Genomic DNA, 110,164 nt, shown 5'->3' with positions numbered 1-110,164 from the left:
ACTGCCAGGCATCAAATAAAGCAGAAGGCCATCCGGAAGGATGGCCTTTTTGCGCTGGTGCGAAAAAACCTGCCGGATGGCGGCTGCGCCTTATCCGGCCTACAAAAGAATAACCCCCACCGAATGGCACGAACCCGTAGGCCCGGTAAGCGCAGCGCCACCGGGCGACACCGCGCGCACAAAACTCACAACATTCGCATCCAACGCACCACAAAATCCGCAATTCCCTCAACGTCATTGATATCCAATAACGGCACATTCACTCTGAGCGAAATATCACTGGCCACAGCGATAACATGCTGATCGATCACCAGCTCTTGCGGCTTATGCCCGGCATCCTTGCGAAACAGCACAATTTTCGCGATTTCTTCATGCTTGAATCCCTCCACCAGAATTACATCCAGCTTTGATGCATCCATTCTGCTGGCAAGGAATACGAGATCCAGCTCCTCTTCCTCTGGTGTCTCCGTCATCAGCGCCCAGCGCTGTTTACTGGCAACCAGCGTTTGTGTTGCGCCTGCTTTACGCAATTCATAGCTATCCTTACCCGGCTTATCCACATCCATATTATGGTGCGTATGCTTTATAAGGCCCGGTCGTATCCCGCGCTGACATAGCGCTGGGATCAACTGCTTAAGCAACGTTGTTTTACCGGTCCCGCTCCATGCCGCTATCGCTAATAAGGGAATCATGAGTGCGCCTCAAACCATGCCAAATCTTCCAGCGTATTCACGTTACTGAAGGCTTCCCGGCAATCGCTAAAATCCACTGCATGCCCACCAGCTTCACGCATAAAGACCATCACCCGGCGATCGCCACGTGCAAGATAGGCTTCAATATCTGCAGCGACCCGGCGATGAACCAGTGCTATTGCCGGATGATCGCGGTCGCCATCATGAACCCACACCACTGGCGCTTCAGTACGCTGAGATTGTAGACGCTCCGCCAGATGGGCAGGAATAAACGGCGTATCACACGGGCAGAACAGGAACCACTCGCCCTCAGCTTGCCTGATGACAGAAGCCATTCCGGCAAGCGGCCCCGGAAAATCGGCAAGCGTATCCTGATAAACGGGAAAACCACTGGCCTGATACACCGAAATATTGCGATTAGCGCTGATCGTCACAGTCTTCACCTGCGGCTGTAAACGATCCGCCACATGTTTCCACAGCGGTTTCCCGTGCAGCGTCATTAATCCCTTATCCTGTCCACCCATTCGTGAAGCTTTACCACCCGCCAGCACGACGCCCGTTATATTCACTATATCGCCTCTTTTATTGTGGGTTTGACCCTGCTACCGTGTGTTAATCAAGAGTAAGGAGCACGACCATGAAATGTAAACGTCTGAATGAAGTTATTGAACTCCTCCAGCCAGCCTGGCAGAAAGAGCCGGAACTGAACCTGATGCAATTTTTGCAGAAACTGGCGAAGGAGTCAGGTTTTGAGGGGGAACTGGCAGATTTAACGGATGATATTCTGATCTATCACCTGAAAATGCGTGACTCGGCGAAAGATGCCGTGATTCCGGGTATCCAGAAAGATTACGAAGAAGATTTTAAAACTGCGCTGCTACGCGCTCGCGGTGTGATTAAAGAGTAAAAGGTTGTAAGCACAGCCGCTGAAAGCGCTACGAAATGATATCCTGAACTATTCGTATAGTTAGTCGGATTGGCAGGATGAACGACAAGGCTTTCACTTTTCAGACATTGCACCCGGATACCATTATCGATGCGTTATTCGATCAGGGTATTCGGGTGGATTCTGGCCTTACCCCGTTAAACAGCTATGAAAACCGGGTTTATCAATTTCAGGATGAAGATCGCCGCCGTATGGTGGTGAAGTTCTATCGCCCCGAACGCTGGTCGGCTGACCAAATTCTGGAAGAACATCGCTTCGCCCAGGAACTTCTTAATGATGAAGTGCCTGTTGCCGCGCCCATCACTTTCAACAACAAAACGCTGCTGACCCATCAGGGGTTCTGTTTCGCCGTATTCCCAAGTCTGGGAGGCCGCCAGTTTGAATCTGATAATCTGGATCAAATGGAGTGGGTTGGGCGTTATCTGGGGCGTTTGCACCAAACCGGCCGTAAGTCGCGCTTTGTAGCCCGCCCGGAAATCGGCGTGAAAGAGTATCTTATCGAGCCGCGCGCCGTTTTTGAACATTCCGCTCTGGTTCCCGCCGCGTTGAAAGAACGTTTTCTGAAAGCGACCGACGATCTCATTGATGCTGTGATGGCACAGTGGCATGGCCGCTTTAACACGCTGCGCCTGCACGGTGATTGCCATGCCGGGAATATTCTCTGGCGTGACGGGCCGCTGTTTGTTGATTTGGATGATGCGCGCACCGGCCCTGCGGTACAGGATCTGTGGATGTTGTTGAATGGCGATCGTGCCGAGCAGCGGATGCAGATGGAGATGATTGTTGAAGCCTACGAGGAGTTCAGCAATTTCAATCTGGATGAACTGGCACTCATTGAGCCTTTACGCGCGATGCGATTGGTTTATTATCTTGCGTGGATTATCAGGCGCTGGGATGACCCTGCGTTTCCTCAGAATTTCCCCTGGCTTACCGGGGAAGATTTCTGGCTGCGGCAGATTTCGATATTTATTGAGCAGGTGAAGGTTCTTCAGGAGCCCCCTCTTCAGTTAACGCCAATGTATTAATTTGACATATTCAGGAGAGAATTCGTTATGAAAAAAATTTGGCTTGCGCTGGCAGGTATGATTCTGGCATTCAGCGCTTCCGCTGCTCAGATCACCGATGGCAAACAATACACTACCCTCGATAAACCGGTTGCCGGCGAGCCGCAGGTACTGGAGTTCTTCTCGTTCTACTGCCCGCACTGCTATCAGTTTGAAGAAGTGCTGCATGTTTCCGATACCGTGAAACAGAAACTGCCGGAAGGCACCAAAATGACCAAATACCACGTTGAGTTCCTGGGCCCGTTGGGCAAAGACCTGACTCAGGCGTGGGCGGTTGCAATGGCACTGGGTGTGGAAGATAAAATTACTGCGCCGATGTTCGAAGCCATTCAGAAAACACAGACTGTTCAGAACGTTGCCGATATCCGTAAGGTCTTCGTCGATGCAGGCGTGAAAGGTGAAGAATACGATGCCGCATGGAATAGCTTTGTGGTGAAATCCCTGGTAGCACAGCAGGAAAAAGCGGCCGCTGACCTGCAACTGCAGGGTGTTCCGGCGATGTTTGTTAACGGCAAATATCAGCTGAATCCGCAGGGTATGGATGCCAGCAACATGGAAATCTTTGTTCAGCAGTATGCTGATACCGTAAAACAACTTATTGAGAAAAAATAAGTTTAATTAATAATATATAAGGCTCGCAAATTGTTGCGGGCCTTTTTTATATCTTCCGAATAAACACATTCTGATAATTCGCTTTTAAACCTAACAAATATACAGGCTCCAGATATTCTTTTATATAATATCCCAACATATTTATTAGGGATGATTGTCATGAAAAAGAGTGTCGTAGCGGCGGGCGTAGTGGTTGCATTGGGTGCGTGTTGGATAGGGGGCGCATGGTATACCGGTAAACAGATCGAACCGAACGTTACCGATTTTGTTTCTTCTTTTAATCAGGCCAGTAAAGCGAAATCCTCACAAATGGGGATGACATTAAGCTACAAGGATTTTTCTGGTGGCTTACTGAGTTCTCATTTTCAGGTGGTGCTGACGTTTGAACATGGCATAGAGGCTAGCGGCATTAAAGCCGGGCAGAACATTGCGTTTAATGTCGATGTTGATCATGGCCCTTTCCCACTTTCCTCGCTGGCGAAAGGCAGTTTTGCTCCTGCAATGGCGGCGATGAACGTGTCGCTGGTTAACGGTGAAATGACCAAACCGCTTTTTGACGCGTCCAAAGGACATTCTCCGATCGATGCAAATATTCGTGCAAGTTATGATAAAACTATCGCGACCCAGATTGTAGTGGCGCCAGCCTCTTATTCCGATACCAAAACCACATTTGCATTTGAAGGGGGTGAATTTAATGTCTCAGGCGAAAATTCACTGCTCACGGATGCACAGATTAATGGGCAGTTAAAAAACATTGTTATTAGCCAGGATAATAATGATGTAAAACTTTATTCAGATTCAATGACTGTTACGTCAACGGCTAATAAGGTTGATGATAATATCACTGTTGGCCATGCAGATGTATCACTGAATAATATACGAGTAAACTCCAGGGGCAAAGATTTAATACAGATTAATGCCCTCACCGGAACCGGCGCTTTGGCATTATCCAGTGATAAAAAGCACATTAACTATACTCAGGAGTATGGTATCAGGGATTTAATTCGTGAAAAACAGAATCTGGGAAGTGGTAAAATTGCCCTGGTCTTAGAGAATCTCGATCCTGTTGCGATTCGCGAGTTGTTCACTAATTACAACGCGGAACTGAGTAAGGCTATCGTGGCCAATCCTGCGCTGGGTAAAGATGAAGACGCGATGGGTGAGATCAGTTTGAAACTGCTCATGAAGTACATCGCCAACATCCAGAAAAGCGAGCCAGTCATTAAATTCCCGATTAGCTGGAAAAATGAAAAAGGTGAAATGACGGCTAATATTAATATCGCCATTGCCGATCCGGTCAAAGCAAAATTCACGCCAGGAACTTTAACCGAATCCGTAGACCAGAATGTTAAAACCATGACGGCCAACGTCATGCTGCCTCTGGATGTTTTCACCTACACCGCTAAGCAAATAAAGCTGGCGGAGGGTAAGGATGACGCTGCCGCACAAAAACAGGCTGAGAAAGACGTTAAAAATGCCATTACGGTTGGTAAAATGATGGATCTTATCAGCGTGGATGATAAAGCGGCGAAGCTTGATTTTGAATATCAGCAGGGAAAAGTTGTCTTTAACGGCAAAGAGATGACGGCGGAAGAGTTTATGGCGCGGGGAGGTCGTTTCCTGCCATAAGTTGATAATCTCGCCTCCTGCCATTCAGGAGGCGAGATAAAGGTATTATTTCTTCTGTGAATGCGGCGTAATGAGAGACGTCAGCAATGTATCTTTTTCTTCCCACAGTGAGTTCAGCCACTGCTGGAAACGGCGCTTGAAGTTCTTATCTGAGACATAATCACCGTGTAACTCTTCGGCCACCGGCAGCAGATTCACGCGTACCACAATGCGCGTTAGCTTCCCACTCAGCATGTCAAAGAAGGGGCTGTCGTTGTTTTCCGGGTAACACAACGTCACATCAAGCAACTTATCGAACTGCGCACCCAGCACGCTCAGCGCCATCGCAATGCCAGCGGCTTTCGGCGGCAGCAGATTTTTATACGGCGAGCGGGTCTGGCGGCGTTTCTCTTCGGTAAAGCGTGAGCCTTCGACAAAATTCACGATAGTGGTGGGATGCGTGCGAAACTTCTCGCAGGAGCGGCGCGTCGTTTCAACATCTTTTCCGCGACGCTCCGGATGGCGGATGAGATAGCTGTGCGAGTAGCGACGCATAAACGGCATATCCAGCGCCCAGCAGGCCAGACCGATAAAGGGAACCCAGGCCAGTTGCTGCTTCAGGAAATACTTATTCATTGGAATGTGCTTACGGAAAATCACGCACAGCACCACGATGTCGGCCCAACTGTGGTGATTGCAGATAAGTAAATACCAGTTCTTTTTGTTCAGCTTCTCCAGGCCCTGAATTTCCCACTTCAGATGTGGGTTGAGATGCAGCAGCGCCGCCAGGCCTTCACACCAGCAGTACATCATAAAATTGCAAAAAACGGAGACGGAGCGCCAGATTGCCGGAATGGGCAAAATGAGCTTAACAAGCCCGGCGATGATGATCGGCACGGAACACAATATGGTCAGTAAAATAGTAAGCGCGATACTTATGGGAAGCGTTATCGCCGCGAGCAATCTCGACATAATTAGTTTATTCAGATAGTTAGTCATTTAACGCGCGCAGGCAAAACGCACAAGGGGCTGATTTTATCAGAAAACACACCCAATGACGGGTCTTACCAGAACAGAAAAATAACCTCTGCTTATATCCACACAGGATAAATTGTCACCACATCTTATTTTGAGTTGGCGATCTATGTGTAACCACATGAAAAATATAATATATTTATGAATTATATAAACGAGAATGATCACATGTTATTAGCATAATAAAACTATACACAAAGTTATCCACAGTTTTGATTTGCGAGTGATCCAGAAGATCTGCAAATCTTTTCGCGTAAATGGGGCGAAAAACTCATGTTTTCATGCTGTCTGTGGCATGCTTTAACCATAATCTGATAAACAGGCACGGAAATTATGGTTCAGATCCCCGAAAATCCCCTTATCCTCGTTGATGGCTCCTCGTATCTTTACAGGGCGTATCATGCTTTCCCACCGCTGACCAACGGCGCAGGCGAACCGACTGGCGCGATGTATGGCGTGCTGAATATGCTGCGCAGCCTGTTGCTGCAATATCAGCCGACGCATGCGGTTGTGGTGTTTGATGCGAAGGGTAAAACCTTCCGTGACGAACTGTTTGAGGATTACAAATCTCACCGTCCACCGATGCCTGACGATCTGCGTGCGCAGATCGAGCCGCTGCATGCGATGGTGAAAGCCATGGGGCTTCCGCTGATGGCTGTATCGGGTGTTGAAGCGGATGACGTGATCGGCACGCTGGCGCGCGAAGCGGAAGCGGCGGGGCGCCCGGTGTTGATCAGCACCGGCGATAAAGATATGGCGCAGTTGGTTACGCCGGGTATCACCCTGATTAACACCATGACCAACACCATTCTTGGCCCGGAAGAAGTGGTAACCAAGTACGGTGTGCCGCCAGAACTCATCATCGACTTCCTCGCGCTGATGGGCGACTCCTCGGATAACATTCCGGGCGTGCCGGGCGTGGGAGAAAAAACCGCGCAGGCGCTGCTTCAGGGGCTGGGTGGGCTCGATACTCTGTATGCCGAATCGGAAAAAATTGCCGGGCTGAGCTTCCGTGGCGCCAAAACCATGGCCGCGAAGCTCGAGCAGAACAAAGAGGTGGCGTATCTCTCCTACAAACTCGCGACCATCAAAACAGATGTTGAGCTGGAACTGACCTGCGAACAGCTGGAAGTGCAGCCGCCAGCGGCTGAAGAACTGTTGGGGCTGTTCAAAAAGTACGAATTCAAACGCTGGATCACCGATGTTGAGTCCGGTAAATGGTTGCAGGCGAAAGGCGCGAAGCCGACAAAATCCGCCGCCAAACCTGCGGAAACCATCGTGGTGGAAGATGAAGTCGAAACCACCGCCACCCTAAGCGCCGATAACTACGTCACGATTCTGGACGAGGCGACCCTGCTCGACTGGATTGAGAAGCTGAAAAAAGCGCCGTTGTTTGCTTTCGATACGGAAACGGACAGCCTCGATAATGTCTCTGCCAATATGGTTGGCCTGTCGTTTGCAACCGAACCCGGTGTTGCCGCATATGTGCCAGTGGCGCACGATTATCTTGACGCGCCAGAACAGATTTCCCGCGAACGCGCGCTGGAACTGCTCAAGCCGCTGCTGGAAGATGAAAAATGCCTGAAGGTTGGGCAGAACCTGAAATATGACCGCGGGATCCTCGCTAACTACGGCATTGAACTGCGCGGGATTGCCTATGACACCATGCTGGAATCCTACACACTGGATAGCGTGGCGGGCCGCCATGACATGGACAGCCTTTCTGATCGCTGGCTGAAGCATAAAACCATCACCTTTGAAGAGATCGCCGGTAAAGGTAAGAAGCAACTGACCTTCAACCAGATCGCACTGGAAGAAGCGGGCCGCTATGCGGCGGAAGACGCCGACGTCACGCTGCAACTGCATCTGAAAATGTGGCCGAAGCTGCAGAAGGAAAAAGGGCCGCTGAGCGTCTTCGAAAATATCGAGATGCCGCTGGTGCCGGTACTGTCGCGCGTGGAACGCAATGGTGTGAAGATTGACCCGGCAGTGCTGCATGCGCATTCGCAGGAGATTGCGAAACGGCTGGTGGAGCTGGAGCAGAAAGCCTTTGAGGTCGCTGGTGAAGAGTTTAATCTCTCCTCGCCAAAACAGTTGCAAACCATTCTGTTTGAAAAACAGGGTATTAAGCCGCTGAAGAAAACCCCTGGCGGCGCACCGTCTACGTCGGAAGAAGTGCTGGAAGAGCTGGCGCTGGATTATCCACTGCCAAAAGTCATTCTTGAGTATCGTGGCCTGGCGAAACTGAAATCCACCTATACCGACAAGCTACCGTTGATGATCAACCCGAAAACCGGGCGCGTGCACACCTCTTATCATCAGGCTGTCACCGCAACGGGGCGTCTCTCCTCAACGGATCCGAACCTGCAAAACATTCCGGTACGTAATGATGAAGGGCGTCGTATTCGTCAGGCGTTTATTGCGCCGAAAGATTACGTGATTGTTTCTGCCGACTACTCACAAATCGAACTGCGTATTATGGCGCACCTGTCGCGTGATAAGGGCCTGCTGACTGCGTTTGCGGAAGGGAAAGATATCCACCGTGCGACGGCGGCGGAAGTTTTTGGTTTGCCGTTAGAGAGTGTCAGCAGCGAACAGCGTCGCAGCGCGAAGGCGATTAACTTTGGTTTGATCTATGGCATGAGTGCTTTTGGCCTCTCCCGCCAGCTCAACATTCCACGTAAAGAGTCGCAGAAGTATATGGATCTCTACTTCGAGCGTTACCCTGGTGTCATGGAGTATATGGAGCGCACCCGCGCACAGGCGAAAGAGCAGGGTTACGTTGAAACGCTGGATGGCCGTCGTCTTTATCTCCCGGACATCAAATCCAGCAACGGCGCGCGTCGTGCCGGGGCTGAACGTGCCGCGATCAACGCTCCCATGCAGGGCACTGCCGCAGATATCATTAAGCGAGCGATGATTGCTGTGGATGCCTGGCTTGAGAGTGAAAAACCGCGCGTGCGCATGATCATGCAGGTGCACGATGAACTGGTGTTTGAAGTGCATAAAGATGATGTGGACACCGTGTCGAAGAAAATTCACGAACTGATGGAAAACAGTACCCAACTGGATGTGCCATTGCTGGTGGAAGTGGGCAGCGGCGAAAACTGGGATCAGGCGCACTAAGCTTTCGGCGACCAAGCGCTTTTTTGGTAAGTAAGCAACATAACTTATAGCGTTTTGTGATGAACATTAGAATTCGCTATGTAATAAGTGAAAAAAAACTACAAAAAGTGCTTTCTGTGACCAAAAAAAAAGAGTAGAGTTAGTCGCGTAGGGTACAGAGGTAAGATGTTCTATCTTTCAGACCTTTTACTTCACGTAATCGGATTTGGCTGAATATTTTAGCCGCCCCGGTCAGTAATGACCGGGGCGTTTTTTATTGGGCGAAAGAAAAGCCGCCGGATGGCAGCTTTGCGTGAAATCCGGGTCGGGCAACCGCGCCCGACAGGGAATTGATTACTCTTCGGCTTCTTCAGCCGCCACTTCCGGCGGGATCTCACTGTACCAGGTGTCCAGTTTCTGACGCAGCTTATCCACACCCTGCTTTTTCAGCGATGAAAACGCTTCAACCTGCACGTCACCGTTAAAGGCGAGCACGGCTTCGCGCACCATGTTGACCTGCGCTTTGCGCGCACCGCTGGCGAGCTTATCGGCTTTGGTCAGCAATACCAGCACTTCAATTTCACTGTCTACGGCCCACTGAATCATCTGCTGATCAAGATCTTTCAGTGGATGGCGGATGTCCATCAGAATAACAATCCCTTTCAGACACAGGCGCTTTTCCAGGTATTCACCCAGCGCACGCTGCCATTTAATTTTCATCTCTTCCGGTACTTCGGCGTAACCGTAGCCCGGTAAGTCGACCAGACGTTTACCGTCAGCCACTTCAAACAGGTTAATCAACTGTGTACGACCCGGCGTCTTTGACGTACGAGCCAGACTTTTTTGGTTGGTCAGCGTATTCAGCGCGCTGGATTTCCCGGCGTTGGAGCGACCTGCAAATGCCACTTCGATGCCAGTATCGGAAGGTAAGTGGCGGATATCTGGCGCACTGGTCACAAAATGCGTCAGTTGGTAATTCAAGTTAGTCAAAACGGTCGTCTCCGTTAAATCAGGCAATGTTGGCGATTATACCCGATCGGCAAAAAAAGGCTGATTTTCCTCAGCGAGTCTACTGGATGTAAGCAAAACCCCTACAGTTTGTGAGATATTGCCCATAAACCCTATGCGAAATTTCAGAGAAGTTTGAGAAGAAAAAATCTGTAAAAATAGATAAATCATAGAGTTAATGTTGGGGAAAACTCTGATTTTATATTTATGTGCCGTTTCGCTGCTTGTTAGTTTAGCTCAACAAGGTAAAGTATCACTCATTGGCGAGGACGCCGTAAGGATTTCTAACTCAGGATGAGGGTCAGGAGCGCCAGGAGGCGAAGACTTAGGATTGTCAGGATGACAAACGTCCGGAGACGTAGAGAAAGGAAATGGAATCGTACAGGGATTGTTCCAGGCTAAAGGAAAGACAGGGTGTGTCGGTAGCTAACATGGAATGTAGCGCCCGTTGAGGGTGGAGAGTCAGGAAAAAGGCGACAGATTACTCTGTCGCCTTTTTTCTTTGTTGGTATTCTGCTAGATTCCGCCTCAATTCTATACTGAATAAAACGGCCATAAGACGACACCATGAAAAAACCCACATCTGCACCGCGTGCCAAAACACGCCGCAAAACCCGCGAAGAACTGGACCAGGAAGCGCGCGAACGCAAGCGCCAGAAGAAACATCGTGGCCATACGCCGGGCAGCCGTGCAAGTAGCGGCGGTGAATCTGGACGCGCGGGCCAAAAAGGTCAGGAAAAAGATCCCCGTATTGGCAGTAAAAAACCTGTTCAGCTGGGCGTAACCGCTGCGCAGACAACCCCTCGTCAGCAAAAACCAAAAAGCGAGAAACCTATGCTTTCACCGCAGGCTGAGCTGGAGCAGTTAGAAACGGATGAGCGTTTGGATGCGCTGCTGGAACGCCTGGAAGAAGGCGGAAAACTGAATGCTGAAGAGCAAAGCTGGGTCGATGCCAAACTGGATCGTATCGACGAGCTGATGCAGCAGCTTGGCCTCTCCTATGACGATGACGAAGAAGAAGAGGAAGACGAGGGCAAGGAAGACATGATGCGTCTGCTCAAGGGCGGAAACTAACGTTTGCACGCAGTCGGTTTCCCGGTCCTGCTTATAACCCTTCTGGTTATATGTTATCTGGTGTGGTTATTCGTTAAACTACAACGGTTGTCGCGGCGTCAAAAACGGCTGCGCAACCGGCTAATGGCTCAACAAGGAGCCAGGCCGGCACGCCGTCGTCGTTAGCGACGTCACTGGAAGGAGTAAGCATGTCTGTGCAGTTAATCGACTGGGATCTGGCCCTGATCCAGAAATATAACTATTCCGGGCCACGTTACACTTCGTATCCCACCGCGCTGGAATTTTCCGACGCGTTTGGCGAGAGCGAGTTTCTGAATGCGGTTGCGCGTTATCCCGAGCGGCCGCTGTCGCTGTACGTGCACATCCCGTTCTGCCATAAGCTCTGCTATTTCTGTGGCTGCAATAAAATTGTCACGCGCCAGCAGCATAAAGCCGACCAGTATCTCGACGCGCTGGAGCAGGAAATTCGCCACCGCGCACCGTTGTTCACCCAACGTAATGTCACCCAGTTGCATTGGGGCGGCGGCACGCCAACCTATCTGAATAAAGCGCAAATTACGCGCCTGATGACGCTGCTGCGCGAGAACTTCCACTTTACCGCCGACGCCGAGATCTCCATTGAAGTTGATCCTCGTGAAATCGAGCTGGACGTGATCGACCATCTGCGCGCCGAAGGCTTTAACCGCCTGAGCATGGGCGTGCAGGACTTCAACAAAGAAGTTCAGCGCCTGGTAAACCGCGAGCAGGACGAAGAATTTATCTTCGCGTTGCTGAATCACGCACGCGAGATCGGTTTTACCTCAACCAACATCGACCTGATCTATGGCCTGCCAAAACAGACGCCGGAAAGCTTTGCCTTTACGCTTAAACGCGTGGCGGAACTGAACCCGGATCGCCTGAGCGTATTCAACTACGCGCATCTGCCAACCCTGTTTGCCGCGCAGCGTAAAATTAAAGATGCAGATTTACCGACAGCCCAGCAGAAGCTGGATATCCTTCAGGAAACCATCTCATCGCTCACTGATGCCGGTTACCAGTTTATCGGCATGGATCACTTCGCCCGCCCGGACAACGAGCTGGCCGTTGCTCAGCGTGAAGGCGTGCTGCATCGTAACTTCCAGGGCTACACAACGCAGGGCGATACCGACCTGCTCGGCATGGGCGTGTCGGCGATCAGCATGATTGGCGACTGCTACGCGCAGAACCAGAAAGAGCTGAAACTCTATTATCAGCAGGTTGATGAACGCGGCGATGCGCTGTGGCGCGGGATTGCCCTAACGCGCGATGACTGCATTCGTCGTGACGTGATTAAGGCGCTGATTTGTAATTTCCGCCTGGAGTTTGCCGCTGTTGAGCAGCAGTGGGACCTGAATTTTGACGACTATTTCGCGGAAGATTTAAAACTGCTGGCGCCGCTGGCGAAAGACGGGCTGGTGGATGTGGATGAAAAGGGGATTCAGGTGACGCCAAAAGGTCGTCTGTTGATTCGTAATATCTGTATGTGCTTCGATGCTTATCTGCGCCAGAAAGCGCGGATGCAGCAGTTCTCACGCGTGATTTAAACAAGCGCCCGGTAGCAACCGGGCCTACAACGGCTCGTTGTTTGTAGGCCCGATAAGCTAAGCGCCATCCGGCGCAACGCTGTGCTACTCCATTCCCAGCTCTTTCAGCTTGCGCGTCAGGGTATTACGCCCCCAACCCAGCAAACGTGCGGCTTCCTGTTTATGCCCCTGAGTATGACGCAGCGCGGTTGTCAGCAGCGTACGCTCCATTTCTGGCTGCGCTTCCGATAACAGGTTTTGATGACCGGAACGCAGGGCACGATCGGCCCATTGCGCCAGCAGCGTCGCCCAGTTATCAGGCTGCGTGTGGGTCGTACCATCCGGAACAGTGGTTTCAAACAGTTCGCCTGGCAAATCCTGAATCAATACTTCCTGGCCTGCTGCCATTACCGTCAGCCAGCGGCAGGTGTTTTCCAGCTGGCGCACGTTGCCCGGCCACGCCAGACGCGTTAACGCCGCTTCGGTTTCCGGGTGCAGCAGTTTCACTTCTACGCCGAGCTCGCGTGCAGCAATTTGCAGGAAGTGGCGCGCCAGACGCGGAATATCTTCCCGACGCTCACGCAGCGGCGGCAGATGCACGCGAATGACGTTCAGGCGGTGGAATAAATCCTCACGAAATTTCCCCTCCTGCACGCGCAGCTCCAGGTTCTGGTGAGTCGCTGCAATGATACGCACATCCACTTTCACCGGCGCATAGCCGCCGACGCGGTAAAACTGCCCGTCGGCCAGCACGCGCAGCAAACGGGTCTGTACATCGTTGGGCATGTCGCCAATTTCATCGAGAAACAGCGTGCCGCCGTCTGCCTGCTCAAAACGCCCCTGACGCACGTTATTAGCACCGGTGAATGCGCCTTTCTCGTGGCCAAAGAGTTCGGATTCAATCAAATCTTTCGGTATCGCCGCCATGTTCAGGGCGATAAACGGCGCTTTCGCGCGTGGGCTGTGGCGATGCAGCGCATGCGCGACGAGCTCTTTACCGGTACCGGATTCGCCGTTAATCAGCACGCTTATTGATGACCGGGAGAGTCGCCCGATAATGCGAAAGACGTCCTGCATCGCCGGCGCTTCGCCGATGATATCGGCGGTAGGCCCGAATGCAGGCACATCGCGCGGCTGCTGCTGTTCCTGATAGTGGCTGATGGCACGTTCAACCAGCGCTACCGCCTCATCGATATCAAACGGTTTGGGCAGGTAATCGAATGCGCCTTGTTGATAAGCGCTGACCGCTGCGTCCAGATCTGAATGGGCGGTCATTATGATGACCGGAAGCATCGGGTGACGCTGTTTAATCTGTTTGAGCAGCGCAAGGCCGTCCATGCCCGGCATACGGATATCCGACAGCAGCACGTCCGGCGTTTTGGTGGTGAGCGCATCCAGCACCTCATTGCCGCTTTCAAATGTGGTACAGCTTAAGCCCGCCCCGGTGAGTGCGCGTTCAAGCACCCAACGGATGGAGCTATCGTCATCTACGACCCAGACTATCCCTCGTTGCATAAACACACCTTATTTTCGAATTGGCAGGTAAACCGAGAACTCGGTATGGCCTGGCCAACTGGTAAATTCAATTTTTCCGGAATGCTGATCGATCAGGCTGCGGGCGATGGATAAACCCAGCCCGGTGCCGCCTTCGCGGCCACTTACCATCGGATAGAACAGCGTGTCCTGTAAATGGGACGGAATGCCCGGCCCGTTATCTTCAATGTCAATGCGTGCCGCCAGGCGATAGCGCTCGCCGTGTAGCGTCAGCTGGAACGCGGTGCGGGTACGCAGAATGATTTCGCCGCCTTCTGGCCCTAACGCCTGCAACGCATTGCGTACAATATTCAGCAAAACTTGTTCAATCTGGTCGGGATCGTGCGGTAACTCCGGCAAACTCGGATCGTAATCACGTACCAGCCGCACGTTATCCGGCAGCTCCATCGACACCAGCGAAAAGACACGTTCGGCTACTTTGTGGATGCTTTCGGTCACGTGCATGCCCGGCTGCTGTGGCCCCAGTAGACGGTCGACCAGGTTGCGGAGGCGGTCGGCCTGCTCAATGATCATTTTGGTGTATTCAGTGAGCGACGGGTCGGGCAGCGCTCTGCTTAACAGCTGTGCTGCGCCGCGTAAGCCGCCGAGCGGGTTTTTAATCTCATGGGCTAAGCCACGGACTAAATCGCGTGCTGCAATCTGTTGGGCGTGCTGTAGTTGCTCCTGGCTTAAACGGCGTTGGTTATCCATCGGGGCCATCTCCAGCAAAATAAAGCCGTCAGGCAGCCGCTGAGCCGTCAGAGAGAGGATATGCGAGCGTCCGTCGATCACCAGCGTCACTTCGTTATCCGTGAAGCCCTGGCCCGTTTGCAGGCTCTCCTGCATCAAACCGATATTCAGCGAGAAATAGCTCAGAAGTTCCGGTAACGGCGTACCGAACAGTTTTCGCGAGCTTTGCGCCAGCAACTGCTGCGCCGCCGGATTGGCGTAATGCACCGCAAGGTCGTCATCGACCAGCAGAATGCTATTAATTAAAGAATTGAGGATCTGCCCAGCATCGGGCAGCGCGCCGGTTGCCATTTAGCAGTCTCCTTAGATTGCACTGTTTTAGTGCATTATAGCTGGATGGACGGGAAAAAGGCGCTAACTACGCGTTTTTGTGGAGAAAAAAGCCCATCCAGAGATGGGCTAAACGTTCCACGGCAACAACTTACTCAGCTTGTTCTTGCCGCCAGGCGGCGACAAGAAGTGGGCGGAGAATGACTAACTTAAATTAAACGCTGTAGTACAGCTCGAACTCTACCGGGTGCGGAGTCATGCGCACACGGTCATCTTCTTCGCGGCGCAGCGCGATGTAAGCATCGATGGATTCGTCAGTGAACACACCACCGGCTTTCAGGAACTCGCGGTCCAGATCCAGTTCTTTCAGTGCTTCTTCCAGAGAACCCGCAACCTGTGGGATCTCTTTCGCTTCTTCCGGCGGCAGGTCATACAGGTTTTTGTCCATCGCCTCGCCCGGATGGATTTTGTTCTTGATGCCGTCAAGGCCAGCCATCAGCAGTGCTGCGAAGCACAGGTACGGGTTAGCTGCCGGGTCCGGGAAGCGCACTTCGATACGACGCGCTTTCGGGCTGGTAACAACCGGAATACGGATGGAAGCAGAACGGTTACGGGCAGAGTAAGCCAGCATAACCGGCGCTTCGTAACCCGGGACCAGACGTTTGTAGGAGTTGGTGGTCGGGTTCGCCAGGGCGTTGATCGCTTTCGCGTGTTTGATAACACCGCCGATGTAGTGCAGCGCCTGCTCAGACAGACCCGCGTATTTGTCACCAGAGAACAGGTTTACGCCGTTCTTGGAGAGAGACATGTGGCAGTGCATACCGGAACCGTTATCGCCAAACATCGGTTTTGGCATGAAGGTCGCGGTTTTACCGAAACGGTGCGCAACGTTGTGAACCACATATTTGTAGATCTGAATTTCGTCCGCTTTTTTGGTCATGGTGTTGAAGCGGGTCGCGATTTCGTTCTGACCGGCTGTTGCCACTTCGTGGTGGTGAGCTTCAACAACCAGGCCCATTTCTTCCATGATCATACACATGGTAGAACGGATGTCCTGGGAGGAATCGACCGGCGGAACCGGGAAGTAACCGCCTTTCACGCCCGGACGGTGACCTTTGTTACCACCTTCGTATTTGGTGGAAGAGTTCCACGCGCCTTCGATATCGTCGATAGCCACGTGAGAACCGGAAATGGATGCGCCGAAGCGGATGTCGTCAAACAGGAAGAATTCTGGTTCTGGCCCGAACAGTACGGTGTCGGCGATGCCAGTGGAGCGCAGGTATTCTTCAGCGCGTTTTGCGATGGAGCGCGGGTCACGGTCATAGCCCTGCAGGGTACCTGGTTCCAGGATATCGCAGCGGATGATAAGTGTCGGTTCTTCGTAGAACGGGTCAATGAGTGCGGTAGATGCGTCCGGCATCAGAACCATGTCAGATTCGTTAATGCCTTTCCAGCCGCCGATAGAGGAGCCGTCAAACATTTTGCCTTCTTCAAAGAATTCGGCATTAACCTGATGGGAAGGGATAGTGACGTGCTGTTCTTTACCTTTGGTATCGGTGAAGCGCAGATCGACAAACTTCACTTCGTGCTCATTCAGCATCGTCAAAACGTGTTCAGCGGACATACTTTACATCTCCCGGATTTGTCATTGTCGTCGTGGTAACGAGGTCTTCAAACACTTCTTAAAAGTGGCGTTGTTGCCCTGAAATATACAAAGCGAAATCTGTGCCAACTTTCAAATTACCCCCAAAAGGCGCTATCATGCGCATCATAGTGCAAAAGGGCTGCACCACGATGGTGTCATTGCACCAGTATAGTGCTTATATGTGAACATAGAGCACCATATTGGTGCAATTTGCGTTAAGGTGCCCTTTTTTCGCTCCGTGAAAGCGATCACAAAGGAACTCTGCAATACTTGTTTGCGGAGGATGTTTGTGATCCTGTTTTGTACTGCGATTAATCCGTGTACAATAACGCGCTATTTCTAATGCCCGAGGCAAAGTTGTGATCGAAAATTTGCGTAACATCGCCATCATCGCGCACGTTGACCATGGTAAAACTACCCTGGTTGATAAGCTGCTGCAGCAATCCGGTACGTTTGATGCACGTGCCGAAACTCAAGAGCGTGTGATGGACTCCAACGATTTGGAGAAAGAGCGTGGGATTACCATCCTCGCGAAAAACACCGCTATCAAATGGAATGACTACCGTATCAACATCGTTGATACCCCAGGGCACGCCGACTTCGGTGGTGAAGTTGAACGTGTAATGTCCATGGTAGACTCCGTGCTGCTGGTCGTTGACGCATTTGACGGCCCGATGCCGCAGACGCGCTTCGTGACCAAGAAAGCCTTTGCCTATGGCCTGAAACCTATTGTTGTTATCAACAAAGTTGACCGCCCTGGTGCGCGTCCTGACTGGGTTGTTGACCAGGTATTTGACCTGTTCGTTAACCTTGATGCGACCGACGAACAGCTGGACTTCCCGATCGTTTACGCGTCTGCGCTGAACGGTATCGCGGGTCTGGATCACGAAGACATGGCAGAAGACATGACCCCGCTGTATCAGGCGATTGTTGACCATGTTCCTGCGCCGGACGTCGATCTCGACGGTCCTCTGCAGATGCAGATCTCCCAGCTGGATTACAACAGCTATGTGGGTGTTATCGGTATCGGCCGTATCAAACGCGGTAAAGTGAAACCGAACCAGCAGGTCACTATCATCGATAGCGAAGGCAAAACCCGTAACGGTAAAGTCGGTAAAGTACTGACCCACCTGGGTCTGGAACGTATCGACAGCGACATCGCTGAAGCTGGCGACATCATCGCTATCACCGGTCTGGGTGAGCTGAACATCTCTGACACCATTTGCGACACGCAAAATGTGGAAGCGCTGCCTGCCCTGTCCGTTGATGAACCGACCGTTTCTATGTTCTTCTGCGTAAACACCTCTCCGTTCTGCGGTAAAGAAGGTAAATACGTCACGTCTCGCCAGATCCTTGATCGTCTGAACAAAGAACTGGTCCACAACGTGGCGCTGCGCGTAGAAGAAACGCCGGATGCTGACGCATTCCGCGTGTCTGGTCGTGGTGAACTGCACCTGTCCGTTCTTATCGAAAACATGCGTCGTGAAGGTTTCGAAATGGCGGTTTCCCGTCCGAAAGTTATCTTCCGCGAAATCGATGGCCGTAAACAAGAGCCGTTCGAAAACGTCACGTTGGACGTTGAAGAACAACATCAGGGTTCTGTGATGCAGGCTCTGGGTGAGCGTAAAGGCGACCTGAAAAACATGAATCCAGATGGCAAAGGCCGCGTACGTCTCGACTACGTGATCCCAAGCCGTGGTCTGATCGGCTTCCGTTCAGAATTCATGACCATGACTTCCGGTACCGGTCTGCTGTACTCCACCTTCAGCCACTACGACGATATCCGTCCGGGTGATGTGGGTCAGCGCCAGAACGGTGTACTGATCTCTAACGGCCAGGGTAAAGCAGTTGCGTTCGCACTGTTCAGCCTGCAGGACCGCGGTAAGCTGTTCCTGGGTCACGGTGCAGAAGTGTACGAAGGCCAGATCATCGGTATTCACAGCCGTTCTAACGACCTGACTGTAAACTGCCTGACCGGTAAGAAACTGACCAACATGCGTGCGTCTGGTACAGACGAAGCAACGGTTCTGGTTCCGCCGGTTAAAATGACGCTGGAACAGGCTCTTGAGTTCATCGATGACGACGAACTGGTAGAAGTTACCCCAACTTCTGTCCGTATCCGTAAACGTCACCTGACCGAGAACGACCGTAAACGCGCAATGCGCGGTGCGAAAGAAGAGTAATCCTCCTCTTTAACGCATGAAAAACCTGCCAGCGATGGCAGGTTTTTTTTTGCCTTCACGTCATGGCAAGGGCCTTTTTATTCCCCTTTTAAATACGGGGTTACTGCTTAAGAGAGCTTTGTCACAATTATCCGCAAAGTTCTGCGGTGCTGTTTGCGTTCGTTTTCGCCGTGAGCGTAAGATGCATTATCTGGTTTAAACCAATAGGATTAAAACAAACAATGACGGAAAATCAGTCCACCGTTGAGAATGTCAAAGAGAAGTTAGATCGGTGGTTAAAAGATGACATTACCACGCCGGGCGGAAAGCTCCCCTCTGAAAGAGAGTTGTGCGAGCTGTTGGGCATCAAACGTATGACGCTGCGTCAGGCATTGTTGAGCCTTGAGGCGGAATCAAAAATCTTCCGCAAAGACCGTAAAGGCTGGTTCGTCACGCAACCGCGTTTTAATTACAGCCCCGAGCTATCGGCAAGCTTTCAACGCGCGGCCATTGAGCAGGGTAGAGAGCCTTCCTGGGGATTTACGGAGAAAACCCTGATTACGGACCTGCCGGAAATGCTACTGCCTCTGACGGCGGCGACGCCCTCTCAGGCGCTTTATCGCGTAACGGGGTGGGGCGCGCTGGAAGGCCATAAAGTCTTCTATCATGAAACGTATATCAATCCTGAAGTGGCGCCAGGCTTTATCGATCAACTTGAAAACCACTCTTTTTCCTCGGTTTGGGAAAAATGCTATCAAAAAGAGACCATCGTAAAAAAATTAGTGTTTAAACCCGTCAGAATGCCGGGCGATATCAGTAAACATCTGGGTGGCTCTGCCGGTATGCCTGCTATTTTAATTGAAAAGCACCGGGCCGACCGGAATGGCAATATTGTACAAGTAGACATTGAATATTGGCGGTTTGAGGCGGTTGACCTCATCATTAATCTGTAGGTGTTTTATGCTCACAATAAATAACGCAAGAAAAATTCTACAACGTGTCGATAATCTTCCTCTTTATCTGCATGCCTACGCATTTCATTTAAATATGCGTCTTGAACGTGTATTACCGGGTGACTTGCTGGATATTGCTTATGAGAATCAGCTACGCGGCGTCAAAATTCACGTCCTGGATGGCGAGCGCTTCTCACTGGAAAACATGAGTGATAGCGAACTTGCGGCCTTTGGCGAAAAAGCCCGCCAGCTCACTCTGGATGTGCATATCGAAACCAGTGCTTCTGATAAAAAAGCGATCGACCAGGCTGTCGGGATTGCATTAAAAACGGGCGCGTCATCGGTCCGTTTTTATCCGCGCTACGAAGGGCATTTGCAGCAAGTGATGTCGGTGATTGCCCGTGATATCGCGTACATTCGCGATACGTATCAGAACAGCGGATTAACCTTCACCCTGGAGCAGCATGAAGACCTGAAGAGCCACGAGCTGGCGACGCTTATTCAAGACAGCGGGATGAATTCTCTCTCCTTACTGTTTGATTTTGCAAACATGATTAACGCCAACGAACATCCTTTGGACGCGTTAAAAACCATGTCCCCGCATATCACCCAGGTGCATATTAAAGATGCGCTGATCGTCAATGAAGACGGCGGGCTGGGGCATAAAGCCTGTATTTCCGGGCAGGGTGACATGCCATTCAAAGATCTGTTAACCAACCTTATCTGCCTGGGTGATGAAGAACCGCAGGTGATGGCTTACGGCCTGGAAGAAGAGGTGGATTACTATGCTCCGGCATTTCGTTTTGAACACGAAGGTGATAACCCGTGGATCCCCTATCGTCAAATGAGTGAAACGCCATTACCTGAACAAAGTGCGCTGGACGCTCGGTTGAGTAAAGAAAAGCAGGATGCGGTGAATCAGATAAATTATGTTCGGAGCGTGTTGCAACAAATAAAACAAGAGGCGACGCATCTTCTAAATCACTAATAAGCTTTAAATTTATTAGCAGTTAATAAAAACCATCTTATAAGGATGGCCGGTATCCTATTGCCTTTTAAGACAGCGATTTAAAAAATCGCATAGGGGATGTTATGCTCACGAAAAAGAAATGGGCGTTATTTAGTCTGTTAACGCTCTGCGGCGGTACGATTTATAAATTACCTTCACTGAAAGATGCGTTTTATATTCCGATGCAGGAGTATTTCCATTTGACCAATGGTCAAATAGGTAATGCGATGTCGGTGAACTCATTTGTTACGACCATCGGCTTTTTCCTCTCAATCTATTTTGCCGACAAACTGCCGCGTAAATACACCATGTCTTTTTCGCTCATCGCGACGGGTTTACTGGGCGTTTATTTGACGACCATGCCGGGATACTGGGGCATCCTTTTTGTCTGGGCGCTGTTTGGTGTCACCTGCGACATGATGAACTGGCCGGTACTGCTGAAATCGGTAAGCCGGCTGGGTAACAGTGAACAGCAGGGCCGTCTGTTTGGTTTCTTTGAAACGGGGCGCGGCATCGTCGATACCGTTGTCGCATTCTCCGCACTGGCCGTCTTCGCCTGGTTCGGCAGTGGCTTATTGGGCTTCAAGGCGGGTATCTGGTTCTATTCCATCATCGTGATTGCCGTCGGCGTTATCATCTTCTTCGTGCTGAATGACAAAGAAGAGGCGCCGTCGGTTGAGGTGACAAAGGACGAAGACGCCAGCAAAAACACCAGCATGACGTCGGTTTTGAAAGACAAAACCATCTGGCTCATTGCCTTCAACGTCTTCTTTGTGTACGCGGTGTACTGCGGCCTGACGTTCTTCATTCCGTTCCTGAAAAACATCTACATGCTGCCCGTCGCGCTGGTGGGCGCGTATGGCATTATTAACCAGTACTGCCTGAAAATGATCGGCGGACCGGTTGGTGGCATGATTTCTGACAAAATCCTGAAATCACCCAGCAAATACCTGTGCTACACCTTTGTGATCAGCACCGTGGCACTGATTCTGCTGATTATGCTGCCGCATGAAAGCATGCCGGTTTATCTCGGCATGATGTGTACATTGGGCTTTGGCGCTATCGTCTTTACCCAGCGTGCCGTCTTCTTCGCGCCGATTGGTGAAGCGAAAATCGCCGAAAACCAGACCGGTGCTGCGATGGCGCTCGGCAGCTTCATCGGCTACGCCCCGGCGATGTTCTGCTTTAGCCTCTACGGCTACATTCTGGATTTAAACCCGGGGATCGTCGGCTACAAGATTGTGTTTGGCATCATGGCCTGCTTCGCCTTCTGCGGCGCGGTGGTCTCGGTGATGCTGGTTAAGCGCATTAGCCAGCGTAAGAAAGAGATGCTGGCGGCAGAGGCTTGATTCTACGTCCAAATGGGCCGCGCAAATTGGCGGCCTTTTCTCATATGCCTCACACTTATCCCGTTCACCTCATAGTCAAACTCCGCCTTTCCCGCTACAGTTAATTTTCCACGGCGAGAAAGGAGGCGAAAATGCTCTATATCTTTGATTTAGGTAATGTGATTGTCGATATCGACTTCAACCGTGTGTTCGGGACGTGGAGCGACCTCACCCGAGTGCCGCTGGCTACGCTCAAGCAGAGTTTTACCATGGGCGAAGCCTTCCATCAGCATGAACGGGGTGAAATCACCGATGAAGCATTTGCCGAAGCGATTTGTCATGAGATGGATCTCCCACTGAGCTATGAGCAGTTCTCCCACGGCTGGCAGGCGATTTTTGTTTCGCTGCGACCGGAGGTGATTGAGATCATGCATAAACTGCGCGAGCAGGGTCATCGTGTGGTGGTGCTCTCTAATACCAACCGTCTGCACACTACATTCTGGCCGGATGAATACCCGGAAATTCACGCCGCGGCGGACCATGTTTATCTGTCGCAAGAGATGGGGATGCGTAAACCGGAAGCGCGTATCTACCAGCGGGTGCTTGAAGCTGAAGGTTTTTCTGCCGCCGATACGGTCTTTTTTGATGATAATGCCGATAATATAGAGGGAGCCAATCAATTGGGGATCACCTCTATCCTGGTAACGGGTAAAGAGACGATACCTCGCTACTTTACGAAGCAGTTATGTTAAAAACCGTTCATCAAAAAACGATTCATCATACCCGGCCAATGGTGGCGTGGGGAAAGCTCCTCTGGCGACGCATCGACGAAGATAATATGACTACGCTGGCCGGTAATCTGGCCTATGTGTCGTTGCTCTCGCTGGTACCGCTGGTGGCCGTGGTTTTCGCGCTATTCGCCGCTTTTCCGATGTTTTCTGAGGTCAGCGTTCAGATTCGGCACTTTATCTTTGCCAACTTTATTCCGGCGACCGGTGATGTTATTCAGCGCTACATTGAGCAATTCGTCGCCAATTCTAACCGTATGACGGCAGTTGGCGCCTGCGGGCTTATCGTCACGGCGCTGCTGTTGATGTACTCCATCGATAGCGCGCTGAATACCATCTGGCGCAGCAAACGCGTCCGGCCAAAAGTCTACTCGTTTGCGATTTACTGGATGATCCTCACGCTTGGGCCATTGCTGGCGGGGGCTAGCCTCGCTATTAGCTCGTACCTGCTATCGCTGCGTTGGGCGAGTGAGTTTAATAGCGCGGTGGATAATGCATTACGTATCTTCCCGCTTCTGCTGTCGTGGATCTCCTTCTGGCTGCTCTACAGCGTGGTGCCGACGACGCGTGTGCCGAACCGCGATGCGATTATCGGCGCGCTGGTGGCGGCATTGCTTTACGAGCTCGGTAAAAAAGCTTTTGCGTTATACATCACCGCATTCCCTTCCTATCAGTTGATTTACGGCGTGCTCGCCGTCGTGCCTATCCTTTTTGTTTGGGTCTACTGGACCTGGTGTATCGTCTTGCTTGGGGCAGAAATAACTGTCACTCTCGGGGAATACCGAAAACTTAAAACAGAACAACAAGAAGCAGAACAACCATGATTGCATTGATTCAACGCGTAACCCGGGCCAGCGTCACCGTGGCGGATGAAGTGACGGGCGAAATCGGGCCAGGACTTTTAGTGTTATTAGGTGTCGAAAAGGATGACGACGAGCAAAAAGCTAACCGCCTGTGCGAGCGTGTGCTGGGTTATCGCATATTCAGTGATGCGGAAGGCAAGATGAATCTCAACGTGCAACAGGCGGGGGGAAGCGTGCTGGTGGTGTCGCAGTTTACGCTGGCGGCGGATACCGAACGCGGCATGCGTCCGAGTTTCTCTAAAGGCGCAGAGCCGCAGAGAGCAGAAGCGCTGTATGACTACTTTGTTGAACGTTGCCGCCAGCAAGAGATGAACACCCACACCGGACGATTCGCTGCCGATATGCAGGTATCGCTGGTCAATGATGGTCCCGTTACCTTCTGGTTGCAGGTATGAACCAACTTCCAGTAAGACTACGGGCGACAAAAGAGAGTGCTGCTATGTATCACCTTCGAGTGCCGCAAACGGAAGAAGAGTTAGACCGCTACTACCAGTTCCGCTGGGAAATGCTGCGTAAACCCCTTCATCAGCCGAAAGGTTCTGAGCGCGATGCCTGGGATGCGATGGCGCATCATCAAATGGTGGTGGATGAAGAGGGCAATCTGGTCGCGATCGGGCGTCTCTACATCAATGCCGATTTTGAAGCCTCGATTCGTTTTATGGCGGTGCACCCGTCCGTGCAGGATAAAGGCCTTGGTACGCTGATGGCGATGACGCTGGAGTCCGTCGCGCGTCAGGAAGGCGTGAAGCGCGTAACCTGTAGCGCGCGCGAAGATGCGGTCGAATTCTTTGCCAAGCTCGGATTCGTAAATCAGGGCGAAATCACTACGCCCACCACCACACCCATTCGCCATTTTCTGATGATAAAACCAGTAGCCTCGCTGGATGACATTCTGCATCGCGGAGACTGGTGCGGTCAGCTTCAGCAGGCCTGGTATGAGCACATCCCGCTCAGCGAAAAGATGGGCGTGCGTATTCAGCAGTATACCGGGCAGAAATTTATCACCACCATGCCCGAGACGGGCAATCAAAATCCGCACCATACGCTGTTTGCCGGCAGTCTGTTTTCTCTGGCGACGCTCACCGGTTGGGGGCTCATCTGGCTGATGCTGCGCGAACGCCACCTGGGTGGCACTATCATCCTTGCCGATGCGCATATTCGTTACAGTCATCCCATCAGCGGCAAGCCGCAGGCGGTAGCCGATCTCGGCTCACTGAGCGGCGATCTGGACCGGTTAGCGCGAGGGCGCAAAGCGCGCGTGCAGCTGCTGGTAGAGTTGTCCGGTGATGACAACCCTGGTGCCGTATTTGACGGGACTTTCATTGTGCTCCCCGCGAAGCCGTTTGGCGCATTCGAGGAAGGGGGGAATGAGGAGGAGTAGCCTCAATCGATAAAAGTTTCGGCAGGGAGGTTAAAACGTTCTGAAAGGGCTTTGATATGTCGAACGGTTAGCGATCTGCGGCCATTGAGGATGTTGCTGATATTGGATTTTGAACCCAGCTCATTGGCTAAATCAGCGGGTTTAAGCCCATTTTGATCCATCAGCGTGCGTAGCATCGCAACGCCGCCAGGCGTATCGTTCAGCACATTGTTGAGATGTGAAAATTCAGGAGCATGCTGTTCATACTGATGGATTTTTGACGAGAGTAGCTCAAATAAAGGGTTGTCTATCTGGTCTCGATCAACAAGAAATTCAATGAGTTCCAGTGCCTTAAGGTATTCTCTCTCATTACTCGTCTTTCCCATTAAGGGAATGGACTGCAATGCCAGCATAAAGGCATTCACTAACTCCTCGGCATGTCCATTATTCAGCACCTGAGTATGCCTCATCTTCATTCTTTATGACCTCGATAGAAGTGATTCAGTCTTTCATATTCCAGATGGGTGACAATATGCTCTACGAAAAGCTTCTGGAGCCTGAAATCGATGTAGGCGATGAGCCTCAGATGATTACCGGCGATATCGATGACCCACCATTTGTTTCTGTATTTAAAGTTATCCAGTGAAGTGAGCTGCTCTCGCATTTCGAGCGGTGTATTGAAGCTTCTCTTTTCGAGTACACTTAATAAGTCTGCTATCGCTTGAGCGCAATGCGGAAAATGCTCTATCGCCTCATTGAAAGGCTTTCGGCTGATAACGTGCATGCTTCAGTTTCCCTACTGAAGTTTTCAACCTGAAAACAGTGTAACGCGAAATACGATGTTTTCAAGTTGAAAACAGATTGAAGTCTGTATCCGGAATTACCTCCCCACCCGGTACGCCACATCCCTCACTGCATCTCTTGCCGCGAGGCTGATTCCACCTAACTGAAAGAAGCCATGAATCACCCCAAGATACTGCTGGCAAGTGCACGCCACGCCTTGTTCCGTCATTCGCTGATACAGCGCCTTACCTTCATCGCATAACGGGTCAAATTCTGCGGTGATGATATGCACGGACGGCAGGCCGCTGAAATCATCTCGCCACAGCGGGCTGGCCTCCGGATGGCGTCGATCGACGCCCGGTAAATAGATTTCATATCCGCTCAGCAGCGTGTCGCGGGTAATGATGTAATCCTTTCCGTTGCGGACATAGCTTTCGAAATGAGCAGTCGCATCCACCATGGGGTAAATCAGGATAAGTTGGCTGGGCAGCCAGCTTCCGGCTGCTTTGAGTCTCAGCGCTGTGACCAGCGCCAGATGCCCGCCAGCACTATCGCCAGCCAGAGTAATGTGATCTTTATCTACGCCAAATAGCTCGGCATGTTGCCATACCAGTTCCGCTCCCCGTTGGGCATCATCATGCGCGGCAGGAAAGGTGTGTTCAGGCGCTAATCGATACTGCACCGCAATTACCCGGCACCCGCCATACACCGCCAGCTGACGCAGCTGATTATCATGCGTAGCAAAGCTGCCGCTGATAAAACAGCCGCCGTGGTAGTAGATAACCGTTGGAAGATGCGCCGGGCTTTGCAGTGGCGAATAGACGCGAAACGTCATCTCTTCCAGCTCAATAGTCTGGATAGAGACGAATGACTCCGTTTCACCCGCCAGGACCGTACTGGCGAGATAGCTTGCCCTCCGGTCATCAATACTCTGCTGTCGTGAAGAGGGGCGGCCTGCGGCAATAAACGCCTCAACCTGCTCAGCGATACCTTTTTCCAGCACCATGTTGAATTCCTTTTTGCTGTATGAATGTACAGTTTATACGCTGGCTTTTGACGGATAGAAAGAGGGGGAAGGTAATAAGTATGAATTTTGGAAAGCGGCTCGCAGAAGGGAAAAGTCCACGGAATACCCTCTTCTCTCTGCAATCTACCGGGTGTAGATTGCTTGTGTTTTATTCAAATAGTGATTTGCTGGGGTCTATATGGACGTGAAAACTAAACTCGATTTATCAAACAAAACAATTAAACGACTGGCTTATCTTAAAGCACAACGTAATTGTAGCTATGCGGATCTAATGCGGGAGGCCGCTGAACAATATCTGGAAAGACAGTTGAATATCGCTAGCTCCGACGCATCTGGCTTGTGGCAGGGATGTGAAGAAGACGGCATTGAATTTCAGAACAAACTTCGAGAAGAGTGGTAACGGTGCAAGCCCTTGCGTCTTTACATCTTAAGCACGCGAAATCGGGCGACTCGCGCCGCCCGACAGTGCAGAGGGCTTACTCCCCCTCTCCCGGGAACAGGAATGGGTTAATAGAGCTGCGGGCGAACCCTTCTTGCTCCATACGCGCATCCAGCACCAGTGAGGCGAGGTCGTCGGCAACGGCTTCTACTTTCGGGTCTTTTTCCTGATACAGAATCTTCAGGTAAGTGCCGCAGTCGCCGCAGCTTTCCGCTTTGATAGCGGCCTGCTCGTTATCAAGAGACCAGTAGTGCAAATCGCGGCTCTGCTCGCAGTTGCTGCATTTCACGCGCACCACGTGCCACTCGGTTTCACACAGGTTGCAGTGCAGATAACGCAGGCCCTGCGTCGTACCAATTTGCACCATGCTGGAAACGGGCATTGAGCCACACACCGGGCAGTACTGGCGCTGTTCGCCATATTCTGCGCGGGCTTTGCCAGGGATCAGGCTGGCCATTTGCGCCCAGTAGAGCGACAAGGCTGCCCAGATAAACGGCGCTTTATCGCTGCTCACTGACGCAAAGTCTGACGCAAACAGCGCGCTGGCCATCTGCTCCAGTTCCTGCTCAGACGCTTTTTCCAGATTCTCGATAACCGCTAACGCCGGCCCGGTCATTTCCGGTTTCAGCTCGGCAATCATCGAGTGCAGCAGGGTATGCCAGTGCTTATCGCGCGGCAGAACGTGAATATCCAGCGGCGGTTTGCCCTGGTCGTTCGCTTCTTTGATGCGCGCGGTAAGGTCCATCTGTAACGGATGGTCGTACAGCACCACTTCCTGCGCGTGGGCAATCAGCGCGGCGAAGCGCAGGTAATCACCCAGCGGATTGTTCTCGGCCAGCTCGCGCAGACGATCGGCGCGGCGGTTGTAGAGGTTCTTGAGTCTGGGGAATAACAACGGCGGAATGTACTCCGCCGTGCGTTTCTCGCTCGAACCCAGCTCATCTTGCGGGATTATGCGAATACTCATTCAGATGACTTTTCCTGTTTCTGGCGGACTTCACGGTACCAGCGCGGGTGATGTTTCTTCGCCCACGTACTGGTAACCCATCCTTCCACCATCGCGGTAATGGTGCCTTTCACCCAAAGGGCGGCGTAGATATGCACCATGATAACCACAATTAACGCTACTGCGGCAAATGAATGCAGCATTAACGCAAATCGGATCACCGGGATTGAGAAAGCAGGCGCAAAGTACGGACGCCAGATAATCACACCGCTTACCAGCAGCAGGACCAGGAAGATAATCGCCGCCCAGAATACGCATTTCTGACCGAAGTTATAACGCCCGGTGTCACCCACTTCCTCGTTGACGACGATCTTACGAATATTCTTCGCCCAAAAGATATCATCCCGATTGATTAGATTGTGGTGCCAGTAGCGGAAAAACATGATGATAAACGAGGCAAACATGATGACGCCCACGAACGGGTGCAGAATACGCGCCAGTTGCGGTGTCCCCATAATTTGCATCAGCCAGTTGAAGGAGGGGAAAAAGAACCCCAGCCCGCTCACCGCCGCCAGGATGAAGCAGAAGGCGGTGACCCAGTGGTTGATACGTTCCGGCGCGGTGTAGCGCACGATGGTGTCACGTCGTTTCATTTGCGCACCTCGTCTTTCTCTTCATGCAGATTGTCTTCTTCCTCTTCCGCACGGTTCGGGCCGACACCGACGTAGTGGAAGATGCTCGCTGCAAACGTTGCGGCAAAACCGACCGCTGCCAGTGGTTTCCAGATACCTTTCCAGAATTTCACCGTGGCGCTGATTTCCGGGTTCTCCGGCAGGCCGTGGTACAGATTCGGCTTGTCGGCGTGGTGCAGCACGTACATCACGTGTGTACCGCCAACGCCCGCTGGATCGTACAGCCCGGCGTTTTCGTAACCGCGGGTATTCAGCTCGGCGACGCGCTCGCCCGCCAGCGCTTTCATATCCTCTTTAGAGCCAAAGTGGATAGCGCCGGTTGGGCAGGTTTTCACGCAGGCAGGTTCCTGCCCGACGTTCACGCGGTCAACGCACAGCGTACATTTGTAGACGCGGTTGTCTTCCGGGTTCAGTCGCGGCACGTTGAACGGGCAACCCGCGATGCAGTAGCCGCAGCCGATGCACTGCTCAGACTGGAAATCGACGATACCGTTGGCATACTGAATAATCGCCCCTTCCGCCGGGCACGCCTTCAGGCAGCCAGGATCCGCGCAGTGCATACAGCCGTCTTTGCGGATAAGCCATTCCAGTTTGTCGTTCTGCTCCACTTCCGAGAAACGCATCACCGTCCAGGATTTGGCGGTCAGATCCGCCGGGTTGTCGTACACCCCGACGTTGCTGCCGATCTCATCACGGATGTCGTTCCACTCTGAGCACGCCACCTGACAGGCTTTACAGCCGATACAGGTGGTCACGTCAATGAGCTTCGCCACTTCCTGCTGGTGGTCCCGCGCCTGAGGCGCGGGGGTGAAACCGTTAGTCGCGGAACGACGGATGATGTCTTGAGATTGATAAGCCATAGGTCGTCTCCGTTACACCTTTTCCACGTTTACGAGGAAGGACTTAAACTCCGGCGTCTGCGTGTTCGCATCACCGACGAATGGCGTTAACGTATTGGCAATAAAGCCTTTTTTAGCAACACCTTCGTAGCCCCAGTGGATTGGAATACCGATGGTATCGATATCTTTCCCGTCCGCTTTCAGCGTGCGAATACGTTTGGTCACCACCGCCTTGGCCTTGATGTAGCCACGGTTAGAGGACACCTTCACGGTATCGCCATGGGCGATGCCGAGTTTATTCGCCAGCTTCTCGCCAATCTCCACGAACTGTTCCGGCTGGGCGATGGCATTAAGCAGCGCATGCTTGGTCCAGTAGTGGAAGTGCTCGGTCAGACGATAGGTGGTGCCCACATACGGGAACTTATCGGCTTTACCCAGCGCTTCTGCGTCGCCTTTAAAGATACGGGCGGCAGGGTTGGAGATAACGTTCGGGTGCAGCGGGTTGGTCCCCAGCGGCGTCTCAAACGGCTCGTAGTGTTCCGGGAACGGACCTTCCGCCATCTTATCGAGGGCAAACAGGCGACCCATCCCTTCCGGCTGCATGATGAACGGCCCAACGTTGCTGCCAGGTGCGGCGGCACTGTAGTCAGGAATATCCATCCCGCCCCATTTCGCGCCATCCCATTTCAGGATCTGACGTTTTGGATCCCACGGATTACCCTGCGGGTCAGCAGAGGCACGGTTATACAGAATGCGGCGGTTGAGCGGCCACGCCCATGCCCAGCCGAGCGTATTACCGAGGCCTGACGGGTCAGCGTTATCGCGACGCGCCATCTGGTTGCCTTCTGGCGTCCAGCTACCGGCGAAGATCCAGCAACCGCTTGAGGTGGTGCCGTCATCGCGCAGATGGGCGAACGTACTGAGTAACTGGCCTTTTTTCACCAGCACTGCACCGGTTGCCGGGTCGATAATATCGGCCAGCGCTTTCCCGTTGCTTTCCATCGCCACTTCTTCGGACTTCGGTTCATGCGGCGTAGAGTAGTTCCACGTCATGCTCAGCACCTGTTCCGGGTTCGCGCCGCCCTGTTCGGCATACATCTTGCGCAGACGCAGGAAGATACCGGCAAGGATCTCGCCATCGGTGATGGATTCGCCCGGGCCGTCAGCGCCTTTCCAGTGCCACTGCAACCAGCGGCCAGAGTTGACTATAGAGCCGTTCTCTTCCGCGAAGCAGGTAGAAGGCAGACGGAACACTTCGGTCTGAATCTTCGAGGGATCGACATCGTTCGACTCACCGTGGTTCTGCCAGAAGGTAGAGGTCTCGGTATTGAGCGGATCGATGGTCACCAGGAACTTCAGTTTCGACAGTGATGCGACCACTTTGTTTTTGTTCGGGAACGACGCCACCGGGTTAAAGCCCTGGCAGATATAGCCGTTCACCAGACCCTGATTCATCATCTCGAAATATTGCAGAACGTCGTAGCCTTTGTCCCACTTAGGCAGCAGGTCGAAGCCCCAGTCGTTCTCTTTCGTCGCTTTGTCGCCAAAGAAGGCTTTCATCATCGAGACGAAGAATTTCGGGTAGTTGCCCCAGTAGTTCACCTGGCCTTCCAGCAGCGGTTTAGGCGTGTTGGCGGCAAGGTAGGTTTGCAGGTCGGTTTGTTTCTCGCTTGGCAGCGTCATGTAGCCAGGCAGGCTTTGTGACAGTAAACCAAGGTCGGTCAGACCCTGAATGTTGGAGTGACCGCGCAGGGCGTTCACGCCACCGCCCGCCATCCCCATGTTGCCGAGCAGCAACTGGATCATCGCCATGGTGCGGATGTTCTGCGCGCCAATGGAGTGCTGCGTCCAGCCGAGGGCATACAGGAACGACGCGGTTTTATCATGCGCGCTGGTTTCTGCGATGTACTCGCAGACTTTCAGGAAGTCGGCTTTCGGCGTACCACAAATCTGCTCAACCACTTCCGGCGTATAACGCGAAATGTGCTTTTTCAGCAGGTTCCACACACAACGTGGGTGTTGCAAGGTGGTATCGCGTTTGGCAAAGCCGTTTTCATCCAGCTCGTAGTTCCAGCTGGTTTTATCGTACTTGCGTTTTTCCGCGTCGTAGCCGGTGAACAGGCCATCTTCAAAGCCAAAATCTTCACGCACGATCAGGCTGGCGTTGGTATAGGCTTCGGTGTATTCACGGTTGAATTTTTCGTTGTTCAGCAGGTACAGCATAACGCCCGACAGGAACGTAATGTCAGTACCGGAACGGATCGGCGCATAGAAGTCGGCCACCGACGCCGTACGCGTGAAACGAGGATCGATCACAATCAGCTTCGCGCCGTTGTGAATTTTCGCTTCCATCGCCCAGCGGAACCCTACAGGGTGAGCTTCAGCGGCGTTACCGCCCATCACCACGATCAGGTTGGCGTTCTTGATGTCGACCCAGTGGTTGGTCATCGCACCGCGACCAAATGTTGGAGCAAGACTTGCTACCGTTGGTCCGTGTCAGACACGCGCCTGGTTGTCGACCGCGAGCATACCCAGCGCGCGGGAGAATTTCTGTGTTAAATAGCCGGTTTCATTGCTCGACGCGGATGCGCACAGCATCCCGGTGGAGAGCCAGCGGTTAACGGTCACGCCTTCGGCATTCTGTGCAACGTAGTTGGCGTCGCGGTCTTCTTTCATCAGTTTCGCGATGCGGTCGAATGCCTCATCCCAACTGATTTTCTGCCATTTATCGGAGCCAGGCGCGCGATATTCCGGGAATTTCAGGCGGCTTTCGGAGTGGATAAAATCCACCAGGCCAGCGCCTTTCGGGCAGAGCGCACCACGGTTTACCGGATGATCCGGGTCACCTTCGATATGGAAAATGGACGCTTTAGCGTTTTTTGCGCCATCGCCGAGGCTGTACATCAACAGCCCACAGCCGACGGAACAATATGTGCAGGTGTTACGGGTTTCACGGGTGCGCAGCAGCTTATATTGCCGCGTTTCCGCCAGTGCAACGCTGGGGGCAAATCCCAGCGCTGCTGCCGTGGTGCCTGCCATACCGCCAGCGCAGATCTTAAAGAACTGCCTTCTGCTGACCTGCATGGTTCGCTCCTTGTTTCGACATTGTCATTGCTTGTAATTTTTCTTCGCCGCGTGCGCCGCAAAGATGCTGAATAGTTAGCGTCCTCAGTTCCTGGAGGACGTTGAATCAGAATACCACAATTTCGGTAGGCTTGTTCCAATGCGGTTAACGGCGGGTGAACAGAATTTGCGCGCATTAACATTGAATTGTGATAATGATCGCATTTAAAGCGAATTACGCGCAAAAAATACCATGCGTTTAACGTGGTTAACCCATTGGTGGTAATTATCTTTTCATCGGTTTTTTGATCCGAAAGGATGAGCGAAACTGAAGATTGAGTGTTATTGCACCAGAAACTTGATCCATAATAAGCCCTGATTCCCTCCGGATGTGATGGAATAGACACCTCTCCTTTTCCGTCGTTGTTCAGAGTATTTGCCGTGTTTAATTTTAAAGATGAAGTCAAACCATCGTCGCAACTTATCGGTGCCGTCGAGCGTTCTGTCTTCAGAAGGCCACAGATTATGCAACCTACTCAGGATATTCTTGCTGAAGAAATTCCCGTTGCGTTGGTCTACAACGGCATCTCTCACGTCGTAATGATGGCGACGCCGAAAGATCTGGAAGCTTTTGCTATTGGTTTTTCGCTTTCAGAAGGCATCATTGAGCACCCACGGGAAATTTTTGGTATCGAAGTCACACAGGCCTGCAACGGCCTGGAAGTGCAGATCGATCTCTCCAGCCGCCGTTTTATGGGCCTTAAAGAGCGCCGTCGTGCGCTGGCCGGGCGTACTGGCTGCGGTGTCTGCGGCGTTGAGCAGCTCAACGACATCGGCAAACCCATCAAGCCGTTGCCTTTTACCCAAACGTTTGACCTTTCACATCTCGATCATGCGCTCAGACATTTAAATGATGTGCAGCCCGTAGGCCGCGAAACCGGCTGTACGCACGCGGCGGCGTGGGTCATGCCCTCGGGCGAACTGGTGGGTGGGCATGAAGATGTGGGCCGTCACGTAGCGCTCGATAAACTGCTGGGTCATCGCGCGAAAGAGGGTGACCTTTGGCAACACGGCGCTGCGCTGGTTTCCAGCCGCGCCAGCTATGAGATGGTGCAGAAATCTGCCATGTGCGGCGTCGAGATCCTGTTTGCGGTTTCTGCTGCGACGACGCTTGCCGTGGAAGTGGCCGAACGCTGCAACCTGACGCTGGTGGGTTTTTGCAAACCTGGCAGAGCGACGATTTACACGCATCCGCAGCGATTAATTGCTGGCGAGTAATTATTGGTGATAAATATATTAGTTATAATGAATATTGAATTCAGTATTTATTATGATTGATATTTTTCAATAAATTCCTTTCCCTTTTAAATAACCTTATAATTTATTTTTACTCTTTATTTATAAGGTTTTTTAATGAAAAGGAATTTATTATCATCGGTTATTATTGCTGCGTTGATTTCCACCAGTCTGGTTGCCTGTGATGACAACAAAGAGGATAAGCCTGCTACCCAGTCCACAGAACAAGCCGCAGAAAAAACGGAATCTCCTGCATCATCGGCACCAGAGTTCGATAGTAATACAGTATTGAACCAAAAACTTAACGTATATATTGAGTGTTATAACACTCTACAGACTGCGATTAATCGGAACGTTCATGGTTATGCCGATAAGCTAGCTGATTTCCGTGCCGGGCCAACCGGGCAGGAGCCTAACCTCTCTCTTATGGGGCCAGTCTATCCCGCGTTTATTTCGGATTGCCGTAACGATATTAAAAGAGTTGCTCAACTTAAGCCGAATTTTGAACCTCTGGATTCCGCTGCTTTGGCCTTCAGTGATGCTGCGCCAGCACTGGCAACCACGATCAACGACATGAATAAGTACTACGACCAGCAGGATTATAAAGATGATAGTTTTGCAGGCGCGAAAGCATTCCATAAAAAGTTTATAAGCCAATACGATGCCTTCGGTCCGATTGCTAAAAATTATATAGAAAATATTAATATTATGAGTCGGGAACGTTCTGTTAATGACATAAAAGCTACGGAACAAAAAGAGGGTAAATCGATTAAATATTATACGTTATTAACGATTCTGGAGGCAGAGACGATTAATGATGGTGTATACCGTGACGATTTTGATGTGGCTTCTGTATCGAAACAACTTGCTGATTTTGGTGACCACATCAAGCAACTGAGTGAAAAAGTGAATGCAGATATCGACAAGCACCGCAGTTTCCCGGGCTACATTTCCGAACTGGAAAAATTCCAGGCGGCCGTGAAAAAACGTCTTCGTCGCGTTAGAGATAAAGTGGCTTATGATGAGCATGATACCTATATGATCAACAATGGAAATAGTCGACTGGTTGAAGGCACGCATGCCGCGGTTGTGGATGCCTATAACGATTTAATCGACACCTACAACAGTTACCATCTTGAACGTGAGTTCTGATGTCTGGTGTGCCAGAGTGCTTCAAATAAATTGAATTACTCTGGCAAATCCTTCCGCTTTCAGTCGGTGATGAATCGACCTATCATTTATCACATCAAGGCACGGTGCCTTACTCAAACAACTAAGTGAAAGGGTTTATATCATGAAAAGCATCAAAACTTTTGTCGCTGTTATCGCTCTGTCTGCTTCTTTTGGTTCTTTCGCTGCACAGACTGTTTCTGCAACCGCCTCTACGCTGGACAGCGCTGAAGCGAAAATCGCCGCCAAAGCAGAACAAGCTGGCGCATCGTCTTACAAAATTACTCAGGCCTTTACCGGTAACCGCGTGCACATGACCGCAGAACTGAATAAATAAGCCAACGTTATTGTCGAAAGAGCGCCCTCGGGGCGCTTTTTTTTGTTTATGTTGAGCGCGCATTACAACACGGGGACAAATGACAATTTGTGCAGATGCCGTATGCGTTTTGTGCGTGCTGCGACAGTCCCACAGTTAACGTGCACCGAAGTTAAATACCCTTCCACTTCCTTTCCATAATAAAATGCGGTCAGTATCACAAATTTTTACTCTCATAAAACTCGATCAGCCTAATAAAATATCGTTCAAACAAACCCCTTCAATTTATTCAGTAACCAACTGAAAAACAAAAGAATAAATAATTAAACTTCATTGTGCTCATCTTTTTTTGTGAGATGCTTATCACAAAAAATGTTTAAAAAACATCCATGTCAATATTAGGTATCGACAAAAATATAAGCATATTGTGATCTTCGTTGCAAATATGCACCTTGAAGTCAGGGAAAAATGTTTTCACAGAAAGTCTGGAGGAAACACGATGAAAATCGGTATTGTCATTAGTGGTGGAGATGTATCTGGTATCAATAATTTCATATACCAGATTGCGAAGCTGGCAAACGCAGAAATTACTCTTTTTAATGGGGGTATTCCTGGGCTGCTGGAGAAAAATCACCATGATGTGGCATGGCGAGACTTAGTTGATTTCTCCGTTGCGTCTATTCCGTTGATCACATCCGGGAGGACGACCAGAAGATTACTGCGTAGTGAATATGAGGCGATCGCCAGAAAAATAAAATCACTGCGTATTGATGTATTGATTATGGCTGGTGGGGATGGAAGTCTACAGTTTCTCAATATATTAAGTGAGTTTGATATCAATTGTTTTGGTGTAGGAATGACAATTGATAATGATGTATATGGGAGTGACTACACCATTGGTTTTTCAACCGCTTGTGAGCAAATTATTAAGGAGGTTTCGCGGTTAAGAAATACAGGAAGAGCATTGCCTGGGCGTGTTTTTATGGTAGAACTTTTAGGCGGTTACTGCGGCGAGTTAACGTTACAGTCTGCTATCAAAAGCAATGCTGATATTGCTCTCATTCCGGAATCCCAGATGCCACTTGAAACGTTAGCTGAGCGTGTAAAACTGAGATTAAGTCATCAAAATAGTGTAATTATTCTCTGTTCCGAAGGTTATACCAGGGAATACTCTCCGGGATTTCAGGGAGCAATAGATACGATGATTAAACAGCTTGAACCGCTGATCGGTGTTCGAATTCGCAAAACTATCGTTGGTTACGGTTTGCGAAATGGTGACCCGACGTGTGAGGAGATCTATCAGGGAACTATCATGGCAAGCGAAGTCGTTCGATGCATTCAAACTGGGATGAAAAATAAAGCCATTATTATTAATTCTAGCAACAAACCTATTCCGATAGATTTAGTAAGTATGAAAAAACGACTGGTAGATACAGAAGGACATCGTTATAAATTAGCCAAACAACTCAATATTATTTGAGGAGACCTTACATGCTGAAAATTCTTTGCGTATGTGGCTGCGGCCTTGGTTCGAGTTTTGCCATCGAAATGACGGCAAAGGCTGTTTTGAAAAAACTAGAGATTCCTGCGCAAATTGAACATACTACGGTATCTGAAGCAGGAGCATTTAAATCAGATATTATTCTCACGCAAAAGACATTTGCAGATATATTAACAGCAGATGCCAGTGCTGAAGAAATAAAAAGAGTTATCGTCTTGAATAAGCTCACAGATAAAGATGAAATTGAAGATAAGATTATCTTATTCTTAAAGGAGCGTAATTTGAAGGTAGCAGATCATGAATAGCTTCATAGAATTTATCGTAAAAGATTTGCTCGGGCAGGCTTCAATATTGATCGCATTTATTGCGATGTTGGGGCTGATATTACAAAAAAAATCACCAGGGAAAACGGCTGAAGGAACATTTAAAACCTTACTTGGTTTTTTAATTATGATGGCCGGTATTAATATCATTGTTGCTACACTGACATTCCTGAATGATATTTTTACCCAAGGTTTTGGTATGAAGGGCTACATCACGGATGTAGCTGCTATTGCGGGCCTTGCCAACCGGGAATTGGGTTCAGAGGTAGCGCTGACGCTGATGGTTATTTTTGCTGTAAATATCATTATTGCGCGTCTTACGCCTCTAAAATACATCTTTCTTACCGGGCAGGCTTTGCTGTGGATGGCGACCATTGGTGCGGTCATTGGCTATAAAGCAGGGTTAACGGGGCTGGCACTGATCCTGACGGGCGGCATTTTTGGTGGCGCGATGGCCGTTTTGATGCCAGCGCTGGCGCAACCGGTAGTCAGGCGTATTACCGGCTCAGATGATGTTGCACTCGGGCATTTCTGCACGATTGGCTATCTGGTGCAGGCTGCGGTGGCTAAAGTTGTGGGTAAAGGCTCCCGATCTACAGAAGATCTGGAGTTACCTGATAACTTTAAGTTTTTGCAGGATACCTACCTTGCGATGGCCGTAGTGATGGTTCCTATGTATCTGATTCCTGCGTTGGCAGCAGGGCCGGAATACATTGGTAAGTTTTCTAACGGTGTTAACTACCTGATGTACGCGTTTATGCAATCCATCCAGTTTGTGGCTGGTGTGTTTGTCCTTTATAGCGGTGTGCGGCTGTTACTGAATGAATTGGTTCCAGCGTTTCGCGGCATCGCAATGCGTATCGTCCCGGACGCGAAGCCTGCACTGGATTGCCCGGTTCTGTTTCCTTATGCACCTAACGCGGTCATCGTTGGATTTCTGGCGACAACAGTCGGCTCGATTATCGGTATGTTGGTCTTTCCAATGTTTGGTCTGGCGATGATTTTACCTGGGCTATTAACCAACTTTTTTGCCGGCGGTACGGCTGGCGTATTTGGCAACGCAATGGGCGGGCGACGTGGTGCAGTAATTGGTGGTGTAGTCCACGGTTTATTTATCACATTCCTACCTGCGATTCTGGTTCCGATGCTCGAAAGCTATGGTTTTACCGGTGTAACGTTTAGCGATTCGGATGTTATTAGCTCAGGCCTGGTATTAGGCCACGCATTCCAGAATAACTGGTTATTTGTTGCCTTGTTTATTGTTTTTGTTGCCGCACTGGCATGGTTCGTAAACGGTAAATCAACAACACCGAAAGGGGAAAATGTTCATGAGTCTGTATAATTTCAATGATATTCTTAGCATTGCTAAAGAGCGGAACTTTAAAGCAATAGGTTCATTTAATTTGCACTGTATTGAAATGCTACCTGCTTTTTTCAAAGCGGCACAACAGAGCAACAGCCCATTAATGATTCAGATCTCAACCGGAACCGCAGAATATCTTGGTTATCGATTATTAGTAGATTCAGTATATTCTTTAGCAAAAAGTGAAAATGTTCAAACGTGTTTACATCTAGATCACTGTTCGAATATTAATGCTATTGAAACCGCAATGGATGCCGGATTTTCATCCGTTATGTATGATGGCTCCCATCTTTCTCTGGAAGAGAATATTGCTAATACACGTATTGTTGTTGAAATGGCGCGACCACGGAAGATAACTGTCGAAGGGGAACTCGGCGCAATTGGCGGATCAGAGGATGGTAAAGCCGTTGCTGCAGAGGATATTTGCTTCACAACAGTAGAAGATGCGAAGCGATTTGTGGACGAGACGAACGTAGACATGCTGGCCGTTTCTGTGGGGACTGTTCATGGTTTATATACTGGTAAAGCGCAAATACAGCATACGCGTTTGCAATAGATTAGCGCCAAAACTGGGGTACCGTTGGTTCTCCATGGAGGTACGGGTGTGAGCGATGAAGATATACGACTGGCAGTCACGGAAGGAATCAATAAAGTCAATGTTGGCACGGAAATGAATGTACAGTGGGTCGATCAATGTAAAACGACTTTTGAGAAAGGGAAAGTCAATGATAGTGTGCGGAAATTTTTAATTCCTGCAAATAACGCTGTTACCAAAGTATTAATGGAAAAGATCGCTTTATTTAAATAATCTTCACTACGCTTAATTATCAGGTTTGCCCTGTCATCCGTCAGGGCGGGAGATGACTATGTTTCAATTATTGAAATCATTATGGAAAAAAGAGGAACACTTATCACAAGATTATGATGAGCAATCCTCCATTCTGGCTGCAGAAATAGCATCGCTGGAGAGTCAACTTCAGGGCGAGCCTGGTAATAGTGAAACACAGAAAGCATTAATGTTGATTTATAATCGTGCATTGTCGGTATATGCGAAAAGCAAAACGTATCGACAAGAAGTTGATTCGTTATTTATACGTATCGATGAATTACGCAATATTATTCGGCGTAATATCTAAGGAGTAATGATGACGATAAAAGATTCCCTTGTAGAAGCTGATGCAATCCAGGTTGGCGTTCAGGAGTCTGACTGGCAGAAAGTGATCCACCTTGCTGCTAGTCCGTTGGTGAAGAAAGGTTATATCTCCACGCAGTATGGTCAGGCAGTGATTGAAAACACGCTGGCTCACGGAGCCTATTATGTTTTCGATGAGGGGATTGCGATTCCTCATGCTCGGCCTGAATGTGGTGTCCGGCATAACTGTTTTAGCCTGGTTTTGCTTGATAAACCGATTTCTTTTGCTGATAGTGAAGCCGCGGATATAGTGATTATGTTTGGCGCGCAGGACAGCAATGCGCATATTGAAGAAGGGATACAGGCAATCGTTGCATTGCTCGACAATAGCGAACGTCTGGCAAAGTTACGTGCGGCACACTCAAAAGAAGAGGTGATCGCACTGTTATGAAACAAGATCTGTTAGTGAGTGGAAAGACGGTTATTTTAGTCAATGGAATCCCTGCTTCAGGAAAAAGCACGGTTACCCGCCAGCTTTCAGAAATATTTGGCATACCCTTTCTGACTATCGATGGCGTTAAAGAGCCTTTCATGTCTCGCTTTACCGATATCGATAGGGCTTTTAACCGACAGCTCGGTTATGCGGCTTACGAAGTGATTTGGTCTATCGTTGGGCAGTCGCCTGCCAGTGTTGTCTGGTTAGTTGATGCCTGGTTCGGCTTTCAGTCACGTGAAGTATTACAAAAGCTGATGCAACAGGCTGGGGTGGAAAATGTGCTGGAGATCTGGAACCAGGTATCGCCAGAACTTGCTGTTTCGCGTTATGCGCAGCGCTTACAAGATCGTAAACCCGGACATCCTGGTGAGGATTATCTCCCGGAACTTGCCTCGTTGGCGGAGCGTGCGCAGCCAATGCAGATTGGACCAACTTTTATTGTTGATCAGCAAACGTTACCCGATGTTCAGGTTCTTAGTGATTGGGTAAAAACGCACATCCAGTAACGCGCCCTCGGGGCGCTTTTTCTTAATGTATTCCCGCCAACCGCAACAACCCCGTCACGATCGCCGCCGCGAAAATCACCACGATTAACGGGCATTTTCTCCACGCCAGAAATACCGCGAAGCCCACGCCCAGAACACGTGCCAGACCGGCAAAATGTTCACCTTCGTAAAAGGTGGTTGCCAGCGCCACGGCAAATAACAACGTGGTAGCGGCATCTGATAACAGCGCCTGAGATCGTTCAGAAAACTGTAAACGCCCGCCCAGCTTTGCTCCGCCCAGGCGCATTAAATAGGTACCCGCAGAAAGCAGCGCGATTCCCAGAATAATCAGCGTGGTGTCGTCCATTATTTTCTCCTCGCCAGTAAGCCGAGCATGGAAAGCAGGACGGGTAAACCGACCGGCGCGAAAGGTACGGAAGCCAGTGAGATAGCCGCTCCGCTGGATGCGCGGATAAGTGACGTTTTACTTTTCTTCAGTGCCGGAAGCACTAACGCCAGCAGAATGGCCGGGAACACGGCATCGAGGCCAATAGTTTCCGGGGAGGGAAGAAGTTTGCCGACGCCCGCACCCAGAAGCGTTCCCGCAGGCCAAACAAAAGCAACACCCAGCCCGCATAGCCAGAATGCCGCTTTACGTTGTTCTGGGGTCGGTTGTGATAGGCCAAAAACGACACTCTCATCATTCATAATGTGGCAGCCGAGAAAACTCAGCATGCGTTTGCCCACCAGGTCACGGACGGTAATACCAAACGGGAAATGGCGTGCGTTAACCAGCAGTCCCGCTACCGCTGCCGCGAGTGGGTTCCCGCCACTGGCAACGATACCGATAAACATAAATTCAGATGCGCCCGCCAGTACGGTGAGTGAAAGAATGAGCGGCACCCACAGCGGAAAACCGTACGCCATTGCCAGCGAGCCGTAGGAAACTGCGACGATCCCGACCGCAAGACAGACCAGGAAAATCGCTTTTAAGGTGTCACCTTTCAGGCAACCAAAATGTTTTTTGAACATGACCGTTGGCTATATCGAACGAATTTCCATTATAATGAACGCAACAGAAGGGCTTTTCAAGATGATAAATTCATCCAATCAATAGAAAAATGGAGTGGCATTATGACGCAGCCAATCAGCGTGATCGCAAAAAGTCTGGTACGCGAGCGTATGAGGACAGGGCTGTCTTTGGCGGAAATCGCCCGTCGTGCCGGTATTGCGAAATCGACGCTCTCCCAGCTTGAAGCGGGAAATGGTAATCCTAGCCTGGAAACGCTGTGGTCGCTCTGCGTCGCGCTGGATATCCCTTTCAGCCGTCTGCTCGAACCACAAGTGCAGAAGACGCAGGTGATTCGTCGGGGCGAAGGGGTGAAAGTGCTGGCGGAGCAGGCGAATTATCAGGCGACGCTGTTGGCAACTTGTCCACCCGGCGCGCGTCGCGATATCTATCTGCTGACAACGCAGCCAGGCGCGGATCGTATCTCACAACCCCATCCTGTCGGTTCGGTAGAACACATTATTGTGATGCAAGGTCGCGCGCTGGTTGGGTTAACCGATGCGCCGGAAGAGTTAAGTGAGGGGGATTACATCTGCTATCCTGGCGATCAGGCGCATATTTTTAAAGCGCTGGAGCCTGATACCCTGGCGATTCTGGTTGCTGAGCAAAATTAGCCTGTCGTGCGCACGTCTGTGCGCACAATCATATATTTAATCTATTTCATATATTTTGTAATTCATATTATTTATATAAATAATAAATTGAATATAAAATTAAATTCCTTCAAAAAATATTAACGTCTGTTCATTTATTTAATTTTATTTCCAGTGTTACCTTGCTCACGATATGAAGAATGTCTGCATTTACTTGCGGAACTATTTGGCTAATATTTATTAGCTTCTGAGGCGTGAGAAACCAAATCAATGGGATTGATGCTGTAATGTGATTTTGCGCCCGGCTGCTCTACTAAAACTATATTCATCAAGTTTATATAAAAAAGATGAATAAGATCGCGCAGAGTTTTGCTAATTATTAGTTATCTCAAGGAAAGCGAATAATGAAGAAAACAACATTATCTATCGCCATTGGTTTGTTGTTAGTGGCAAACACCGGTGTTGCAAAACCAAGAACAATGACGTTAGAACAGCGTCTGGAAATGCTTGAAAATCGTCTGGAAGCTGCGGAAAGCCGCGCGACTCAGGCAGAGCGTAAAGTTCAGCAGCTTCAGGTTGAACAGGCCGCGGAAATTAAAGAAATTAAGGCCGCGCAAGGTAATACAGCGGTGAACGGGCAACAATCTACGGATGAAACCCGTAAAAATGTCACTATGCCGACGTTAAATCTTTCTGGCTATGGCGATATCAAATTCTACGGCGACGTGGAATTCAATATGGATGCGGAAAGTAAGCACGGTATGCTGGCCGCCACCAATGCAAGCTTAAGCAGTGACCCTACAAACGAACAGTGGAATATCAATGGTCGTGTAGCACTGGGCTTTGACGGCATTCGTAAAATGAATAACGGCTACTATGCCGGTTTCTCTGTCCAGCCGCTGGGTGATTTGAACGGTACGGTCAACCTTGATGATGCGATGTTCTACTTTGGCCAGGAAAATGACTGGAAAATCAAAGTGGGTCGCTTCGAAGCATACGATATGTTCCCGCTTAATCAGGATACCTTCGTAGAGCATTCGGGTAACACCGCGAATGACCTCTATGATGACGGTAGCGGCTATATCTATATGATGAAAGAAGGTCGTGGTCGTTCCGATGCGGGCGGTAACTTCTTGTTAAGTAAACAAGTTGATAACTGGTATTTCGAAGTGAACAGCCTGCTGGAAGATGGTACCTCCTTGTATCAGGATGGCGAATTCCACGGTCGTGATATGGAGCAGCAGAAAAACGTAATTTATCTGCGTCCCGTTATTGCATACTCCCAGGATGAGTTCTCTATTTCTGCGGCAATGGAATCGAACGTCATTAATAATGCGTACGGTTACACCAACAGCAACGGTAAATTTATTGATCAGTCCGACCGTACCGGTTACGGCTTAACCATGACCTGGAACGGCCAGAAAACCGATCCGGAAAACGGAATTGTGGTTAACCTGAACACCGCGTATCTGGATGCCAACAACGAAAAAGACTTTACTGCAGCAGCAAACGCCTTGTGGAGAAACTTCGAACTCGGCTATATCTACGCGCATAACACCATCGATGATTATGCTGGCCTGATTAAGCACGACGACGACGACTGGATTTATAACGAAGGTACTTACGATATTCATACCATCCATGCTTCTTATTTGATTCCGGATGTAATGAATATGAAGAACTTCAATATTTACCTGGGCGCGTACTACTCTATGATTAACAGCGATAACGATAACGCGAAGAATCATACGGATAACGATGACCGCTACGGTGCTCGCGTTCGCTTCAAATATTACTTCTAAGGTTTATTCAAACCGACATAATAAAAAAGCCTGCATCGCAGGCTTTTTTATGTGAGAGAAACACTTAATCAAGATAAAAAACGTTTTTCAATTCTACGCTTATCGGGCTGTTATCCGGATTAGCCGGCATAACCTCGGTCATGTACTTCCACCAACGCTGGCAAACGTCGGTATTCGCCACCGCGTTCCAGCGCTCTTCTGATTCAATTTCTACCGTCGCGAACAGCAGGTTACGCTCTTTATCGAGATAAATGGCGTAATGGTGCGCACCGTGGGACTTTAGCGTGGCTTCCAGTTCCGGCCAGATAGGGTTATGACGACGCTGATACTCTTCATGCGCGTCGGCATGCACCTGCATCACAAAGGCTTTGCGGATCATAACGCCTCCAGATACAGCTCGCGAACTTCATCACGGCTGGCGGTACGCGGGTTGCACGGCGCGCAAGGGTCAGCCAACGCTTTGTCCAGCCAGCCTTCGATATCTGCTTTCGTCACGCCCAGCTTGCTGAAACCTTCCGGAATACCCACGCGGGCGCTCAGTTTACGAATCGCGTTGATGGCTTCCATACTGGCTGCTTCATCGCTCATGCCCTGTGTATTGACGCCCATTGCCTGCGCGACGCGTGCAAAACGCGCGACGGCGTTCGGGCGGTTAAAGTTTTCGATGATCGGCAGCAGGATGGCATTGCACACGCCGTGCGGCAGATTGTGCGTTGCGCCCGGTTGGTGCGCCAGTGCGTGTACCAGGCCAAGACCGGCGCTGTTGAACGCCATTCCTGCCAGATACTGACCAAACGCCATCTGCTCGCGGGCTTCCAGGTTATGGCCATCATCGACCGCTTTCGGTAGCCACTGGGTGATCAGACGAATGGCTTCCAGCGCGTTGGCGTCAGTTAGCGGATGCGCGCCAACGGAAACGTAAGCTTCAATCGCGTGAGTCAGCGCATCCATACCGGTGGCCGCGGTGACGGACGCCGGAATGTCCAGCATCACGCTGGCGTCATCTACGGCGATATCCGGAATAATATTGGAATCGATAATGACTTCTTTCACCTGGCGCGCGGTATCGATGATCACTGCGTTGCTGGTCATCTCGGCGGCGGTGCCTGCGGTGGTGTTAATGGCAACCAGCGGCACGCCGGCATTTTTAACTTTGCCCACGCCGGAGTAGGCGGTAGACGGGCCAGGGTTGGCGGTCAGAATTTTGATCGCTTTGGCGGTGTCGATCGGGCTGCCGCCGCCAAAGGCGATGATGAAATCGCAGTTCGCGTCCTGATACGCCGCAAAGCCTTTTTGCACCAGTTCTTCGGTGGGGTTAGGAAACACCTCATCAAAAAGATGGTAAGACATATTCTGCGCATCGAGTGCGGTAAACAGGCTATCCAGCAGACCCAGCTTCACCAGTTGCCCGTCGGTGACTACCAGCGCTTTGCCCCACTGTTTGTTCGCAACAAGGTTGACCATATCGGCAATCGCGCCCGCACCGTGCAGGCTGATTTTGGGAAGCGCCAACATAAAGCTCATGATATTTCTCCTTAAATTAAAAGCCCTATGTCCGGCGGCAACCGTTGTCGCCGGGCGTGAGCGGATAGGTTAGAGCGCGAGGGCGCTGGCGAGCGGGGTAACACTAAAGCGTTTGCCAAGCGCAATCAGCTCTTCACGCGTGATGGTCTGTTTCATGCCGCCCATGGAGTAGACTTTCACCAGCACTTCTGCGGATTTCTCGGCGGTATCGATCAAACCAAACGCCTCGTCCAGCGTCGGCCCGCTGCCGAATACCCCGTGGAACGGCCACAGCACCAGCGAGTGTTTCTGCATTTCCACAGCGGTCGCCTGGCCGATTTCGTCCGTGCCCGGCACCATCCACGGCAGAATGCCGACGCCGTCCGGGAACACCACCAGACATTCGGTGCTGCCTTCCCACAACTGGCGGGTGATCACGTCGGTGCGATTTTCCAGCACGTAGGTCAGGGCAATCAGGTTGGTGGCGTGGCAGTGCATGATCACGCGATCTTTACCGTTGGTTGCCTTGATGCGTTCGCAGTGCGACAGGAAGTGGGCTGGTAATTCAGACGTCGGCACCGCCTCATGGGTTAATCCCCACAGGATGTGATAGCCCGCGCCGTCGCTGTCCACTTTAACGACGCCGATGTTTGCGGCGGTATCGAGCTGAACGTTGCGGAAGAATTTCCCGGAGCCGGTGACGATGAACGGGGTGTTCGCCAGCAGCGGCATCGGCTGGCTGAGTGCGATATAGCGTGGTTCTTTGTGGAAATCAGCCTCGTAAGGAGCGATGTCGGCTTCGTCCAGACGTAGCGTCAGGTTACCGCCGTTACGTTCATCCCAGCCTTTCAGCCAGGCGTCAGAGGTGGCTTTGATCATTCCCTGGACGAACCAGGATTGAGTGATGGATTGCATAGTATTCGAGTTCCTGTTTGGGCGGTGCGGGGGTTACCCCTCACCCTAACCCTCTCCCACAGGGAGAGGGGATTGTCTGGTTTTGATTTCACCCTCTCCCTCAGGGAGAGGGCTGGGGTGAGGGTTGTTTACCCGCGTTTACTCAAAATATCTTTTTCATACGCGCGTACGTTCTCCAGCCACTGGCTGCCCGCAGGCGTGTCGTGGCGCTGGCAATACATTTCCCACACCGCCTGCCATGGCAGAGATTTCTGCTCTTCCAGCAGCGCCAGGCGTGCGGTGTAATCGCCATCCGCTTCCAGCTTACGCAGCTCATCGACGGGTTCGAGCAGGGCGCGCAGCAGGGCTTTCTTCATGTTGCGGGTACCGATAACCCACGCCGCGATGCGGTTGATGGAAGCATCGAAGAAGTCGAGGCCAATGTGTACGCGGTCGAACAGATCGTTGCGCACAATTTCGCTCGCGATGGCCTGAGTTTCGTCATCCAGCAGCACCACGTGGTCACTGTCCCAGCGCACCGGGCGGCTGACGTGCAGCAGCAGACGCGGAACGTACAACATGGCGGAGGAGATTTTGTCGGAGATCACTTCCGTCGGGTGGAAGTGGCCCGCATCCAGGCACAGCGCGGTCTGGCGGCTGGCGGCGTAGCCCATATAGAATTCGTTAGAGCCCACGGTGTAACTTTCTGCGCCAATACCGAACAGCTTGCTCTCCACCGCATCAATGTGGTGCGCCGGGTTCAGTTTTTCGCTAATGACTTCATCCAGTGCATTGAGCAGACGCTGGCGCGGCGCCAGGCGGTCGACGGTGATATCTTTCATGCCGTCCGGGATCCAGATATTCATCACTGACGGCGTGCCCAGTTGCTCACCGAAGTAAGCGGAGATGCGGCGGCTGGCCTTGCAGTGATCAATCCAGAACTGACGAATTTTTGCGTCCGGATGAGAGAGCGTGAAGCCGTCGGCGCTCAGTGGATGCGAGAAGCAGGACGGGTTGAAATCGAGACCCAGTTGATTCGCTTTCGCCCATTCCACCCAGTTTTTAAAGTGCTCAGGTTTAATCTGATCGCGGGAAACCGGCGTCTCAGATTCGAGGTAAATAGCGTGCAGATTCAGACGCTTGGGACCTGGTATCAGGCTCAGTGCCTGTTCCAGATCGGCACGTAGTTCAGTCGCGTTGCGCGCTTTTCCTGGGTAATTCCCTGTCGCCTGAATGCCGCCAGTCAGGTTGCCTTCCGGGTTTTCAAAACCGGCGACGTCATCGCCCTGCCAGCAGTGCATGGATACCGGTAGGCGATCGAGCTGACGCAGGGTCTCTTCGACGTCGATGCCAATGGCGGAATAACGCTGTTTCGCCAGTTCCCAGGCTTGTTCAAGTTGAGTGGTCATGCGCAAAGCTCCTTTGTCAGTCGTTTTTGCTGAAACTGCGCAACGTAGCGGGCAATTTCATTTTCAGGATGAGGGGTGAAGGTGGTCAGGCCGTAGTTGTCGGTCACCACCTGACGGAAATCATCAACGGTGCCCAGTTCTTCCAGCGTCATCAGCTGAACACCGATATTGCCGAGCGTGGAGGCCTCAATCGGGCCCGCCACCACCGTCACGCCGCAGGCGTCGGCACAAAGCTGGTTGAGTAAGTGGTTCTGGCAACCGCCACCGACAACATGCAGCTGGCTGAACGGTTTTCCGCGCAGGTGTGCCAGTTCGTGCAGAATGTCGGCGTAAAGCAGGGCAAGGCTGTCGAAAATACAGCGCGCCAGTTCGGCAGGGCGCTGCGGCACCGGCTGCGAGGTCTCGCGGCAGGCGGCCTGAATTTCAGCGCTCATGTTGTCCGGGTTAATAAAACGGTCTTCATTGGGGTTGATCAGGAAACGGCAGGCGCTGAGTTGTTCCGTTTCGGCAATCAATGCAGGCAGGTCAGTGATGTTCTGCTCTTTAATCACACGCTGAAGCAGCCACAATCCCATAATGTTTTTCAGCACCCGATAACGCCCCTCTGCACCGCCTTCATTGGTGATATTTGCTGCCAGGGCATATTCGCTGGTGTATGGCGTAGTGCTTTCAAAGCCCATCAATGACCAGGTACCGGATGAGAGATAAGCGGCGTCTTTGTTCGCCAGCGGCGAAGCAATGACTGCGCTTGCCGTGTCATGGCTCGCGACGGCCACCACCGGGATTTTGTTGCCCAGTGGGCAAATCCAGTGACCAATCACGTTGCCAGGATGCGTTGGCGTTCCGAACCATTTCGGTGATGCGCCGGTCCAGTTCAGCAGGTCTTCATCCCAGTTATCAGTCTGAATATTGACCAGCTGCGTGGTGGTGGCGTTGGTATATTCCCAGTTCATTTTGCCGGTCAGGCGATAGCTGAAGTAATCGGGGATCAGCAGGGCATGGGCCGCCTCGGCGGCGATTTCCGGCTGCTGTTCAACCAGCGCGCGTAGCTGATAGAGTGTATTAAACGGCAGGAACTGAATACCGCTGCGGCGATAGATTTGCGCTTTCCCGAGCTGTTCAATCGCCCGCGCCATCACACCGTCGGTGCGGCTATCACGGTAGGAGACCGGCAGGCCTAAGCGCTGACCGTCGCGATTAAGCAGAACGTAATCCACGCCCCAGGTGTCGATACCGATGCTGTCGATCAGGATGCCCTGTTCGCACACCTTGTTCAGGCCGGTGCGGATCTCCGCCTCAAGCCCGTCGATATCCCAGGTATCAAATCCATCCTGTTTTTGCAGGCAGTTCACGAAACGGTGGATTTCGTGCAGAGAGAGTGTGTGTTGCCCGGTGTCGTAGCGGGCAAGCATCACGCGTCCGCTGGATGCCCCTAAATCGACGGCCACACAATGGCGAAGAGTCATGGCTGGAGTCCTTCTTAATGTCATTGGACCCAGTCTAAGAAGCGCGTACGAGCGTGACCTTCTCATCACTGACAGCAAAATGGACGGCTGGCAAGAAAGCAAAGGTAGACGTGAGAGAGCTCACAATTTCCGCCAATCGCCCCGTATTGCGCGGGTGTGACGCTCTCCGCAATTCCCGATCTTTCCCGGCCTTTCTTGAAAAAACGACCAGGTTTGCGCCCTTTGGTGTCGAAACTTTAAGGTGAGGTTAGCCACCCCCGATTACTATCCTGATAACTTTTCTCATTGAGTGGGGGCGTTATGACCGTATTGCACAGTGTGGATTTTTTCCGTTCAGGGCGATTACCTGTAGCGATTGAACCGCGACTTCCGCAGCCCGCTTTTCCTGAGCATCATCATGATTTTCATGAAATTGTGATTGTTGAGCAGGGGACCGGTATTCATGTTTTCAATGGTCAGCCGCATACCATTTGCGGCGGTACGGTCTGTTTTGTTCGCGATACGGATCGCCATCTTTATGAGCACACCGATAACCTTTGTCTGACCAATGTCCTTTACCGCTCGCCGGAAGCGTTCCAGTTTCTTTCCGGGCTCGATCAACTGCTGCCGCAGGAGAAAGAGGGTAATTATCCTTCCCACTGGCGCGTAAGCCAGAGCACCCTGCAACAGGTGCGCTTTATCCTCGAGCAAATGGCGCAGGTGGATGACAACATGGATGCAGCAACACTCGCCAATCGCGAAATTCTCTTTATGCAACTGCTGGTGTTGCTGCGTCGTGGAACCCAGGTTGCTGGCAGTGTTGATAATGACGCACGCCTGAACCAGTTGATGGCCTGGCTGGAAGAGCATTTTGCGGAAGATGTCTGCTGGGAAGCGCTGGCCGAGCAGTTTTCGCTGTCGCTGCGCACGCTTCATCGCCAGCTTAAACACTCGACGGGCCTGACGCCGCAGCGTTATCTCAATCGCCTGCGTTTGATTAAGGCCCGCCATCTGCTGCGCCACAGCGACGAAAGCGTAACGGATATTGCCTACCACTGTGGCTTTGGCGACAGCAACCACTTTTCCACCCTGTTCCGCCGGGAATTCGACTGGTCACCGCGCGATATTCGCCAGGGCCGTGATGCCACCTTGCAGTAACGCGGCGGCTATCAACGTTTTCTCAGCGTAGAACTGCGACAATAGTGCGTTATAAGTCGTGAGGTATGGCTGTGTCGGGTCACTTAGTTCTGCGAAAAGAGGAATTCTTTGCTCGCCCCGGGCAAGCGGTGGCGGTCGCCGATCGTTATCCGCAAAACGTCTTTGCGGAGCATACCCATGAATTTTGCGAGCTGGTGCTGGTCTGGCGCGGAAACGGCCTGCATATGCTCAACGATCGCCCTTATCGCATCACGCGGGGCGATCTCTTCTACATCCGCGCGGAAGATAAACACTCCTACGCCTCGGTTAACGATCTGGTTTTACAGAATATTATCTACTGCCCCGAGCGGCTGAAGCTTAATCTGGACTGGCAAAACTACCTGCCCGGACTGAACGGCAGTGCCTGGACGCCGCACTGGCGCATTGGCAGCAACGGAATGACTCAGACGCGGCAAATCATCACCCAACTGGAGCATGAAAGCCGTAAAGATGAACCGCTGGCGAATGAAATGGCCGAGTTGCTTTTTGCCCAACTGGTGGTCTCTTTCAAACGTTATCGCTACGCTACCGATAATCTGGAAGCGACGCAAAGCGAAGCATTGCTCGACCGATTGCTGAGTGCGCTTGCCGGAAGCCTGAATCGTCCATTTTCTCTCGATCTGTTTTGTTCGCAGGAAGGTTGTAGCGAACGTGCGCTGCGTCAGCAGTTTCGCCAACAGACAGGCATGACGGTGAATCACTATCTGCGTCAGTTGCGCATCTGCCACGCGCAGTATTTGTTGCAGCATACCGATTTGATGATCGGAAAGGTGGCGATGCAGTGCGGTTTTGAGGACAGTAACTACTTTTCGGTGGTGTTTAATCGCGAGGTGGGGATGACGCCAGGTCAGTGGCGTCATCGCACCGGAGTGGTTGCCTGATTAACTCGCCATACCCAGCCCAACAATATTCGCCGCGATGATAATCACCACGCAGCCGACACTCAGCACGCCGACCGGACGGCGACCGGCATTGGCCCACTCTTTCAGCACCAGACCAACCAGACCACCGCACAGCACGTAGAAGCTCATGTGCAGCATCCAACTGATGTATTCATACTGCGCCGGAATTTTGGCATGGCCCCAGGCGTAGAAGAAGAACTGCAAATACCACATCAGGCCGCCCAACGCGGAGAGCAATACGTTGGTGATGATCAGCGGTTTTGCCAGCGAGAAGTCCGCTTTTACTGACAATGTTTTCACTTTTGCCAGACGAATAAAGCAGAATCCGAGATTGATCAGCGCGCCGCCACCCATGATAACGACATAGCTAGGCAGTGCGACGTAGAGGGGGTCAACGCCCAGCGCAGCCGCCGCTTCGTGCATCGGTTTTGCAGCACTCATCGCGAATGACATTCCTGCTGAGAAGATGCCGCACATCACCGCCAGCAACAGCCCTTTCTTGAGGTTAAAGTCTTCCGCTTTAATGCCCATGTTGCGCTCTTTCAACTGGCCCGCGCGGGTGACGATGCCCACGCCGATCAGCGCAACCAGCACGCCCAGCAGCGTCATGCGGCCGCCTTTGGTGTTGATCAGCACATCAAAGTTACCGTTCAGAATCGGCGTCATTAGCGTGCCGACAATCAGCGTAATGCCAATCGCAATCCCGATGCCCATCGACATGCCGAGATAGCGCATCGTCAGGCCATAGTTGATATTGCCGATGCCCCACATCGCGCCGAAGAGAAAGACCGGCATCAGGGTTGAGGCGCTAAATGAGCCGTAGTAGGCCCAGAAATTGGGTAACAGCAGGGAACTGATTGTCCAGGGGAGAATAAGCCACGACACGGTGCCACCAACGGACCACATCGTCTCCCAGGACCAGTGTTTGACCTTCTTGAAAGGGGCATAGAAACAGGCTGCACTGGCTGCGCCTATCAAATGCCAGAAAATGCCCATCATAATCGCATTATTCATTATTGTTTCCTCAACGGGTTGTTGTTGGTTCAGGCTTCCTGCCAACCCGTTGAGCTTAAAAAGTATGCGATTTATTAACCTTCCATTAATTGCCACCGTGAATCAAATAATGACCATCAGAGCAATGTCGTGGTGAGTGGCTTCACACTTTTACATTCTGCGTAAAAAGCCAGGCGGTTGTGCCTTTCACATTGATAGGCAACGTATTTCTGGCTTGTAAGCCTCGTAAAATCAGGCACATAACAGAAAGTTATAACCTTATAAAAACTACGGCATTGATAATCATTTTCAATATCATTTAATTAACTATAATGAACCAACTGCTTACGCGGCGTTAACACTTTGCCGCCCGACAATAATGGAGAAGATTATGAGCTATACCCTGCCATCACTGCCTTATGCATACGATGCCCTGGAACCGCACTTCGATAAGCAGACGATGGAAATCCATCACACTAAACACCACCAGACCTACGTGAATAATGCGAATACCGCGCTGGAAAGCCTGCCGGAGTTCGCTTCCCTGTCTGCTGAAGAACTGATCACCAAACTGGACCAGATCCCGGCTGAGAAAAGAACCTTCCTGCGTAACAATGCCGGCGGCCACGCTAACCACAGCCTGTTCTGGAAAGGCCTGAAAAAAGGCACCACCCTGCAGGGTGATCTGAAAGCAGCTATCGAGCGCGATTTCGGTTCCGTTGACAAATTCAAAGAAGAATTCGAAAAAGCGGCTGCGACCCGTTTCGGTTCCGGTTGGGCATGGCTGGTGCTGAAAGGCGACAAACTGGCTGTTGTTTCTACCGCTAACCAGGATTCCCCGCTGATGGGTGAAGCTATCTCTGGCGCATCCGGCTTCCCGATTGTGGGCCTGGACGTTTGGGAACACGCTTACTACCTGAAATTCCAGAACCGCCGCCCGGACTACATCAAAGAGTTCTGGAACGTGGTGAACTGGGACGAAGCTGCTGCACGTTTCGCAGCTAAAAAATAAGTTTGTATCCATAGCCTTGCCGTAAGGTGAGGTACGAAAGCCCCCGCAGGGTTAGGCTGCGGGGGCTTTTTTATTTAACGTCTGACTGTTAGGTCGGCGCTTTTAAAAATATGCCTGTGTTAGTTTTATGGATTCAAATTGCGCTAACATATTTTAAGCATGTTTGCCTTTGTCAGAATGCCATAGATTATTAGTACATGGCACTCCAGCCAGGATAATCGCTAATTGCATCGCTAATAGCTAAATAGCGAGATTATATTTGTGTTGGTAATAGCTAATATTTATTAACTCACTAACTGAATAATTGTAAGAAAACCTTTTTATTCATTTGGTTACATTCTTTTTTGCCGGGTAATACATTCATTTAAAAGTCTATTTTTATTATTTTCTTTATTTTATGAATATATTTTTCATAAATTTATTGCGTATTTTTGAATTTGCGCTCAAATTTAATTAAAAAATCACAATGATATTGAATCATTTTTATATGGATATTAACGTTAGCGACAGTGCCTATGGCATATGTTGATATTAATTAATATGGATATTATTTTATGAAAAAAGCGCTTCTTCTTTTGTTGCCTCTGGTTACCACCAGCGCCCATGCGGTCTATGTTGATGTTCGTCATGAGTTTCTTGATGATAGTAAAGCAAATTATGACCGTGCTTATATATCTCATCGATTTGGTAACGGTTTCGGTTTTGCCATTGAAGCTATTTCAAAATCAGGTGGCGACGATACCGATCGTCCATTCAATGATATGGAAGTACAGGGTAATGAATATACGGTAAGTTATCAGTTCAAAACTGGAGATGTTGCATGGCAACCGGGTTTTGTACTCGAAGCGGGTAATGGCTACTCAACATACAAGCCCTATTTGCGAGCAACCTGGACATTAAATGAAAGCTGGTGGGTAGGTGCGCGTTACCGTTTTGAATATGTACGTCGATCTTCTGATGATCGCGATGATGATAAAATAAATCGTATGGATGTCTGGGCTGGATATAAATGGAATAATTTTGACTGGACTCTGGAAGGGATTTACAAGAAAGCTAATAAGTATGATCAGTTTGATAATGGTAAGGATAACTACGAATTCAATTTCAGAACGGCTTACCTGATAGGCCAATGGTCTCCGTTTGTTGAAGTTGGTAACGTTTCTGTAAGAAGCACGAGTGATGAGCGCCAAACACGTTTCCGTGTTGGTATCGGTTATACGTTTTAATCATTAATTCCTCTGCCTTTGCTTTTCTTTTGTCGGTTATCCTTACGGATAACCGATTTTTTTTACATCCCCCTCTTTCATACGAGAAAGAGGGGGTATGTTTTACATAACACCGAGCAGACGCGGCAGGAATAACGTTAACTCAGGCAGATAGGTAATCAGTAAAAGTACACTGATGATCGCCATATAAAAAGGCATCAACGGTTTTAAAACTTCTTCTACTTTAACCTTGCCGACACTTGCGCCAACGTATAACCCACTGCCGACAGGAGGAGTGATTGTACCAATTGCCAGGTTATAGATCATGATGATGCCAAAATGCACGGGATCAACACCCAGTTTAACCATTATTGGCAGTAAAATAGGGGTGAATATCAGAATTGCAGGGCCAATGTCCATAAATGCGCCGATAATTAACAAAAATACCGTAATCACCAGCAAAATGAGCGCCTTGCTGTCAGAAATGCTCAGAATCATTTCGCTTAGCGCAGTGGGAATATTGGTTATCGACATGGAGAATGACATTGCGGAGGACGTGGCCAAAAGAAACATAATGATACCCGTCATCACGGTCGTCTGAATAAATACAGACGGCATATCTTTTATTTTCAGTGTCTTATAGCATATCAATGTCAGGAAAAGGGTATAGACGACTGCTATAGCAGAGGCCTCAATGGCCGTAAATATACCTTTTACGATGCCACCCACGATAATCACGATCAATAGCAGGCTCGGGACTGCTTCGAGGGTTACCTTAAGCGCCATTCCTTTTTGCAGCGCAAAAAAGACGCGATAATTATGTCGCTTTGCCACAAACCAGGTGACGAGCATGCAGCCTACACCCCACAGTACGCCAGCGACCATTCCTCCTGCAAATAGTGCTGCAATGGATGTACCGCCACTGGCCAGTGCATACAGAATAAAGGCTGTGGTCGGGGGAATGAGCATGCCGGTAGGAGCAGAAGCAATGTTAACGGCGGCAGCAAAGCTGCGGCTGTATCCTTCTTTTGCACTCATCGGTACCAGCACGCCGCCAATCGATGTTGATGCTGCAATTGCTGAGCCGGAAATAGCACCGAACATCATATTACCGACGATGTTAGTGTAAGACAGTGCGCCGGGCAGGCGGCCGGTAAACAGTTTGGCAAAATTGACCAGTCGGGTAGCTATCCCCCCACTGTTCATTATCACACCAGATAAAACAAAGAAGGGGACAGCCAGAAGAGCAAAGCTATCGAGGCTGGAGAACATTTTTTGCGCGGTCGCAAACATTGAAATATCGAACGGCAGCGCCAGCATCATCGTGCAGGTAGAGGCGATTACGATACAAATACCAATTGGCGCTCCCATTGCCAGGAGCACAACAAATACGCCAATCAGAGTCAGTGAGGCTGAAATAGGATCAATCATGTCATTTCTCCACATGCTGTGAGTAAGGAGAGGAGAGGGCTTTTAGCGCATCGATAATGTTCATTACGCTGTAAATGATGATGAGCACTCCCGCAATCGGTAGTGCGTAATAGACTTGCCCCATCGGAATCCCTAATGCGGGCGAAACCTGTAGCATTGATATGGATGAAATTTTCAGACCGCCGATAATTAAAATCCAAACGGAGAATGCAACGAACGTTAGCTGTAGAATGATCAGCCAAATACTACGCAACCGTGGCGATACTTTGTCGACGAGGATGGTCAAGCTGATATGTTGTTGTTTACCCGCGACATAAGCCATTCCCAGCATGGAAATCCAGACCAGTGAGAAGCGCAGAAGTTCTTCGGTAATGGTACTGGGCTGGCCAACAATGTAACGACTGATAACCTGCCAGCACGAGACCGCGACCATCATTGCCAGCACCAGACAGCAAACCACCTCCAGTACACGGTCAAGCCACTTCCTTATTAATTCCATTTTTTTCCCTTACGTGTCAGTGTTTAGCCGCTTGTATTTTTTGATAGAGTGCATCCAGTTCAGGGCGGTTTTTCAAACTGGCATAAATAGGTTGCACTGCCTGCTGGAACGGCTTGATATCAATATCAAAAAATTCAACATTGAAGTCTTTAATGGCCTGCTGTCTTGTCTTTTCGATTTCGGCATCCCACGCTGATTTCTCAAATGCAATCGATGCCTTAACTGCGTCTTTAACAATTTGCTGCTGCTCTGGCGTCAGTTTTTCTAGTGTCAGCGAGCTCATCACCAAAATATCGGGAATGCGAGTATGCATGTCATAGGTATAGAACCTGGCGACTTCGCCATGTCTGGCAATGGTCAACGCAAACTCGTTATTTTCAGCACCATCGAGAATGCCTTGTTGAAGCGAGGTATAGACTTCCGCCTGGCTCATGGCGATTGGCGATGCGCCTAGCAGCTTTAACGTCCGTATTGCCGTTTCGCTTTGCATTACGCGGATCTTTTTACCTTTAAGGTCTGCGATGCTGCGCACGGGCGCTTTGCTCATATAAAAATTACGTGCGCCGGAATCGTACCAACCGATGCCGATAAACCCTTGCGCCTCAGTCGATTGATAAACTGATGTCATGACCTCCGGGTTATCCATCACTTTGTAATATTCATCTCGGTCTGCAAAAAGATAGGGAAGGGAGAAAACGCCGTACATCGGGGAAAAGCTTTCCATCAGTCCTGATGACACTTTGGTGATGTCCACCACGCCAACCTGTGTCAGCTCAACCAGTTCGCGTTCACCTCCCAGCTGCCCGTCGGGGAAATACATCACTTTGATTTCACCGTGCGTTTTTTCTTCTATCTGGTCACCAAGATAGCGAAGTGCGTCTTTCACGGGCTGACTATTTTCTGCATAAGCAAGACGTAGCACCGTTCCTGCATGGGATATCGCGGGGAGTGAAAGGCAGCACATCAATAGTATTTTGACTGTCCGTAGTAATTTCATAGGGCCCTCAACGTTATGTAGTTTCGCCGCGAAATTACCTGCAAATACCGTTAATAACCTTGTGACTACTGCCATACCAAATCGAAATGTGGCAAAAAAAGCGTAATGACACGACAGAGCGCTAATAAGGGTGATTTTAGGAATCCATTTAGTTACATACTTATAAATAAGTAACAAATATCAATTGGATAAATAGTTTCCTGAAGATCCCGAACCCCCAAAAAACGCCCACTCCACATGCAGAGCGCGTTTGGACTCATGAACCTATATGGCAAAAAAAGATTGTATTTCCCCCTGCGACCAGCGAGCCTTTAGGCAGTGATTTCCGTGAAACAGGGTGACGAGATGCATTATCCGGTTGAGGTTTTTATTGGCACAATCCGCGACTACGAGGGGAGCCGCCCAAGTGCTATTGCTAAGGTGCAGGTAGATGGCGAGCTGACGCTGACCGAACGGGGGCTGGCGGGTGATGAGCAGGCAGAGAAAAAAATCCACGGTGGCCCGGAACGCGCACTGTGCCACTATCCTCGCGAGCATTACGCAGAGTGGATGCGCGAATTTCCCGATCAGGCCGATCTCTTCTATGCGCCCGCATTTGGCGAAAATCTTTCAACGCACGGTTTAACCGAAAAAGAGGCCTTTATCGGCGATATCTTCCGTTGGGGCGAGGCGTTGATTCAAATTAGCCAGCCGCGTTCACCCTGCTTCAAGCTGAACGACCATTTTGGCATTGCCGATATGTCTTCACGGATGCAAAGCCGTGGCAAAGTGGGCTGGTTGTATCGTGTGATTGCGCCGGGGCAGGTATCAAGCGACGCGCCGCTGGAGCTGGTTTCGCGGCTGAGCGAGGTGTCCGTGCAAGAGGCTGCTGCGATTGCCTGGCATATGCCGTTCGATGAAGAGCAGTATCATCGGTTGATGTCGGCGGCAGGACTATCAACGAGCTGGACGAGAACGATGCAGAAGCGGGTACTTAGCGGCAAGATTGAAGATAATTCGCGGAGATTGTGGGGTAAGTCGAGGGGCGTTAGTGCGGTTTGATGCCCTCACCCCGGCCCTCTCCCACAGGGAGAGGGGGAAAATCACACAAGCTTGAGCATTGGCTCGATCGATTCCCTCTCCCTGCGGGAGAGGGTTAGGGTGAGGGGGCCCTCATCCCTACGTCCGCTTATACAACGGCAACCAAATCGTTAACCGCAACCCGCCGAGCGGGCTGTCATCGGCCTTGACCCAGCCGCGATGCTGCTGAATAGCGGCTTCAACAATCGCCAGGCCAAGCCCGGTGCCGCCGGATTCACGGTCACGTGCTTCATCGGTGCGATAGAACGGACGGAAGATTTGCTCTCTGTCCTCCGGGCTGACACCCGGACCATCATCGTCAACGTTTACGGTAATGCCGTCTTTATCGACCGAAAACGCCACCGCGATTTTGGTGTGTGAGTATCGCAGAGCATTGCGCACGATGTTTTCCAGCGCGCTTTCCAGCGCATTCGGGTTACCGTACAACGGCCACGGACCTGGCGGGTAATCGATACTAAAGGATTTGCCCATCTGCTCGGCTTCGAAGGCGGCGTTATCCAGCACTTCGCCCCACAGTTGGTTGGCCTTCATCGTCTCGCTGACCAGCGCGTTATTCGCCTGATTACGCGACATCACCAGCAGATCGTTAATCATGCTGTCCAGACGCTGCGCTTCGGTTTCAATGCGCTCCAGTTCTTTGCTCTCGCCGCTGCGGCGACGCAACAGTGCGGTGCCTAGCTGCAAACGCGTTAACGGCGTGCGCAACTCGTGGGAGATATCAGAAAGCAGACGTTGCTGCGCCGTCATCATGCGTTCCAGCGCCGTCACCATCTGGTTAAAGCTGGTGCCTGCGGCTAAAAACTCCTGCGGGCCGGCTTCCAGTTCAGGATGCTGACGCAGGTTCCCCTGGGCGACTTCATCGGCGGCGTTTTTCAACTTACGCGCCGGTTTTGCCAGGCTCCACGCCAGCCATAACAACAGCGGCGAACTGACTAACATTGTCACGATGAGCAGCAATAACGGGCGGTCAAACAGCAGGTTGATAAAATCTGATTGTGAACTGCTGGCAGGTCGAATCAGGTATAACTGGTAGTTATCTTCCCCATCGCGGATGGAGAAAGGGCCTACCAGCTCAACGCGGCCATACTTCTTCTTCTGGGGGTGATCTGAGTTATCTGATTGCCCAATAAAGTTACGAATGATCTGCATTTCGCTGCGTTCTGCGCCGATCACGCGGCCTTCGCTGGTCACCAGCAGAAGACGTTGACCGGGCGGCGCCCACTTATCAATGGCACGGAACAGACGACGCCACCACATCAAATCGTTCGGTGGATCTGCCGCCAGTTCTTCTTCAACGTGCTGTTCGATCATCATGCCCTGGCGCTGTTCGCTGTCCAGCAGCTCGGTCATCTGACGAGAATCGAGCTTCGGTAGCATCAGAACCAGCATCAGCACCAGTGCCAGCGTTAACCAGAAAATGGCGAAGATGCGAGCGGTCAAACTTCCTATCATGAAGCCGATACCATCAGATAACCGCGACCACGCAGGGTTTTAAACCACGGATGCCCATCTTTACGCTCCGGCAGTTTGCGGCGCAGGTTCGAGATGTGCATGTCGATAGCGCGATCGAACGGGGTCAAGCGCTTGCCCAGCACTTCCTGGCTAAGATGTTCACGAGAAACAACCTGGCCGAGATGCTGCGCCAACAGATAAAGCAGGGTGAATTCAGTGCCGGTCAGTTCAAGAACCTGCCCATCAAAGCTGGCTTCCTGACGGCCCGGGTTCAGGCTCAGGGAATCGACTTCAACGGTCGGGGAACCGACGTCGCTGTTTTGCTGCTGTTCGCTCCAGTGGGAACGACGCAGAATCGCGCGTATACGCGCAACCAGTTCACGATCGTTGAACGGCTTAGGCAAGTAGTCATCTGCGCCCAGTTCAAGGCCCAGAACGCGATCCAGCTCGCTTCCGCGCGCGGTAAGCATAATAACGGGGGTCTGGTGTGTCTGACGAAGCTCTTTAAGCGTGTCGATACCGTTTTTCTTCGGCATCATCACATCGAGCAAAAGCAGGTCGATGCTGTCGTCCAGAAGTGCCAGTGCCTGTTCACCGTCATGGGCTACCAGGACGTTGAACCCTTCCATGTCGAGCAACTCCTTTAACAAGGAAGTGAGCTCGCGGTCATCATCAACTAATAAAATTTTATTCATATTTTAAATACCTCCGAGGCAGAAATTACGTCATCAAGGCCCGCTAATCCATGACTTTACGTTGTTTTACACCCCCTGACGCATGTTTGCAGCCTGAATCGTAAACTGTCTCTCGTTGAATCGCGACACAAAAGTTTTTGGGAGCAAGTGATGCGCAATGTTATCGCTGCCGTCATGGCCTCAACACTGGCGCTAAGTGCTACTAGCCAGGCAGCTGAAGTCGTCACCAGCGTTAACTGGCACCCCGCTGAGGGTAGCACGCAGCGTAGCAGTCAGGGTCATATGTTTGACGGCATAAGTTTAACCGAACATCAACGTCAGCAGATGCGAGATCTGATGCAACGAGCCCGGCATGACCAGCCGCCCGTTAATGTTAGCGAAGTAGAGACGATGCATCGTCTCATCACAGCAGAAAAATTTGATGAAGCCGCTGTACGCGCTCAGGCCGAAAAAATGGCCAAAGAGCAAGTTGCCCGCCAGGTAGAAATGGCGAAAGTGCGCAACCAGATGTATCGCCTGCTCACGCCAGAGCAGCAAGCGGCTCTAAATGAGAAACACCAGCAACGTATGGACCAGTTGCGTGAGGTTGCCGGGATGCAAAAAAACCCAACGACAATGTTATTTAGTAGTACCCGTAGCAACCAGTAACAAACCCTGTTTTTCCTTGCCATAGACACCATCCCTGTCTTCCCCCACATGATGTGGGGGTTTTTTTTGCCCAAATTTTACCATCGCCTCCGCTATACTAGCCGCAGAATGAATGGCAGGAGCGTTTATGAATCAATCATATGGCCAGCTCATCAGCCGCGCAGCACTTGCTGCGACGGTGATGGCCTCTGTGTTACTTTTGATTAAAATTTTTGCGTGGTGGTATACCGGTTCCGTCAGTATTCTGGCGGCGCTGGTGGATTCCCTGGTGGATATCGCGGCATCGTTGACTAACCTGTGGGTGGTGCGTTATTCGCTGCAACCCGCCGATGACGAGCACACCTTCGGCCACGGCAAAGCAGAATCGCTGGCAGCGCTGGCGCAGAGCATGTTTATTTCCGGTTCGGCACTGTTTCTTTTCTTAACCGGCATCCAGCATTTGGCTCAGCCGCAGGTAATGAATAAACCAGGCATCGGCATCATTGTGACGATCGTTGCGTTGGTGAGTACGTTAGTGCTGGTTTCTTTCCAGCGTTGGGTGGTGCGAAGAACGCAAAGTCAGGCGGTAAGGGCGGATATGCTTCATTATCAGTCTGATGTTATGATGAACGGTGCAATTTTGGTCGCACTGGGGCTCTCCTGGTACGGCTGGCATCGCGCAGATGCGCTGTTTGCTTTAGGAATTGGCATCTATATTTTATATAGCGCATTACGTATGGGTTATGAGGCGGTTCAGTCTTTGTTGGATCGCGCATTACCCGACGGAGAACGCCAGGAAATTATCGACATCGTGACCGCCTGGCCTGGGGTATGCGGTGCACACGATCTCAGAACGCGGCAGTCAGGGCCGACCCGCTTTATTCAGATCCATCTGGAAATGGAAGATAACCTGCCCCTGGTTGAGGCACATGTAATTGCCGAACAGGTGGAGCAGGCTATTTTGCGTCGCTTCCCCGGATCCGATGTGATTATTCACCAGGATCCGTGCTCGGTTGTTCCGGATGGTGGCAGGAGCGTTTGAACTTTCGTAAGTCGTTGTAAAAGTGTGGGGTCGATCGGCATTTTTTGTTCAAATAACCGCCATTCGGCCTGACCTGAATCAATTCAGCACGAAGCACTTGATATACTATCTGTAATAAGGTCGTTCTCTCCCTACAGGGAGCGCTTCGGGCAGAAGAATTAATTATTAGCATTCCTAAGTTCAGAGGTAGTCATGATTAAGAAAATCGGTGTGTTGACAAGCGGCGGTGATGCGCCGGGTATGAACGCTGCCATTCGTGGTGTTGTGCGCGCTGCGTTAACGGAAGGTCTGGAAGTTTTTGGTATCTATGACGGTTACCTTGGTCTGTACGAAGACCGTATGGTTCAGCTCGACCGTTACAGCGTCTCCGATATGATCAACCGTGGTGGTACCTTCCTCGGTTCAGCGCGTTTCCCGGAATTCCGTGATGAGAACATCCGCGCTGTGGCTATCGAAAACATGAAAAAACGTGGTCTGGACGCGCTGGTCGTTATCGGCGGTGACGGCTCCTACATGGGTGCCATGCGTCTGACCGAAATGGGTTTCCCGTGCATCGGCCTGCCTGGCACCATCGACAACGATATCAAAGGCACTGACTACACCATCGGTTTCTTCACTGCTCTGAGCACCGTGGTTGAAGCGATTGACCGTCTGCGTGACACCTCTTCTTCTCACCAGCGTATTTCCGTGGTGGAAGTCATGGGCCGTTACTGCGGCGACCTGACCCTGGCGGCAGCAATTGCCGGTGGTTGTGAATTCATCGTCGTGCCTGAAGTTGAATTCAAACGCGATGATCTGGTTGCTGAAATCAAAGCGGGTATCGCGAAAGGTAAAAAACACGCTATCGTTGCCATCACTGAACACATGTGTGATATCGATGAGCTGGCGCATTTCATTGAGAAAGAAACAGGCCGTGAAACGCGTGCAACTGTTCTGGGCCATATCCAGCGCGGCGGTTCCCCGGTGCCTTACGATCGTATTCTGGCTTCCCGTATGGGTGCATACGCTATTGAACTGCTGCAGCAGGGCTTTGGTGGTCGTTGCGTCGGTATTCAGAACGAAAAACTGGTTCACCACGACATCATTGACGCTATCGAAAATATGAAGCGTCCGTTCAAAGGTGACTGGTTAGACTGCGCGAAAATGCTGTACTGATTCGCGTGTGTTGGCTACAGCCTGCATTGAGTAAAGCCTTCCCTGTCGGGAAGGCTTTTTAGATCAAGGGTTAGCGTTTACCGCAGAATCCAGAATAGTTTTGAAGGCCGCATAATCTTTTTCGAAGTTATCTTTATTGATAACTACCGTTAGCTGGATAACGCTTTCTTTATCCAGTAGATAGACATAGATAATCTCTTTTTTGTGTTGTTCTGACGACACGGCCTGGAAAGCGCAGCGAAAATTTTTCGCTGTACACTTATAGACCTGGTACAAATCCTCATCATATGCGTCGCCCAATAATTTCTTCGAGAATGCTTTGATATCGTTGAGGTTGTATATATTTAATTCAGCCTGCGAGTGCCGCTCAGCATAGATCGCGATACGATAGTTACCTGAAAAAAGCATCTTGACCTGACGACCATTACTTTTAGCTTCTTCAAGTTTCCAGCCGCGATCTGGAACGGTGAATGTGACCTGCGCCTCAGGGAGGGTTTTGTAATGAGGTGTGTTAAAGGTAAGTGCATACGAAATATTTGATAGCAACATAACGCCAAGCACCCAGTTGCTACAGCGTAGATAATTGGTTTCTTTATGGCGGCGAAAAATTTTCACGATGAAAAAGATAATCGTGGGAAGTATCAGTGGTGAAAGAAATACTGCACCAATATATTCACCAAACTGTCCAGGTTCGCTTTCCATTTCATGGAGTGAAATGCCACTTTTAAAATGCCCTACGACAAACGAAACTATCAGCAGAATAAAATAAATAACATAACGCATATATCGTCCTTGTATACTTGAGTGGTTTACTCTGCGATAGGTTTAGCAGAATTAAAAATCGTCATAACTTCTTCGTAATACTCATCAGCATATTTCTGATCGATAACCGCCGCCACCTGGATAAAATGGGTATTATCCAGCAGCGTCATCAAAATAGACCGTTTTTCATCGCCATCATCGGTTGTGGCGATATAGTCCTGATAGGCGCAGCGGAAGCCGTCAACCTGACAGGGAAAAAGCGTAAACGCATCCGCCTGATAGCTACTCTTGAAGCGAATCTGCTGTGATGTGAGTAATTCATCAAAGTTATGAACATTACTTGAATCCTGCATGCTGGATATCACGGAGATCCCGGCATGAGCATTTTTCATTACCACCGTCATACGGTAGCCATGAGGCGTGATCACCACCGTTTTCCACTCGTTACTCGGGAACGTCAGCGTGATGGGCGCATTCGGTGCGGTGTACTCCCAGCTAAAAAATTGCCAGAAGTGTGTGGCGCAGCTGAACAGGAGTATTATCCCCATCACCCAGCTTGTACCGGCAATAATTTGCGGCTGCGCCGTTTTACGAAATATTACGCAAAACGCGGCGGCTACAAGACAAGCAGTCCCTAACGGATAAAAAAAGACGAGATTCACATAGGCGATAATATTACCTGTGTCGTCCGTAATCAGGTTTTTCCATTGCAGATGCTTGATAATAATAACTGCAATATATAAAACACCTAAAACTATAAACCGCATATATACATCCGTGTATAAAAAAAGGGGAAATAAATTTCCCCTTTATCATATGCGAATTATTTACTCGATATCCAGCGGATCTTCAGAAAGGATAATGCCGGTGTTATCAGCATAGAGATGGTCGCCGGAGAAGAAAGTTACGCCGCCGAAATTGACGCGTACGTCGCTTTCGCCAATGCCTTCGCCAGCTGCGCCAACCGGAATGGCGGCAATGGCCTGGATGCCGATATCCAGCTCTTCAAGGTCATCAACCTGACGCACGGCGCCGTAAACCACAATGCCTTCCCATTCGTTCTGGGTGGCGATACGCGCCAGTTCCGCATCAATCAGCGCGCGGCGTACAGAACCGCCGCCGTCAACCAGCAGAATGCGGCCACGGCCATTCTGTTCGAGCAGATCATACAGCAACCCGTTATCCTCGAAACATTTCACGGTGGTGATTTGCCCACCAAACGACAACCGCCCGCCAAAGTTGGAGAACAGGGGTTCCACGACGTTGACATCTTCCTGATAGATGTCGCAAAGCTCGGAAGTATCGTATTTCATAGGATTAACACTCAGTTGCTGCGAGTGATTTCAGTATATCGCGCTCTGTGCACTGTTGGCAAAATCATCAATTGTTAATTGATATTTGTCAGTTAACCCAGCGCCTTGCTCAGGATAATCCCAACGATAAACAGGATGTTAGTGAGCAGCGCGCCTTTGACCGTGCGTTCAAGCATTGGTCGCATCGCGACCGGTTCACGCTGCGTCATGACGTAGCGCGCCTGTTTGAACAGCAACGGTGCGGCGAGAATAAACAGCCAGCCCCAGAGACTTTGCAGTGAAATCAGGTTAAACAGCGCCAGACACACCAGCGTGCCGCCAAGCAGGCAAGCGTGATAGCGACGTGCACCGACCGGGCCTAAACGTACCGCAAGTGTGTTTTTGCCGTTTTCGCGATCGCTGTCGATATCGCGCAGGTTATTGATATTTAATACTGCCGTTGCCAGCAATCCGCACGCTGTGGCGGGAAGAATCAGCGTGGCGCTCAGCATATGCGCCTGTAAATACCAGCTGCCAATAACGCTCAGCCAGCCGAAGAAAATAAGCACAGAAATATCACCCAGACCGATATATCCGTAAGGACGAGTGCCCACGGTATAGGTAATTGCCGCGACAATTGAGAGCAACCCCAGCACCAGAAAACCGATAAAGTCACCGATGTTTTGATATGCCGCAAACAGCAGCCCAAGGCCGGAAAGACAGATGAGCGCGACGGTAATCATCAGCGCGCGTTTCATCTGCGGCTGGGTGATGGCGCCTTTTTGCATGCCGCGCAGCGGCCCGATGCGGTCGGGTTTATCGCTGCCCTTCACCGCATCGCCATAATCGTTCGCGAGGTTGGAGAGGATTTGCAGCAGGCCCGCAGTCACCAGCGACAGCACAGCCACAGTTGCATCGAAGTGCCCTTGCCACCAGGCGAGCGTAATACCCACCAGGATAGAGGCGAAGGCCAGAGGTAACGTTTTAGGGCGCAGGCTTTCAAGCCAGGCCTGGGTGCGGCTGATTTCAGTCATAGTGATTTTTTGCCAATAAAAATGGGGCTTTTCAGCCCCATCAACAGTGATGAATATGCATTGAACGCGATTATAGGATAAAACGGCTCAGATCTTCATCTGCAACAAGTGCATCCAGGTGTTTGCTCACGTATTCCGCATCAATTGTGATGCTTTGACCATTTAAATCACTGGCGTCATAGGAGATATCTTCCATTAAACGTTCCAGAACCGTGTGCAGACGACGCGCACCGATATTCTCGGTGGTTTCGTTAACCTGCCATGCGGCTTCGGCAATACGCTTAATACCGGATTCGGTGAACTCAATGTTCACGCCTTCGGTCGCCATCAGCGCTTTGTACTGAACGGTAACGGATGCATTCGGTTCGGTCAGAATGCGTTCGAAGTCGCTGGTGGTCAGCGCCTGCAGCTCAACGCGAATCGGCAGACGGCCCTGCAGTTCCGGGATCAGGTCAGACGGTTTTGCCACCTGGAATGCACCGGAAGCGATAAACAGAATGTGATCTGTTTTTACCATACCGTGCTTGGTGGACACGGTGCAGCCTTCAACCAGCGGCAGCAGGTCACGCTGTACGCCTTCGCGGGACACGTCCGGGCCGGAGGATTCGCCGCGCTTACAGATTTTGTCGATTTCGTCGATGAACACGATACCGTGCTGCTCAACCGCGTCGATAGCGTCTTGTTTCAGCTCTTCCGGGTTAACCAGTTTCGCCGCTTCTTCTTCAATCAACAGCTTCATCGCATCTTTGATTTTCAGCTTACGCGGTTTCTGTTTCTGCCCGCCGAGGTTCTGGAACATCGACTGCAGCTGGCTGGTCATCTCTTCCATTCCCGGAGGCGCCATGATTTCAACGCCCATCGGTGCAGCAGCGAGATCGATCTCAATTTCTTTGTCGTCCAGCTGGCCTTCACGCAGTTTTTTGCGGAATGCCTGACGCGCGGCAGACGGTTCAGCCTGCTGCTCCGCCTGGCCCCAGTTGTTTTTGGCCGGTGGGATCAGCACGTCGAGGATACGCTCTTCGGCCATCTCTTCCGCGCGGAAACGGTTCTTTTCGATGGACTGCACGCGCACCATTTTGATGGCGGAATCGGTCAGATCGCGGATGATGGAATCCACTTCTTTACCGACATAGCCCACTTCGGTGAACTTGGTCGCTTCAACTTTGATGAACGGCGCATTAGCCAGCTTCGCCAGACGACGGGCGATTTCGGTTTTACCGACACCGGTCGGGCCGATCATCAGAATGTTTTTCGGGGTTACTTCGTGACGCAGCTCTTCATCAAGCTGCATACGACGCCAGCGGTTACGTAAGGCGATCGCAACGGAGCGTTTGGCCGCGTCTTGACCAATAATGTGTTTGTTCAGTTCGCTGACAATTTCGCGTGGGGTCATTTCAGACATGGTCAATCCTTACGCTTTAGACGGTAATTCTTCAATGGTGTGGAAGTGGTTGGTGTAAATGCAGATATCGCCTGCAATATCCAACGCTTTCTCAGCAATGTCGCGCGCGCCCAGTTCGGTGTTTTCCAGCAGGGCACGGGCTGCGGCCTGGGCGTATGGGCCACCCGAACCGATAGCAATCAGGTCATTTTCCGGCTGAACGACGTCGCCGTTCCCGGTAATGATGAGGGATGCGGTTTCATCCGCGACGGCAAGCAGGGCTTCCAGCTTGCGCAGCATACGGTCGGTACGCCAGTCTTTCGCCAGCTCAACGGCGGCTTTCACCAGATGACCCTGGTGCATTTCAAGCTTACGTTCGAACAGCTCGAACAGGGTAAAGGCATCAGCGGTGCCGCCAGCGAAACCGGCAATCACTTTGTCGTTGTACAGGCGACGGACTTTCTTCACGTTGCCTTTCATCACGGTATTGCCAAGCGTAGCCTGTCCATCACCGGCGATTACGACGTGGCCGTTACGGCGAACACTTACTATTGTTGTCACGAGCAGACCCCTTGTTGCAAATACGGAATAGGGGCCCCGCAAGCTTTGCGGGGCAGAATGACATTATAGATGGGGGGTATTTCGGGGGTTTCAACCCCCGGAAGCGAGTCTTATGCAGTTTCCGTGACCGGCCATTTTCAGGCGGTTGAGGGTGCCATCGGCATTCTCTTTGCCTTTGATAGGCCCGATGACGACGCGGTTCCAGCCATTGTTGGTGGTAATGCGTGAATCAAACCCTTCGAACGCCAGCTGTGCACGCACGGTTTCGGCCTGCTCTGCACCTTTAAACGAACCACACTGTACCATCCAGCGGCGCTCGTCTTTTTTCTCGGTTGCCTTAGGTGGCGTGGTCTCACGTGTCACCGGCGCGGCGGCCTGCTGTTTAGGCGCAGACGTTGTGGTGTGCGCAGGCGTTTGCAGCAGATCCTGATACGGCTGCTGATTAGTGGCGGCCGCTTTTGGCTGCTGCGTCTGACGCGGCTGCTGCTGTGTGGTTTGCGCCTGGCGTACCGGTTGTTGTGTCTGCTGTTGCGCGCGCGGCTGCTGCACAGGTTGCGTTTGCGCCCATTGCTGCTGCTGTTGCGCTTGCTGAGCCTGCTGCGCTAAACGCTGACGTTGCAGCGTTTGTTGGCGTTGCTCTGGCGTTTGCTCGTTCCACGGCACTTCCGTCAGCTGCGTCGGCTGCTGGCGCATATCGGCCTGCATTTGCGCAAGCAGCTGGCGCTGTTCGTCGGTCAACTGGTTCGGGTTCATGACTTCCCCGCCCGCAGACGGTTCCGTTGGCGCACGCACGCCTGGCTGGCGGCTTTCCAGTTCTTTAATGTAGCGCCAGCGTTCTTCCGGTTTCGGCGGTAGACCATTCCCTGTCATCTGACGGCTTTGCAGCGTTTCAGACTCTTCTTTTTTATGATGGGTAATAAAGTACAAACCACCGATAAAGGCGACGACCACCGCGGCGGCAATGGCCACCATCGCCGGTGATACCGCCGGGAAGCTACTTTGATTTTTCCGCGAACTCCGTGAGGTGCTCTTTTTGCGCCGCGAAGGAGCCTGTTGGCTGCGGCGTACATAATCTCGTTGTGCCACTATCGTTTCGCTGTATTTATTCGTTCGTGAACCCGACATGTTACTTAAGCGACGAGGCTTTGACCAGACAAGCAAGTCCTAAAGCCCCACACTTTTATGTCATATTTTTTGTGTGCTGCCGCGAATGACCAGTTCACAGTCCAGCAGACGCGAACCGCTGTCGACATATTGCCCACTTAGCTGATTCAGTAACAACAGCATCGCTTCCCGACCAATGTCGAAACGCGGCTGAGAAATGGTCGTGAGCGGTGGGTCGCAGAACTCCGCAAGCGAAATGTTATCAAAGCCGATAATCGACAGGTCGTCCGGAATTTTCAGACCGTGACGTTTGGCGCAGGAGAACGCGCCGAGCGCCATGATATCGCTATGGCAGAACACGGCGGTCGGCGGTTGCGGCAGTGCCAGAAGCTGCTCAAGCGCTTTAGCGCCCGCTTCGTAAGTGAAGTTGCCGCGCGTGATGTAGGCCGGATCGACCGTGATACCGCTGCGGCGCATTGCCTGCACGTACCCCTGTAAGCGGTAGTGGCACAGCGGCATCTCTTCCGGCCCGGCGATGCACGCAATGCGTTTATGACCCAGCTCGTGCAGATAGTTTACGGCATTGAACGCGGCGGTGAGGTTATCGATGTGTACCGTCGGCAACCCCAGCTCTGGGGCGAATTCGTTGGCCATCACCATCGGTGGCAGATTGCGCTGCTCTTCAATACTGGCATCAAACGGCAACTGCGAACCGAGCAGTAACATACCGTCGATCTGCTTGGTAATGATTAAATCGATGAAGGTTTTTTCCTGCTGATTCTGATGCGCGCAGTCGCCAATCAGCACCAGATAACCCTGCGAGGCGGCGGTGACTTCGATTCCACGAATCACTTCGCTGAAGAAGGGGTCGCAGATATCCGGCACGATAACCAGAATGGTGCGAGATTCATTGCGTTTCATGTTACGCCCCTGCACCTGCGGGAGGTAACCGACTTCCAGTGCGGCCTGCTCAACGCGAGTTCTCGTTGCCTGTGAGACCTTCTCGGGGTTCATTAATGCGCGTGATACGGTTGCCGTAGAGACTTTCGCCTGCATAGCAACGTCTTTCATGGTTGCGGCCACAACCGGTTTTTTAGCCTTCACCTGATTTCTCCTCGCTGACTGGCGCAGACACCTCCCCTGTGTCTGACATCAGACACACTTTTATCAGATAGTTAATCCGATCTGTTACAGAATTTTCATAAAAAGTGTGACGATTGTTAGATTCCTCGATCTTGCTCGCAACCTGGGCATTAACCTTCAATCGGGTCAACGTCGAGGACCCACTTCACTTTGCGCGCTTCCGGCAGCGTATTGATGAGGACCAGCGCGCCGTTGACGATATGCTGCAGGCGCACGCGGGAAGGGTGTTGCAGCAAGATTTGCCAGCGATAACGTCCGCCGCGTTTCGGCGTGAGGGCGGGAACCGGGCCGAGAACCCACAGTTTGTCATCCGCCAACGGGCTGGCCTGCAACAGATTACGCAGTTGTTGCAGGAACACTGGCGCCTGCTGGTTATTGTGATCTTCCGCGCGAATTAGCACGTGACTGGTCCACGGCGGAAGCTGCATGGTCTGGCGCTCGGCCAGCGCCTGTTCAGCAAACGCGTCGTAGCCTTTATAGAGCAGCGTTTGCAACAGAGGGTGATCCGGATGGTGCGTTTGTAAAACCACTTCACCCTGCTTGCCCGCACGCCCGGCGCGCCCGGAAACCTGGGTATAGAGCTGGGCAAAACGTTCTGCCGAGCGGAAATCCGCCGAGAAAAGCGCGCCATCGACATCAAGCAGGGCAACCAGCGTGACGTCCGGGAAGTGGTGGCCTTTTGCCAGCATCTGGGTGCCGATCAGAATACGTGCGCCGCCGCGATGCACTTCCGCCAGATATTGCTCCAGCGCGCCTTTGCGGCTGGTGGTGTCACGGTCGATACGGGAAAGCGGCACGCCGGGGAAAAGTGGGGCCAGTACCTGCTCCAGTTGTTCGGTTCCCAGGCCAACCGGCACCAGGTGTGTTGAACCGCAGGAAGGACACTGGCGTGGAATCGGGCGCTGACTGTCGCAATGGTGGCAGCGTAAATGGTGTTGCGATTGGTGTAGCGTGTAGTAGCTGTCGCAGCGCGGGCATTCGGCTATCCATCCGCAGTCGTGGCAAAGCAATGTGGGCGCGAAACCGCGGCGATTGAGGAAAAGGATCACCTGATTATCCGCCTGCAAATGCTGGCGCATACGGTTGATGAGCGCCGGAGAAAGCCCCGCCTGCAACTGCTGCCCTTTTAAATCGAGCACGTGCTGTGTTGCTGGCCGCGCATTACCAGCGCGGCGCGTCAGGCGCAGCATATGATATTTATGCTGACGCACGTTGAGCAGGGTTTCCAGCGCAGGCGTCGCCGACCCAAGAATAATCGGGATTTGCTCGCTGTGCGCGCGCCAGACCGCTAAGTCTCGGGCATGATAGCGCCAGCCTTCCTGCTGTTTATAAGAGCTGTCGTGCTCTTCGTCGATAACAATCACGCCGAGATTTTTAAACGGCGTAAACAGTGATGAGCGTGTGCCGATAACGATCGCCGCCTCGCCGCTTTTGGCTTTTAGCCAGGCGTTCAGGCGCTCGCTATCGTTAAGCCCGGAGTGCAGTACTTCGACAGGCGCGTTAAAACGTTCGCGAAAGCGAGCGATGGTCTGCGGCGTCAGGCCGATTTCCGGCACCATCACCAGCGCCTGTTTCCCTTGCGCCAGCACGTTTTCCAGCACGCTGAGATACACTTCGGTTTTACCCGACCCGGTTACGCCCGCTAACAGCCACGCAGAGAAGCGGTCAGATGCGCTATGGATCGCGCCCACGGCGGTAGCCTGTTCGGTATTCAGACGCAGTCGTTCGCCAATGGCGGAGTAGCCTTCGCGCCAGTCGTTCAGCGCGGGGGCTTCGCTCGCCAGCTCGCTTAACCCTTTGCTGCGCAGAGACTGCAACGCCGCTTCGGTAAATTCCAGTTCAGCCACCTGATGACGCCAGATTTTCCCCTGACGCAGCGCGGCCAGCGCCTGTTGCTGTTTTGGCGAGCGTTTCAGACTGTTGATATCCACCGCCTGTCCCTGTTCGGTAGCAAACCAGTACCACAGTGGCGCGTGGCTGGCCGGTTTGCCCTGGCGCAGCAGAATCGGCAGCGCGTGGAACAGCACATCGCCAATCGGGTGATGATAGTAATCCGCCGCCCACAGCAGCAACCGCCATACCGAGGTGGTAAACACCGGTTCGCTGTCGAGCAAGTCGATAACCGGTTTCAGCTCATCCAGCGGCAGTTCGCTTTTTTCGCTGACTGACACCACCATGCCAACGCGCTCCTGTTTGCCGAACGGCACGCGAACGCGACATCCCGCTTTGGCGCTGAGGCCTTCAGGCAGCAGATAGTCAAACGTACGCGGTAGCGGAACGGGCAGGGCGACGTGGGCAACAGGCATTTTTTCTTCCTGGACTTGAAAAGGAGCGGGTTAGTATACACATTGTACTCAGGTGAAGAACGGATCAGTTTGCATACCCTGTTCAGATTCTGTATGATCCGCCGCCTTTGATGCAGAAAAAATGCGTCGAAAGCCGAGAAGTTTACTATCAACATCGCGTGGTGTCTGGCGTTAGGGCTGGAAGAGCGACGCGGCCTTAACTGAGGTTTCCCATGAAAAAAGGTATTCACCCGAATTACGTAGAAATTACTGCAACTTGTTCTTGCGGTAATGTTATCAAGACTCACTCCACTGCGGGTCATGATCTGAACCTGGACGTTTGTGGCGCATGCCACCCGTTCTACACTGGTAAGCAGCGTGACGTTGCTACCGGTGGCCGTGTTGACCGCTTCAACAAGCGTTTCAGCATCCCGGGCAGCAAATAAGTTTTGCTTCTCCGAAAAAGGCGCCGAAAGGCGCCTTTTTTGTGTCTGTAAGAAATGAAAGTTACAACGTCGACTAAGGTGCACTTCGTCGGGTGGCGCTTCGCTTGCCCGACCTACGGATTGCAGAATTTGTAGGCCTGATAAGCGCAGCGCCATCAGGCATTTTCTTCAGCGCGCACTACCACGAAAATAACGTCCACTTTTTCTCAACCGTTTCCAGCCCCGGCGCATCAAACACGGCCTGCGGGGAGATAACGGTTTCATTGAGCGGCACATTCTTGCCGTAGCGTTCTTTCAGTTTGGCCTGCACCGCCGGATTACTGAGATCGAAATCCTTCAGTTTTTGCAGCTTACCCAATTTCATTCCCAACGCTTTGTCATACACCTTCCACACCACTTCAGAGCAGTACTGGCGGTCATCGCTCCAGGAAAAGGCCAGATCGTAAGGTTTACCGAGATAGCGCTTCGCGGTTTGTGCCAGCTTCTGTTTTTGCTGAGCCGATAACCCGCCGTCCACACGACGCACGATATATTTCCCGTCTTTTCCGTGCCTTATCCATTTTTGCAGCGGCGTATAGATAACCGGACCAACGGCCTCGAAGACATACGGTTTTTTCTCGCGGATAACAATCATGCCGGTGTGGCTATAGTCAGAATGGGTGGCCAACTGAATGGCTTTACTTTGTGAGGATTGAGAAATTTGAAAGATGATGTCGCCGGTTTGCGGCTCCCAGGCATAAGCCGGATAAGCCAAAACCAGGCCGAATGCCAGTAAACAGGGTTTCATGGCACAACCTCCGTGTCATCACATTAAAAAGCGCGGCTCGTACTCCGTGAGCCGCGCTCCCTGAATCAGTACTCCCACGTCTCCGGGTCAATCCCCAGTTCACGCATAATCACCTTCGCCTCTTCCGGGATTTCATCGCTGCGCTCTTTCCGCAGGTCTTCGTCGTTTGGTAACGGTTGACCGGTAAAAGCATGCAGGAACGCTTCACACAGCAGTTCGCTGTTGGTGGCGTGACGCAGGTTGTTCACCTGACGACGCGTGCGTTCATCGGTGAGGATTTTTAACACCTTCAGAGGAATGGAAACCGTAATTTTTTTTACTTGCTCACTCTTCTTACCGTGCTCAGCGTATGGGCTGATATATTCGCCGCTCCATTCAGCCATGAGATACCTTAATCCTCTTTATCATTAATGAAAGGTCGAGCTTCGGCTCTGACCATAATCGCGCATAGTTTACCGTAGTGACGCGGCCCTGACACGATATGAGCCGCCGCAGTTGTGCGCTAATGCATATAATTTTAACGGCTATTCGTCTTTTGCTCAATCTATACGCAAAGAAGTTTAGATGTCCAGATGTATTGACGTCTATTGTGACAGTGTTTACTCTGATGCCTGACATTTCACCGATTAAGTCAGGAACGAATCACCATGACCCGTAAACAAGCCACCATCGCAGTGCGCAGCGGTTTAAATGATGACGAACAGTATGGCTGCGTTGTCCCGCCAATTCATCTTTCCAGTACCTATAATTTCACCGGTTTTAATGAGCCGCGCGCTCATGACTATTCTCGTCGCGGCAATCCGACGCGTGATGTGGTGCAGCGAGCGCTGGCCGAGCTGGAAGGTGGCGCGGGTGCGGTGATGACCAATACGGGTATGTCGGCGATTCACCTGGTGACGACGGTGTTCCTGAAGCCGGGCGACCTGCTGGTGGCGCCGCACGATTGCTATGGCGGCAGCTATCGTCTGTTCGACAGCCTGGCAAAACGCGGCTGTTATCGCGTGAAGTTTGTCGATCAGGGCAACGAGCAGGCGCTGCGTGCGGCGCTGGAAGAAAAACCGAAACTGGTGTTGGTCGAAAGTCCGAGTAATCCGCTGTTACGCGTGGTAGATATCGCGAAAATATGTCGCCTGGCGCGTGAAGTCGACGCGGTCAGCGTGGTGGATAACACCTTCTTAAGCCCGGCGCTGCAAAATCCGCTGGCATTGGGCGCGGATCTGGTGTTGCATTCATGTACTAAATATCTAAACGGCCACTCTGATGTGGTTGCCGGGGTCGTGATTGCGAAAGACCCGGAGACGGTGACGGAACTGGCATGGTGGGCGAACAATATCGGCGTGACCGGTAGCGCCTTCGACAGCTATTTACTGCTGCGCGGTTTGCGCACGCTGTCGCCGCGCATGGAAGTGGCGCAACGCAATGCGTATGCGATTGTCGACTTCCTGAAAAACCAGCCGCTGGTGAAAAAACTGTATCATCCTTCTTTGCCGGAAAATCAGGGCCACGAGATTGCCGCCCGCCAGCAGAAAGGGTTTGGCGCGATGCTCAGCTTTGAACTGGACGGCGACGAACAGACGCTGCGCCGCTTCCTGAGCGGGCTGTCGCTGTTTACGCTGGCAGAATCGCTGGGTGGGGTTGAGAGCTTAATCTCCCACGCCGCTACGATGACCCACGCGGGCATGGCGCCGGAAGCGCGCGCCGCCGCCGGGATTTCTGAGACGCTGTTGCGTATCTCAACCGGTATTGAAGATAGTGAAGACTTAATTGCCGATCTGGAAAATGGCTTCCGGGTTGCAGCCGAGGGATAAAAATGAGTGTGATTGCGCAGGCAGGGACGAAAGAACGTCAACTGCATAAATTTGGTGGGAGTAGTCTGGCGGATGTGAAGTGTTACCTGCGTGTTGCCGGGATTATGGCGGAGTATTCTCAGCCAGGCGATATGATGGTTGTTTCCGCAGCCGGTAGCACCACTAACCAGTTGATTAGCTGGCTGAAACTCAGCCAGAGCGATCGTCTTTCTGCGCATCAGGTTCAACAGACGCTGCGTCGCTATCAGTCAGAGCTGATTAGCGGCCTGTTACCCGCTGAGATTGCCGACGGCTTGATTAGCGCATTTATTCATGACCTTGAACGTTTAGCCGTATTGCTGGATGGCGGTGTTACTGATGCCGTGTATGCGGAAGTGGTGGGCCACGGTGAAGTGTGGTCCGCACGTCTGATGGCGGCCGTGCTGCAACAGCAGGGTCTGGATGCGGCGTGGCTCGACGCACGTGAATTCCTGCGGGCCGAGCGTTCTGCTCAGCCGCAGGTTGATGAAGGCCTTTCTTATCCGTTACTGCAACAGCTGATGGCGCAGCATCCGGGTAAACGTCTGGTGGTGACCGGTTTTATCAGCCGCAACAATGCGGGTGAAACCGTGCTGCTGGGGCGTAACGGTTCCGACTACTCCGCCACGCAGATTGGCGCGCTGGCGGGCGTTTCTCGCGTCACCATCTGGAGCGACGTCGCGGGCGTCTACAGCGCCGACCCGCGTAAAGTCAAAGATGCCTGCCTGCTGCCGCTGCTGCGTCTGGACGAGGCCAGCGAACTGGCGCGTCTCGCCGCCCCGGTGCTGCACGCCCGTACCCTACAGCCGGTTTCCGGCAGTGATATCGATCTGCAATTGCGCTGTAGCTACACGCCGGATCAGGGCTCTACGCGTATTGAACGCGTGCTGGCTTCTGGTACAGGCGCGCGTATCGTTACCAGCCATGATGACGTCTGCCTGATTGAATTCCGCGTCCCGGCAAGCCAGGACTTTAAGCTGGCGCATAAAGATGTTGACCAGTTACTGAAGCGTGCGGGGATTCGTCCGCTGGCGGTGGGCGTTCATACCGATCGCCAGTTGCTGCAATTCTGCTACACCTCGGAAGTGGCGGATAGCGCGTTAAAAATTCTTGATGAAGCCGGGTTACCGGGCGAGCTGCGTTTACGTCAGGGCCTGGCATTGGTGGCAATTGTCGGGGCGGGCGTCACCCGTAACCCGCTGCACTGCCACCGTTTCTGGCAGCAACTGAAAGGCCAGCCGGTCGAGTTTACCTGGCAATCGGAAGAGGGCATCAGCCTGGTGGCCGTGCTGCGTACCGGCCCAACCGAGAGCCTGATTCAGGGTCTGCATCAGTCCGTATTCCGCGCAGAAAAACGCATCGGCCTGGTGCTGTTCGGCAAGGGCAACATCGGTTCTCGCTGGCTGGAGCTTTTCGCGCGCGAACAGAGCACGCTCTCGGCGCGAACCGGGTTTGAGTTCACGCTGGCCGGCGTGGTGGACAGCCGCCGCAGCCTGCTGAGCTATGAAGGGCTGGACGCTAGCCGCGCGCTGGCATTCTTCGAAGATGAAGCGCTCGAACAGGATGAAGAGTCACTGTTCCTGTGGATGCGCGCGCACCCGTATGATGATTTGGTGGTGCTGGATGTCACTGCCAGCCCACAGCTGGCTGATCAGTATCTCGATTTCGCCAGTCACGGCTTCCACGTTATCAGTGCCAACAAACTGGCCGGCGCAAGCAGCAGCCATAACTATCGCCAGATCCACGACGCGTTCGAAAAAACCGGGCGTCACTGGTTATATAACGCCACCGTCGGCGCGGGCCTGCCGGTAAACCATACCGTACGCGACCTGATCGACAGCGGCGACAGCATTCTGTCCATCAGCGGGATTTTCTCCGGCACGCTTTCGTGGCTGTTCCTGCAGTTCGACGGCACCGTGCCGTTCACCGAACTGGTGGATCAAGCCTGGCAGCAGGGCTTAACGGAACCCGACCCGCGTGACGACCTTTCCGGGAAAGACGTGATGCGTAAGCTGGTGATTCTGGCGCGCGAAGCGGGCTACGATATCGAGCCGGATCAGGTTCGTGTGGAGTCGCTGGTGCCATCGCACTGTGAGGATGGCTCGATCGATCACTTCTTTGAAAATGGTGATGAGCTCAACGATCAGATGCTGCAACGCTTCGAAGCGGCGCAGGAAATGGGCCTGGTGCTGCGCTACGTGGCGCGTTTCGACGCCAACGGCAAAGCGCGCGTCGGCGTGGAAGCCGTGCGCCCGGAACACCCGCTGGCGGCGCTGCTGCCGTGCGATAACGTCTTTGCCATCGAAAGCCGCTGGTATCGCGACAACCCGCTGGTGATCCGCGGGCCAGGCGCCGGGCGCGATGTCACGGCCGGGGCGATTCAGTCGGATATTAACCGGCTGGCGCAGTTGCTGTAATTTCCTGTCTTTTACCGGATAAGATCAAAGGTCTTATCCGGTTTATAATCCGCAAAAAACTACTGTATTTGTGATTGTGTCCGATCTACAAGGGGCATTAATCATCTCTCTCAGAACGTGCTGGATATCATGATCGAATCGATTGAAAAGGATAAAATAGCTAAAAATTTTTGCTTTATTCTTAAAACTAAAATGTTAGAAAACATTCTTTTGGAGAATGAGGTGAATATTTATATTAATTTGAACTATTGGAACCAAAAGAGTACTGGGTCGATCTTTGAAGCGCATTTTTGGCCGCCAAATGAAAATGTAGCGTATCAGCGGTGTTATATCAGGGCAGGCGCATTGCCAGAAGAAGACGTGGTACACGCTCGTAGCCTTTTGCAGGACGCCGTATTACCAAAATTCATTGTATGGATCAAAAAGATATTGAGCCCAGAAGGAGATGTTCAATATTACGAAAATCTATATTTTGAAGCGAGGTATCAAAATAACATATTAAAATTGATACAGAAACCATCAGCAAGCTAACCAGTTGAAGATACTACGGCATCCATTACTTCTCATCCTGAGGATACGAGAATGTTAATAGAGTACGAGTTGTATAATAAAAAGCACCACATTTCTGTTATGAATGATAATAATATACTTCGATACTGCGAATTCGACAGTTCTAACTTAGAAGGCACTATTTTTGATTCGACATTTCTCAACTGCACATTGAGAAATCTGGACTGGTACTGGGTTATGTTCAATAGCTGCCTGTTTGTTGATACTCTGTTCGAAGCAAGCATTTTCAGAGGCGCAGGTTTTTATCACTGCCGCTTTGTTAATTGTAGGATTATCGGTTGTGATTTTATAAATGATAATTTAAACGGCGCTTGCCGATTTGAGAGTAGTCACTGGTTTAACTGCACGATACAGAATAGCCAGGGGCTACCTGATTCCTGCCTGGCACGGCGTTAACATAACCGTTTTGCACACCAGGATGTTGATGTGATTAAGTAGGGACGATGAAGCACATCATGTATTGTAAGATGATTTTTTTTCATCTTGCCTGAATATTCCTCACCGATTGTGCGGATCTTTCTATTGACCTTCCCCAACTTTTCCTTCATCTTTACTTCCAGACGTCTAAACGGATGGATGTTCACAACACAACAAATAATGACACGCGATTGATGAGGTAAGGTATGAGCTTTTTTCACGCCAACCAGCGGGAAGCCCTGAATCAAAGTCTGGCCGAAGTCCAGGGGCATATTAACGTTTCGTTCGAATTTTTCCCGCCGCGCACCAGTGAAATGGAGCAAACCCTGTGGAACTCTATCGATCGCTTAAGCAGCCTGAAACCGAAATTCGTTTCCGTCACCTATGGTGCCAACTCGGGCGAGCGTGACCGCACACACAGCATCATTAAAGGCATCAAAGATCGTACCGGCCTTGAGGCCGCGCCGCACCTGACCTGCATTGATGCCAGCCGTGATGAACTGCGCGCCATCGCCCAGGACTACTGGAACAACGGCATTCGCCATATCGTCGCCCTGCGCGGTGACCTGCCGCCAGGCAGCGGCAAGCCGGATATGTATGCGGCGGACCTGGTTGGCTTGCTGAAAGAAGTGGGCGATTTTGATATCTCCGTTGCCGCTTATCCGGAAGTGCATCCGGAGGCGAAAAGCGCGCAGGCGGATCTGCTCAACCTGAAACGTAAAGTTGATGCCGGGGCGAATCGTGCAATTACCCAATTTTTCTTCGACGTTGAAAGCTATCTGCGTTTTCGTGACCGCTGCGTTTCTGCGGGTATTGATGTTGAAATTATTCCGGGCATCCTGCCGGTCTCTAACTTTAAACAGGCGAAGAAATTTGCCGATATGACCAATGTGCGTATTCCGCACTGGATGTCTACAATGTTTGAAGGGCTGGACGATGACGCGGAGACCCGCAAACTGGTGGGCGCGTCTATCGCCATGGACATGGTAAAGATTTTAAGTCGGGAAGGGGTAAAAGATTTTCATTTTTATACACTTAACCGCGCTGAGATGAGCTATGCCATTTGTCATACGCTGGGTGTCAGACCCACCTTATAGTCAAAAAGCCCTCGCATGAGGGCTTTTTTGCGTCTACTTTGATCTACATCCCCGTAACCAAAAATATAAAAGTTTCCAACTATCGAATCTGTGGATTATTTCAATTATAACTTTACTCTGATGCTGTATATCGTAACGGTAACATTGTAGAGGGAGCATATTGATGAGTACGTCAGACGATATCGAGAATAAAACGTCCGCAGGTAAGTGCCCTTTCCATCAGGGCGGTCACGATCAGAGTGCGGGTGCAGGGACGACCAGCCAGGATTGGTGGCCAAAACAGCTTCGCGTGGACCTTCTCAACCAACATTCCAACCGTTCTAACCCGCTTGGGGAAGACTTCGATTACCGTAAAGAATTCAGCAAACTGGATTATGCTGCCCTGAAAGGCGACTTGCGCGCGCTGCTGAGCGAATCGCAGCCGTGGTGGCCTGCCGACTGGGGTAGCTATGCCGGTTTGTTTATCCGCATGGCGTGGCATGGCGCAGGTACCTATCGTTCTATTGACGGACGTGGCGGTGCGGGCCGTGGTCAGCAACGTTTTGCGCCGCTGAACTCCTGGCCAGATAACGTCAGCCTGGATAAAGCACGTCGCCTGCTGTGGCCAATCAAACAGAAATATGGCCAGAAAATTTCCTGGGCTGACCTGTTCATCCTGGCGGGTAACGTGGCGCTGGAAAACTCCGGCTTCCGTACCTTCGGCTTTGGTGCCGGTCGTGAAGATGTCTGGGAACCGGATCTCGACGTAAACTGGGGTGATGAGAAAACCTGGCTTGCTCACCGTGACCCGGAAGAGCTGGCGAAACGTCCGCTAGCGGCCACTGAAATGGGCCTGATCTACGTCAACCCGGAAGGTCCGAACGCCAGCGGTGAACCGCTTTCTGCGGCAGACGCGATTCGAGCCACCTTCGGTAACATGGGCATGAACGACGAAGAGACCGTGGCGCTGATCGCCGGTGGTCACACCCTTGGTAAAACCCACGGCGCAGGCCCGGCAACCCACGTTGGCCCGGATCCGGAAGCCGCACCGATTGAAAACCAGGGCCTCGGCTGGAAGAGCGATTTCGGCACTGGTGTCGGTAAAGATGCGATTACCTCCGGTCTTGAAGTGGTGTGGACGCAGACACCAACTCAGTGGAGCAACTACTTCTTCGAGAACCTGTTCAAATACGAGTGGGTGCAGACTCGCAGCCCGGCTGGCGCAATTCAGTTCGAAGCCGTTGATGCGCCGGAAATCATTCCTGACCCGTTCGACCCGTCGAAAAAACGCAAGCCGACCATGCTGGTCACTGACCTGACGCTGCGTTTTGATCCGGACTTCGAAAAAATCTGCCGTCGTTTCCTGAACGATCCGCAGGCGTTTAACGAAGCATTCGCGCGTGCATGGTACAAACTGACCCACCGTGATATGGGGCCGAAAGCGCGCTATATCGGGCCGGAAGTACCGAAAGAAGATCTGATCTGGCAGGACCCGCTGCCGCAGCCGACTTACCATCCGACGGAAGAAGATATTCTGAACCTGAAAGCGGAAATCGCTGCTTCAGGTCTCTCGGTGAGTGAACTGGTTTCTGTCGCGTGGGCCTCCGCGTCTACCTTCCGCGGTGGCGATAAACGCGGCGGCGCCAACGGTGCTCGTCTGGCGCTGAATCCGCAACGTGGTTGGGCGGTGAATGCTACAGCAGCACGCGTGTTGCCTGTACTGGAAAAAATCCAGCAAGCCTCTGGCAAAGCCTCACTGGCGGATATCATCGTCCTGGCAGGCGTTGTGGGGGTTGAGAAAGCAGCGAGCGCGGCAGGTGTCAGCATTCATGTTCCGTTCACGCCGGGCCGCGTAGATGCGCGCCAGGATCAGACCGATATCGAGATGTTTGAACTGCTCAAACCGATCGCTGATGGTTTCCGTAACTATCGCGGCGAACCGGGGGCGGCAACCACCGAATCCCTGCTGATCGACAAAGCTCAGCAATTGACCCTGACCGCGCCGGAACTGACGGTGCTGGTGGGCGGTATGCGCGTTCTGGGCGCGAACTTCGACGGTAGCAAGCATGGCGTCTTTACTGACCGCCCGGGCGTGCTCAGCAATGATTTCTTCGCAAATCTGCTGGATATGCGCACCGAATGGAAAGCCACCGATGACACCAGCGAGCTGTTCGAAGGCCGCGATCGCCTGAACGGCGAAGTGAAATACACCGCCACCCGCGCGGATCTGGTATTCGGTTCTCACGCGGTACTGCGCGCGCTGGCCGAAGTGTACGCCAGCAGCGATGCTCACGTGAAGTTTGTGAAAGACTTCGTGGCGGCATGGGTGAAAGTGATGGAACTGGACCGTTTCGACCTGCAATAAACTCAGTACTTAATCCGTCAGCGATTGCTTTGCAGCAGTCGCTGACGTTTTTTTGGCTCAACGCTTGTAATATCGATAGTGTCCCACAATCCGCCAGCTAAATAACACATCCTCTTCCTGCGCGCCTGCGCCGATGTTGTGTACCATCAGCGGCGTGCCGTCGTACGCGCGGTTCAGAGAAACCACACCAATATGCGCCAGGCCATTGTTTAATCGCCAGGAGACAATATCACCCGGCTGATAGTCGCTGTATTTATCAGTAATAGATAAGGCTTTGTCGTGGCGTTGAAACCAGGTTTCCAGATTGGGTACGCGGCGATGGTCGATGTTGCTGTCCGGGCGTTTTAGCTTCCAGTTTTGCGGGTAGGCCGCAAAATCCGCCAGCATGTCTTCATGCAATAATTTCTGCAAATCAACCTGTTGAGTACGTAACGCGCGTATCACCACATCGGCGCAGACGCCGCGTTCCAGCGGGATATCGCCGTTGGGGTATGTCAGCCGAACATAGGCCGCGTCGTAATACAGCGTTTTGCCAACTTGTTGTGCTGCGCCCTGAGCGATAGCGGCATTAGTTTGCGGTTGTACAGTGATGGGTTTGGTATCAAGAGGTGGCGAGTGATGAATAAAAGTAGCGGCAAAAAGAGTGATAAGTGCCAGCAGGAGTTTCATTCGCATCGTCCGTGAAATGTGTCTGGCGATTTGACCTTCAGAAGAGAAAATGGTGCGTGACAGAAAAGGTTCGTTTCAGGACAGGCGCAAAGAATCGCCCGGTGGCGCTGCGCTTACCGGGCCTACAGTCGGATGTTTGTAGGTCGGGTAAGCGTAGCGCCACCCGACATACCACGGTCAATCAGGCCTTACCAGCCGTTATTCCCACTCATGCAGAAAACGCTGACCGTACTGGTCGGCAACCAGCAGCGCCGCGTAAACGCGGTCCGGATCGGCGCCGCCAGGCATATTGTGGATAGTTTCGCCTTCCGCACAGGACGCTTCAGCTACTTTGCGCATTTTCGCCGGGATATCCTCTTTGATATCCAGTTGCGCGAGGGTAATCGGCAGGCCGACGGAGTGGCACAGGGCGGCGACGGTTTCAATCTCTTCTACCGGCGCGTTCTCGAAGACCAGTTGCGTCAGCGTACCGAACGCCACTTTCTCACCGTGATAGTAATGGTGCGCATCCGGAATCGCGGTCAGACCATTATGGATGGCGTGTGCAGCCGCCAGGCCACCGCTTTCAAAACCGACGCCGCTCAGGTAGGTGTTAGCTTCGATCACGCGCTCCAGCGCCGGGGTGACGACGTGTTGCTCTGCCGCCAGCATCGCTTTCTCGCCTTCTTCAATCAGCACGTTGTAGCACAGTTCAGCCAGCGCCAGCGCGGCCTGAGTGCATTTTCCACCCGCCATGGTGGTGGCGCCGCTGCGTGAACAGGCGCGCGCTTCAAACCAGGTCGCCAGCGCGTCGCCGATACCGGCGGCCAGCAGACGAGCCGGGGCACCCGCGACAATTTTGGTGTCGACAATGACCATGTTCGGGTTGTGCGGCAGCATCAGGTAACGGTCGAATTCACCGTCATCGGTGTAGATGACAGACAGCGCGCTGCATGGCGCATCGGTAGACGCGATGGTCGGCGCGATAGCAACGGGAACGTCCATGAAATGTGCCAGGGCTTTGGCGGTGTCGAGCGTTTTGCCGCCGCCGATGCCCAGTACAGCGCCGCATTGTGCTTTTTCAGCCACGCCGCGCAGACGATCGATTTCGTTTTGTGAACATTCGCCGCCGAACGGGGCGATTTCCAGCGCCAGACCTGCATCGCGGAAGCTTTTTTCCAGCGCGGCCTGGGCGAAGCCTAAGACAAATTTGTCACCGACAACCAGCCAGCGCTCTGCCATCGGTTTCAGGTAGTCGCCCAGACGGGTGATGACATCAGCACCCTGGATGTATTTACCCGGTGATTGAATAATGCGATCCATACTTTATTTCCCTCAAAGGTTGATATGACCAAATGCGTTATGCCAGTCCTGCTCAAACTTCTCTATGGCTGACTCTACCGCAGGGGTAGTGATTATTTGTTGCGCTACGTCTAAAGGAAGTGTGATTGCCTCGCACCCGGCCAGTAAGCAATCCAGCGCCTGGCGCGGTGTTTTAAAACTGGCGGCCAGTACTTTGCTTCCCGGGGCATGCAACTCAAGCAGTGTCTGAAGTTCCTGTACCATACGGATGCCGTCGCCGCCCTGGGCATCAACGCGGTTAACATATGGCGCGACATATTTGGCGCCAGCCAGCGCCGCCAGTAACCCCTGCGAGGCGCTGTAGACAGCGGTGCCGAGTGTTGGAATATCCTCTTTTTTCAGCAATTTGATCGCCGCGAGACCTTCCGCGGTGACGGGGATTTTTACCACAATGCCGGGAACGGCGTTGCTCAGGCGTTTCGCTTCCGCCACCATGCCCGCAGCATCACGACTCATGGTCTGGGCAAACAGAATGCCTTCCGGCCCAATCGCTTTTTGCAAACGCGGCAGCACGTCCCAGATGGATTCCTTGCTGGCGGCGACGATACTCGGGTTAGTGGTGACACCCGCCAGCGGGAAAATACGCGCCAGACGTTCAACTTCTGCCACGTTGGCAGTATCCAGATACAGTTCCATGATTCGTCCTCTTACAGTTCCAGTTCGTGTTGCAGCAGGCTGGCGATGGCGTCGGCAGATGCCGCGTTCACCAGCGCGTTACGGAATTCTTCATGCATAATGCGGCGCGCCAGGCGGGAGAAAATCCGCATGTGCTGGTCGCCCGCGGCGTGTTTGTTGAGCGTCAGCATAATGATGAACTGCGCTTCGTCGTCGCCCCAGCGTACCGGCGCGTTCAGGCGTGCGACGCTAATGGTCGATTGCTCAATATGTTCTGATTTGCTGTGTGGAATGGCGAAGCTGAAACCCAGCCCGGTCGAGAACACCGCTTCACGCGCCCAGAGGTCGGCTTCCAGCTTGCGCGGGTAACGGCAGCGCCCGGCCAGCAGCAGGTTGTCGGTCATGCCCTTGATCACTTCTTCTTTGCTCTGCCAGTCGTTATCCAGTGAGATACAGGAAGTGGCGATCAGCGGTGCGTCCTGCTGGCTCATGCGGAATTGCGCCAGCAGATGCTCCACTTCCAGCGAGGTGCGGCAGGCCATTGCCTGATTGAGCAACTGACGGCAGGCGCGGCTGTCAAGCTGTGCCAGACGTGCTTTGGTTGCCGGAATCGACGGCGCGCTCATGCTCAGTTCATCCAGCCCCAGGCCAACCAGCAGCGGTAGAACAGACCCTTTCGCGCCCAGTTCACCACACAGGCCAATCCATTTACCCTGGCGATGTACCGCCTGCACCGCGTAATCGAGTGCGCGCAGGAACGCCGGGTTCAGGTTGTTGTAGTGGCGGGTGACTTTGGCGTTATCGCGGTCGACCGCCAGCAGATACTGGGTTAAATCGTTGCTGCCGATGCTGAAGAAGTCGATCTCTTCGCAGCACTGATCGATGATGAACATCACCGACGGCACTTCCAGCATAATGCCGAGCGGAATACGCTCATCGAATGGAATGTGTTCATTGCGCAGTTGTTGTTTGGCTTCGGCGAGCTTCTCTTTGACCCATAAGATCTCTTCCATCGAGGAGATCATCGGGATCATGATTTTCAGCTTGCCGTGCGCTGAGGCGCGCAGGATCGAACGCAACTGGGTGGTGAACAGCGCCGCATACTCTTCATAAATACGCACCGCGCGATAGCCGAGGAACGGGTTATTTTCTGCCGGAATATTGAGGTAATCCACCGGCTTATCGCCGCCAATATCCATGGTGCGCACGATAATGCTACGGCCATTGGCGGAACCCAGCGCCTGGCAGAAAATGTTATACAGCTCGTCTTCGCCCGGCGCGCAGGCACGATCCATATAGAGCATTTCGGTACGGAACAGACCGACGCCTTCCGCACCGTTGCCGAAGGCGGCCTGTGCTTCTACCGAATGGGCGATGTTAGCGGCGACTTCAATGCGTAAGCCATCGGCGGTACGCGCTTCCTGGTTCAACCAGACGCTCTGTTGCTGGCGCAGTTGTTCCTGTACCCACTCTTCCTGGCGATAGTAGCGGGAGACCGCTTCATTCGGCGCAACGATAATCGCCCCGGCATTGCCATCCAGACAGATTTGCTGCCCCTGCCAGGTGTTGAGTGCGTCAATATCTACGCCGACCAGCGTTGGGATATTAAAAGAACGCGCCAGAATCACCGTGTGTGAGGTAATGCCGCCGCTTTGCAGCAGCAGACCTTTAAGCAGCGTTTTATCCAGCTCGAGGAACTGGCTTGGGGTGAGTTCTTCCGCCATACAGATGGTCGGCTGCGTGAGCTTACCCGGTGCCGGGAAACGCTGTTCACCATAAATTTGCTGTAACAGTTGATAGCCGACGTCGCGCACGTCCAGCGCGCGTTCCTGTAAATAGCTGCTGCTGGAGCGGGCAAATTCATCGCAGAAATGGTTGGCGCTGCGAACAATCGCGTCGGCACAGCTCAGGCCATCGTTTACACCAACCAGAACATGCTGGCGCAGAGAGGTGTCGGTGACGAGCGAACGATGAGCTTCCAGAATCGCGCTGGCGGTGGTGTCGCTGTCCAGCAGATGCAGTTCCAGCATTTTTGTCAGCCGCGCCAGGCCGCTATCCAGCGCCTGCTGCTCCTCTTCCACGCTGCGCGAGGCAGGCAAATCGCCCAGACGGTTTAAATCAAGCGAGGCAAGACGCGTTAAAACGCCGCCTGCGCTACCGCTACACACGGGCTGCGCGCGAAACAGCGTTGGATTGAGATGGGTGAGCGATTCCGGCAGTGGTGCTTGTTCAACCGTAGCAGCTTGCGCCAGCGGCGCATCGCACAGGGGAAATTCTTCACGGATCCAGCGGGAGAGATGCTGCCAGGCGGCCTGTTCATCCTCGCCGGAAATCAGCAATTGGCAGGCATCGTTCACCAGGGTATCGGTGCCGATCAGCGCCAACGCGCTTTTGGCGTTGCCTTTGCGGTCGGTTCGCAGGTTATGCCATTCAATGGTGCTGGTGAATGTATTGCACTGCGTTTCAACGTGGCTGGCGGGGCGTGCATGGACGCCATTAGGTAATTCACAGACAAACTCTACAACCTGAGCCATCACTTTATCTCCCAAATCATTCGATATGGGGAACAGGATGGAGGGTTGAGCGCGGGCCCGCTATCTGACAAATCTGTCAAAAACTGGATAAATGTAATATCCGCCTAAAAGTGAGAGATTCCTCACATGTTCCCGGCTGGTGGGCGATAGCAACGAGTCGCGAACTTTTGAGACCGATCGCATTTTTCTGATGCGATCACAAATATCCAGTAAATGCCCCTTTTATCCACTGTCTGTCACTTCGTCAATTGCCTATCGTTTCCACAACCTCGTTATGGATATGGGCACGAAATGCCCGGGAGCAACTGATGAAAGAGTTGGTGCAGATTTTAAAAAACACCCGTCAGCATTTAATGACCGGTGTGTCGCACATGATCCCGTTTGTTGTGGCGGGTGGGATCCTGCTGGCGGTTTCCGTCATGTTATACGGCAAGGGCGCGGTGCCGGATGCCGCCACCGATCCAAATCTTAAAAAGCTGTTTGATATTGGCGTGGCCGGCCTGACGTTGATGGTGCCTTTTCTGGCGGCATACATCGGTTACTCCATCGCCGAACGTTCAGCGCTGGCACCCTGTGCAATTGGCGCGTGGGTGGGGAACAGCTTTGGCGCAGGCTTCTTCGGCGCGTTAATCGCCGGGATTATCGGCGGGATTGTGGTCTATTACCTGAAAAAGATCCCGGTGCATAAAGTGCTGCGCTCGGTGATGCCGATCTTCGTGATCCCGATTATTGGCACCCTGATCACCGCAGGCGTAATGATGTGGGGGCTAGGCGAGCCGGTCGGCGCGCTCACGGTGGGCCTGACGCACTGGTTACAAGGCATGCAGCAGGGCAGCATTGTGGTGCTGGCGGTAATCATGGGCCTGATGCTGGCGTTTGATATGGGCGGCCCGGTGAACAAGGTGGCCTATGCGTTCATGCTGATCTGCGTCTCGCAGGGGGTGTATACGGTGGTGGCGATTGCTGCCGTCGGGATATGCGTACCGCCTCTGGGGCTGGGCCTCGCGACGCTGATTAATCGTAAGAACTACAGCAGCGAAGAGCGCGAAGCAGGCAAAGCGGCGCTGGTGATGGGCTGCGTGGGCGTGACGGAAGGGGCGATTCCCTTTGCGGCCGCTGACCCGCTGCGTGTGATCCCGTCCATTATGATCGGCTCCGTTTGCGGCGCGGTGACGGCAGCGCTGATGGGTGCACAGTGCTACGCCGGGTGGGGCGGGCTGATTGTTCTGCCGGTGGTGGAAGGCAAGCTCGGCTACATCGTGGCGATTGCCGTTGGCGCGGTCGTGACGGCAGTGTGCGTGAATCTCCTGAAAAGCCTGGCGCGGAAGAATGCAAAACCGGTCGCGGAGAAAGAAGACGACCTGGATCTGGATTTCGAAATTAACTGATTGAAGAGGTAAATATTATGACCATGATTATCGCGGTAACCGCTTGTCCGTCTGGCGTCGCACATACTTATATGGCGGCGGAAGCGCTGGAAAGCGCGGCGAAAGCCAAAGGCTGGGACGTGAAGGTTGAAACGCAGGGGTCCATTGGCCTCGAAAATGAACTGACGGCAAGCGACGTTGCTGCTGCGGATATCGTGATTCTGACCAAAGATATCGGCATCAAGTTTGAAGAGCGTTTTGCGGGTAAAACCATCGTGCGGGTTAATATCAGCGATGCCGTAAAACGCGCCGACGCGATTATGGCTAAAATTGAAGCGCATCTCGCACAAATGGCGTAAGCGCGAATATCAGGCTGGCGGGGAGACTCGCCAGCATGTATGAAACCAGAAGCAGGAGAAGACGATGACGGTATCCCCCGTTAGACGATTAGTCGCAGTCACCGCCTGCGTGAGCGGCGTGGCGCATACCTATATGGCCGCTGAGCGTCTGGAAAAACTGTGCCAGCAGGAAAAATGGAGCATCAAGATTGAAACCCAGGGCGCGCTGGGGATTGAAAATGCGCTTACCCTTGAGGATGTTCAGCGCGCTGACGCGGTGCTGTTGATCACCGATATCGAACTGAGTGGCGCAGAACGTTTTATCAACTGTCGTTATGTGCAGTCGGGTATTTCCGCGTTTCTGCGTGAGCCGCAGAAAGTGATGAGCGCAGTGCGTAAACTGCTCTCCGCACCGCAGCACACGCATATTATTCTGGAGTAGTGTTCTTTTCCGTAAGCTGGCTGTGGTACTGGCGACGGTATTCTGACGGCGAGCGTTCGGTATTTTTGCGAAACAAGCGGCAGAAGTAGTTACTGTCGACAAAGCCGCAGGCGTGCGCAATCTCTTTCACCTTCAAGTCGTAACCCTTCAGCAGCATTCTGGCGTGTTCCAGCCGAGTATGATTCAGATATTCGTTAAATCCCACCGCACCGATTTTCTGGAACAGGTGTGAGAGATAGTTGGGCGAGATATAAAACGCCTGCGCGACGGATTCACGGGTGAGCGGCGAGGCGTAATGTTCGTCGATATAGTCGCGAATGGCGTCGAAAAGCGCCTGACTGCGCGAAGCCGTTTGAATCTGACTGCCCAGCAGGTCACAGCAGTGGCTTAACAGGCTGGCGACAATCAACCGTGCGGTGTGTTGTTCCTGAGGCTGCATCTGCATTTCATGCAGTGTTTGCAGCAGAAAAGAACCGATACGCGGCCCCCGCCGGGCAACGTGCTGGCGATTGAGACTGTGTGAATGGCTGCCGTCCCAGTGCACCAGGCTAAAGCCGAGCTGCTGCTTGCCAAACAGAATGCTGAGGGTGGTCACCGGCGATTGCCATTGCGGGAAGTTCCATCCGCCTGCGGGTACAAACAGGACATCATGACGCTGCATGCGCGCGACTGCGCCGGCATCGGTAAACTCACCTTCCAGCACGATTTCCAGACGCGGGAAATCGACCTGATACGCCAGTTCAGGTGCCGGGCTGGTGGCGCTGGCAAAGTGAATGTTTTGCAGTTCAGACGGCGTATTGATTAGCCGGGTGAGCAGTTGCGTGATGTCGTGATGCATAGCGATCCCTTCTCTGTTGCATTGCTCGCCACATTAACGGGATGCGTAAAAAAAGGCCACTCCTGAATGAAGTGGCCTCAAAGATTGCAGACAACGTGCGCTTTGTTTTGCCGGATGCGGCGTAAACGCCTTATCCGGCCTACATTCAATAAATTGCAGAAAACCTGTAGGCCTGATAAGCGGAGCGCATCAGGCAATTCTCACTGATTACCCTGGAGTTCCCCGTAAGGCAGAGAATCGTAATCCTTTAAGCCGTTTTTCTTGTACGGGTTGCCAATCCAGCGCGTCATTGGTGTGAACTGCGGGCTGGTGATGGAACGCGTCGCATCATAACCGTCATAACTCAGCCCCGCTAAATCGGACCAGGTATGGATCAGCTCCGAACTGCTGTACTTACGGTTTACGTCCTGCGAGAAATCGCGCGGATGTGCAGCCTGCCATTTATCTGACGTCCACAGCATAAACGGTACGGTATACATGTGGCGCGTTGGCGCCAGTTCGTTGCGCCCCTGAATGTTATGCGGCGGCGTGTCGTAAACCTCTTCACCGTGATCGGAGAAGTAGAGCAGGAATCCGTTCGGGTCCGTGGCTTTGTACTCTTTGATCAGGCTGGCGACAACGTGGTCGTTGTACAGGTTCGCGTTATCGTAGGCGTTGTATTCGTCCTGCTGTTCCTGCGATAACCCGGCAGGCAGATTGTCGGTTTTGCCGTCAAACTTGCCCCATTTCTCCGGGTAGCGATACTCATACTTGATATGCGTACCCAGCAGGTGAACGATTATCAATTTCTTCGGCGCCGGGTCAGCCATCACTTCTTTGAAGGGGTCCAGCACGTTGGTGTCGTACTCGCGCGCGCTCTGCGTACGCTGCTGGTTCATATAGAACTGTTTGTCCGTTTGCTTCGAGAACACCGTCAGCATGGTGTTACGTTCGGTCATCGTCTGCTGATTAGTTATCCAGAACGTTTTATACCCGGCCTGTTTCATCATGTTCATCAATGATGGTTTGGTCAGATAGAGGTCCGGATTTTTTTCGTTCGCAAAGGTCAGCGCCTGTTGCAGGATTTCGATGGTATAAGGGCGAGACGTGACGACGTCGTTGAAGACGGTCAGGTTCTTATCGTTCTTATGCAGGGCATCCAGTTCCGGCGTGGTTTCACGCGGGTAGCCATACAGACTCATACGGCCACGTTGGGTCGATTCCCCAATCACCAGCACCAGCGTACGCGGTGCATTACCGGAGCTGTCTTTTAAATTCGCCAGTGGCGGTAATGCATTGTTAGCGTTTAACAGTTTGTTCAGGCTGGTTAATTGCTGGCGATATTGGTAGTAGCCAGTAATAAACTGCCAGGGCGCGGCGGGCTCCATACGGGAGGCCATACCGTTCAGCGTTTTTTCCAGCGGTTTATCACCAACAACGCTTCCCGCCACAATAGGATTAAGAATTAATCCATACAGCAGCGCAAAAGAAACCAGCCAGCGGCCCAGGTGCGGGATATAGACAGGCTTCAGTCTGGACCACAGGAAAATCGCCACCGCGGTATACGCCACCGTCGTTAGAACAATCTTCAGGCTGAAATACTGACTCAGGTATTCGCTGGCTTCATTGGCGTTCGATTCGAACATAATGAACAGCACGCTTTGTGAGAATTCCTGCCCGTAGATCACGAAATAGCACAGCGTCGCCAGCGAGGCGGCCCACAGCACTATCCCAATAATGGCAGCGATGATGCGCGTTTTACTCGGGAACAGAAAAATGGGAATCAGCCACAACGAGCTGAATAAGAGAGAGTCACGAAATCCGTTCGTACCGCTATAGCCCGTTAAAAGAATAATGGCCTGCAGCAGGGTAGAGAAAAACCAAAAGTAGAGCAGCGCCCAACCAAGGGCCTTCCAGCTAAACTTAGTTTCAGCCGGGGTAGTAGTGGAGAGCATAAATTAAGCCTGTCAGAATTCGTGGTGCCAACCGTAACAATTTTTTATTAAGTGAACCTTAAGGTCACTCCAGCAGTTATTGTTGCGGCAGTAAAAAGTCACGTCGAGCACATTGATAGACAGAGCGAATATGAAAAGGTTTTGCGGCGAAATCAAAAAAAATAAGTGCGCTTATTTCGGCGTGAGCCAGCGCACTTATTTCATTGAGACTTAACTTAGATTGATTAGCCGGTGTTACGCATGCCTGCCGCAACGCCTGCGATGGTGACCATCAGCGCCTGCTCCACGTTAGGATCCGGCTCTTTGCCTTCTTCTTCCGACAGACGAGAGCGATGCAGCAGTTCAGCCTGAAGCACGTTCAGCGGGTCGGTATAGATGTTACGCAACTGAATAGACTCGGCAATCCATGGCAGGTCGGCCATCAGATGCGCGTCGTTGGCAATTGCCAGCACCACTTTGATGTCCGCTTCCAGCAGATTGCGTAGCTCTTCACCCAAGCCCCACAGCTCTTTTTTCACCAGACGCTGATCGTAATATTCCGCGAGCCACAGGTCCGCTTTTGCGAACACCATTTCCAGCATTCCCAGACGCGTGGAGAAGAACGGCCAGTCGCGACACATGGCTTCAAGCTGGCTCTGTTTGCCATCTTCCACCACTTTTTGCAGCGCCGCACCCGCGCCCAGCCAGGCTGGCAGCATCAGACGGTTCTGCGTCCAGGCGAAGATCCACGGAATGGCGCGCAGGGATTCCACGCCGCCGGTTGGGCGACGTTTTGCCGGGCGCGAACCGAGCGGCAGTTTGCCCAGCTCCTGTTCCGGCGTCGCGGAACGGAAGTAAGGCACGAAATCTTTGTTTTCACGCACATAGCCGCGATACATCTCGCAGGAGATATCGGACAGCTCGTCCATGATGCCGCGCCACTCGTCTTTCGGTTCCGGCGGCGGTAACAGGTTCGCTTCCAGAATCGCGCTGGTGTAGAGCGACAGGCTGCTGACGGTGACTTCCGGCAGACCGTATTTGAAGCGGATCATCTCGCCCTGTTCGGTCACGCGCAGGCCGCCTTTCAGGCTTCCTGGCGGTTGTGAGAGCAGTGCCGCATGGGCTGGCGCGCCGCCACGGCCAATGGAGCCGCCGCGACCGTGGAACAGAGTCAGTTCGATACCGGCTTTTTCGCAGGTTTTGATCAGCGCGTCCTGTGCCTGGTACTGCGCCCAGGAAGCGGCCATCACGCCCGCATCTTTCGCGGAGTCGGAATAGCCAATCATCACCATCTGTTTGCCCTGAATAAAGCCGCGATACCAGTCGATATTCAGTAATTGCGTCATGACATCGTTCGAGTTGTTCAGGTCATCAAGCGTTTCGAACAGCGGCGCAACCGGCAGGGCAAACGTAATACCGGCTTCTTTCAGCAGAAGGTGTACAGCCAGCACGTCAGAAGGTGTCTTCGCCATCGAAATGACATAGGCGGCAACGGAGCCAACCGGCGCATCGACAATCGCTTTACAGGTATTGAGGACTTCGCGCGTTTCGTTGCTTGGCTCCCAGCTACGCGGCAGCAGCGGGCGCTTGGAATTCAGTTCACGGATCAGGAACGCCTGTTTGTCGGCTTCGGACCAGCTTTCGTAGTCGCCGATGCCCAGGTAGCGGGTCAGTTCGCCCAGCGCTTCAGTGTGGCGAGTGCTCTCCTGGCGAACATCAATACGCACCAGCGGCACGCCAAAGCACTTCACGCGGCGCAGGGTGTCGAGCAGTTCGCCGTTGGCGATAATGCCCATTCCGCAGGCCTGCAATGATTTATAGCAGGCGTAAAGCGGGTCCCACAGCTGTTCGTTCTGGCTGATTAAACCCGCCGGTTTCGGCAGACGTTGGCCTTTCAGCCGCGCTTCCAGCCAGGCCTGGGTCGCCATTAACTGGCTGCGAATGTTTTTCAGCAGATAACGGTACGGTTCCTGAGCGCCTTCTTCGCCCACCAGGGCGCGCAGTTCGTCGGTGCATTCCACCATCGAGAGTTCGGAGATCAGCAACTGAATATCTTTCAGGAACAGATCGGTCGCTTTCCAGCGGCTTAGCAGTAGGACGTGACGCGTGATTTCAGCGGTAACGTTCGGGTTGCCGTCACGGTCGCCGCCCATCCAGGAGGTAAAGCGAACGGGGACGAAATCGACCGGCAGGCGGTAGTTCAGGTTCTCTTCAAGCTGTTCATTAAGCTCGCGGAGATAATTGGGCACACCTTCCCAGAGGCTGTTTTCCACTACGGCGAAGCCCCATTTGGCTTCATCCACCGGGCTTGGACGGTGCTTACGAATTTCATCCGTATGCCAGGACTGCGCAATCAACTGGCGCAGGCGGCGCATCAGCTGGTGGCGTTCATAATCGGCGATGTCTTTGTTATCCAGCTGCTTCAGGCAGCCGTTAATTTCGCCCATTTTGTGGATGAGCGTGCGGCGCGTGATTTCGGTCGGGTGCGCGGTCAGAACCAGCTCCAGCGACAGCGATTCGACGGCTTGTTTAATGGTGGCTTCGGTGAGATTGGGTTGGTCTTTGAGTTTACGCAGCGTACGCGCAATCACTTCCGGGTTGCTCGCGGCTTCGCCTTTTGGCGAGATGCTGTGATACTGCTCGGCGGTATTCGCCAGGTTCAGAAACTGGCTGAAGGCACGCGCCACCGGCAGCAGTTCATCATTGGAGAGGTTTTGCAGCGTTGTCAGCAGTTCCTGACGGTTGGCTTCATTGCCAGCGCGGGAGGATTTCGACAACTTACGGATAGTTTCTACACGGTCAAGAATGTTCTCACCAAGCGCATCCTTGATGGTATCGCCTAGCACTTTACCGAGCATACTGACATTACTACGCAACGCGGAATATTGTTCGTTCATGTTAACCCAGACACCCCATCTCATTTTATTTTGTTATACCCCAGGCTTCGGAACGCAAAGCCAGGATAAGCAACCTCCTTTATAAAGCCACGTAAAAACCCCCACGTCAATTGCTGCGAAATCGCTTCAGCAATCGAGTAAATAGCGGCAATTTACGAAATTTAATTCGCATCGTGTCAGATAAGTAATGCTTATGAAAATGTGCGCGCGGATGCCCTCACCCCGGCCCTCTCCCACAGGGAGAGGGAGAAAAGCAGACCGCACGGACAGTCCCCTCTCCCTTGAGGGAGAGGGTTTGGGTGAGGGGGGACATATCAATGCCAGCAGAAGTGATGCACAACCTGGGTAATCAATTCACGCGTCGGCTTAATAAACCGCGTTTCCAGATATTCATCCGGTTGGTGGGCCTGGTTGATAGAGCCCGGTCCGAGTACCAGCGTTGGGCACAGGGTCTGAATGAACGGCGCTTCGGTGCAGTAGTTCACCACCTCGGTTTGCGCACCGAGCAGTTTTTCCACCACCTGAACCAACTGGTGGTCAGGCGGGCATTCGTAGCCCGGGATTGGCGGGTGCAGTTCGGAGACGGTCAACCGGCCAGGCCACTGGGCGCTTACCGGTTCCAGCGCTTCATCCAGCAAACCGTTGAGATCGTTTAGCGTCATACCCGGCAGTGGGCGAATGTCCATATGCAGTTCGCAGCAGGCGCAGATGCGGTTTGAGGCATCGCCACCGTGAATGGCGCCGAGGTTGAGGGTCGGGTAAGGCACGGTGAACGCCTCGTAGTGATAGCGCTCTTTCAGTTCGTCGCGCAGTTGCATTACGCGGCCAATCGCGTCGTGCATAATTTCAATCGCGTTGACGCCGCGCGCCGGGTCGCTGGAGTGGCCCGATTGCCCCATCACGCGAATGGCGCTGGAGATGTGGCCTTTGTGCGCACGTACAGGCTGCAATGACGTTGGCTCACCGATGATGGCGCAGTCCGGACGCAGGGCGGTGGTTTCGGCAAAGTAGCGCGCGCCTGCCATGCTGGTTTCCTCATCGGCGGTCGCCAGAATGTAGAGCGGCTTTTTCAGCGTTGTCACGTCCACATCGCGCAGGGCATCGAGAATAAAGGCGAAGAAGCCTTTCATGTCGGCGGTACCCAGACCGTAAAGCTTGTTTTCATGCTCTGTCAGGGTAAAGGGATCGCGCGTCCAGCGGCCATCGTCAAACGGGACGGTATCGGTGTGACCAGCAAGCAGCAGGCCACCTGCACCGTTTCCGGTGCTGGCCAGCATATTGAATTTATTGCGCGTGCCGGGCACCGGCTGGATCTCAACGTTAAAGCCTAACGAAGCAAACCAATCGCCGAGCAGAGTGATTAAAGACGCATTACTTTGATCAAGCGCTTCTTCGGTTGCGCTGATGGAAGGTGTGGCGATCAATGCACGGTAAATCTCGATAAATGGCGGTAAATTGTTTTTCATTGTTGACACACCTCAGGTCGTGATAGTATCAATATTCATGCAATATTTGTGAATAAAAACACAATATCGTTGAGCGTAAGAAAACCCTTAAACCGTAGGGTGAAAGGCAAAAGTCGCTCAACAGGGTGAGGAAGATAAGCATTCTTCCCAGGCATATGACGTAAGAAGGTGAACAGCCCCGATGTTGAATACGCTGATTGTAGGTGCCAGTGGCTATGCTGGCGCAGAGCTTGTGACCTATGTAAATCGCCATCCGCATATGAACATAACCGCTTTGACGGTCTCAGCGCAAAGCAATGATGCAGGAAAGTTAATCTCTGACCTGCATCCGCAGCTGAAGGGCATTGTGGATTTGCCGTTGCAGCCGATGTCGGATATCAGTGAATTCAGCGCCGGTGTGGATGTGGTTTTCCTCGCCACTGCGCACGAAGTCAGCCACGATCTGGCGCCGCAGTTTCTGGCCGCCGGTTGCGTGGTATTTGACCTTTCCGGGGCGTTTCGCGTCAATAACGCGCCCTTCTACGAAAAATATTACGGCTTCACCCATCAGCATCCTGAATTACTTGAGCAGGCGGTATATGGCCTCGCCGAGTGGTGCGGCGACGCGCTGAAAGAGACCAACCTGATTGCCGTGCCGGGTTGCTACCCGACGGCGGCGCAGCTCTCGCTTAAACCGCTGATTGATGCCGATCTGCTGGATCTCACCCAGTGGCCAGTGATCGACGCTACCAGCGGCGTGAGCGGCGCCGGGCGTAAAGCGGCGCTTTCCAACAGTTTCTGCGAAGTGAGCCTGCAACCGTATGGCGTGTTTAACCACCGCCATCATCCGGAGATTTCAACCCACTTGGGGGCGCAGGTGATTTTTACCCCGCACCTGGGTAATTTTAAACGCGGCATCCTCGAAACCATCACCTGCCGCCTGAAACCGGGCGTGAATGCAGACCAGGTGGCGGCGACCTTCCAGCAGGCGTATGCCCATAAACCGCTGGTGCGTCTCTATGACAAAGGTGTTCCGGCACTGAAAAACGTGGTCGGTTTACCGTTCTGCGATATCGGTTTTGCCGTGCAGGACCAGCACCTGATTGTGGTGGCCGCGGAAGATAACCTCTTAAAAGGCGCCGCGGCGCAAGCCATTCAGTGTGCCAATATCCGTTTCGGCTTCGCCGAAACGCAGTCTCTTCTTTAAGGTGTGATGACGATGAATCCATTAATTATCAAATTAGGCGGCGTGTTGCTGGATAGCGAAGAGGCGCTGGAGCGTCTGTTTACCGCACTGGTGAATTATCGTGAGTCACATCAGCGCCCGTTAGTGATTGTGCACGGCGGTGGTTGCGTGGTGGATGAGCTGATGAAACAGCTTAATTTGCCGGTGAAAAAGAAAAATGGCCTGCGTGTGACGCCTGCTGACCAGATAGACATCATCACCGGCGCGCTGGCGGGTACGGCCAACAAAACGCTGCTGTCATGGGCAAAGAAACATGATATCGCCTCTGTGGGCCTGTTCCTGGGCGACGGCGATAGCGTCAAGGTGACGAAACTCGATGAAGAACTGGGCCATGTCGGCCTGGCGATGCCGGGTTCGCCAAAACTCATTAACCTGCTGCTGGACGGCGGCTTCCTGCCAGTTGTCAGCTCAATTGGCGTGACGGCCGAAGGCGAACTGATGAACGTCAATGCGGATCAGGCGGCGACGGCGCTGGCGGCGACGCTGGGCGCGGATCTTATTCTGCTTTCTGACGTTAGCGGCATTCTCGATGGTAAAGGCCAGCGTATCGCCGAGATGACGGCGGAAAAAGCAGAGCAACTGATCGAGCAGGGTATTATTACCGATGGCATGATTGTGAAAGTGAATGCGGCGCTGGATGCCGCGCGTACGCTGGGTCGCCCGGTGGATATCGCTTCATGGCGTCATGCGGAGCAATTGCCGGCGCTGTTTAACGGCACGCCGATTGGTACGCGGATTCTGGCTTAATATTTTCCCTCACCCTAACCCTCTCCCACAGGGAGAGGGGACCGATAGGTGCATGAGGGTAGCTTTCAGGCAACATTAAACGAATTTTAAGGAAACGAGTTATGGCACTTTGGGGCGGGCGTTTTACTCAGGCAGCGGATCAACGGTTCAAACAGTTCAACGACTCGTTGCGCTTCGACTATCGCCTGGCGGAACAGGATATCACTGGCTCTGTCGCCTGGTCTAAAGCGCTGGTCACGGTCGGCGTGCTGACGGCTGAAGAGCAGTTGCAGCTGGAAGAGGCGCTGAACGTGCTGCTGGAAGAGGTTCGTGCAAACCCGCAGCAAATTTTGCAAAGCGATGCCGAAGACATTCATAGCTGGGTGGAAGGCAAGCTTATCGACAAAGTCGGCCAGTTGGGCAAAAAACTGCATACCGGGCGCAGCCGTAACGACCAGGTGGCAACCGACCTGAAACTGTGGTGCAAAGATACCGTTTCGGAACTGCTGTCGGCTAACCGCCAGTTGCAGAGCGCGCTGGTGGAAACCGCGCAGCAGAATCAGGATGCAGTAATGCCGGGTTACACCCACCTGCAACGTGCGCAGCCGGTGACTTTTGCTCACTGGTGTCTGGCCTATGTTGAGATGCTGGCGCGTGATGAAAGCCGCCTGCAGGATGCGGTAAAACGCCTCGACGTTAGCCCGCTGGGTAGCGGTGCGCTGGCGGGGACGGCCTACGAAATTGACCGTGAACAACTGGCTGGCTGGCTGGGTTTTGCCTCTGCCACCCGCAACAGCCTGGACAGCGTTTCTGACCGCGACCACGTGCTGGAACTGTTGTCCAATGCGTCTATCGGCATGGTGCACTTGTCGCGCTTTGCAGAAGACCTGATCTTCTTTAACTCCGGTGAAGCGAATTTCGTCGAGTTGTCTGACCGCGTGACCTCAGGTTCTTCCCTGATGCCGCAGAAGAAAAACCCGGATGCGCTGGAGCTGATTCGCGGTAAATGTGGCCGTGTGCAGGGCGCGCTGACCGGCATGATGATGACGCTGAAAGGTCTGCCGCTGGCATATAACAAAGATATGCAGGAAGACAAAGAGGGTCTGTTTGATGCGCTCGACACCTGGCTGGATTGCCTGCATATGGCGGCGCTGGTGCTGGACGGTATTCAGGTGAAACGTCCGCGTTGCCAGGAAGCAGCGCAGCAGGGTTACGCCAATGCCACCGAACTTGCGGATTATCTGGTCGCTAAAGGCGTTCCGTTCCGCGAAGCACACCACATTGTGGGCGAAGCGGTGGTTGAAGCGATCAAACAAGGCAAACCGCTGGAAGCGCTGGCGCTGGCCGATCTGCAAAAATTCAGCAGTGTTATCGGTGATGACGTGTATCCGATTCTGTCGCTGCAATCGTGCCTGGATAAACGTGCGGCGAAAGGCGGTGTGTCACCGAAGCAGGTGGCGCAGGCGATTAGCGATGCGAAACAGCGTTTGATTTAACGATTTTTCCCCTCATCCCTCACCCCAACCCCTCTCCCACCGGGAGAGGGGCTAGTCCGTGTAACGTTTCGCTCGATCGGTTCCCTCCCCCTCCGGGAGAGGGCTAGGGTGAGGGGTATTCGTACAAAAAAAAAGCGGACCTGAGGGTCCGCAAAAGTTCACGTTGGCTTTAGTTATTTCGAGTTTGAGAGAAACTCTGCGAAACATCACGGTGGCTTCAAGGGTTAAGGAGGTACCGCTCCGTTTCTGTGTTGCATTATTGAACAGAAAGCTTGATAGGGATAATCGTTCATTGCTATTCTATCTATCGCCGCGAGCTATCGTGGCAATGGAGGATGAATAATGAATATTCGTGATCTTGAATACCTGGTCGCGTTAGCCGAACACCGGCATTTCCGTCGGGCGGCAGACTCGTGCCACGTCAGTCAGCCAACGCTGAGTGGGCAAATCCGCAAGCTGGAAGATGAGCTGGGCGTGATGTTGCTGGAGCGCACCAGCCGTAAAGTGCTTTTTACCCAGGCAGGTTTGCTGCTGGTGGATCAGGCGCGCACGGTGCTGCGTGAGGTCAAAGTGCTCAAGGAAATGGCAAGCCAGCAGGGAGAGACCATGTCTGGTCCGCTGCATATCGGTTTGATTCCGACGGTCGGCCCGTACCTGCTACCGCACATTATCCCAATGCTTCACCAAACTTTCCCAAAACTCGAAATGTACCTGCATGAAGCGCAAACGCATCAACTGCTGGCACAGCTCGATAGCGGTAAGCTGGATTGCGCCATTCTGGCGCTGGTGAAAGAGAGCGAGGCGTTTATCGAAGTGCCTCTGTTTGATGAGCCCATGATGCTGGCGATCTATGAAGATCACCCATGGGCCGAGCGCGATCGCGTGCCGATGTCCGATCTGGCGGGTGAGAAGCTGCTGATGCTGGAAGATGGTCACTGTCTGCGTGACCAGGCGCTGGGCTTCTGTTTTGAAGCGGGCGCTGATGAAGATACGCATTTCCGGGCAACCAGCCTCGAAACGCTGCGTAATATGGTGGCGGCAGGCAGCGGCATTACGCTGTTACCGGCGCTGGCTGTGCCGAAGGAGCGTCGCCGCGATGGCGTTGTCTACCTGCCATGCATTAAGCCAGAACCTCGCCGCACCGTGGGCCTTGTTTATCGTCCGGGATCACCCCTGCGCAGTCGCTATGAGCAACTGGCAGAGGCTATCCGTGGAGCGATGGAAGGTCACTTCGACGAGAAAGCGTTACCAAAGGCGGTTTAAGCCATTAAGCGCTGCTACCCGATAGGCTTCGGCCATGGTCGGGTAGTTAAAGGTGGTGTTAACAAAGTACTCGATAGTGTTACCGCCGCCTTTTTGCTCCATGATTGCCTGGCCGATGTGAATAATCTCCGCCGCGCGTTCGCCAAAGCAGTGAATCCCCAGAATCTCTTTCGTCTCCCGGTGGAACAGAATTTTCAGCGTTCCCACATTCATGCCGACAATCTGCGCGCGCGCCAGGTGTTTAAACTGCGCCCGACCGACTTCATACGGCACTTTCATCGCCGTCAGTTGCTGTTCGGTTTTACCCACAGAACTGATTTCCGGAATGGTGTAAATCCCGGTTGGAATGTCTTCCACCAGGTGCGCCGTTGCTTCGCCTTTTACCATCGCGTGCGCGGCAATGCGGCCCTGATCGTAAGCGGCTGAGGCCAGGCTTGGATAGCCAATGACGTCGCCCACTGCGTAAATGTGCGGCAGCGCGGTCTGGTACATGCTGTTCACTTTTAACTGACCACGGCTGTCACATTGCAGGCCGATGTTTTCCAGCGCCAGTGAATCGGTATTCCCGGTGCGCCCGTTGGCGAACAGCAGACAGTCGGCTTTCAGTTTCTTGCCGGATTTCAGGTGCATGATGACGCCGTCGTCCAGGCCTTCAATTTTCTCGTACTCTTCGTTGTGGCGAATCACCACACCGCTGTTCCAGAAATGATAGGAGAGCGAGTCCGACATCTCCTGGTCGAGGAACGCCAGCAGACGGTCGCGGGTGTTGATTAAGTCAACTTTGACGTCCATTCCACGGAAAATGGAGGCGTACTCACAGCCAATCACCCCAGCGCCGTAGATAATGACGTGGCGTGGTTCGTGATGCAGGCTGAGGATGGAGTCGCTGTCGTAAATGCGCGGGTGGCTGAAATCGACATCGGCAGGGCGGTAGGGGCGCGAGCCGCAGGCGATGACGAATTTTTCCGCCGTCAGCGTTTCGACCGAGCCGTCCGGGCACTCCAGCGCCAGCGTGTGTTCGTCAACGAAATGCGCGTTGCCCTGCAAAATTTCGCAGTGATTACGCTCATAAAAGCCCTGACGCATGCGAGTCTGCTGATTAATCACGCTGTCAGCATGGTTCAGAATGTCGGCGAAAGAGGAACGGAGAAGTCGGGTGTGGTCGCTGTAAAGGGGGTTCTGGTTGAATTCAATAATACGACTAACGGCATGACGAAGTGCTTTTGAGGGGATGGTGCCCCAGTGGGTACATCCGCCGCCGACATTATGATAACGCTCAATAACGGCGACACGCGCTCCCTGTTTCACCAGACCCATCGCAGCGCCTTCGCCGCCGGGGCCGGAACCAATTACTATTGCATCATAATCGTAGGAATTTGGCATGGTAAGGCTTACCTGTTCTTATACATAAAAGCAACAGAATCATAACATCTTCACCGGGATAACCCAATTATCATTGTGCTTTTTTCATGCAAAAGAGCATAAATCGCCCGTAAACAAGCATTCACAAAGCTATGTATACTCAAAATCATTCACGTTTCATCAAGGCGGCAAGGGAGAGAATCACCAGTCGCTTACTGAAGTAAGCGACTGGGGTGAACGCGCGCAGCCAACGCAGGAGAAACGTGAAGGATGAAGAGTATAAGTCGATTAGTTTTAATCTCTGGTATAGTGCCAACAAGGCATTTGGAAGGATTCAATCATCGTGATGGGCGTTAGAGCGCAACAAAAAGAAAAAACCAGGCGTTCGCTGGTGGAAGCAGCATTTAGTCAACTGAGTGCTGAGCGAAGCTTTGCCAGCCTGAGTCTGCGTGAAGTGGCTCGCGAAGCGGGCATTGCGCCAACCTCCTTTTACCGACATTTCCGTGATGTCGATGAACTAGGGCTGACGATGGTGGACGAAAGCGGCCTGATGCTGCGTCAGTTGATGCGCCAGGCGCGTCAGCGTATCGCTAAAGGCGGCAGCGTGATCCGCACCTCCGTGTCGACATTTATGGAGTTCATTGGCAATAACCCTAACGCTTTTCGGCTGCTTTTGCGCGAACGCTCCGGCACGTCTGCGGCGTTTCGTGCTGCGGTCGCGCGCGAAATTCAGCACTTCATTGCGGAACTTGCCGACTATCTGGAAATCGAAAACCATATGCCGCGCGCGTTTACCGAGGCGCAGGCGGAAGCGATGGTGACGATTGTCTTTAGTGCAGGCGCGGAAGCGTTAGACGTCACGCCGGAACAGCGACGCCAGCTGGAAGAGCGGCTGGTGCTGCAATTACGCATGATCTCGAAAGGGGCGTATTACTGGTATCGTCGCGAACAGGAAAAAACGACACATCATTCCGAATAAGGTGAAAGACGAGCAATGAAACAGTCAGGACAAGATAAAGGAACGCTGTTGCTGGCGCTGATCGCTGGCTTATCAATTAACGGAACTTTTGCGGCGCTGTTTAGCTCCATTGTGCCGTTCTCTGTATTCCCGATTATTGCGCTGGTGCTGACGGTGTACTGTCTGCATCAGCGGTATCAGAATCGCACGATGCCGGTGGGGTTGCCTGGCCTGGCGGCGGCATGCTTTATTTTGGGCGTGCTGTTATACAGCACTGTGGTGCGCGCGGAATATCCGGATATCGGCTCTAACTTCCTGCCAGCGGTGCTGTCGGTGATTCTGGTGTTCTGGATTGGCGTGAAAATGCGTAATCGCAAGCACGAGATTTCTGAATAGCGCAATGCTGTATGCCGGATAAGACGGTGACGCCGTATCCGGCATGACAAAGAGTCTATTTCTTTGTCAGCAGTACCCCGCACTCCATATGGTGCGTATACGGGAACTGATCAAACAGCGCCAGGCGCTCCACATTATGCGTCTGGCTTAATGTTTCCAGATTCTGACACAGCGTTTCCGGGTTGCAGGAGATGTACAGAATACGTGGATACGCCTGCACCATTTTCTCGGTTTCGCTATCCAGCCCGCTGCGCGGCGGATCGACAAAAATCGTTTCACACTGATAGCTTTTTAAATCAATTCCCTGCAAGCGGTTGAATTCCCGCACGCCGTTCATCGCCTGGGTAAACTCTTCCGCCGACATGCGAATAATCTGCACATTATCAATGTGGTTCGCCGCAATGTTGTATTGCGCGGCGGCGACGGACGGCTTGGCGATTTCGGTTGCCAGCACGCGGTCAAAGTTGCGCGCCAGCGCCAGCGAGAAGTTGCCGTTCCCGCAGTAGAGTTCCAGCAAATCACCGGTTGAGTTTTCCGTGGCGTTGAGCGCCCACTCCAGCATCTGCACGTTCATTGCCGCGTTCGGCTGGGTGAAGCTGTTTTCCACCTGGCGGTAGATCATCTCTTTCCCGGCGACCGGCAGCCGCTCGTCGATATAGTCCTGATCCAGCGCGATTTTCGTTTTCGTCGCGCGGCCGATGATATGCACATTGAGGTTCTGCGCGCGTAATGCATCCCGCAGCGCCTCCGCTTCCGCACGCCACGCATCGTCGAGCTTCTTATGGTACAGCAGAGAGACAATCGCCTGATTGCTTTGCGTAGAGAGATAATCAATCTGGAACAGCTTGTGACGCAGCGTGTGGTTATTACGCACACCGTCCAGCATGGCGGTCATCAGCGTATTGATGAGCTCGCTGGCTGCCGGGAAGGAATCGACGCGGATGCGGCTTTTGGTCTGCTGATCGAAAATGATGTGATACAGGTCGTCCCCATCATGCCAGATACGAAATTCCGCACGCATGCGGTAATGACTGACTGGCGAGCGAAACACCTCCGGAACCGGCGCGTTGAAAGGGGCCATCATCGTTTGCAGACGGACCACTTTCTCGGCCAGCTGCGCTTCGTATTGCTCGGTAGGAAGGTGTTCGGGGGTCATGATGCATCCTGAATAATAAAAGTACGCGGGGATTGTAGGGCCTGCTCAGGGGATGTCCAGCGATTGATGTTTTCCTAAATCGTGATGGCAGTCTGGACATCTATATGTAACTAAATGTAGCATCCGGGTTCCGGTCCTGTGAGTTAAAAGGGAATCCAGTGAAAATCTGGGGCTGACGCGCAGCGGTAAGGAGTGGTGGGATGAACGCATTTTGCAGACACTGCCTGAAAAGGTGGGAAGTCTTCATCCGCTAAACGCCCCCGAGCCCGAAGACCTGCCGGGTGACGTCGCACTGGGTTTTCATCATCGCGGGCTATCGATGAAACCGGCGGCATCCTTTTTCTATTGTGGATGCTTTAACAATGATTAAAAAAACTTCGCTGATGACGGCGCTATCCGTCTCGGCTTTTTCCGTTTGGGCGCAGGACAGCACTTCAGATACCCTCGTCGTAACCGCCAGTCGTTTTCAGCAGCCGGTCAATACCGTCCTCGCGCCGATGGATGTCGTTACCCGAGATGACATCGACCGCTGGCAGGCCAAAAATCTTAATGACGTCATGCGTCGCCTGCCGGGCGTGGATATCGCGCAATATGGCGGGATGGGGCAGAGTTCTTCACTCTTTATTCGCGGTACTGAAACGAAACAGGTTTTGGTACTGGTCGATGGCATTCCGATGACCCGCCCCGGTATCTCTAATAACCCGGACCTGAATCAGATCCCTCTCTCATTAGTTCAGCGCGTGGAGTATATCCGTGGGCCGCGCTCGGCGATTTATGGGTCCGGCGCAATGGGTGGGGTGATCAACATCATTACCCACTCTGACGAGGAACAATCGAAAATTACCGCCAGCATGGGCTCTAAAGGCTATCAACAATACGATGGCACGTTGCGTCAGCGTTTTGGCGACACGGTAGCGACGGTGGCGGGTTCTTATGAAACCACTAAAGGGTTTGATGTGCAGCCGGGCTCGACCTGGAGCCACGACAACGACCGCGACGGCTTCCGCAATAAAACCTTTTGGGGTAGCCTGGAGCATAAGTTCAACGATAGCTTTGATGGCTTCTTCCGTGGCCGCAGCTATACCAATAATGTCGATTACGATCTGGGTAGCCCACCGTACTCCCCGGCGTATAGCGCCGACGAAGAGCAGCTTTATAACCAAACCTGGGATACCGGACTGCGATTCCATTCCGGTATCTACTCTTCTGAGCTTATCGCCAGCTATCAGAAGGTGAAGGACTATAACTACAGCAGCATTTATGGTCGATATAAAGATGGCACAACGCTTGACCGCATGACCCAGCGTAACCTCCAGTGGGGGAACAACCTGATTGTCGGGCATGGCTCGGTAAGCGCCGGGGTAGACTGGCAGCAGCAGCGTTTGACTTCGTCGGATACGGCGATATCCGATACCTATAAGCGCGATAACACCGGGCTCTATCTTACCGGGCAGCAGCAGTTTGGCGACGTGACGCTGGAAGCCTCTGGTCGTGAAGACCACGATGAGCAGTTTGGCTGGCACGGAACGTGGCAAACGGCGGCGGGCTGGCAGTTCGTTGAGAACTATAAAGTGACGTTATCGTACGGTACCGGCTTCCTGGCGCCATCGTTAGGTCAGCAGTTTGGTTCTACACGCTTTGGTATCAGTTCGAATCCGGATCTGAAACCGGAAGAATCGAAACAGTGGGAAGCTGGCCTGGAAGGTTTGACGGGCCCGCTGGACTGGCGTTTGTCGGCGTATCACTACAAGATCTCTAACCTGATTACCTACTATTCCGACCCGGTTACCTATGACGGCGAGTACGCCAATATCAACTCGGCGACCATTAAAGGCGTGGAGTGGACCGGCAGTTTTGATACGGGGATCTTTAATCACCGCGTGACGCTGCAATATATGGACCCGCGTAACGACGAGAATGATGAGGTGCTGGCACGCCGCTCTAAGCGTCAGGCGAAATACCAGCTCGACTGGACAATGTTTGATGTGGACATGGATGTGTCGTGGCAGTACTACGGTCGTCGCTACGATAACAACACGTCACAATACAATCCGAAACAGCAGGTTTTACCGAGCTACAGCACGGTTGATATCTCTGCGTCATATCCAGTCACCTCACAGCTCACAGTTCGTGGTAAAATAGCCAACCTGTTCGATAAAGATTACGAGACAGTTTATGGCTACCAAACTGCAGGACGGGAATATACCTTGTCTGGCAGCTACACCTTCTGAACCACGGCCTACCGTACTGGTGTTTGACTCCGGTGTCGGTGGGCTGTCGGTCTATGATGAGGTCCGTCAACTTCTGCCGGACCTTCACTACATCTACACCTTCGATAACGTTGCCTTTCCTTATGGGGAAAAAAGCGAAGAGTTTATTGTTGAGCGCGTGGTTGAGATTGTGACCGCCGTCCAGCAACGTTACCCACTCTCCCTGGCGATTATTGCCTGCAACACCGCAAGCACCGTTTCATTACCGGCCCTGCGTGAGAAGTTTGGCTTCCCGGTGGTCGGTGTGGTGCCGGCCATTAAGCCGGCGGCGCGTTTATCGGCGAACCGTATTGTCGGCTTGCTGGCAACGCGTGGCACGGTGAAGCGTCCTTACACGCATGAGCTCATCGCCCGTTTTGCTAATGAATGCAAAATCGAAATGCTGGGCTCGGCAGAACTGGTGGAGCTGGCGGAAGCGAAATTGCATGGCGATCCCGTTTCGCTGGATGAGCTGCGTCGAATTCTGCGCCCGTGGCTGCGGATGCAGGAGCCGCCGGATACGGTTGTGCTTGGCTGCACACATTTCCCGCTGCTGCGCGATGAACTGCTGCAGGTGCTTCCGGAAGGCACGCGGATGATCGATTCCGGCGCGGCGATCGCCCGTCGAACGGCCTGGCTGCTGGAACATGAAGCGCCAGATGCGAAATCGACGGAAGAGAATAAAGCATTTTGCATGGCGTTGACGGCGGAGACTGTACGACTTTTACCCGTTTTACAGCGCTACGGCTTCGAAACGCTTGAAAAACTGCCAGTTTAATGCGGTTTTGCTCAAAAAAGAGACGGTTGAAAAGTTTTTTTTAAACAGGGGTTGTCAACGTCTCAGAACTCCCTATAATGCGCCTCCACTGACACGGAACAACGGCACGCAAGCCGCCGGGTCAGCGAGGTTCTTAAGAGAACTTCAGCAGAGAAAAGTGAAATAAAAACTTGACTCTGTAGCGGGATGGCTTAATATGCACACCCCGCGCCGCTAAGAAAAAGCGAAGCGGCACTGCTCTTTAACAATTTATCAGACAATCTGTGTGGGCACTCAATGATACGGATTCTTAACGTCGCAAGACGATAAATGAATACCAAGTCTCTGAGTGAACACGTAATTCATTACGAAGTTTAATTCACGAGCATCAAACTTAAATTGAAGAGTTTGATCATGGCTCAGATTGAACGCTGGCGGCAGGCCTAACACATGCAAGTCGAACGGTAACAG

General features: G+C 52.4%; 100 protein-coding genes, 1 rRNA gene, 1 pseudogene and 1 riboswitch. Of the genes and pseudogenes, 54 read left to right on the top strand and 48 right to left on the bottom strand.

Annotation, left to right across the window (positions count from 1 at the left end; genetic code table 11):
• Positions 1–185 precede the first annotated feature (185 nt).
• Positions 186–692, bottom strand: a complete 507-nt coding sequence (mobB, locus tag F0Q32_RS18785; RefSeq protein WP_149464279.1) for a molybdopterin-guanine dinucleotide biosynthesis protein MobB — start codon at positions 690–692, stop codon at positions 186–188.
• A complete protein-coding gene (gene mobA / locus F0Q32_RS18780; RefSeq protein WP_255475473.1) occupies positions 689–1,216 on the bottom strand; it encodes a molybdenum cofactor guanylyltransferase MobA in 528 nt (175 codons plus the stop codon). The genes mobB and mobA overlap by 4 nt, the downstream gene beginning before the upstream one ends.
• A gap of 113 nt (positions 1,217–1,329) precedes the next feature.
• On the opposite strand from mobA, the gene F0Q32_RS18775 reads away from it, so the two are divergent.
• The 4 genes from F0Q32_RS18775 (at position 1,330) to F0Q32_RS18760 (ending at position 4,943) form a co-directional block, all read left to right on the top strand.
• Positions 1,330–1,599, top strand: a complete 270-nt coding sequence (locus F0Q32_RS18775) for a YihD family protein (RefSeq protein WP_149464277.1) — start codon at positions 1,330–1,332, stop codon at positions 1,597–1,599.
• A gap of 77 nt (positions 1,600–1,676) precedes the next feature.
• Positions 1,677–2,663 (top strand): serine/threonine protein kinase, encoded by a 987-nt coding sequence (locus F0Q32_RS18770; protein ID WP_149464276.1) that lies wholly within the window; start codon positions 1,677–1,679, stop codon positions 2,661–2,663.
• Between the two features lie 27 nt (positions 2,664–2,690).
• Complete coding sequence (gene dsbA, locus F0Q32_RS18765; protein ID WP_149464275.1) at positions 2,691–3,314, top strand: thiol:disulfide interchange protein DsbA; 624 nt, start codon at positions 2,691–2,693, stop codon at positions 3,312–3,314.
• A gap of 159 nt (positions 3,315–3,473) precedes the next feature.
• On the top strand, positions 3,474–4,943 hold the full coding sequence (locus tag F0Q32_RS18760; protein WP_188016887.1) for a DUF945 family protein: 1,470 nt from the start codon (positions 3,474–3,476) through the stop codon (positions 4,941–4,943).
• A gap of 45 nt (positions 4,944–4,988) precedes the next feature.
• Here F0Q32_RS18760 and F0Q32_RS18755 read toward each other — a convergent pair whose 3' ends face one another.
• On the bottom strand, positions 4,989–5,894 hold the full coding sequence (locus F0Q32_RS18755) for an acyltransferase (protein WP_149464273.1): 906 nt from the start codon (positions 5,892–5,894) through the stop codon (positions 4,989–4,991).
• Positions 5,895–6,290: 396 nt separating this feature from the next.
• Between F0Q32_RS18755 and polA the strand changes: the two genes are divergently transcribed.
• On the top strand, positions 6,291–9,083 hold the full coding sequence (gene polA / locus F0Q32_RS18750) for a DNA polymerase I (protein WP_149464272.1): 2,793 nt from the start codon (positions 6,291–6,293) through the stop codon (positions 9,081–9,083).
• 333 nt (positions 9,084–9,416) lie between these two features.
• On the opposite strand, the gene yihA is transcribed toward polA, so the two are convergent.
• On the bottom strand, positions 9,417–10,052 hold the full coding sequence (yihA, locus tag F0Q32_RS18745) for a ribosome biogenesis GTP-binding protein YihA/YsxC (protein ID WP_149464271.1): 636 nt from the start codon (positions 10,050–10,052) through the stop codon (positions 9,417–9,419).
• 585 nt (positions 10,053–10,637) lie between these two features.
• Here yihA and yihI point away from each other — a divergent pair.
• Together yihI and hemN are read left to right on the top strand one after the other, a co-directional pair.
• Positions 10,638–11,144, top strand: a complete 507-nt coding sequence (gene yihI, locus F0Q32_RS18740; RefSeq protein ID WP_149464270.1) for a Der GTPase-activating protein YihI — start codon at positions 10,638–10,640, stop codon at positions 11,142–11,144.
• A gap of 188 nt (positions 11,145–11,332) precedes the next feature.
• Positions 11,333–12,706, top strand: coding sequence for an oxygen-independent coproporphyrinogen III oxidase (gene hemN / locus F0Q32_RS18735; protein ID WP_149464269.1), 1,374 nt, complete (start codon positions 11,333–11,335; stop codon positions 12,704–12,706).
• An 84-nt stretch (positions 12,707–12,790) separates the two neighbouring features.
• Here the strand turns inward: hemN and glnG are convergent, their stop codons facing one another.
• The 3 genes from glnG to glnA form a co-directional block, all read right to left on the bottom strand.
• On the bottom strand, positions 12,791–14,200 hold the full coding sequence (gene glnG, locus F0Q32_RS18730) for a nitrogen regulation protein NR(I) (RefSeq protein ID WP_149464268.1): 1,410 nt from the start codon (positions 14,198–14,200) through the stop codon (positions 12,791–12,793).
• 9 nt (positions 14,201–14,209) lie between these two features.
• Complete coding sequence (gene glnL / locus F0Q32_RS18725) at positions 14,210–15,259, bottom strand: nitrogen regulation protein NR(II) (protein WP_149464267.1); 1,050 nt, start codon at positions 15,257–15,259, stop codon at positions 14,210–14,212.
• A 193-nt stretch (positions 15,260–15,452) separates the two neighbouring features.
• A complete protein-coding gene (gene glnA, locus F0Q32_RS18720) occupies positions 15,453–16,862 on the bottom strand; it encodes a glutamate--ammonia ligase (RefSeq protein ID WP_015966560.1) in 1,410 nt (469 codons plus the stop codon).
• A 380-nt stretch (positions 16,863–17,242) separates the two neighbouring features.
• Here glnA and typA point away from each other — a divergent pair, with 380 nt between their 5' ends.
• From typA to fabY, 8 genes are all read left to right on the top strand, one after another.
• Positions 17,243–19,066, top strand: coding sequence for a ribosome-dependent GTPase TypA (gene typA, locus F0Q32_RS18715; RefSeq protein ID WP_149464266.1), 1,824 nt, complete (start codon positions 17,243–17,245; stop codon positions 19,064–19,066).
• A gap of 221 nt (positions 19,067–19,287) precedes the next feature.
• Entirely contained in the window at positions 19,288–19,998 is a 711-nt protein-coding gene (locus tag F0Q32_RS18710) for a GntR family transcriptional regulator (RefSeq protein WP_149464265.1), read from the top strand.
• Positions 19,999–20,005: 7 nt separating this feature from the next.
• Complete coding sequence (locus tag F0Q32_RS18705; protein ID WP_149464264.1) at positions 20,006–20,986, top strand: sugar phosphate isomerase/epimerase; 981 nt, start codon at positions 20,006–20,008, stop codon at positions 20,984–20,986.
• A 104-nt stretch (positions 20,987–21,090) separates the two neighbouring features.
• The gene (locus tag F0Q32_RS18700; RefSeq protein WP_149464263.1) at positions 21,091–22,356 is read left to right on the top strand and encodes an MFS transporter; all 1,266 of its coding nucleotides are present in this window, start codon (positions 21,091–21,093) and stop codon (positions 22,354–22,356) included.
• A gap of 131 nt (positions 22,357–22,487) precedes the next feature.
• Positions 22,488–23,087, top strand: coding sequence for a glucose-1-phosphatase (yihX, locus tag F0Q32_RS18695; protein ID WP_015966555.1), 600 nt, complete (start codon positions 22,488–22,490; stop codon positions 23,085–23,087).
• Complete coding sequence (locus F0Q32_RS18690; RefSeq protein WP_149464262.1) at positions 23,081–23,947, top strand: virulence factor BrkB family protein; 867 nt, start codon at positions 23,081–23,083, stop codon at positions 23,945–23,947. The genes yihX and F0Q32_RS18690 overlap by 7 nt, the downstream gene beginning before the upstream one ends.
• Positions 23,944–24,381, top strand: a complete 438-nt coding sequence (dtd, locus tag F0Q32_RS18685; RefSeq protein WP_149464261.1) for a D-aminoacyl-tRNA deacylase — start codon at positions 23,944–23,946, stop codon at positions 24,379–24,381. Before F0Q32_RS18690 ends, dtd begins: the two co-directional genes overlap by 4 nt.
• Positions 24,382–24,425: 44 nt before the next feature.
• Positions 24,426–25,367 carry a fatty acid biosynthesis protein FabY gene (fabY, locus tag F0Q32_RS18680; protein WP_188016886.1) on the top strand — a complete coding sequence of 314 codons (942 nt, stop codon included), beginning with the start codon at positions 24,426–24,428 and terminating at the stop codon, positions 25,365–25,367.
• 2 nt (positions 25,368–25,369) lie between these two features.
• Here fabY and F0Q32_RS18675 read toward each other — a convergent pair whose 3' ends face one another.
• From F0Q32_RS18675 to F0Q32_RS18665, 3 genes are all read right to left on the bottom strand, one after another.
• The gene (locus F0Q32_RS18675) at positions 25,370–25,759 is read right to left on the bottom strand and encodes a type II toxin-antitoxin system HigA family antitoxin (protein ID WP_370516892.1); all 390 of its coding nucleotides are present in this window, start codon (positions 25,757–25,759) and stop codon (positions 25,370–25,372) included.
• Positions 25,760–25,818: 59 nt separating this feature from the next.
• Positions 25,819–26,130: a type II toxin-antitoxin system HigB family toxin gene (locus tag F0Q32_RS18670; protein WP_149464258.1), complete on the bottom strand. Its 312-nt coding sequence runs from the start codon at positions 26,128–26,130 to the stop codon at positions 25,819–25,821.
• 96 nt (positions 26,131–26,226) lie between these two features.
• A complete protein-coding gene (locus F0Q32_RS18665) occupies positions 26,227–27,135 on the bottom strand; it encodes an alpha/beta hydrolase (protein ID WP_149464257.1) in 909 nt (302 codons plus the stop codon).
• A gap of 199 nt (positions 27,136–27,334) precedes the next feature.
• On the opposite strand from F0Q32_RS18665, the gene F0Q32_RS18660 reads away from it, so the two are divergent.
• The gene (locus tag F0Q32_RS18660) at positions 27,335–27,556 is read left to right on the top strand and encodes a CopG family transcriptional regulator (RefSeq protein WP_149464256.1); all 222 of its coding nucleotides are present in this window, start codon (positions 27,335–27,337) and stop codon (positions 27,554–27,556) included.
• Positions 27,557–27,632: 76 nt separating this feature from the next.
• Here the strand turns inward: F0Q32_RS18660 and fdhE are convergent, their stop codons facing one another.
• The 4 genes from fdhE to fdnG are packed head-to-tail and all read right to left on the bottom strand — an operon-like array spanning position 27,633 to position 33,156.
• Positions 27,633–28,562, bottom strand: coding sequence for a formate dehydrogenase accessory protein FdhE (gene fdhE / locus F0Q32_RS18655; RefSeq protein WP_149464255.1), 930 nt, complete (start codon positions 28,560–28,562; stop codon positions 27,633–27,635).
• Entirely contained in the window at positions 28,559–29,194 is a 636-nt protein-coding gene (fdoI, locus tag F0Q32_RS18650; protein ID WP_149464254.1) for a formate dehydrogenase cytochrome b556 subunit, read from the bottom strand. Before fdoI ends, fdhE begins: the two co-directional genes overlap by 4 nt.
• On the bottom strand, positions 29,191–30,093 hold the full coding sequence (gene fdxH / locus F0Q32_RS18645) for a formate dehydrogenase subunit beta (RefSeq protein ID WP_149464253.1): 903 nt from the start codon (positions 30,091–30,093) through the stop codon (positions 29,191–29,193). Before fdxH ends, fdoI begins: the two co-directional genes overlap by 4 nt.
• A 12-nt stretch (positions 30,094–30,105) precedes the next feature.
• Positions 30,106–33,156: a formate dehydrogenase-N subunit alpha gene (gene fdnG / locus F0Q32_RS18640; protein WP_149464252.1), complete on the bottom strand. Its 3,051-nt coding sequence runs from the start codon at positions 33,154–33,156 to the stop codon at positions 30,106–30,108.
• A 462-nt stretch (positions 33,157–33,618) separates the two neighbouring features.
• Between fdnG and fdhD the strand changes: the two genes are divergently transcribed.
• The 10 genes and pseudogenes from fdhD (at position 33,619) to F0Q32_RS18590 (ending at position 41,238) form a co-directional block, all read left to right on the top strand.
• Positions 33,619–34,413, top strand: a complete 795-nt coding sequence (gene fdhD / locus F0Q32_RS18635) for a formate dehydrogenase accessory sulfurtransferase FdhD (RefSeq protein ID WP_370516891.1) — start codon at positions 33,619–33,621, stop codon at positions 34,411–34,413.
• Between the two features lie 135 nt (positions 34,414–34,548).
• Positions 34,549–35,583 carry a YiiG family protein gene (locus F0Q32_RS18630; RefSeq protein WP_149464250.1) on the top strand — a complete coding sequence of 345 codons (1,035 nt, stop codon included), beginning with the start codon at positions 34,549–34,551 and terminating at the stop codon, positions 35,581–35,583.
• A gap of 142 nt (positions 35,584–35,725) precedes the next feature.
• Positions 35,726–35,938 (top strand): YdgH/BhsA/McbA-like domain containing protein, encoded by a 213-nt coding sequence (locus F0Q32_RS18625; protein WP_015966529.1) that lies wholly within the window; start codon positions 35,726–35,728, stop codon positions 35,936–35,938.
• A gap of 478 nt (positions 35,939–36,416) precedes the next feature.
• A complete protein-coding gene (locus F0Q32_RS18620) occupies positions 36,417–37,397 on the top strand; it encodes a 6-phosphofructokinase (RefSeq protein ID WP_149464249.1) in 981 nt (326 codons plus the stop codon).
• 11 nt (positions 37,398–37,408) lie between these two features.
• A complete protein-coding gene (locus F0Q32_RS18615; RefSeq protein WP_149464248.1) occupies positions 37,409–37,723 on the top strand; it encodes a PTS sugar transporter subunit IIB in 315 nt (104 codons plus the stop codon).
• On the top strand, positions 37,716–39,083 hold the full coding sequence (locus F0Q32_RS18610) for a PTS sugar transporter subunit IIC (RefSeq protein WP_149464247.1): 1,368 nt from the start codon (positions 37,716–37,718) through the stop codon (positions 39,081–39,083). The genes F0Q32_RS18615 and F0Q32_RS18610 overlap by 8 nt, the downstream gene beginning before the upstream one ends.
• Positions 39,070–39,912, top strand: a pseudogene (locus F0Q32_RS18605) (ketose-bisphosphate aldolase). The gene F0Q32_RS18610 and the pseudogene F0Q32_RS18605 overlap by 14 nt, the downstream one beginning before the upstream one ends.
• A 58-nt stretch (positions 39,913–39,970) precedes the next feature.
• Positions 39,971–40,240: a hypothetical protein gene (locus F0Q32_RS18600; protein ID WP_149464246.1), complete on the top strand. Its 270-nt coding sequence runs from the start codon at positions 39,971–39,973 to the stop codon at positions 40,238–40,240.
• A gap of 9 nt (positions 40,241–40,249) precedes the next feature.
• Positions 40,250–40,687 (top strand): PTS sugar transporter subunit IIA, encoded by a 438-nt coding sequence (locus F0Q32_RS18595; protein ID WP_149464280.1) that lies wholly within the window; start codon positions 40,250–40,252, stop codon positions 40,685–40,687.
• Complete coding sequence (locus F0Q32_RS18590) at positions 40,684–41,238, top strand: AAA family ATPase (RefSeq protein WP_149464245.1); 555 nt, start codon at positions 40,684–40,686, stop codon at positions 41,236–41,238. The genes F0Q32_RS18595 and F0Q32_RS18590 overlap by 4 nt, the downstream gene beginning before the upstream one ends.
• 22 nt (positions 41,239–41,260) lie before the next feature.
• Here the strand turns inward: F0Q32_RS18590 and F0Q32_RS18585 are convergent, their stop codons facing one another.
• Together F0Q32_RS18585 and F0Q32_RS18580 are read right to left on the bottom strand one after the other, a co-directional pair.
• Positions 41,261–41,584, bottom strand: a complete 324-nt coding sequence (locus F0Q32_RS18585) for an AzlD domain-containing protein (protein WP_149464244.1) — start codon at positions 41,582–41,584, stop codon at positions 41,261–41,263.
• Positions 41,584–42,249 (bottom strand): AzlC family ABC transporter permease, encoded by a 666-nt coding sequence (locus F0Q32_RS18580; RefSeq protein ID WP_149464243.1) that lies wholly within the window; start codon positions 42,247–42,249, stop codon positions 41,584–41,586. The genes F0Q32_RS18585 and F0Q32_RS18580 overlap by 1 nt, the downstream gene beginning before the upstream one ends.
• Before the next feature lie 102 nt (positions 42,250–42,351).
• On the opposite strand from F0Q32_RS18580, the gene F0Q32_RS18575 reads away from it, so the two are divergent.
• Both F0Q32_RS18575 and F0Q32_RS18570 read left to right on the top strand, forming a co-directional pair.
• Complete coding sequence (locus F0Q32_RS18575; protein WP_149464242.1) at positions 42,352–42,900, top strand: helix-turn-helix domain-containing protein; 549 nt, start codon at positions 42,352–42,354, stop codon at positions 42,898–42,900.
• A gap of 383 nt (positions 42,901–43,283) precedes the next feature.
• Positions 43,284–44,681: a carbohydrate porin gene (locus F0Q32_RS18570; protein WP_149464241.1), complete on the top strand. Its 1,398-nt coding sequence runs from the start codon at positions 43,284–43,286 to the stop codon at positions 44,679–44,681.
• Positions 44,682–44,745: 64 nt separating this feature from the next.
• On the opposite strand, the gene rhaM is transcribed toward F0Q32_RS18570, so the two are convergent.
• The 5 genes from rhaM to rhaB form a co-directional block, all read right to left on the bottom strand.
• Complete coding sequence (rhaM, locus tag F0Q32_RS18565) at positions 44,746–45,060, bottom strand: L-rhamnose mutarotase (RefSeq protein ID WP_149464240.1); 315 nt, start codon at positions 45,058–45,060, stop codon at positions 44,746–44,748.
• On the bottom strand, positions 45,057–46,205 hold the full coding sequence (gene fucO / locus F0Q32_RS18560; RefSeq protein WP_149464239.1) for a lactaldehyde reductase: 1,149 nt from the start codon (positions 46,203–46,205) through the stop codon (positions 45,057–45,059). Before fucO ends, rhaM begins: the two co-directional genes overlap by 4 nt.
• A gap of 69 nt (positions 46,206–46,274) precedes the next feature.
• Complete coding sequence (gene rhaD, locus F0Q32_RS18555; protein WP_149464238.1) at positions 46,275–47,099, bottom strand: rhamnulose-1-phosphate aldolase; 825 nt, start codon at positions 47,097–47,099, stop codon at positions 46,275–46,277.
• Between the two features lie 128 nt (positions 47,100–47,227).
• Positions 47,228–48,487, bottom strand: a complete 1,260-nt coding sequence (gene rhaA, locus F0Q32_RS18550) for an L-rhamnose isomerase (RefSeq protein WP_149464237.1) — start codon at positions 48,485–48,487, stop codon at positions 47,228–47,230.
• Positions 48,484–49,953, bottom strand: a complete 1,470-nt coding sequence (gene rhaB, locus F0Q32_RS18545) for a rhamnulokinase (RefSeq protein ID WP_149464236.1) — start codon at positions 49,951–49,953, stop codon at positions 48,484–48,486. Before rhaB ends, rhaA begins: the two co-directional genes overlap by 4 nt.
• A 300-nt stretch (positions 49,954–50,253) precedes the next feature.
• Between rhaB and rhaS the strand changes: the two genes are divergently transcribed.
• Positions 50,254–51,090, top strand: a complete 837-nt coding sequence (gene rhaS, locus F0Q32_RS18535) for an HTH-type transcriptional activator RhaS (protein ID WP_149464235.1) — start codon at positions 50,254–50,256, stop codon at positions 51,088–51,090.
• Positions 51,091–51,161: 71 nt separating this feature from the next.
• Positions 51,162–52,010 (top strand): HTH-type transcriptional activator RhaR, encoded by an 849-nt coding sequence (gene rhaR, locus F0Q32_RS18530; protein WP_149464234.1) that lies wholly within the window; start codon positions 51,162–51,164, stop codon positions 52,008–52,010.
• Here rhaR and rhaT read toward each other — a convergent pair whose 3' ends face one another.
• Positions 52,011–53,045, bottom strand: a complete 1,035-nt coding sequence (gene rhaT / locus F0Q32_RS18525; RefSeq protein ID WP_149464233.1) for an L-rhamnose/proton symporter RhaT — start codon at positions 53,043–53,045, stop codon at positions 52,011–52,013. It lies immediately after the preceding gene.
• Between the two features lie 370 nt (positions 53,046–53,415).
• On the opposite strand from rhaT, the gene sodA reads away from it, so the two are divergent.
• Together sodA and F0Q32_RS18515 are read left to right on the top strand one after the other, a co-directional pair.
• Positions 53,416–54,036: a superoxide dismutase [Mn] gene (gene sodA / locus F0Q32_RS18520; protein ID WP_015966516.1), complete on the top strand. Its 621-nt coding sequence runs from the start codon at positions 53,416–53,418 to the stop codon at positions 54,034–54,036.
• Between the two features lie 554 nt (positions 54,037–54,590).
• Positions 54,591–55,262, top strand: a complete 672-nt coding sequence (locus tag F0Q32_RS18515) for an oligogalacturonate-specific porin KdgM family protein (protein WP_149464232.1) — start codon at positions 54,591–54,593, stop codon at positions 55,260–55,262.
• A gap of 102 nt (positions 55,263–55,364) precedes the next feature.
• Here the strand turns inward: F0Q32_RS18515 and F0Q32_RS18510 are convergent, their stop codons facing one another.
• The 3 genes from F0Q32_RS18510 to F0Q32_RS18500 are packed head-to-tail and all read right to left on the bottom strand — an operon-like array spanning position 55,365 to position 58,168.
• On the bottom strand, positions 55,365–56,672 hold the full coding sequence (locus F0Q32_RS18510; protein ID WP_149464231.1) for a TRAP transporter large permease: 1,308 nt from the start codon (positions 56,670–56,672) through the stop codon (positions 55,365–55,367).
• Position 56,673: 1 nt separating this feature from the next.
• Positions 56,674–57,171, bottom strand: a complete 498-nt coding sequence (locus F0Q32_RS18505; RefSeq protein WP_149464230.1) for a TRAP transporter small permease — start codon at positions 57,169–57,171, stop codon at positions 56,674–56,676.
• A 16-nt stretch (positions 57,172–57,187) separates the two neighbouring features.
• Positions 57,188–58,168 (bottom strand): TRAP transporter substrate-binding protein, encoded by a 981-nt coding sequence (locus F0Q32_RS18500; protein WP_149464229.1) that lies wholly within the window; start codon positions 58,166–58,168, stop codon positions 57,188–57,190.
• 345 nt (positions 58,169–58,513) lie between these two features.
• Between F0Q32_RS18500 and yiiM the strand changes: the two genes are divergently transcribed.
• Positions 58,514–59,209 carry a 6-hydroxyaminopurine reductase gene (gene yiiM / locus F0Q32_RS18495; protein WP_149464228.1) on the top strand — a complete coding sequence of 232 codons (696 nt, stop codon included), beginning with the start codon at positions 58,514–58,516 and terminating at the stop codon, positions 59,207–59,209.
• A 117-nt stretch (positions 59,210–59,326) separates the two neighbouring features.
• Here yiiM and cpxA read toward each other — a convergent pair whose 3' ends face one another.
• Together cpxA and cpxR are read right to left on the bottom strand one after the other, a co-directional pair.
• Positions 59,327–60,700: an envelope stress sensor histidine kinase CpxA gene (gene cpxA, locus F0Q32_RS18490; RefSeq protein ID WP_149464227.1), complete on the bottom strand. Its 1,374-nt coding sequence runs from the start codon at positions 60,698–60,700 to the stop codon at positions 59,327–59,329.
• Positions 60,697–61,395, bottom strand: a complete 699-nt coding sequence (gene cpxR, locus F0Q32_RS18485; RefSeq protein ID WP_015966513.1) for an envelope stress response regulator transcription factor CpxR — start codon at positions 61,393–61,395, stop codon at positions 60,697–60,699. The genes cpxA and cpxR overlap by 4 nt, the downstream gene beginning before the upstream one ends.
• 150 nt (positions 61,396–61,545) lie before the next feature.
• Between cpxR and cpxP the strand changes: the two genes are divergently transcribed.
• From cpxP to pfkA, 3 genes are all read left to right on the top strand, one after another.
• On the top strand, positions 61,546–62,043 hold the full coding sequence (gene cpxP / locus F0Q32_RS18480; RefSeq protein ID WP_149464226.1) for a cell-envelope stress modulator CpxP: 498 nt from the start codon (positions 61,546–61,548) through the stop codon (positions 62,041–62,043).
• A gap of 127 nt (positions 62,044–62,170) precedes the next feature.
• Positions 62,171–63,064: a CDF family cation-efflux transporter FieF gene (fieF, locus tag F0Q32_RS18475; protein WP_149464225.1), complete on the top strand. Its 894-nt coding sequence runs from the start codon at positions 62,171–62,173 to the stop codon at positions 63,062–63,064.
• A 192-nt stretch (positions 63,065–63,256) separates the two neighbouring features.
• The gene (pfkA, locus tag F0Q32_RS18470) at positions 63,257–64,219 is read left to right on the top strand and encodes a 6-phosphofructokinase (RefSeq protein ID WP_149464224.1); all 963 of its coding nucleotides are present in this window, start codon (positions 63,257–63,259) and stop codon (positions 64,217–64,219) included.
• 63 nt (positions 64,220–64,282) lie between these two features.
• Here pfkA and F0Q32_RS18465 read toward each other — a convergent pair whose 3' ends face one another.
• The 9 genes from F0Q32_RS18465 to priA all read right to left on the bottom strand — a co-directional run bounded on the left by F0Q32_RS18465 (position 64,283) and on the right by priA (position 73,802).
• The gene (locus F0Q32_RS18465) at positions 64,283–65,002 is read right to left on the bottom strand and encodes a hypothetical protein (protein WP_149464223.1); all 720 of its coding nucleotides are present in this window, start codon (positions 65,000–65,002) and stop codon (positions 64,283–64,285) included.
• A gap of 26 nt (positions 65,003–65,028) precedes the next feature.
• Positions 65,029–65,748 (bottom strand): hypothetical protein, encoded by a 720-nt coding sequence (locus F0Q32_RS18460; RefSeq protein ID WP_149464222.1) that lies wholly within the window; start codon positions 65,746–65,748, stop codon positions 65,029–65,031.
• A 60-nt stretch (positions 65,749–65,808) separates the two neighbouring features.
• On the bottom strand, positions 65,809–66,294 hold the full coding sequence (gene rraA, locus F0Q32_RS18455) for a ribonuclease E activity regulator RraA (RefSeq protein WP_015966507.1): 486 nt from the start codon (positions 66,292–66,294) through the stop codon (positions 65,809–65,811).
• A gap of 92 nt (positions 66,295–66,386) precedes the next feature.
• Positions 66,387–67,307 carry a 1,4-dihydroxy-2-naphthoate polyprenyltransferase gene (gene menA, locus F0Q32_RS18450; RefSeq protein WP_149464221.1) on the bottom strand — a complete coding sequence of 307 codons (921 nt, stop codon included), beginning with the start codon at positions 67,305–67,307 and terminating at the stop codon, positions 66,387–66,389.
• Between the two features lie 70 nt (positions 67,308–67,377).
• Positions 67,378–68,709: an HslU--HslV peptidase ATPase subunit gene (gene hslU, locus F0Q32_RS18445; protein WP_015966505.1), complete on the bottom strand. Its 1,332-nt coding sequence runs from the start codon at positions 68,707–68,709 to the stop codon at positions 67,378–67,380.
• 9 nt (positions 68,710–68,718) lie between these two features.
• Entirely contained in the window at positions 68,719–69,249 is a 531-nt protein-coding gene (gene hslV / locus F0Q32_RS18440; RefSeq protein WP_015966504.1) for an ATP-dependent protease subunit HslV, read from the bottom strand.
• Between the two features lie 90 nt (positions 69,250–69,339).
• On the bottom strand, positions 69,340–70,335 hold the full coding sequence (gene ftsN / locus F0Q32_RS18435; RefSeq protein ID WP_149464220.1) for a cell division protein FtsN: 996 nt from the start codon (positions 70,333–70,335) through the stop codon (positions 69,340–69,342).
• A 99-nt stretch (positions 70,336–70,434) separates the two neighbouring features.
• Positions 70,435–71,457: a DNA-binding transcriptional regulator CytR gene (gene cytR, locus F0Q32_RS18430; protein ID WP_149464219.1), complete on the bottom strand. Its 1,023-nt coding sequence runs from the start codon at positions 71,455–71,457 to the stop codon at positions 70,435–70,437.
• Positions 71,458–71,606: 149 nt separating this feature from the next.
• A complete protein-coding gene (gene priA / locus F0Q32_RS18425) occupies positions 71,607–73,802 on the bottom strand; it encodes a primosomal protein N' (protein WP_149464218.1) in 2,196 nt (731 codons plus the stop codon).
• A gap of 212 nt (positions 73,803–74,014) precedes the next feature.
• On the opposite strand from priA, the gene rpmE reads away from it, so the two are divergent.
• A complete protein-coding gene (rpmE, locus tag F0Q32_RS18420; protein WP_015966500.1) occupies positions 74,015–74,227 on the top strand; it encodes a 50S ribosomal protein L31 in 213 nt (70 codons plus the stop codon).
• Positions 74,228–74,405: 178 nt separating this feature from the next.
• Here rpmE and F0Q32_RS18415 read toward each other — a convergent pair whose 3' ends face one another.
• Together F0Q32_RS18415 and metJ are read right to left on the bottom strand one after the other, a co-directional pair.
• Positions 74,406–75,014 (bottom strand): YiiX family permuted papain-like enzyme, encoded by a 609-nt coding sequence (locus tag F0Q32_RS18415; RefSeq protein ID WP_149464217.1) that lies wholly within the window; start codon positions 75,012–75,014, stop codon positions 74,406–74,408.
• A 65-nt stretch (positions 75,015–75,079) separates the two neighbouring features.
• On the bottom strand, positions 75,080–75,397 hold the full coding sequence (gene metJ / locus F0Q32_RS18410; protein ID WP_015966498.1) for a met regulon transcriptional regulator MetJ: 318 nt from the start codon (positions 75,395–75,397) through the stop codon (positions 75,080–75,082).
• A 264-nt stretch (positions 75,398–75,661) separates the two neighbouring features.
• Here metJ and metB point away from each other — a divergent pair, with 264 nt between their 5' ends.
• From metB to katG, 5 genes are all read left to right on the top strand, one after another.
• Positions 75,662–76,822: a cystathionine gamma-synthase gene (gene metB, locus F0Q32_RS18405; protein ID WP_149464216.1), complete on the top strand. Its 1,161-nt coding sequence runs from the start codon at positions 75,662–75,664 to the stop codon at positions 76,820–76,822.
• A gap of 2 nt (positions 76,823–76,824) precedes the next feature.
• The gene (locus F0Q32_RS18400) at positions 76,825–79,257 is read left to right on the top strand and encodes a bifunctional aspartate kinase/homoserine dehydrogenase II (RefSeq protein ID WP_149464215.1); all 2,433 of its coding nucleotides are present in this window, start codon (positions 76,825–76,827) and stop codon (positions 79,255–79,257) included.
• A 129-nt stretch (positions 79,258–79,386) separates the two neighbouring features.
• The gene (locus tag F0Q32_RS18395; protein ID WP_149464214.1) at positions 79,387–79,788 is read left to right on the top strand and encodes a hypothetical protein; all 402 of its coding nucleotides are present in this window, start codon (positions 79,387–79,389) and stop codon (positions 79,786–79,788) included.
• A gap of 662 nt (positions 79,789–80,450) precedes the next feature.
• The gene (gene metF / locus F0Q32_RS18390) at positions 80,451–81,341 is read left to right on the top strand and encodes a methylenetetrahydrofolate reductase (RefSeq protein WP_149464213.1); all 891 of its coding nucleotides are present in this window, start codon (positions 80,451–80,453) and stop codon (positions 81,339–81,341) included.
• A gap of 163 nt (positions 81,342–81,504) precedes the next feature.
• Positions 81,505–83,685, top strand: a complete 2,181-nt coding sequence (katG, locus tag F0Q32_RS18385; protein WP_149464212.1) for a catalase/peroxidase HPI — start codon at positions 81,505–81,507, stop codon at positions 83,683–83,685.
• Positions 83,686–83,742: 57 nt separating this feature from the next.
• Here katG and F0Q32_RS18380 read toward each other — a convergent pair whose 3' ends face one another.
• The 4 genes from F0Q32_RS18380 to ptsP all read right to left on the bottom strand — a co-directional run bounded on the left by F0Q32_RS18380 (position 83,743) and on the right by ptsP (position 88,844).
• A complete protein-coding gene (locus F0Q32_RS18380; RefSeq protein ID WP_149464211.1) occupies positions 83,743–84,354 on the bottom strand; it encodes a DUF1287 domain-containing protein in 612 nt (203 codons plus the stop codon).
• Positions 84,355–84,552: 198 nt separating this feature from the next.
• On the bottom strand, positions 84,553–85,656 hold the full coding sequence (locus F0Q32_RS18375; protein WP_149464210.1) for a glycerol dehydrogenase: 1,104 nt from the start codon (positions 85,654–85,656) through the stop codon (positions 84,553–84,555).
• Between the two features lie 12 nt (positions 85,657–85,668).
• A complete protein-coding gene (gene fsa, locus F0Q32_RS18370) occupies positions 85,669–86,331 on the bottom strand; it encodes a fructose-6-phosphate aldolase (protein ID WP_149464209.1) in 663 nt (220 codons plus the stop codon).
• An 11-nt stretch (positions 86,332–86,342) separates the two neighbouring features.
• Complete coding sequence (ptsP, locus tag F0Q32_RS18365; protein ID WP_149464208.1) at positions 86,343–88,844, bottom strand: phosphoenolpyruvate--protein phosphotransferase; 2,502 nt, start codon at positions 88,842–88,844, stop codon at positions 86,343–86,345.
• Positions 88,845–89,152: 308 nt separating this feature from the next.
• Between ptsP and F0Q32_RS18360 the strand changes: the two genes are divergently transcribed.
• The 3 genes from F0Q32_RS18360 (at position 89,153) to F0Q32_RS18350 (ending at position 90,991) form a co-directional block, all read left to right on the top strand.
• Positions 89,153–90,232 carry a PTS fructose transporter subunit EIIC gene (locus tag F0Q32_RS18360; protein ID WP_149464207.1) on the top strand — a complete coding sequence of 360 codons (1,080 nt, stop codon included), beginning with the start codon at positions 89,153–89,155 and terminating at the stop codon, positions 90,230–90,232.
• Positions 90,233–90,249: 17 nt separating this feature from the next.
• Positions 90,250–90,570: a PTS fructose-like transporter subunit IIB gene (locus F0Q32_RS18355; protein ID WP_149464206.1), complete on the top strand. Its 321-nt coding sequence runs from the start codon at positions 90,250–90,252 to the stop codon at positions 90,568–90,570.
• A gap of 64 nt (positions 90,571–90,634) precedes the next feature.
• Entirely contained in the window at positions 90,635–90,991 is a 357-nt protein-coding gene (locus tag F0Q32_RS18350; RefSeq protein ID WP_149464205.1) for a PTS fructose-like transporter subunit IIB, read from the top strand.
• On the opposite strand, the gene F0Q32_RS18345 is transcribed toward F0Q32_RS18350, so the two are convergent.
• From F0Q32_RS18345 to argE, 4 genes are all read right to left on the bottom strand, one after another.
• Complete coding sequence (locus F0Q32_RS18345; protein WP_149464204.1) at positions 90,978–91,829, bottom strand: AraC family transcriptional regulator; 852 nt, start codon at positions 91,827–91,829, stop codon at positions 90,978–90,980. The two genes, F0Q32_RS18350 and F0Q32_RS18345, sit on opposite strands and share 14 nt — an antisense overlap.
• A 200-nt stretch (positions 91,830–92,029) precedes the next feature.
• Positions 92,030–93,763, bottom strand: coding sequence for a phosphoethanolamine transferase CptA (locus F0Q32_RS18340; RefSeq protein ID WP_149464203.1), 1,734 nt, complete (start codon positions 93,761–93,763; stop codon positions 92,030–92,032).
• A gap of 224 nt (positions 93,764–93,987) precedes the next feature.
• Complete coding sequence (ppc, locus tag F0Q32_RS18335; RefSeq protein ID WP_149464202.1) at positions 93,988–96,639, bottom strand: phosphoenolpyruvate carboxylase; 2,652 nt, start codon at positions 96,637–96,639, stop codon at positions 93,988–93,990.
• 314 nt (positions 96,640–96,953) lie between these two features.
• Entirely contained in the window at positions 96,954–98,105 is a 1,152-nt protein-coding gene (gene argE, locus F0Q32_RS18330) for an acetylornithine deacetylase (RefSeq protein ID WP_149464201.1), read from the bottom strand.
• Between the two features lie 181 nt (positions 98,106–98,286).
• Between argE and argC the strand changes: the two genes are divergently transcribed.
• The 4 genes from argC (at position 98,287) to oxyR (ending at position 102,815) form a co-directional block, all read left to right on the top strand.
• A complete protein-coding gene (argC, locus tag F0Q32_RS18325; RefSeq protein ID WP_149464200.1) occupies positions 98,287–99,291 on the top strand; it encodes an N-acetyl-gamma-glutamyl-phosphate reductase in 1,005 nt (334 codons plus the stop codon).
• Between the two features lie 12 nt (positions 99,292–99,303).
• Positions 99,304–100,077 carry an acetylglutamate kinase gene (gene argB / locus F0Q32_RS18320; protein WP_149464199.1) on the top strand — a complete coding sequence of 258 codons (774 nt, stop codon included), beginning with the start codon at positions 99,304–99,306 and terminating at the stop codon, positions 100,075–100,077.
• A 101-nt stretch (positions 100,078–100,178) separates the two neighbouring features.
• The gene (argH, locus tag F0Q32_RS18315; RefSeq protein WP_149464198.1) at positions 100,179–101,552 is read left to right on the top strand and encodes an argininosuccinate lyase; all 1,374 of its coding nucleotides are present in this window, start codon (positions 100,179–100,181) and stop codon (positions 101,550–101,552) included.
• Positions 101,553–101,894: 342 nt separating this feature from the next.
• Entirely contained in the window at positions 101,895–102,815 is a 921-nt protein-coding gene (gene oxyR, locus F0Q32_RS18310) for a DNA-binding transcriptional regulator OxyR (RefSeq protein WP_015966478.1), read from the top strand.
• On the opposite strand, the gene sthA is transcribed toward oxyR, so the two are convergent.
• Positions 102,798–104,198, bottom strand: coding sequence for a Si-specific NAD(P)(+) transhydrogenase (sthA, locus tag F0Q32_RS18305; RefSeq protein ID WP_149464197.1), 1,401 nt, complete (start codon positions 104,196–104,198; stop codon positions 102,798–102,800). The genes oxyR and sthA overlap by 18 nt on opposite strands.
• 322 nt (positions 104,199–104,520) lie before the next feature.
• Between sthA and fabR the strand changes: the two genes are divergently transcribed.
• Together fabR and F0Q32_RS18295 are read left to right on the top strand one after the other, a co-directional pair.
• Positions 104,521–105,156: an HTH-type transcriptional repressor FabR gene (gene fabR, locus F0Q32_RS18300; RefSeq protein ID WP_015966476.1), complete on the top strand. Its 636-nt coding sequence runs from the start codon at positions 104,521–104,523 to the stop codon at positions 105,154–105,156.
• Between the two features lie 15 nt (positions 105,157–105,171).
• Positions 105,172–105,531, top strand: a complete 360-nt coding sequence (locus F0Q32_RS18295) for a YijD family membrane protein (protein WP_015966475.1) — start codon at positions 105,172–105,174, stop codon at positions 105,529–105,531.
• A gap of 55 nt (positions 105,532–105,586) precedes the next feature.
• On the opposite strand, the gene trmA is transcribed toward F0Q32_RS18295, so the two are convergent.
• The gene (trmA, locus tag F0Q32_RS18290; protein WP_149464196.1) at positions 105,587–106,687 is read right to left on the bottom strand and encodes a tRNA (uridine(54)-C5)-methyltransferase TrmA; all 1,101 of its coding nucleotides are present in this window, start codon (positions 106,685–106,687) and stop codon (positions 105,587–105,589) included.
• A gap of 114 nt (positions 106,688–106,801) precedes the next feature.
• A riboswitch (cobalamin riboswitch) is annotated at positions 106,802–106,984 on the top strand.
• A 65-nt stretch (positions 106,985–107,049) separates the two neighbouring features.
• Here trmA and btuB point away from each other — a divergent pair.
• The 3 genes from btuB to F0Q32_RS18275 all read left to right on the top strand — a co-directional run.
• Positions 107,050–108,918 (top strand): TonB-dependent vitamin B12 receptor BtuB, encoded by a 1,869-nt coding sequence (gene btuB / locus F0Q32_RS18285; protein WP_149464195.1) that lies wholly within the window; start codon positions 107,050–107,052, stop codon positions 108,916–108,918.
• Positions 108,863–109,714, top strand: coding sequence for a glutamate racemase (gene murI / locus F0Q32_RS18280; RefSeq protein ID WP_149464194.1), 852 nt, complete (start codon positions 108,863–108,865; stop codon positions 109,712–109,714). The genes btuB and murI overlap by 56 nt, the downstream gene beginning before the upstream one ends.
• Before the next feature lie 375 nt (positions 109,715–110,089).
• Positions 110,090–110,164: ribosomal RNA gene (locus tag F0Q32_RS18275) — 16S ribosomal RNA — on the top strand; the annotation flags it as partial.

The organism is Pseudocitrobacter sp. 73 (genome assembly GCF_008369545.1).
In the GTDB taxonomy this organism is placed as follows: Bacteria; Pseudomonadota; Gammaproteobacteria; order Enterobacterales; family Enterobacteriaceae; genus Pseudocitrobacter; species Pseudocitrobacter vendiensis.
The sequence above is the reverse complement of the archived record's forward strand: the minus strand, read 5'-3'. Positions and strand labels throughout refer to the sequence as shown.

What these genes read in the sequence shown, in the direction of transcription:
- F0Q32_RS18630 (WP_149464250.1), top strand. Translation starts at nt 34,549, where the DNA reads ATGAAAAGGAATTTATTATCATCGGTTATTATTGCTGCGTTGATTTCC.
- F0Q32_RS18380 (WP_149464211.1), bottom strand. Translation starts at nt 84,354, where the DNA reads ATGAAACTCCTGCTGGCACTTATCACTCTTTTTGCCGCTACTTTTATT.
- F0Q32_RS18670 (WP_149464258.1), bottom strand. Translation starts at nt 26,130, where the DNA reads ATGCACGTTATCAGCCGAAAGCCTTTCAATGAGGCGATAGAGCATTTT.
- F0Q32_RS18355 (WP_149464206.1), top strand. Translation starts at nt 90,250, where the DNA reads ATGACCATGATTATCGCGGTAACCGCTTGTCCGTCTGGCGTCGCACAT.
- F0Q32_RS18580 (WP_149464243.1), bottom strand. Translation starts at nt 42,249, where the DNA reads ATGTTCAAAAAACATTTTGGTTGCCTGAAAGGTGACACCTTAAAAGCG.
- rhaM (WP_149464240.1), bottom strand. Translation starts at nt 45,060, where the DNA reads ATGATCCGCAAAGCCTTTGTGATGCAGGTGCATGCCGACGCGCATGAA.
- argH (WP_149464198.1), top strand. Translation starts at nt 100,179, where the DNA reads ATGGCACTTTGGGGCGGGCGTTTTACTCAGGCAGCGGATCAACGGTTC.
- F0Q32_RS18755 (WP_149464273.1), bottom strand. Translation starts at nt 5,894, where the DNA reads ATGTCGAGATTGCTCGCGGCGATAACGCTTCCCATAAGTATCGCGCTT.
- F0Q32_RS18360 (WP_149464207.1), top strand. Translation starts at nt 89,153, where the DNA reads ATGAAAGAGTTGGTGCAGATTTTAAAAAACACCCGTCAGCATTTAATG.
- rpmE (WP_015966500.1), top strand. Translation starts at nt 74,015, where the DNA reads ATGAAAAAAGGTATTCACCCGAATTACGTAGAAATTACTGCAACTTGT.
- glnL (WP_149464267.1), bottom strand. Translation starts at nt 15,259, where the DNA reads ATGGCAACCGGCGCGCTGCCCGATGCTGGGCAGATCCTCAATTCTTTA.
- F0Q32_RS18350 (WP_149464205.1), top strand. Translation starts at nt 90,635, where the DNA reads ATGACGGTATCCCCCGTTAGACGATTAGTCGCAGTCACCGCCTGCGTG.
- F0Q32_RS18705 (WP_149464264.1), top strand. Translation starts at nt 20,006, where the DNA reads ATGCTCACAATAAATAACGCAAGAAAAATTCTACAACGTGTCGATAAT.
- metF (WP_149464213.1), top strand. Translation starts at nt 80,451, where the DNA reads ATGAGCTTTTTTCACGCCAACCAGCGGGAAGCCCTGAATCAAAGTCTG.
- mobA (WP_255475473.1), bottom strand. Translation starts at nt 1,216, where the DNA reads ATGGGTGGACAGGATAAGGGATTAATGACGCTGCACGGGAAACCGCTG.
- F0Q32_RS18600 (WP_149464246.1), top strand. Translation starts at nt 39,971, where the DNA reads ATGTTTCAATTATTGAAATCATTATGGAAAAAAGAGGAACACTTATCA.
- btuB (WP_149464195.1), top strand. Translation starts at nt 107,050, where the DNA reads ATGATTAAAAAAACTTCGCTGATGACGGCGCTATCCGTCTCGGCTTTT.
- F0Q32_RS18590 (WP_149464245.1), top strand. Translation starts at nt 40,684, where the DNA reads ATGAAACAAGATCTGTTAGTGAGTGGAAAGACGGTTATTTTAGTCAAT.
- rhaB (WP_149464236.1), bottom strand. Translation starts at nt 49,953, where the DNA reads ATGACTCTTCGCCATTGTGTGGCCGTCGATTTAGGGGCATCCAGCGGA.
- fsa (WP_149464209.1), bottom strand. Translation starts at nt 86,331, where the DNA reads ATGGAACTGTATCTGGATACTGCCAACGTGGCAGAAGTTGAACGTCTG.
- F0Q32_RS18615 (WP_149464248.1), top strand. Translation starts at nt 37,409, where the DNA reads ATGCTGAAAATTCTTTGCGTATGTGGCTGCGGCCTTGGTTCGAGTTTT.
- argE (WP_149464201.1), bottom strand. Translation starts at nt 98,105, where the DNA reads ATGAAAAACAATTTACCGCCATTTATCGAGATTTACCGTGCATTGATC.
- F0Q32_RS18625 (WP_015966529.1), top strand. Translation starts at nt 35,726, where the DNA reads ATGAAAAGCATCAAAACTTTTGTCGCTGTTATCGCTCTGTCTGCTTCT.
- F0Q32_RS18340 (WP_149464203.1), bottom strand. Translation starts at nt 93,763, where the DNA reads ATGCTCTCCACTACTACCCCGGCTGAAACTAAGTTTAGCTGGAAGGCC.
- F0Q32_RS18675 (WP_370516892.1), bottom strand. Translation starts at nt 25,759, where the DNA reads ATGCTGGCATTGCAGTCCATTCCCTTAATGGGAAAGACGAGTAATGAG.
- dsbA (WP_149464275.1), top strand. Translation starts at nt 2,691, where the DNA reads ATGAAAAAAATTTGGCTTGCGCTGGCAGGTATGATTCTGGCATTCAGC.
- yiiM (WP_149464228.1), top strand. Translation starts at nt 58,514, where the DNA reads ATGCATTATCCGGTTGAGGTTTTTATTGGCACAATCCGCGACTACGAG.
- F0Q32_RS18620 (WP_149464249.1), top strand. Translation starts at nt 36,417, where the DNA reads ATGAAAATCGGTATTGTCATTAGTGGTGGAGATGTATCTGGTATCAAT.
- F0Q32_RS18510 (WP_149464231.1), bottom strand. Translation starts at nt 56,672, where the DNA reads ATGATTGATCCTATTTCAGCCTCACTGACTCTGATTGGCGTATTTGTT.
- F0Q32_RS18570 (WP_149464241.1), top strand. Translation starts at nt 43,284, where the DNA reads ATGAAGAAAACAACATTATCTATCGCCATTGGTTTGTTGTTAGTGGCA.
- F0Q32_RS18415 (WP_149464217.1), bottom strand. Translation starts at nt 75,014, where the DNA reads ATGAAACCCTGTTTACTGGCATTCGGCCTGGTTTTGGCTTATCCGGCT.
- F0Q32_RS18465 (WP_149464223.1), bottom strand. Translation starts at nt 65,002, where the DNA reads ATGCGTTATGTTATTTATTTTATTCTGCTGATAGTTTCGTTTGTCGTA.
- argC (WP_149464200.1), top strand. Translation starts at nt 98,287, where the DNA reads ATGTTGAATACGCTGATTGTAGGTGCCAGTGGCTATGCTGGCGCAGAG.
- F0Q32_RS18775 (WP_149464277.1), top strand. Translation starts at nt 1,330, where the DNA reads ATGAAATGTAAACGTCTGAATGAAGTTATTGAACTCCTCCAGCCAGCC.
- F0Q32_RS18665 (WP_149464257.1), bottom strand. Translation starts at nt 27,135, where the DNA reads ATGGTGCTGGAAAAAGGTATCGCTGAGCAGGTTGAGGCGTTTATTGCC.
- F0Q32_RS18575 (WP_149464242.1), top strand. Translation starts at nt 42,352, where the DNA reads ATGACGCAGCCAATCAGCGTGATCGCAAAAAGTCTGGTACGCGAGCGT.
- F0Q32_RS18400 (WP_149464215.1), top strand. Translation starts at nt 76,825, where the DNA reads ATGAGTGTGATTGCGCAGGCAGGGACGAAAGAACGTCAACTGCATAAA.
- rraA (WP_015966507.1), bottom strand. Translation starts at nt 66,294, where the DNA reads ATGAAATACGATACTTCCGAGCTTTGCGACATCTATCAGGAAGATGTC.
- rhaT (WP_149464233.1), bottom strand. Translation starts at nt 53,045, where the DNA reads ATGAATAATGCGATTATGATGGGCATTTTCTGGCATTTGATAGGCGCA.
- argB (WP_149464199.1), top strand. Translation starts at nt 99,304, where the DNA reads ATGAATCCATTAATTATCAAATTAGGCGGCGTGTTGCTGGATAGCGAA.
- F0Q32_RS18460 (WP_149464222.1), bottom strand. Translation starts at nt 65,748, where the DNA reads ATGCGGTTTATAGTTTTAGGTGTTTTATATATTGCAGTTATTATTATC.
- F0Q32_RS18610 (WP_149464247.1), top strand. Translation starts at nt 37,716, where the DNA reads ATGAATAGCTTCATAGAATTTATCGTAAAAGATTTGCTCGGGCAGGCT.
- F0Q32_RS18505 (WP_149464230.1), bottom strand. Translation starts at nt 57,171, where the DNA reads ATGGAATTAATAAGGAAGTGGCTTGACCGTGTACTGGAGGTGGTTTGC.
- F0Q32_RS18710 (WP_149464265.1), top strand. Translation starts at nt 19,288, where the DNA reads ATGACGGAAAATCAGTCCACCGTTGAGAATGTCAAAGAGAAGTTAGAT.
- glnA (WP_015966560.1), bottom strand. Translation starts at nt 16,862, where the DNA reads ATGTCCGCTGAACACGTTTTGACGATGCTGAATGAGCACGAAGTGAAG.
- cpxP (WP_149464226.1), top strand. Translation starts at nt 61,546, where the DNA reads ATGCGCAATGTTATCGCTGCCGTCATGGCCTCAACACTGGCGCTAAGT.
- katG (WP_149464212.1), top strand. Translation starts at nt 81,505, where the DNA reads ATGAGTACGTCAGACGATATCGAGAATAAAACGTCCGCAGGTAAGTGC.
- F0Q32_RS18660 (WP_149464256.1), top strand. Translation starts at nt 27,335, where the DNA reads ATGGACGTGAAAACTAAACTCGATTTATCAAACAAAACAATTAAACGA.
- metJ (WP_015966498.1), bottom strand. Translation starts at nt 75,397, where the DNA reads ATGGCTGAATGGAGCGGCGAATATATCAGCCCATACGCTGAGCACGGT.
- fdxH (WP_149464253.1), bottom strand. Translation starts at nt 30,093, where the DNA reads ATGGCTTATCAATCTCAAGACATCATCCGTCGTTCCGCGACTAACGGT.
- mobB (WP_149464279.1), bottom strand. Translation starts at nt 692, where the DNA reads ATGATTCCCTTATTAGCGATAGCGGCATGGAGCGGGACCGGTAAAACA.
- murI (WP_149464194.1), top strand. Translation starts at nt 108,863, where the DNA reads ATGGCTACCAAACTGCAGGACGGGAATATACCTTGTCTGGCAGCTACA.
- fieF (WP_149464225.1), top strand. Translation starts at nt 62,171, where the DNA reads ATGAATCAATCATATGGCCAGCTCATCAGCCGCGCAGCACTTGCTGCG.
- pfkA (WP_149464224.1), top strand. Translation starts at nt 63,257, where the DNA reads ATGATTAAGAAAATCGGTGTGTTGACAAGCGGCGGTGATGCGCCGGGT.
- F0Q32_RS18760 (WP_188016887.1), top strand. Translation starts at nt 3,474, where the DNA reads ATGAAAAAGAGTGTCGTAGCGGCGGGCGTAGTGGTTGCATTGGGTGCG.
- priA (WP_149464218.1), bottom strand. Translation starts at nt 73,802, where the DNA reads ATGCCTGTTGCCCACGTCGCCCTGCCCGTTCCGCTACCGCGTACGTTT.
- fucO (WP_149464239.1), bottom strand. Translation starts at nt 46,205, where the DNA reads ATGAGCTTTATGTTGGCGCTTCCCAAAATCAGCCTGCACGGTGCGGGC.
- F0Q32_RS18345 (WP_149464204.1), bottom strand. Translation starts at nt 91,829, where the DNA reads ATGCATCACGACATCACGCAACTGCTCACCCGGCTAATCAATACGCCG.
- hemN (WP_149464269.1), top strand. Translation starts at nt 11,333, where the DNA reads ATGTCTGTGCAGTTAATCGACTGGGATCTGGCCCTGATCCAGAAATAT.
- glnG (WP_149464268.1), bottom strand. Translation starts at nt 14,200, where the DNA reads ATGCAACGAGGGATAGTCTGGGTCGTAGATGACGATAGCTCCATCCGT.
- sodA (WP_015966516.1), top strand. Translation starts at nt 53,416, where the DNA reads ATGAGCTATACCCTGCCATCACTGCCTTATGCATACGATGCCCTGGAA.
- F0Q32_RS18770 (WP_149464276.1), top strand. Translation starts at nt 1,677, where the DNA reads ATGAACGACAAGGCTTTCACTTTTCAGACATTGCACCCGGATACCATT.
- F0Q32_RS18700 (WP_149464263.1), top strand. Translation starts at nt 21,091, where the DNA reads ATGCTCACGAAAAAGAAATGGGCGTTATTTAGTCTGTTAACGCTCTGC.
- ptsP (WP_149464208.1), bottom strand. Translation starts at nt 88,844, where the DNA reads ATGGCTCAGGTTGTAGAGTTTGTCTGTGAATTACCTAATGGCGTCCAT.
- metB (WP_149464216.1), top strand. Translation starts at nt 75,662, where the DNA reads ATGACCCGTAAACAAGCCACCATCGCAGTGCGCAGCGGTTTAAATGAT.
- hslU (WP_015966505.1), bottom strand. Translation starts at nt 68,709, where the DNA reads ATGTCTGAAATGACCCCACGCGAAATTGTCAGCGAACTGAACAAACAC.
- rhaS (WP_149464235.1), top strand. Translation starts at nt 50,254, where the DNA reads ATGACCGTATTGCACAGTGTGGATTTTTTCCGTTCAGGGCGATTACCT.
- F0Q32_RS18395 (WP_149464214.1), top strand. Translation starts at nt 79,387, where the DNA reads ATGATCGAATCGATTGAAAAGGATAAAATAGCTAAAAATTTTTGCTTT.
- dtd (WP_149464261.1), top strand. Translation starts at nt 23,944, where the DNA reads ATGATTGCATTGATTCAACGCGTAACCCGGGCCAGCGTCACCGTGGCG.
- menA (WP_149464221.1), bottom strand. Translation starts at nt 67,307, where the DNA reads ATGACTGAAATCAGCCGCACCCAGGCCTGGCTTGAAAGCCTGCGCCCT.
- fdhE (WP_149464255.1), bottom strand. Translation starts at nt 28,562, where the DNA reads ATGAGTATTCGCATAATCCCGCAAGATGAGCTGGGTTCGAGCGAGAAA.
- rhaA (WP_149464237.1), bottom strand. Translation starts at nt 48,487, where the DNA reads ATGACCACTCAACTTGAACAAGCCTGGGAACTGGCGAAACAGCGTTAT.
- F0Q32_RS18585 (WP_149464244.1), bottom strand. Translation starts at nt 41,584, where the DNA reads ATGGACGACACCACGCTGATTATTCTGGGAATCGCGCTGCTTTCTGCG.
- yihX (WP_015966555.1), top strand. Translation starts at nt 22,488, where the DNA reads ATGCTCTATATCTTTGATTTAGGTAATGTGATTGTCGATATCGACTTC.
- F0Q32_RS18515 (WP_149464232.1), top strand. Translation starts at nt 54,591, where the DNA reads ATGAAAAAAGCGCTTCTTCTTTTGTTGCCTCTGGTTACCACCAGCGCC.
- F0Q32_RS18500 (WP_149464229.1), bottom strand. Translation starts at nt 58,168, where the DNA reads ATGAAATTACTACGGACAGTCAAAATACTATTGATGTGCTGCCTTTCA.
- fdoI (WP_149464254.1), bottom strand. Translation starts at nt 29,194, where the DNA reads ATGAAACGACGTGACACCATCGTGCGCTACACCGCGCCGGAACGTATC.
- fabY (WP_188016886.1), top strand. Translation starts at nt 24,426, where the DNA reads ATGTATCACCTTCGAGTGCCGCAAACGGAAGAAGAGTTAGACCGCTAC.
- trmA (WP_149464196.1), bottom strand. Translation starts at nt 106,687, where the DNA reads ATGACCCCCGAACACCTTCCTACCGAGCAATACGAAGCGCAGCTGGCC.
- F0Q32_RS18690 (WP_149464262.1), top strand. Translation starts at nt 23,081, where the DNA reads ATGTTAAAAACCGTTCATCAAAAAACGATTCATCATACCCGGCCAATG.
- rhaD (WP_149464238.1), bottom strand. Translation starts at nt 47,099, where the DNA reads ATGCAATCCATCACTCAATCCTGGTTCGTCCAGGGAATGATCAAAGCC.
- F0Q32_RS18375 (WP_149464210.1), bottom strand. Translation starts at nt 85,656, where the DNA reads ATGGATCGCATTATTCAATCACCGGGTAAATACATCCAGGGTGCTGAT.
- cpxR (WP_015966513.1), bottom strand. Translation starts at nt 61,395, where the DNA reads ATGAATAAAATTTTATTAGTTGATGATGACCGCGAGCTCACTTCCTTG.
- sthA (WP_149464197.1), bottom strand. Translation starts at nt 104,198, where the DNA reads ATGCCAAATTCCTACGATTATGATGCAATAGTAATTGGTTCCGGCCCC.
- oxyR (WP_015966478.1), top strand. Translation starts at nt 101,895, where the DNA reads ATGAATATTCGTGATCTTGAATACCTGGTCGCGTTAGCCGAACACCGG.
- F0Q32_RS18595 (WP_149464280.1), top strand. Translation starts at nt 40,250, where the DNA reads ATGACGATAAAAGATTCCCTTGTAGAAGCTGATGCAATCCAGGTTGGC.
- cpxA (WP_149464227.1), bottom strand. Translation starts at nt 60,700, where the DNA reads ATGATAGGAAGTTTGACCGCTCGCATCTTCGCCATTTTCTGGTTAACG.
- yihI (WP_149464270.1), top strand. Translation starts at nt 10,638, where the DNA reads ATGAAAAAACCCACATCTGCACCGCGTGCCAAAACACGCCGCAAAACC.
- polA (WP_149464272.1), top strand. Translation starts at nt 6,291, where the DNA reads ATGGTTCAGATCCCCGAAAATCCCCTTATCCTCGTTGATGGCTCCTCG.
- ppc (WP_149464202.1), bottom strand. Translation starts at nt 96,639, where the DNA reads ATGAACGAACAATATTCCGCGTTGCGTAGTAATGTCAGTATGCTCGGT.
- F0Q32_RS18295 (WP_015966475.1), top strand. Translation starts at nt 105,172, where the DNA reads ATGAAACAGTCAGGACAAGATAAAGGAACGCTGTTGCTGGCGCTGATC.